General features: G+C 37.8%; 108 protein-coding genes, 2 rRNA genes, 2 pseudogenes and 4 other annotated features (2 of these 116 only partly in view). Of the genes and pseudogenes, 86 read left to right on the top strand and 26 right to left on the bottom strand.

Going from position 1 to position 115,343, the window contains the following annotated elements; translation table 11 throughout:
* Positions 1–581, top strand: partial view of a hypothetical protein gene (locus ACQKTA_RS05855; RefSeq protein WP_332580895.1) — the 3' portion only. The gene continues 58 nt to the left of window position 1, outside the view; only the last 581 of its 639 coding nucleotides appear in the window; its start codon lies beyond the left edge, outside the window; the stop codon is at positions 579–581.
* 91 nt (positions 582–672) lie between these two features.
* On the top strand, positions 673–1,278 hold the full coding sequence (locus ACQKTA_RS05850; protein WP_427813098.1) for a metallophosphoesterase: 606 nt from the start codon (positions 673–675) through the stop codon (positions 1,276–1,278).
* Between the two features lie 41 nt (positions 1,279–1,319).
* On the opposite strand, the gene ACQKTA_RS05845 is transcribed toward ACQKTA_RS05850, so the two are convergent.
* Together ACQKTA_RS05845 and ACQKTA_RS05840 are read right to left on the bottom strand one after the other, a co-directional pair.
* Positions 1,320–2,693 carry a DUF5808 domain-containing protein gene (locus tag ACQKTA_RS05845; RefSeq protein ID WP_427813097.1) on the bottom strand — a complete coding sequence of 458 codons (1,374 nt, stop codon included), beginning with the start codon at positions 2,691–2,693 and terminating at the stop codon, positions 1,320–1,322.
* Positions 2,693–3,067 (bottom strand): GntR family transcriptional regulator, encoded by a 375-nt coding sequence (locus ACQKTA_RS05840; protein WP_427813096.1) that lies wholly within the window; start codon positions 3,065–3,067, stop codon positions 2,693–2,695. Before ACQKTA_RS05840 ends, ACQKTA_RS05845 begins: the two co-directional genes overlap by 1 nt.
* A gap of 181 nt (positions 3,068–3,248) precedes the next feature.
* Between ACQKTA_RS05840 and mnmA the strand changes: the two genes are divergently transcribed.
* Entirely contained in the window at positions 3,249–4,367 is a 1,119-nt protein-coding gene (gene mnmA / locus ACQKTA_RS05835) for a tRNA 2-thiouridine(34) synthase MnmA (RefSeq protein WP_427813095.1), read from the top strand.
* A gap of 76 nt (positions 4,368–4,443) precedes the next feature.
* On the opposite strand, the gene ACQKTA_RS05830 is transcribed toward mnmA, so the two are convergent.
* Positions 4,444–4,692, bottom strand: a complete 249-nt coding sequence (locus ACQKTA_RS05830) for a hypothetical protein (RefSeq protein WP_332580890.1) — start codon at positions 4,690–4,692, stop codon at positions 4,444–4,446.
* Between the two features lie 59 nt (positions 4,693–4,751).
* Complete coding sequence (locus ACQKTA_RS05825) at positions 4,752–6,005, bottom strand: multidrug efflux MFS transporter (RefSeq protein ID WP_427813094.1); 1,254 nt, start codon at positions 6,003–6,005, stop codon at positions 4,752–4,754.
* A gap of 239 nt (positions 6,006–6,244) precedes the next feature.
* On the opposite strand from ACQKTA_RS05825, the gene ACQKTA_RS05820 reads away from it, so the two are divergent.
* Together ACQKTA_RS05820 and ACQKTA_RS05815 are read left to right on the top strand one after the other, a co-directional pair.
* On the top strand, positions 6,245–6,616 hold the full coding sequence (locus ACQKTA_RS05820; RefSeq protein WP_427813093.1) for a DUF1033 family protein: 372 nt from the start codon (positions 6,245–6,247) through the stop codon (positions 6,614–6,616).
* Positions 6,555–8,630, top strand: a complete 2,076-nt coding sequence (locus ACQKTA_RS05815; protein WP_332580888.1) for a DNA topoisomerase III — start codon at positions 6,555–6,557, stop codon at positions 8,628–8,630. The genes ACQKTA_RS05820 and ACQKTA_RS05815 overlap by 62 nt, the downstream gene beginning before the upstream one ends.
* A gap of 63 nt (positions 8,631–8,693) precedes the next feature.
* Here the strand turns inward: ACQKTA_RS05815 and ACQKTA_RS05810 are convergent, their stop codons facing one another.
* Positions 8,694–9,614 (bottom strand): ketopantoate reductase family protein, encoded by a 921-nt coding sequence (locus ACQKTA_RS05810; protein WP_427813092.1) that lies wholly within the window; start codon positions 9,612–9,614, stop codon positions 8,694–8,696.
* A 146-nt stretch (positions 9,615–9,760) separates the two neighbouring features.
* Between ACQKTA_RS05810 and ACQKTA_RS05805 the strand changes: the two genes are divergently transcribed.
* From ACQKTA_RS05805 to rlmN, 13 genes are all read left to right on the top strand, one after another.
* On the top strand, positions 9,761–10,264 hold the full coding sequence (locus tag ACQKTA_RS05805) for a TetR/AcrR family transcriptional regulator (protein ID WP_427813091.1): 504 nt from the start codon (positions 9,761–9,763) through the stop codon (positions 10,262–10,264).
* 68 nt (positions 10,265–10,332) lie between these two features.
* A complete protein-coding gene (locus ACQKTA_RS05800; RefSeq protein ID WP_427813090.1) occupies positions 10,333–13,011 on the top strand; it encodes a sigma 54-interacting transcriptional regulator in 2,679 nt (892 codons plus the stop codon).
* Positions 13,012–13,130: 119 nt separating this feature from the next.
* Positions 13,131–13,448 carry a PTS sugar transporter subunit IIB gene (locus ACQKTA_RS05795; RefSeq protein WP_407857240.1) on the top strand — a complete coding sequence of 106 codons (318 nt, stop codon included), beginning with the start codon at positions 13,131–13,133 and terminating at the stop codon, positions 13,446–13,448.
* 20 nt (positions 13,449–13,468) lie between these two features.
* Positions 13,469–13,798: a PTS lactose/cellobiose transporter subunit IIA gene (locus ACQKTA_RS05790; protein WP_332580882.1), complete on the top strand. Its 330-nt coding sequence runs from the start codon at positions 13,469–13,471 to the stop codon at positions 13,796–13,798.
* An 11-nt stretch (positions 13,799–13,809) separates the two neighbouring features.
* Positions 13,810–14,952, top strand: coding sequence for a GNAT family N-acetyltransferase (locus ACQKTA_RS05785; RefSeq protein WP_427813089.1), 1,143 nt, complete (start codon positions 13,810–13,812; stop codon positions 14,950–14,952).
* A gap of 25 nt (positions 14,953–14,977) precedes the next feature.
* The gene (locus ACQKTA_RS05780; RefSeq protein ID WP_332580880.1) at positions 14,978–16,231 is read left to right on the top strand and encodes a PTS sugar transporter subunit IIC; all 1,254 of its coding nucleotides are present in this window, start codon (positions 14,978–14,980) and stop codon (positions 16,229–16,231) included.
* 87 nt (positions 16,232–16,318) lie between these two features.
* A complete protein-coding gene (locus ACQKTA_RS05775; protein WP_427813088.1) occupies positions 16,319–17,710 on the top strand; it encodes a glycoside hydrolase family 1 protein in 1,392 nt (463 codons plus the stop codon).
* 33 nt (positions 17,711–17,743) lie between these two features.
* Positions 17,744–18,835, top strand: coding sequence for a DUF871 domain-containing protein (locus ACQKTA_RS05770; RefSeq protein ID WP_427813087.1), 1,092 nt, complete (start codon positions 17,744–17,746; stop codon positions 18,833–18,835).
* A 79-nt stretch (positions 18,836–18,914) separates the two neighbouring features.
* Positions 18,915–19,139 (top strand) — a binding site (T-box leader).
* A gap of 242 nt (positions 19,140–19,381) precedes the next feature.
* Positions 19,382–20,023, top strand: a complete 642-nt coding sequence (locus ACQKTA_RS05765) for an amino acid ABC transporter permease (protein WP_427813086.1) — start codon at positions 19,382–19,384, stop codon at positions 20,021–20,023.
* 13 nt (positions 20,024–20,036) lie between these two features.
* Positions 20,037–20,672 (top strand): amino acid ABC transporter ATP-binding protein, encoded by a 636-nt coding sequence (locus ACQKTA_RS05760; RefSeq protein ID WP_427814516.1) that lies wholly within the window; start codon positions 20,037–20,039, stop codon positions 20,670–20,672.
* Between the two features lie 29 nt (positions 20,673–20,701).
* Positions 20,702–21,532 carry a transporter substrate-binding domain-containing protein gene (locus ACQKTA_RS05755; protein ID WP_427813085.1) on the top strand — a complete coding sequence of 277 codons (831 nt, stop codon included), beginning with the start codon at positions 20,702–20,704 and terminating at the stop codon, positions 21,530–21,532.
* Between the two features lie 75 nt (positions 21,533–21,607).
* Positions 21,608–24,037 (top strand): DNA translocase FtsK, encoded by a 2,430-nt coding sequence (locus ACQKTA_RS05750; RefSeq protein ID WP_427813084.1) that lies wholly within the window; start codon positions 21,608–21,610, stop codon positions 24,035–24,037.
* A gap of 219 nt (positions 24,038–24,256) precedes the next feature.
* Entirely contained in the window at positions 24,257–25,324 is a 1,068-nt protein-coding gene (rlmN, locus tag ACQKTA_RS05745) for a 23S rRNA (adenine(2503)-C(2))-methyltransferase RlmN (protein ID WP_427813083.1), read from the top strand.
* A gap of 106 nt (positions 25,325–25,430) precedes the next feature.
* On the opposite strand, the gene ACQKTA_RS05740 is transcribed toward rlmN, so the two are convergent.
* From ACQKTA_RS05740 to ACQKTA_RS05725, 4 genes are all read right to left on the bottom strand, one after another.
* Positions 25,431–26,261 carry an NUDIX hydrolase gene (locus ACQKTA_RS05740; RefSeq protein ID WP_427813082.1) on the bottom strand — a complete coding sequence of 277 codons (831 nt, stop codon included), beginning with the start codon at positions 26,259–26,261 and terminating at the stop codon, positions 25,431–25,433.
* Positions 26,262–26,359: 98 nt separating this feature from the next.
* The gene (locus tag ACQKTA_RS05735) at positions 26,360–27,376 is read right to left on the bottom strand and encodes a peptidylprolyl isomerase (RefSeq protein ID WP_427813081.1); all 1,017 of its coding nucleotides are present in this window, start codon (positions 27,374–27,376) and stop codon (positions 26,360–26,362) included.
* 151 nt (positions 27,377–27,527) lie between these two features.
* Positions 27,528–27,914, bottom strand: coding sequence for a YtxH domain-containing protein (locus ACQKTA_RS05730; RefSeq protein WP_427813080.1), 387 nt, complete (start codon positions 27,912–27,914; stop codon positions 27,528–27,530).
* Positions 27,915–28,340, bottom strand: a complete 426-nt coding sequence (locus ACQKTA_RS05725) for an HIT family protein (RefSeq protein WP_427813079.1) — start codon at positions 28,338–28,340, stop codon at positions 27,915–27,917.
* Positions 28,341–28,529: 189 nt separating this feature from the next.
* On the opposite strand from ACQKTA_RS05725, the gene ACQKTA_RS05720 reads away from it, so the two are divergent.
* The 22 genes from ACQKTA_RS05720 to ACQKTA_RS05615 all read left to right on the top strand — a co-directional run bounded on the left by ACQKTA_RS05720 (position 28,530) and on the right by ACQKTA_RS05615 (position 50,469).
* Positions 28,530–29,267, top strand: a complete 738-nt coding sequence (locus ACQKTA_RS05720; RefSeq protein ID WP_427813078.1) for an ABC transporter ATP-binding protein — start codon at positions 28,530–28,532, stop codon at positions 29,265–29,267.
* Positions 29,260–30,468 carry an ABC transporter permease gene (locus ACQKTA_RS05715; RefSeq protein ID WP_427813077.1) on the top strand — a complete coding sequence of 403 codons (1,209 nt, stop codon included), beginning with the start codon at positions 29,260–29,262 and terminating at the stop codon, positions 30,466–30,468. The genes ACQKTA_RS05720 and ACQKTA_RS05715 overlap by 8 nt, the downstream gene beginning before the upstream one ends.
* 3 nt (positions 30,469–30,471) lie before the next feature.
* Positions 30,472–31,341 carry a D-amino-acid transaminase gene (gene dat / locus ACQKTA_RS05710; protein ID WP_427813076.1) on the top strand — a complete coding sequence of 290 codons (870 nt, stop codon included), beginning with the start codon at positions 30,472–30,474 and terminating at the stop codon, positions 31,339–31,341.
* Between the two features lie 89 nt (positions 31,342–31,430).
* On the top strand, positions 31,431–32,213 hold the full coding sequence (locus ACQKTA_RS05705) for a phosphotransferase family protein (protein WP_332580865.1): 783 nt from the start codon (positions 31,431–31,433) through the stop codon (positions 32,211–32,213).
* A 95-nt stretch (positions 32,214–32,308) separates the two neighbouring features.
* Complete coding sequence (trmB, locus tag ACQKTA_RS05700) at positions 32,309–32,962, top strand: tRNA (guanosine(46)-N7)-methyltransferase TrmB (RefSeq protein ID WP_332580864.1); 654 nt, start codon at positions 32,309–32,311, stop codon at positions 32,960–32,962.
* Between the two features lie 107 nt (positions 32,963–33,069).
* Positions 33,070–33,996, top strand: coding sequence for a competence type IV pilus ATPase ComGA (gene comGA / locus ACQKTA_RS05695; protein WP_427813075.1), 927 nt, complete (start codon positions 33,070–33,072; stop codon positions 33,994–33,996).
* Positions 33,980–34,993 (top strand): competence type IV pilus assembly protein ComGB, encoded by a 1,014-nt coding sequence (gene comGB, locus ACQKTA_RS05690; protein ID WP_427813074.1) that lies wholly within the window; start codon positions 33,980–33,982, stop codon positions 34,991–34,993. The genes comGA and comGB overlap by 17 nt, the downstream gene beginning before the upstream one ends.
* The gene (comGC, locus tag ACQKTA_RS05685) at positions 34,990–35,268 is read left to right on the top strand and encodes a competence type IV pilus major pilin ComGC (protein ID WP_427813073.1); all 279 of its coding nucleotides are present in this window, start codon (positions 34,990–34,992) and stop codon (positions 35,266–35,268) included. The genes comGB and comGC overlap by 4 nt, the downstream gene beginning before the upstream one ends.
* Positions 35,240–35,713 carry a competence type IV pilus minor pilin ComGD gene (comGD, locus tag ACQKTA_RS05680; protein WP_427813072.1) on the top strand — a complete coding sequence of 158 codons (474 nt, stop codon included), beginning with the start codon at positions 35,240–35,242 and terminating at the stop codon, positions 35,711–35,713. Before comGC ends, comGD begins: the two co-directional genes overlap by 29 nt.
* Positions 35,691–35,972: a competence type IV pilus minor pilin ComGE gene (comGE, locus tag ACQKTA_RS05675; RefSeq protein ID WP_427813071.1), complete on the top strand. Its 282-nt coding sequence runs from the start codon at positions 35,691–35,693 to the stop codon at positions 35,970–35,972. Before comGD ends, comGE begins: the two co-directional genes overlap by 23 nt.
* Positions 35,959–36,381, top strand: a complete 423-nt coding sequence (gene comGF / locus ACQKTA_RS05670) for a competence type IV pilus minor pilin ComGF (protein WP_427813070.1) — start codon at positions 35,959–35,961, stop codon at positions 36,379–36,381. The genes comGE and comGF overlap by 14 nt, the downstream gene beginning before the upstream one ends.
* Positions 36,344–36,694, top strand: a complete 351-nt coding sequence (gene comGG / locus ACQKTA_RS05665) for a competence type IV pilus minor pilin ComGG (protein ID WP_427813069.1) — start codon at positions 36,344–36,346, stop codon at positions 36,692–36,694. The genes comGF and comGG overlap by 38 nt, the downstream gene beginning before the upstream one ends.
* Positions 36,695–36,856: 162 nt before the next feature.
* Positions 36,857–37,864 (top strand): class I SAM-dependent methyltransferase, encoded by a 1,008-nt coding sequence (locus tag ACQKTA_RS05660; RefSeq protein ID WP_427813068.1) that lies wholly within the window; start codon positions 36,857–36,859, stop codon positions 37,862–37,864.
* 45 nt (positions 37,865–37,909) lie between these two features.
* The gene (locus tag ACQKTA_RS05655) at positions 37,910–39,106 is read left to right on the top strand and encodes an acetate kinase (protein WP_332580856.1); all 1,197 of its coding nucleotides are present in this window, start codon (positions 37,910–37,912) and stop codon (positions 39,104–39,106) included.
* A gap of 153 nt (positions 39,107–39,259) precedes the next feature.
* Positions 39,260–39,826: an NAD(P)H-dependent oxidoreductase gene (locus ACQKTA_RS05650; RefSeq protein WP_427813067.1), complete on the top strand. Its 567-nt coding sequence runs from the start codon at positions 39,260–39,262 to the stop codon at positions 39,824–39,826.
* 160 nt (positions 39,827–39,986) lie between these two features.
* Positions 39,987–40,838: a DUF368 domain-containing protein gene (locus ACQKTA_RS05645; RefSeq protein WP_427813066.1), complete on the top strand. Its 852-nt coding sequence runs from the start codon at positions 39,987–39,989 to the stop codon at positions 40,836–40,838.
* 47 nt (positions 40,839–40,885) lie between these two features.
* Positions 40,886–41,103, top strand: a binding site (T-box leader).
* 49 nt (positions 41,104–41,152) lie between these two features.
* Complete coding sequence (proS, locus tag ACQKTA_RS05640; protein ID WP_427813065.1) at positions 41,153–42,592, top strand: proline--tRNA ligase; 1,440 nt, start codon at positions 41,153–41,155, stop codon at positions 42,590–42,592.
* Between the two features lie 241 nt (positions 42,593–42,833).
* Positions 42,834–43,793, top strand: coding sequence for a D-2-hydroxyacid dehydrogenase (locus ACQKTA_RS05635; RefSeq protein WP_427813064.1), 960 nt, complete (start codon positions 42,834–42,836; stop codon positions 43,791–43,793).
* Positions 43,794–44,009: 216 nt separating this feature from the next.
* Positions 44,010–44,217: a binding site (T-box leader), on the top strand.
* A gap of 56 nt (positions 44,218–44,273) precedes the next feature.
* Positions 44,274–45,572, top strand: a complete 1,299-nt coding sequence (hisS, locus tag ACQKTA_RS05630) for a histidine--tRNA ligase (protein WP_427813063.1) — start codon at positions 44,274–44,276, stop codon at positions 45,570–45,572.
* 79 nt (positions 45,573–45,651) lie between these two features.
* Positions 45,652–47,424, top strand: a complete 1,773-nt coding sequence (aspS, locus tag ACQKTA_RS05625) for an aspartate--tRNA ligase (RefSeq protein WP_427813062.1) — start codon at positions 45,652–45,654, stop codon at positions 47,422–47,424.
* A gap of 104 nt (positions 47,425–47,528) precedes the next feature.
* Positions 47,529–48,407 carry a YitT family protein gene (locus ACQKTA_RS05620; RefSeq protein ID WP_071857702.1) on the top strand — a complete coding sequence of 293 codons (879 nt, stop codon included), beginning with the start codon at positions 47,529–47,531 and terminating at the stop codon, positions 48,405–48,407.
* Positions 48,408–48,591: 184 nt separating this feature from the next.
* Positions 48,592–50,469, top strand: coding sequence for an acyltransferase family protein (locus ACQKTA_RS05615; protein WP_427813061.1), 1,878 nt, complete (start codon positions 48,592–48,594; stop codon positions 50,467–50,469).
* A gap of 21 nt (positions 50,470–50,490) precedes the next feature.
* Here ACQKTA_RS05615 and ACQKTA_RS05610 read toward each other — a convergent pair whose 3' ends face one another.
* Positions 50,491–50,766 carry a GIY-YIG nuclease family protein gene (locus ACQKTA_RS05610; RefSeq protein WP_427813060.1) on the bottom strand — a complete coding sequence of 92 codons (276 nt, stop codon included), beginning with the start codon at positions 50,764–50,766 and terminating at the stop codon, positions 50,491–50,493.
* Positions 50,756–51,490, bottom strand: coding sequence for a tRNA1(Val) (adenine(37)-N6)-methyltransferase (locus ACQKTA_RS05605; protein ID WP_427813059.1), 735 nt, complete (start codon positions 51,488–51,490; stop codon positions 50,756–50,758). Before ACQKTA_RS05605 ends, ACQKTA_RS05610 begins: the two co-directional genes overlap by 11 nt.
* A gap of 75 nt (positions 51,491–51,565) precedes the next feature.
* Here ACQKTA_RS05605 and ACQKTA_RS05600 point away from each other — a divergent pair, with 75 nt between their 5' ends.
* The 4 genes from ACQKTA_RS05600 (at position 51,566) to ACQKTA_RS05585 (ending at position 59,776) form a co-directional block, all read left to right on the top strand.
* Entirely contained in the window at positions 51,566–52,195 is a 630-nt protein-coding gene (locus ACQKTA_RS05600; protein WP_332581389.1) for a lysophospholipid acyltransferase family protein, read from the top strand.
* A 145-nt stretch (positions 52,196–52,340) separates the two neighbouring features.
* On the top strand, positions 52,341–53,474 hold the full coding sequence (locus ACQKTA_RS05595; protein ID WP_427813058.1) for an exonuclease SbcCD subunit D: 1,134 nt from the start codon (positions 52,341–52,343) through the stop codon (positions 53,472–53,474).
* A gap of 20 nt (positions 53,475–53,494) precedes the next feature.
* The gene (locus tag ACQKTA_RS05590) at positions 53,495–56,596 is read left to right on the top strand and encodes an AAA family ATPase (protein ID WP_427813057.1); all 3,102 of its coding nucleotides are present in this window, start codon (positions 53,495–53,497) and stop codon (positions 56,594–56,596) included.
* On the top strand, positions 56,597–59,776 hold the full coding sequence (locus ACQKTA_RS05585; protein ID WP_427813056.1) for an SNF2 helicase associated domain-containing protein: 3,180 nt from the start codon (positions 56,597–56,599) through the stop codon (positions 59,774–59,776). It abuts the gene before it with no gap.
* 16 nt (positions 59,777–59,792) lie between these two features.
* Here the strand turns inward: ACQKTA_RS05585 and ACQKTA_RS05580 are convergent, their stop codons facing one another.
* Positions 59,793–60,512 (bottom strand): HAD family hydrolase, encoded by a 720-nt coding sequence (locus tag ACQKTA_RS05580; RefSeq protein WP_427813055.1) that lies wholly within the window; start codon positions 60,510–60,512, stop codon positions 59,793–59,795.
* 776 nt (positions 60,513–61,288) lie between these two features.
* Between ACQKTA_RS05580 and spxA the strand changes: the two genes are divergently transcribed.
* From spxA to ACQKTA_RS05550, 6 genes and pseudogenes are all read left to right on the top strand, one after another.
* Positions 61,289–61,687, top strand: coding sequence for a transcriptional regulator SpxA (gene spxA, locus ACQKTA_RS05575; RefSeq protein ID WP_010739854.1), 399 nt, complete (start codon positions 61,289–61,291; stop codon positions 61,685–61,687).
* A gap of 170 nt (positions 61,688–61,857) precedes the next feature.
* Positions 61,858–62,502: an adaptor protein MecA gene (locus tag ACQKTA_RS05570; RefSeq protein ID WP_427813054.1), complete on the top strand. Its 645-nt coding sequence runs from the start codon at positions 61,858–61,860 to the stop codon at positions 62,500–62,502.
* A gap of 24 nt (positions 62,503–62,526) precedes the next feature.
* The gene (locus ACQKTA_RS05565) at positions 62,527–63,567 is read left to right on the top strand and encodes a competence protein CoiA (protein ID WP_427813053.1); all 1,041 of its coding nucleotides are present in this window, start codon (positions 62,527–62,529) and stop codon (positions 63,565–63,567) included.
* Between the two features lie 76 nt (positions 63,568–63,643).
* On the top strand, positions 63,644–65,458 hold the full coding sequence (gene pepF, locus ACQKTA_RS05560; protein ID WP_427814486.1) for an oligoendopeptidase F: 1,815 nt from the start codon (positions 63,644–63,646) through the stop codon (positions 65,456–65,458).
* 222 nt (positions 65,459–65,680) lie between these two features.
* A pseudogene (locus ACQKTA_RS05555) lies at positions 65,681–66,807 on the top strand (class C sortase).
* 1 nt (position 66,808) lies between these two features.
* A complete protein-coding gene (locus tag ACQKTA_RS05550; RefSeq protein WP_427814485.1) occupies positions 66,809–67,981 on the top strand; it encodes a class C sortase in 1,173 nt (390 codons plus the stop codon).
* A gap of 95 nt (positions 67,982–68,076) precedes the next feature.
* Here the strand turns inward: ACQKTA_RS05550 and ACQKTA_RS05545 are convergent, their stop codons facing one another.
* On the bottom strand, positions 68,077–68,724 hold the full coding sequence (locus ACQKTA_RS05545) for a DsbA family protein (RefSeq protein ID WP_427814484.1): 648 nt from the start codon (positions 68,722–68,724) through the stop codon (positions 68,077–68,079).
* Positions 68,721–69,329: a CYTH domain-containing protein gene (locus tag ACQKTA_RS05540; protein WP_427814483.1), complete on the bottom strand. Its 609-nt coding sequence runs from the start codon at positions 69,327–69,329 to the stop codon at positions 68,721–68,723. Before ACQKTA_RS05540 ends, ACQKTA_RS05545 begins: the two co-directional genes overlap by 4 nt.
* A gap of 203 nt (positions 69,330–69,532) precedes the next feature.
* On the opposite strand from ACQKTA_RS05540, the gene ACQKTA_RS05535 reads away from it, so the two are divergent.
* Genes ACQKTA_RS05535 through ACQKTA_RS05515 form a run of 5 tightly spaced genes read left to right on the top strand, consistent with a single transcriptional unit; the run spans position 69,533 to position 73,773 of the window.
* Positions 69,533–70,198 (top strand): GTP pyrophosphokinase, encoded by a 666-nt coding sequence (locus ACQKTA_RS05535; RefSeq protein WP_332581401.1) that lies wholly within the window; start codon positions 69,533–69,535, stop codon positions 70,196–70,198.
* A complete protein-coding gene (locus ACQKTA_RS05530) occupies positions 70,170–70,973 on the top strand; it encodes an NAD kinase (RefSeq protein ID WP_427814482.1) in 804 nt (267 codons plus the stop codon). The genes ACQKTA_RS05535 and ACQKTA_RS05530 overlap by 29 nt, the downstream gene beginning before the upstream one ends.
* 4 nt (positions 70,974–70,977) lie before the next feature.
* A complete protein-coding gene (locus tag ACQKTA_RS05525; protein ID WP_427814481.1) occupies positions 70,978–71,871 on the top strand; it encodes an RluA family pseudouridine synthase in 894 nt (297 codons plus the stop codon).
* A gap of 37 nt (positions 71,872–71,908) precedes the next feature.
* Positions 71,909–73,279 carry a magnesium transporter gene (mgtE, locus tag ACQKTA_RS05520; protein WP_427814480.1) on the top strand — a complete coding sequence of 457 codons (1,371 nt, stop codon included), beginning with the start codon at positions 71,909–71,911 and terminating at the stop codon, positions 73,277–73,279.
* A gap of 41 nt (positions 73,280–73,320) precedes the next feature.
* Positions 73,321–73,773 (top strand): NUDIX domain-containing protein, encoded by a 453-nt coding sequence (locus ACQKTA_RS05515; RefSeq protein ID WP_407857213.1) that lies wholly within the window; start codon positions 73,321–73,323, stop codon positions 73,771–73,773.
* 24 nt (positions 73,774–73,797) lie between these two features.
* On the opposite strand, the gene ACQKTA_RS05510 is transcribed toward ACQKTA_RS05515, so the two are convergent.
* Positions 73,798–74,433 carry a copper homeostasis protein CutC gene (locus ACQKTA_RS05510; protein WP_332581618.1) on the bottom strand — a complete coding sequence of 212 codons (636 nt, stop codon included), beginning with the start codon at positions 74,431–74,433 and terminating at the stop codon, positions 73,798–73,800.
* Positions 74,434–74,596: 163 nt separating this feature from the next.
* Here ACQKTA_RS05510 and ACQKTA_RS05505 point away from each other — a divergent pair, with 163 nt between their 5' ends.
* The 4 genes from ACQKTA_RS05505 to recD2 all read left to right on the top strand — a co-directional run bounded on the left by ACQKTA_RS05505 (position 74,597) and on the right by recD2 (position 79,381).
* The gene (locus ACQKTA_RS05505; RefSeq protein ID WP_427814479.1) at positions 74,597–75,424 is read left to right on the top strand and encodes a methyltransferase domain-containing protein; all 828 of its coding nucleotides are present in this window, start codon (positions 74,597–74,599) and stop codon (positions 75,422–75,424) included.
* Between the two features lie 321 nt (positions 75,425–75,745).
* Positions 75,746–76,252, top strand: a complete 507-nt coding sequence (gene trmL / locus ACQKTA_RS05500) for a tRNA (uridine(34)/cytosine(34)/5-carboxymethylaminomethyluridine(34)-2'-O)-methyltransferase TrmL (protein ID WP_332581620.1) — start codon at positions 75,746–75,748, stop codon at positions 76,250–76,252.
* Between the two features lie 27 nt (positions 76,253–76,279).
* Entirely contained in the window at positions 76,280–76,936 is a 657-nt protein-coding gene (locus tag ACQKTA_RS05495) for a histidine phosphatase family protein (protein WP_427814478.1), read from the top strand.
* Positions 76,937–76,963: 27 nt separating this feature from the next.
* The gene (gene recD2, locus ACQKTA_RS05490; RefSeq protein WP_427814477.1) at positions 76,964–79,381 is read left to right on the top strand and encodes an SF1B family DNA helicase RecD2; all 2,418 of its coding nucleotides are present in this window, start codon (positions 76,964–76,966) and stop codon (positions 79,379–79,381) included.
* A gap of 23 nt (positions 79,382–79,404) precedes the next feature.
* On the opposite strand, the gene ACQKTA_RS05485 is transcribed toward recD2, so the two are convergent.
* On the bottom strand, positions 79,405–80,400 hold the full coding sequence (locus ACQKTA_RS05485) for a diacylglycerol/lipid kinase family protein (RefSeq protein ID WP_427814476.1): 996 nt from the start codon (positions 80,398–80,400) through the stop codon (positions 79,405–79,407).
* Positions 80,401–80,570: 170 nt separating this feature from the next.
* Here ACQKTA_RS05485 and ACQKTA_RS05480 point away from each other — a divergent pair, with 170 nt between their 5' ends.
* The 6 genes and pseudogenes from ACQKTA_RS05480 to ACQKTA_RS05455 all read left to right on the top strand — a co-directional run bounded on the left by ACQKTA_RS05480 (position 80,571) and on the right by ACQKTA_RS05455 (position 84,692).
* A complete protein-coding gene (locus tag ACQKTA_RS05480) occupies positions 80,571–80,864 on the top strand; it encodes a hypothetical protein (RefSeq protein WP_427814475.1) in 294 nt (97 codons plus the stop codon).
* A gap of 259 nt (positions 80,865–81,123) precedes the next feature.
* Complete coding sequence (locus ACQKTA_RS05475) at positions 81,124–82,671, top strand: MucBP domain-containing protein (RefSeq protein WP_427814474.1); 1,548 nt, start codon at positions 81,124–81,126, stop codon at positions 82,669–82,671.
* A 7-nt stretch (positions 82,672–82,678) separates the two neighbouring features.
* Positions 82,679–82,810, top strand: a pseudogene (locus ACQKTA_RS05470) (hypothetical protein); the annotation flags it as partial.
* 69 nt (positions 82,811–82,879) lie between these two features.
* Entirely contained in the window at positions 82,880–83,002 is a 123-nt protein-coding gene (locus tag ACQKTA_RS05465; RefSeq protein WP_427814473.1) for a hypothetical protein, read from the top strand.
* Positions 82,995–84,050: a hypothetical protein gene (locus ACQKTA_RS05460; RefSeq protein ID WP_427814515.1), complete on the top strand. Its 1,056-nt coding sequence runs from the start codon at positions 82,995–82,997 to the stop codon at positions 84,048–84,050. Before ACQKTA_RS05465 ends, ACQKTA_RS05460 begins: the two co-directional genes overlap by 8 nt.
* 141 nt (positions 84,051–84,191) lie before the next feature.
* Positions 84,192–84,692, top strand: coding sequence for a QueT transporter family protein (locus ACQKTA_RS05455; RefSeq protein WP_427814472.1), 501 nt, complete (start codon positions 84,192–84,194; stop codon positions 84,690–84,692).
* 42 nt (positions 84,693–84,734) lie between these two features.
* On the opposite strand, the gene cbpA is transcribed toward ACQKTA_RS05455, so the two are convergent.
* Positions 84,735–85,376 carry a cyclic di-AMP binding protein CbpA gene (cbpA, locus tag ACQKTA_RS05450; protein ID WP_427814471.1) on the bottom strand — a complete coding sequence of 214 codons (642 nt, stop codon included), beginning with the start codon at positions 85,374–85,376 and terminating at the stop codon, positions 84,735–84,737.
* A gap of 192 nt (positions 85,377–85,568) precedes the next feature.
* Between cbpA and rpmG the strand changes: the two genes are divergently transcribed.
* From rpmG to ACQKTA_RS05415, 7 genes are all read left to right on the top strand, one after another.
* Entirely contained in the window at positions 85,569–85,721 is a 153-nt protein-coding gene (rpmG, locus tag ACQKTA_RS05445; RefSeq protein WP_332654334.1) for a 50S ribosomal protein L33, read from the top strand.
* Between the two features lie 73 nt (positions 85,722–85,794).
* Positions 85,795–85,965 carry a preprotein translocase subunit SecE gene (gene secE / locus ACQKTA_RS05440; RefSeq protein WP_071857662.1) on the top strand — a complete coding sequence of 57 codons (171 nt, stop codon included), beginning with the start codon at positions 85,795–85,797 and terminating at the stop codon, positions 85,963–85,965.
* A gap of 96 nt (positions 85,966–86,061) precedes the next feature.
* Positions 86,062–86,604 (top strand): transcription termination/antitermination protein NusG, encoded by a 543-nt coding sequence (nusG, locus tag ACQKTA_RS05435; protein WP_071857663.1) that lies wholly within the window; start codon positions 86,062–86,064, stop codon positions 86,602–86,604.
* A gap of 89 nt (positions 86,605–86,693) precedes the next feature.
* On the top strand, positions 86,694–87,557 hold the full coding sequence (locus ACQKTA_RS05430) for an alpha/beta fold hydrolase (RefSeq protein ID WP_427814470.1): 864 nt from the start codon (positions 86,694–86,696) through the stop codon (positions 87,555–87,557).
* 158 nt (positions 87,558–87,715) lie between these two features.
* Positions 87,716–88,465 (top strand): metal ABC transporter ATP-binding protein, encoded by a 750-nt coding sequence (locus tag ACQKTA_RS05425; RefSeq protein WP_407857209.1) that lies wholly within the window; start codon positions 87,716–87,718, stop codon positions 88,463–88,465.
* Positions 88,455–89,309: a metal ABC transporter permease gene (locus ACQKTA_RS05420; RefSeq protein WP_427814469.1), complete on the top strand. Its 855-nt coding sequence runs from the start codon at positions 88,455–88,457 to the stop codon at positions 89,307–89,309. The genes ACQKTA_RS05425 and ACQKTA_RS05420 overlap by 11 nt, the downstream gene beginning before the upstream one ends.
* Positions 89,299–90,225, top strand: a complete 927-nt coding sequence (locus tag ACQKTA_RS05415; protein ID WP_427814468.1) for a metal ABC transporter substrate-binding protein — start codon at positions 89,299–89,301, stop codon at positions 90,223–90,225. Before ACQKTA_RS05420 ends, ACQKTA_RS05415 begins: the two co-directional genes overlap by 11 nt.
* Before the next feature lie 43 nt (positions 90,226–90,268).
* Here the strand turns inward: ACQKTA_RS05415 and sdaAA are convergent, their stop codons facing one another.
* Both sdaAA and sdaAB read right to left on the bottom strand, forming a co-directional pair.
* Positions 90,269–91,153 (bottom strand): L-serine ammonia-lyase, iron-sulfur-dependent, subunit alpha, encoded by an 885-nt coding sequence (sdaAA, locus tag ACQKTA_RS05410; RefSeq protein ID WP_427814467.1) that lies wholly within the window; start codon positions 91,151–91,153, stop codon positions 90,269–90,271.
* A 75-nt stretch (positions 91,154–91,228) separates the two neighbouring features.
* Positions 91,229–91,903, bottom strand: a complete 675-nt coding sequence (sdaAB, locus tag ACQKTA_RS05405; protein WP_332654323.1) for an L-serine ammonia-lyase, iron-sulfur-dependent subunit beta — start codon at positions 91,901–91,903, stop codon at positions 91,229–91,231.
* Positions 91,904–92,199: 296 nt separating this feature from the next.
* On the opposite strand from sdaAB, the gene rplK reads away from it, so the two are divergent.
* The 5 genes from rplK (at position 92,200) to ACQKTA_RS05380 (ending at position 95,128) form a co-directional block, all read left to right on the top strand.
* Positions 92,200–92,622, top strand: coding sequence for a 50S ribosomal protein L11 (gene rplK / locus ACQKTA_RS05400; protein WP_071857670.1), 423 nt, complete (start codon positions 92,200–92,202; stop codon positions 92,620–92,622).
* 104 nt (positions 92,623–92,726) lie between these two features.
* A complete protein-coding gene (gene rplA, locus ACQKTA_RS05395; protein WP_407855399.1) occupies positions 92,727–93,416 on the top strand; it encodes a 50S ribosomal protein L1 in 690 nt (229 codons plus the stop codon).
* Positions 93,417–93,470: 54 nt separating this feature from the next.
* Positions 93,471–93,597, top strand: a sequence feature (ribosomal protein L10 leader region).
* A 43-nt stretch (positions 93,598–93,640) separates the two neighbouring features.
* Positions 93,641–94,141, top strand: coding sequence for a 50S ribosomal protein L10 (gene rplJ, locus ACQKTA_RS05390; RefSeq protein ID WP_427814466.1), 501 nt, complete (start codon positions 93,641–93,643; stop codon positions 94,139–94,141).
* Between the two features lie 51 nt (positions 94,142–94,192).
* Entirely contained in the window at positions 94,193–94,561 is a 369-nt protein-coding gene (gene rplL / locus ACQKTA_RS05385) for a 50S ribosomal protein L7/L12 (RefSeq protein ID WP_332654315.1), read from the top strand.
* 165 nt (positions 94,562–94,726) lie between these two features.
* On the top strand, positions 94,727–95,128 hold the full coding sequence (locus ACQKTA_RS05380) for an organic hydroperoxide resistance protein (RefSeq protein WP_071857677.1): 402 nt from the start codon (positions 94,727–94,729) through the stop codon (positions 95,126–95,128).
* A gap of 50 nt (positions 95,129–95,178) precedes the next feature.
* Here ACQKTA_RS05380 and ACQKTA_RS05375 read toward each other — a convergent pair whose 3' ends face one another.
* Positions 95,179–96,525, bottom strand: coding sequence for an amino acid permease (locus tag ACQKTA_RS05375; RefSeq protein WP_427814465.1), 1,347 nt, complete (start codon positions 96,523–96,525; stop codon positions 95,179–95,181).
* A 402-nt stretch (positions 96,526–96,927) separates the two neighbouring features.
* On the opposite strand from ACQKTA_RS05375, the gene ACQKTA_RS05370 reads away from it, so the two are divergent.
* On the top strand, positions 96,928–97,170 hold the full coding sequence (locus ACQKTA_RS05370) for a GlsB/YeaQ/YmgE family stress response membrane protein (protein ID WP_332581552.1): 243 nt from the start codon (positions 96,928–96,930) through the stop codon (positions 97,168–97,170).
* Positions 97,171–97,209: 39 nt separating this feature from the next.
* On the opposite strand, the gene ACQKTA_RS05365 is transcribed toward ACQKTA_RS05370, so the two are convergent.
* Positions 97,210–98,151, bottom strand: coding sequence for a 2-dehydropantoate 2-reductase (locus ACQKTA_RS05365; protein WP_427814464.1), 942 nt, complete (start codon positions 98,149–98,151; stop codon positions 97,210–97,212).
* Positions 98,152–98,342: 191 nt separating this feature from the next.
* Between ACQKTA_RS05365 and ACQKTA_RS05360 the strand changes: the two genes are divergently transcribed.
* The 3 genes from ACQKTA_RS05360 (at position 98,343) to ACQKTA_RS05350 (ending at position 102,303) form a co-directional block, all read left to right on the top strand.
* Entirely contained in the window at positions 98,343–99,401 is a 1,059-nt protein-coding gene (locus ACQKTA_RS05360; protein ID WP_427814463.1) for a DUF871 domain-containing protein, read from the top strand.
* Complete coding sequence (murQ, locus tag ACQKTA_RS05355; protein ID WP_427814514.1) at positions 99,388–100,284, top strand: N-acetylmuramic acid 6-phosphate etherase; 897 nt, start codon at positions 99,388–99,390, stop codon at positions 100,282–100,284. Before ACQKTA_RS05360 ends, murQ begins: the two co-directional genes overlap by 14 nt.
* Before the next feature lie 69 nt (positions 100,285–100,353).
* Positions 100,354–102,303 carry a glucose PTS transporter subunit IIA gene (locus ACQKTA_RS05350; protein WP_427814462.1) on the top strand — a complete coding sequence of 650 codons (1,950 nt, stop codon included), beginning with the start codon at positions 100,354–100,356 and terminating at the stop codon, positions 102,301–102,303.
* A gap of 41 nt (positions 102,304–102,344) precedes the next feature.
* Here the strand turns inward: ACQKTA_RS05350 and ACQKTA_RS05345 are convergent, their stop codons facing one another.
* The gene (locus ACQKTA_RS05345; RefSeq protein WP_407855378.1) at positions 102,345–103,196 is read right to left on the bottom strand and encodes a MurR/RpiR family transcriptional regulator; all 852 of its coding nucleotides are present in this window, start codon (positions 103,194–103,196) and stop codon (positions 102,345–102,347) included.
* A gap of 146 nt (positions 103,197–103,342) precedes the next feature.
* Between ACQKTA_RS05345 and ACQKTA_RS05340 the strand changes: the two genes are divergently transcribed.
* The gene (locus tag ACQKTA_RS05340; protein ID WP_427814461.1) at positions 103,343–103,963 is read left to right on the top strand and encodes a VTT domain-containing protein; all 621 of its coding nucleotides are present in this window, start codon (positions 103,343–103,345) and stop codon (positions 103,961–103,963) included.
* A 29-nt stretch (positions 103,964–103,992) separates the two neighbouring features.
* Here ACQKTA_RS05340 and ACQKTA_RS05335 read toward each other — a convergent pair whose 3' ends face one another.
* From ACQKTA_RS05335 to ACQKTA_RS05320, 4 genes are all read right to left on the bottom strand, one after another.
* Positions 103,993–104,778, bottom strand: coding sequence for a metallophosphoesterase (locus tag ACQKTA_RS05335; protein WP_427814460.1), 786 nt, complete (start codon positions 104,776–104,778; stop codon positions 103,993–103,995).
* A gap of 106 nt (positions 104,779–104,884) precedes the next feature.
* Positions 104,885–105,895 carry a LacI family DNA-binding transcriptional regulator gene (locus tag ACQKTA_RS05330; RefSeq protein ID WP_427814459.1) on the bottom strand — a complete coding sequence of 337 codons (1,011 nt, stop codon included), beginning with the start codon at positions 105,893–105,895 and terminating at the stop codon, positions 104,885–104,887.
* Between the two features lie 47 nt (positions 105,896–105,942).
* On the bottom strand, positions 105,943–106,599 hold the full coding sequence (pgmB, locus tag ACQKTA_RS05325) for a beta-phosphoglucomutase (protein ID WP_427814458.1): 657 nt from the start codon (positions 106,597–106,599) through the stop codon (positions 105,943–105,945).
* A complete protein-coding gene (locus tag ACQKTA_RS05320; protein WP_427814457.1) occupies positions 106,592–108,877 on the bottom strand; it encodes a glycoside hydrolase family 65 protein in 2,286 nt (761 codons plus the stop codon). The genes pgmB and ACQKTA_RS05320 overlap by 8 nt, the downstream gene beginning before the upstream one ends.
* Before the next feature lie 203 nt (positions 108,878–109,080).
* Between ACQKTA_RS05320 and ACQKTA_RS05315 the strand changes: the two genes are divergently transcribed.
* The 4 genes from ACQKTA_RS05315 to ACQKTA_RS05300 form a co-directional block, all read left to right on the top strand.
* Entirely contained in the window at positions 109,081–111,264 is a 2,184-nt protein-coding gene (locus ACQKTA_RS05315; protein WP_427814456.1) for a PTS transporter subunit IIBC, read from the top strand.
* 48 nt (positions 111,265–111,312) lie between these two features.
* Positions 111,313–112,101, top strand: a complete 789-nt coding sequence (locus tag ACQKTA_RS05310) for an endonuclease/exonuclease/phosphatase family protein (protein ID WP_427814455.1) — start codon at positions 111,313–111,315, stop codon at positions 112,099–112,101.
* Between the two features lie 425 nt (positions 112,102–112,526).
* Positions 112,527–114,085 (top strand): 16S ribosomal RNA (locus ACQKTA_RS05305).
* A 216-nt stretch (positions 114,086–114,301) separates the two neighbouring features.
* A 23S ribosomal RNA gene (locus ACQKTA_RS05300) occupies positions 114,302–115,343 on the top strand; it runs 1,871 nt beyond the window's last position.
* The 16S and 23S rRNA genes sit together here, the layout of an rRNA operon.

The following is a 115,343-nucleotide window of genomic DNA, read 5'->3' as shown; positions in this document are numbered from 1 at the left end:
TGTCAGGACTGACGATCTCAATTGAAGATTGTGCCTATTTAACAAAGCAATTCCAAAATTACGGAGTCGATGATTATTATATTAGTGACTATCAAGGAAATAGCTATTTAACACGTTATGTCGATTATTTTATCGATTCAATTCCTTGCTGGACGTATAAAAGAAAATATCTTGTGCCTTTAATTTTTCGTGATACGCCAGATACTCAAAAAATGTTTCAAGATGATTATCGTTGGCATGCTTTTTTTGTCTTATTAGATTGGTATTTAAAGTATTCGCCAGAAAAAGTCATTATTGAAACGACGAAGGATAAATTTAAGGTGATCGATACAGCATTTCTAACATTTCGTTTATGGGAAATCTGTGATGGTGCCGCCTTTCCGATTGCTAATTTGAATAATTTATCTGAATTCGAAAAATGGAATCAAGCCTCTCATTTGATTGATACGGGTCGTTCATTTAAACAAACTCGTGAATTTGATGCAACTAAAGTTGAGGATCTGACTCAATTGGAAGCCGTTATTTCGATCATTAAAATGAAATACCAAGCTATTTTATTAAAACAAGGTTACCAAGTCTGATTGGTAGCCTTTTTGATTACCATTGGGGGCTTTTTTTGGTGAACGATGGTAGAATAAAACCAACAATCAAAATAAATGGCAGGTGATCTTGATGAAATATTTTATATCTGATACACATTTTTTCCATGAGAATCTTTTAGGCGAAAATGAATTTGCTCCACGTTTATTCGATACGGTGGAAGAGATGAATCAACAGATGATTACTGCTTGGAATGATGTTGTCAGCGATAAAGATACAGTTTATCATTTGGGAGATATTGCGATGCATCCTAAATACGATCGTGGCTCTGCGGAAGTCTTAGCACAATTGCTCCAATTAAATGGAAAAATTATTTTTATCAAAGGCAATCATGATTCGCGTGCCTTTTTTAAATATTTAGCTGCTCATGACCCGAAATTAGTGAATGGAGAATCTAAGTTTGAATTCAATGATGTTGGCGTGATCGTAAAGTTTAACCATCATCAATATTATTTGACCCATTATCCAATGTTATTAGGGAAAACGGTAAATATCCGTAATCTACATGGACATATTCATAATTATAGTATGCCGATTGCCGAAGATATTAATGTTGGGGTAGATGCGCCAGAAAGAAAATTTTTAAAAACGCCGTTACCATTTGGAACGCCAATTTCTGAAAATTTGATTGATGAGATCGCAGCGTATAAAGAAACTGAAATTCAAAGACTAAAATAAGCATAATAAAAAGCGCCAGCAAAATTTGCTGACGCTTTTTATTATTGAGCTTGAAGATTCTTGAATAGTATCTTAGTTTCAGCAGAATCTTTATTTGTATAATAATAATCACGGTCTTCGGTTACGATTTTTAAGATGGGTTTTGATTGATAGTCGACCAATAATGAAGTCGATTTTCCATTAAGTTTAAAATTACCCAGTGCGTAATCAGCTGTTTCCAAACCATTTATTTTGATAATATTTTGCGGGATCTGATCGATTAATTGCACCTCTTTGATTTGATCATAAGTAATTTTTTGTTGTTGAGTCAAAGGCCCATCTAAAATCAATTGTTTTTTGGACATTTCATAGGTTAACGGATCGGGGTGATAATCCAATGTGTATAAGGGAATCACTGTGACTAACATCGCACCAATCAGCAGAATCGGAAGCAGTGCAAGAAAAATTTTACCCAGCGGTTTTCCTAAATTGATTGTGATATTCATGCCGATTCGATCAGGTATCATTAGGCGAGAATCTTCGGGATTCAAATACATACCATAACGCCAATAGTAGTCATCACCAGCATAACGAAAACTATTCGACTGGGCTAAGACTTGATCTTGTTTCTTGCGTAAGCGCAATAGCCACCATAACGTTAGGGCACAAAATAATAAAATCAATAAAAACTCTAGTATTGTAAGGAATACGAAAAAGTTAGTATTCGTAGTCATAGTCAGCAAAGGAAGATAAATAATCAATACGATCGCCAAACTTGAGAGGATCATATAAGCAGACCAATAAAATTTAGTCAGATCATTGTATAGACGATTGACGTGTGAATCATCAGTCAACGCACGAACAGGTAAGTGACTAATCGAGCGCCAAATCAATACAAATAAACAAAGTAAAAGTAATCCAATCACCAATAAAAGCCACGCCATACTCTGTAAACTACTTGCTTGGAGAATAAAAGTAAAAATAAATAGGCAGCCAAAAGCAGGGACAAAATACCAAATTGGAACTAATTTACGGTTTTTCTCAACAACTAATTTTGTATCTACTCGAATAGGTTGTTCTGCCAGCTGCCAATGATTGTCAACGATCAATTGATGACCTTTGCGAATATAGCGAAGCTGTAATAAGTAACTAGCACCGATCGAAAAATATAATAGGATGAAAAAGAGCAACATAAAAATGGATTCTTTCATGGGTATCAGTAAAATAAGATCTAAGAGTGATAGGATACCAGCTAACTGAAATTGTCTTTTTCGATAACTTTTACGAAAAAGAACAACTTGGGGATCATTCAAACGATCGGTTGGAAAAGTATTTTCTATGATTACTTGTTTATGCGGCTTAGCGGCCAAGGATGTGGTAAACGCGATAACTAAATTACAAAAAATTAAAATGACTAAAATCATAGTTGAAAACATCAAATATCCTCCTCTCTAAAGCTAGTTAAAATCGTTTTGATTTTTTCCTGAATCATGTGTTCATCTAAATCCGTCAAAGAAAGTTCTGCCAATAATAAAGTCAGATTCTTTTCATAATTCTTTTTAAGTTTTACCGGTAATGGAGCAACTAAAGTTCCTCTTCTACGATCGGTAATCAAATAACCTTCTTCGCGTAATTGCTGATAACCTTTTGAGACAGTCATCGTATTGACACCTAATTCGTCGGCGAATTGTCGAACAGTGGGGAGCTGCTCATCCGGTTTCAGTTCACCGCGTGCAATGCCGATAATGATTTGATTCCTCAATTGCAAATAGATTGGTTCTTCAGAATGTGGATCAATTTCTAGAATCATTTAATCGCCTACTTTGTATTGCTTATATTAATACAAATAATACAAAAGAGCAAATAAAAATAATTATGAAGAATTATCTATCGAAAATTTAAGATTTATGTTGTATAATTCGTTTTACTGAAAAGTTGCGACCTTCAAATCGTAGAATTTTCGGAATCTATTTTGAAATGATGGTGATACTGTGTCTAACAGCAACACACGAGTCGTCGTAGGAATGAGCGGCGGCGTCGATTCATCTGTAACTGCATTGTTATTAAAGGAACAAGGTTATGATGTGGTCGGCATTTTTATGAAAAATTGGGACGACACTGACGAAAACGGTGTTTGTACCGCAACAGAAGATTATAAGGACGTAGCGAAAGTCGCTGCGCAAATCGGAATTCCTTATTATTCTGTCAACTTCGAAAAGGAATATTGGGATCGTGTATTTGAATATTTCTTAGCCGAATATCGGGCAGGACGGACACCAAATCCTGACGTAATGTGTAACAAAGAAATCAAATTCAAAGCTTTCTTAGACTATGCCATGGAATTAGGAGCAGATTATGTAGCGACTGGTCACTATGCCCAAGTTGAAAAAGATGCGAATGGTGTCGTGCATATGCTGCGCGGTGTCGATAATAATAAAGACCAAACGTATTTCTTAAGCCAATTGTCACAAGAACAATTAGCAAAAACAATGTTCCCACTTGGCGGGATGCAAAAACCTGAAGTTCGAGCAATTGCTGAACGTGCTGGTTTAGCTACGGCAAAGAAAAAAGATTCTACTGGTGTATGTTTTATCGGTGAAAAGAATTTCAAACAATTTTTGAGTAACTACCTACCAGCTAAAAAAGGTAAAATGGTTACTTTAGATGGGGAAGAAAAGGGCGACCATGATGGTTTGATGTATTATACAATTGGTCAACGTCAAGGATTAGGTATTGGCGGCGGCGGTAAAACACAAGAACCATGGTTTGTTGTTGGTAAAGATCTATCAACGAATACATTATACGTAGGCCAAGGATTCCATCACGAAGCATTGTATGCTACAAGTTTAGATGCTAGTGAAATCCACTTCACTACCAATGAAACAAAACCAAAAGAATTTAAATGTATCGCAAAATTCCGTTATCGCCAACAAGACTTGCCTGTAACGGTTCGTCTATTAGACGGTGATCGTGCCGAGGTCATTTTTGATGAACCTGTTCGTGCGATTACACCAGGTCAAGCTGTTGTCTTTTATGATGGTATGGAATGTTTAGGTGGCGGGTTGATCGACCATGCTTACCAAGAAACAAAAGAATTACAATATATCTAAATAAAAATGAGACTCCCTGATTTAGGAAGTCTCATTTTTATTTAAAAAAGCCAGTCAAGAATGACTGGCTTTTTTCTTATGCAAGGCTTTGAGCAAAATGAGCCATTGCGACTTTTACTTCGTTTAATTTTTCAGGTTTGATTAATGGAAATAGACTTTCTTGGAGCTTTTTGAAATCACCAAGACTTAAAGCATCTGTTTCTTGGTCAGCAAAACTTTTGACCAAAATTTCTTTTGCCTCATTTTCTTTTCCTTCAATCGTATTGTTAAGGAAAAAGTCTAAAAATTTTAATTGTCCGTCTAACATATTGTTCACTTCTTTCATTAGAATCATCCACTAGTATAAGAGTTTGTCTGAAAAGATGCCATTGATACGACTTGCGATTAATGAATTTGTTGTATTTTTTGTTGTTTTTTCTTTTCGACAATTTCTTTTGTATTACGATGTACGAGTAAATAATTTACTAACACCAATGCTGAGGTCGAAATAAAGACCCCGCGATAACCAAAAATAGAAGAAACACTTGAACCAATCATCGGTCCGACGACATTTCCGGCAGCTTGGAACGATTGATTATAACTGAAAAATCTACCAGCAGCATTTTGTGGTGAGTATTTTGTAATCAGCGTTTGGACAGCTGGTAAAAGACAAGCGTCTGAGATTCCGACTAAAAAGCGTAATGCAGCTAGTTGCCACACATTAGTAACGATTGACATCGGTAAAAAGACGAGCATCGCAAAAATCAAACCAATCCCTAAGATTTTTTCACTACCGATCCGATCCCCTAGACGACCAAAGCGCGGTGCAGCGATCAAAGTAGCGATACCAGGAATCGAAGCAATGATTCCACTGATTAAAGTGATATTTCCATGATTATGCATTAACTGGCGAATGTATAAACTAATGATCGGGCTGATTGAATTGTTAGAGGCCTGAATAATCAATGTAGTGACAAACATACCAATAACGACATGTGGATATTTTAAATTTTGGAAAATTTCTTTTGCAGGAAGCATATCTTTCTTTTCAACAGGAGTAAATTCTTCGTGGACAAACAATAGACTAAGTAAGAAGACTAAAAACAGGATACTACCAGTGATAAAAAATGTTGGGCGGTAACCAACGATTGAAGCGATCACGCCACCTACTAAGGGTCCTAATAAGTTTCCGGTCACAGCACCAGTTGCCAATGTACCTAAAACTTGTCCGCTTTTTTCACGAGGCGTGCCAGTAGCGACTAAAGCAGTTGCGTTGCTGATATAACCAGAAAAAACACCTTGCAGTAAACGTAAACCAATCAATTGATAAACATTAGTTACAAGCCCCATCAGACTGATCACAATCGCCATTCCTAAAGAAGCTCGCAACAACATTAATTTCCGACCTTTTTGGTCAGCTAAGCGCCCCCAGAGAGGTGAAACGATGGCAGTGATCAGAAAAGTAGAAGAAAATGTGATCCCACTCCAAAAATTCAATTGCTGGTTAGAATAATTACCCAACGAATCAATGTATAAAGACATGAACGGCATCACTAAACTAAAACCAATCCCCGCCATGAATGTACCAAACCATAAAACAATCAGATTTTTTTGCCAAGTCTGACGAGGTTGAAATAATGCATTTTTGATTTTACTCAAAATAATAAAGGCCTTCTTTCACTAATATTCAATTTTAAAAACCGTTGTACATTATAACGCTATTTTCCAGTATGTAAAATCAGCAACCGTTGTGATAAGATATAATTAAGAAAAAAGCAACTTTTTCAGAAAATTTGAAGAAAATTATTTTTTTCCTTGAAATCATGCAATTTTGAAACATTTTCCTTGAATTTTTATTTCATCGTCCCTATGATTGAGATGGAAAGAAGGGTAGCAGAATGTATCAAGTAATTATGATGTACGGCGATAATGAACCATGGTGGTTTTTCGAAGACTGGCAACGAGACATCCAAACGACTGCGACTTTCGATGATTTAGAAGCAGCTGTTGCTTATTATGAATATCAATGGAACGAACTAAAAAACAAAAATACATACAGTAATGCGAAACACAATTACTTAAGCGCGTTTTGGACTGAAGAAGATGAACGCTGGTGTGAAGAGTGTGATGACTATTTACAACAATATTGGGGTATCGCATTATTAAAGAATGGTCAACCACTTCCGGTTGAAAGCAGAAAGGAATTTTATGAAACAGCTAATTATAGCGGAAAAGCCAAGTGTTGCAAGAGACTTGAGCAAGGTGCTTAACGCTACGCAAAAAAATAAAAATTATTTTGAAGGACCCAATGTTGTCGTGACTTGGGCCCTTGGTCATTTATTGGGTTTAAAAATGCCCGAAGACCTTAACAAAGAATGGCAAAGTTGGCAGATGGAGACATTGCCGATGATTCCTAAAACGATTGGGATCAAACCTTTACCAAAAACTAGAGGACAATTAAAATCGATCCAACAACTTGCCAAACGAAACGATATTTCAGAAGCAGTCATTGCTACTGATGCCGGACGTGAAGGCGAATTGGTCGCGCGCTGGATCTTAGAATACGTGCGCTTTAATAAACCGGTCAAACGCTTATGGATTTCTTCTCAAACAACTAAAGCAATCAATGATGGATTTAAAAAATTGAAACCAGCTAAAGAATATGACAATCTTTATTATTCGGCTTTGGCTCGGGCAAAAGCCGACTGGTTGGTCGGATTGAATGTCACACGGGCATTAACAGTTAAATATGAAGATAGTCTATCAGCGGGACGCGTCCAAACACCGACGTTAGCTATGGTTCGTCAGCAAGAAAAGAAAATCGAATCATTCCGTCCACAAAGCTATTTTGTGATCTCGCTTGAAGCGGAAGGCCAAAAAGCGAAACTAAATCAAAAAAATCCGTATAGTATTGCTGAAAGAGAAGCTGCCGAAAAACTTGTTCAAGCGTTATCGCAACAAAAAGGGACTGTCACAGAAATAGTGACAAAAGAAAAAACAGAGCCAGCACCGTTACCGTATGATCTAACAGAGATTCAACGTGAAGCGAATGCACGGTATCAATTTTCTGCCAAAAAAACATTGTCGCTTGTCCAAAGTCTTTACGAAACACATAAAATCGTGACGTATCCTCGAACGGACAGTAAATATTTAACAAATGATATGAAAGCTACGATGAAGGAACGGTTGCAAGCAATCAGTGATTTTGCACCAGAAGTAAAAACCTATATCAAAAATGGCGGACAAGTCAAACAGACACGTGTCTTCCAAGACAATAAAGTAACGGACCATCATGCGTTGATCCCCACAGAACAACGTCCAAGATTTGAAAAATTATCCTCTGACGAACAACGTATCTATAATATGATCGTGACTCGTTTCCTAGGATTATTTGCAGACGCGCATAAAGAAAGCCAACAAAAAGTAACTGTCACGTTCCAAAAAGAAACATTTACTTTCCGTCAAAATAAAGTTTTAGTGGCTGGTTGGAAAATGGTTGAAGAAGCTAAAAAATCTACTCAATGGACAGAAGGTATGAAAATCGTACCAGCTTTTACAATTGAAAAAGCGTTAACGACTCCGCCAAAACCGTTGAATGAAGGAACTCTTTTGGCTCAGATGGAAAAACATAGTTTAGGTACGCCTGCTACGCGCGCTGAAATCATTGAAAAACTAATCAAATCAGAGTTGATGGAACGAACAACGACAGGATTACTCGTTTCACCAAAGGGCAAGCAGTTATTAGAATTGGTCAATCCCTCATTAGTAACACCTGAGTTAACGGAAAAATGGGAAAAACAACTAGAAGCAATTGCGGCTGGTAAGTATAGCAGCAAACAATTTTTACAAGAGATCGAAGCGGATACGAAAAAATTAGTCAGCGAAGTGAAACATAGCGATAAGAAGTATCAAGATTTCTCGATCACAGCGAAAAAATGTCCTGAATGCGGCGAGCCATTAAGAGAAAAAAATACACGCGATGGAAAAATCTATATTTGTACGAATCCTGAATGTAGTTATCGTCGTCGTAAAGATCCGAAAGTTTCAAATCACCGTTGTCCTCAATGTCACCGTAAAATGGAAATCATTGATGGCAAAAACGGCTCATATTTCCGTTGTAAATATGATGGAACGACAGAAAAAATGTTAGATAAAAAAGAGCGTTCGAAAAAAATGTCAAAACATGAAGAACGTCGCTTATTAAAAAAAGTCAATGACCAAGAAGAGCCACAAGAAAGTCCATTGGCAGCGGCCTTAAAAGCTGCAATGGAAAATCAGCAATAATCTTAAACCCCTCCAAACATGTCTGTTTGGAGGGGTTGTTTGCTTCTATATAATAATGAAATATTATACAGAAGCTTCATATTTTTCTTTTGTCTGATTTAACAAGGCTTTAAGTACAGGCTGCTTTTCCAATGAATAGTGCATAAATGTATCAATCAAATGATAGACCTCTTTAAAATCTCCTTGGACCATTTGACTAATAGGAAGACCGTAGTAAATGGTGAATAGACCTCTAGTGAATTTTGGATGAGAGAACAATATCTTTTGTTTCTTAGGCAGAATGTCGATGTTAGCCGTTTCTAATACATCGTTCCCATCTTTTAAAGCTTGAGCTAAAAGCTCCAAGCGTCTTGGATTTTTTGTTTTATTTGAAGAATCGTAGACATAGTCAAAAGAATTTTGGATCATGATCATCACGGCATGACTTTTTAGCCAATCATCCATCTGTACTTCATACTCCCAAGCGTAATTTGTATGTTTAAAAAGTTGATCCAATAATGGTTGCACCGTGAACCGTGTTTTGATTGACCCAATCTTCATTTTTCCTTTTCCAAAGCGCAACACAGTAGTGCCATTAGAGTTATTCGTTCCGCCAGTCATTTGAAAGCCAAAGAGGATTGTTTTTTTGACGCGACTTTTTTCTTGCACTATTTTTTCTAGAGCGGCTGCATCCAATTGATTCCCGACGAATACGATCAGCGGACTATTATTATTCGCCAAAGAGTCGATAACTTGTGGGAAGTCACTATACTTCATCGTCACAAAAATAATGTCGTAACGATCAGCGGCTTTAAGTGTATCAATAACTTCTAACTGATCATTGGTCTGTTTTCGTTGCAAGCTATGATTCAATACTAGTCCGTTATCGATCAGTGTATCTTTTCTCTTTCCTCTCGCTAAAAGTGTGACGTGATTCGCTCCTTTATTGAGCGAATGTGCCAAAAAGCTTCCTTGGATACCAGCACCATAAATTAAAACCTTCATTCTTTCACTCCTTATAATTAATCAACAGCTGTTGATTAATCAACTTGTGTACACTATACTAAAATAATATAGTATGCTATTCAATCAACAGAAAAACAAAAGTGTTGATAAATAGACAGAAGTTAAAAATTGAATGGAGTTTCATTATGGATCGGCGTAAAAGAAAAACACAACAAGGTATTACTGATACTTTTTATCAGTTGCTACAAAAAAAAGCATATGAGGAGATTTCAGTTAGTCAAATTTGCCAATTAACAGATATTAATAGAGGAACGTTCTACCTGCATTTTATTGATAAAGACGATTTGTTGGAAAAAAGTATTCGACATGAAATGGATGAATTAATCCATTATTGTGAAGCAAATGGAGGAAACAATAATCAACAAAAGATTGAGCGAACCTTTGAGTATGTGGATCACCATAGAGAACGATTAAGTAAATTGTTCAAGGCGGATAAACAAGGTTTTTTTGCGCATGTACAATTGGAGTATTTAAGCCAGCAATTAGTTGATGTACCAGAATTGACGGCTATCTTTTTTACGCACGGCTTAATGGGGCTATTGGAACACTACCTAACTTGTGATGTCTCTAAAAAAGAAATTGCGGAAATATTAGAAAATATTACTATAGCCTTTTCGCCAAGTAACTAAGCTATAGAAATGTAAATTAAAAAAAGGTACAATGAAAACGGTTTATGTATCTTTCGGGAGGGATTGTAGTGAAGTCAAGAAAAGATGAAGTGCTAGAAATTTTAAAGTCAAATCCGAACGAACAAACAGCACAAACATTAGCAGATCAGATGAATGTTGACCGTACGAACATTAGCCGTTACCTGAATGAATTAACGAAAGAAGGTCGCGTAAAAAAAATCGATGGCCGTCCAGTTAAATTCCAAATTGCCAGTGTAACAGCTGAAACACATATTAATTTTGATAATTTGATCGGACGTGAAGAATCACTGAAAAGTCAAATTCAAAAATCAAAAGCAGCAATTTTATACCCGCCGCGGGGATTACACACCATTATTTTTGGTGAAACGGGAACCGGAAAAACAATGTTTGCAGAATGCATGTATCGTTTTGCTGTTTCAGCAAACGTTTTAGCTGAGACCGCACCTTTTATCACCTTTAACTGTGCAGATTATGCGCAAAACCCTCAATTACTTTATGGTCATATATTTGGTGTAAAGCGTGGTGCCTTTACTGGTGCAGAAGAAAACCGCGAAGGACTGATGGAAAAAGCTGATGGTGGTATTTTGTTTCTAGATGAGATCCATCGTTTACCGCCTGAAGGTCAAGAAATGTTATTTACTTTTATTGATAAGGGTACTTTTCGTTCTTTAGGTGATGGAAAAGAAAAACAGGCCTCGGTCCAAATCATCGGAGCGACCACCGAAACGAGTTCGACATTCTTGTCGACATTCAATCGGAGGATTCCGATGCAAATAGAATTGCCATCCTTGGCAGAGCGTTCATTGGATGAACGATTAGCGATCATCAAGGAGTTTTTACAACAAGAAGCCAATCGGTTGATGCAAGAAATCGCGATCGACAAACGTAGTCTCTTAGCTTTTTTACTGTATCAAGCTGAAGGAAATATTGGTCAACTAAAACGTGATTTAAAGCTGGTCTGTGCCAAAGCTTTTCTGCACCATCAAACGAGCAATGATTCAGAAAAGCTGATGATCATTGAGGAAGACTTGCCATTAGTGGTTCAAAAGGGTCTTTTGCGAATGAACGATGTACAAGATGCGATGCTGCCTTTTATGGATAAACGAAACCTTTATTTGACCTTAAAGCCAGGGACGGAGGAAGTGGTTTGGGGTCAAGATCCAAATAAAGATATGGAAGTTTATCATTCAATCACGTATAAACTTGAAAAATTAGGACGGGAAAACTTATCAGAAATCGATCTAGAAGAATTGATCTCTGATGACGTGGACCAATATTTTGAAAATTATGTGGAAGAATTGTCGCATACGAATGCCTATCGCGAGATCATTTCAGATGATCTTTGGAAGCTAGTCAATGAACTTTATGATTTTGCGGCGAAGCGAATGAAACGCGAGTATGATGAAAAAGTTCGTTTTGCTTTTGCCTTGCATATCAATTCGACAATCGAACGTATCCGGGGGAATCAATTTATTTCACATCCAAATCTAAATGATATCCGCCGTAATTATTCAAAAGAATTTCAAATCGCGATCGAATTTTCAAATCGGATCGAAGAGGCCTATAATATTATGATTCCATTGGATGAGATTGGCTTTATTACGATGTTTTTAACAATGGATAACCATGAGAAACAAAAAATCGATGAACGGCAAGTGGCTGTTCTAGTAGTGATGCATGGTAAATCAACCGCTTCAAGTATGTTGGAAACCGTTCAAGAATTATTAGGAACAACTAAAGGTTTTGCTTTTAATATGCCCTTGACGGTCGGAACGGAGACTATGTATAGCCAAATTAAAAATTATATCCAACAACAACGAGAAGAATTCGGTGAGGGAATTATTTTGATGACGGATATGGGTTCACCTAATAATTTTGGGAACTTGATTTTTCATGAAATGGGGATTCGAACACGCGTGATCTCGATGGCTAGTACGATGTTAGTCTTGGAAAGTTTGCGACTGGCTACGTTAGGTCGATCATTAGAAGAAATTTATACTAGTGTGATGACGATGTTCCAAACAATGGTCCGACTCGAGGAGCCAGTTAAGAAAGATGAGAAAAAAGTGATCATCGTTGCTTGTTTTACTGGTGAGGGAGTTTCTAAACGATTGAATGAAGTTGTTTCGCAAATCGTTAATTTGGATGAATATGAAGTGATTCAAATGCAGTCGTTAGAACGAGAAAGCTTCAAACATCGGATCGACCAGTTAGTGACACATAAAGATATCGTAGCGATCATCGGGACGATGGAAATCCATTATCAAAAGATTCCTTTTATTCCTGCGATGGATCTATTTAAACGTGATAAGATTTTAGAATTTCAAGATTTGATTGGCAGTACGATCACGCTGCCAGAAATGGTCGATTCATTGACAAAGAATTTTACTCCTGAGATAGACGTCAAAACATTGTTTTTAATGATCGAGGATGTCCTAAAATTTATTCGGCGAGACAATGAATTGATTATAGAAAATACTGCGATGCAAGCATTGAGTATCCACATCGCTTTTTTAGTCGATAAAATAAAAAAAGAAGAAGATCGGCCACTCTTTGATGATGTAAAATGTTTCCATCAAGAAAATATTCTCTTTTTCAATCAAGTCGCGTCTAAATTGACGTTGATCGAAAATCAATTTGGTGTACGCTTTACAGAAGACGATATTGCTTATATTGTTAAAACGTTAGTGGACAATCGCGTAAAACTTGGATTACACAGTGTGTAATCCAAGTTTTTTTGTGTGTATTTTGAAAACCTTATCATAACGCTTTCTGTGCAAGGTTAAAGTTGGCACGGCAATTGCTTTATATAAAGTGAACAATAAAATATTAAGGAGTGTTCGTTATGAAAAGAATTATGTTAGTTTGTGCAGCAGGTATGAGTACAAGTTTATTAGTAACTAAAATGGAAAAAGCTGCGGAAGCACAAGGATTAGAATCAGATATTTTTGCAGTATCAGCTTCAGAAGCAGATACTAAATTAGAAGATACGGATAAACCAGTGGATGTTCTATTATTAGGTCCTCAAGTTCGTTTCATGAAAAATCAATTTGAAACTAAATTAGAACCAAAAGGTATTCCAGTAGATGTAATCGATATGAAAGATTATGGCATGATGAACGGCGAAGCTGTTTTGAATACAGCTCTTAATCTAATGAAATAAACGGATAAGGAGATCGACAAATGAGTGATACGATGACGCAAGAACAACTAGAAGCAGTGATGGGGTTGATCATCAATGCTGGAAATGCCAAAAGCGATGCAATGGAAGCGATTCAAGCGGCTAAAGCAGGAGACTTTGTATTAGCAAAAGAAAAGCTGGAAGCTGCTGATCAAGCATTAGTTGAAGCCCACCATTCACAAACTGGCCTATTAACTGAAGAAGCAAGTGGTAATCCAATGAATGTCACATTGCTAGCAGTTCACAGCCAAGATCATTTAATGACTAGTATTACATTTAAAGATTTAGCAACTGAAGTGGTAGAAATTTATGAACGCTTGGGGAATGAATAGGAAGTGATTTCGTGAAGTTAGTTCGCGATCATGAAACATTAGAAAATATCACGAATTTGATTGAATACGCATTTCAAAAGCACCAGCCGATTATTGACGATTCACTTTTTTTGTCTCGTTATGCCCACGCGGATTGCTATGGCGTTTATCAAGATAAACAACTGACAAATTTAGTAATGGCTAATCATTTTGAGATTCAAGTATTTGATCAAACAGCAAAAATGGCTGGTATTGGTTATGTAGCAAGTTATCCTGAATATCGCGGAAAAGGCGGAATCAGTACGATCATGTCAGAACTTTTAGCTGATTTGCATCAACAAGAAGTTGCAGTTTCACAATTAGCGCCTTTTTCCGAAGCATTCTATCGACAATTTGGCTATGAAGTAACCAGTAAACAAAAAATCTACGAGATACCAGCAGCAGCCTTTACGTATTTATCAAGTGAGAAAAAAGGCCGAATCGTACGTGGATCTTGGCATCAAATGAAACCGGTTATTCAATCGATTTACCAACGATTACTAAAACAACAGCAAGTTGGTACAGTGATTCGTGAAGATTGGTGGTGGGATCGTTTAGATAGCTATTACGCACAGCGTTTTTACGCCGTGGCATACGATGAACAAGATCAAGAATGCGGTTATCTTATTTACCGAATGCAAGGACAAACTTTATTAGTAGACGAGCTCGCTTATGAAGAGGCTTTTGGCTTACGCAAGTTATTGACTTATTTAAAAGCCCATGTGTCATCATTTAAAGATTTTCTTTATCATGCACCGATGCACGAATGCATTGAGCAGTGTTTTTCTGAACAATCAGCTATTTCAATTACTATTAAACCTTATATGATGAGTCGAATTATTGATATTGAGCAATTATTTTCTAAAATGCCAATTATCCAAAATGAAATTATTTTAGAGGTAGCTGAAGATAGAGAATGTCCGTGGAATGTTGGAAGCTGGCTTATCAGCCAAGGGACTTGTAAAAAAGTACAACAAGCAGGAGCAATCAAAGCATCGATTCATGGTTGGAGCGAATTACTATTAGGTGATCTGACATTGTCAGAAGGAATTTTTCTAGGGAAAGTAACGACGACGAAAGAAATTACTTCGCCTTTGATTCCAAACGGAAAACAAAATTTTTATGATTATTTTTGAGAAAACTTTAGGAGGAATTTAAAAAATGGATAGATTTGTCAATTTTATGGAAAAACACTTTATCCCACATGCATCAAAAATTGGGAACCAGCGTCACTTAGTAGCCATCCGTGATTCATTTACAGTAACGATGCCGTTGATGATTTTAGGGGCGTTAGCGGTAATGTTAAATAACTTGCCGATTCCAGCTTTCCAAAACTTAATGAATGGTATTTTTGGCGGTGAGGCTTGGAAAGGCTTCGGTGGAGCTGTTTGGAACGGAACATTCGGTGTCCTTTCAGTCTTTATCGCTTTCTTGGTGGCTTACAATTTAGCTCGCGGTTATGGTAAAGATCCTGTTGGAACTGGTGTTGTATCAGTTGCTTCATTCTTTACTTTGGGTGCAGCGCTTAGCGGAATGAATTCATCTGGTTTATTCGTAGCTTTAATCGTTGGTATCCTTGTTGCTGAAATCTTCACTCGCTTAGTTGGCAATGAAAAATTAGTTGTTAAAATGCCTGATGGCGTTCCGCCAGCAGTTGCACGTTCATTCGCATCATTATTCCCAGCGATGATCACGATCTCAATTTTTGGTTTGATTGCAGCAATTATTGCTGGTTTTGGTGTAGAAGATATGTTTGCAGCCTTCTATGGAGCAGTTCAAGAGCCATTTATGAGTTTAGCTAATTCTTATTGGTCTGCCTTATTGATCGCATTCATCACACCATTCTTATGGTTCTTCGGTTTACATGGTGCCAACATGATCGATCCATTCATGCAAGCGATCAATGCTCCAGCAATTGAAGCAAACAATGCAGCACTTTCAGCTGGTCAATCAGCACCGTATATCGTCAACAAACCATTTATCGATTCATTTGTAAATATGGGTGGTACAGGGGTAACAATCGGTTTGATCATTGCGATTTATTTAGTTGGCCGTCGAAACAAACCATTCATGGTTGTAAACAACTTAGCTGCAGCACCAGGTATCTTCAATATCAATGAACCGTTGATGTTTGGATTACCACTGGTATTGAATCCGATCATGTTTATTCCATTTATCTTAACTCCAATGGTCTGTGTAACGACTGCTTACTTTGCAACAAGTTTTGGTTGGGTACCGGCTGCGACTGTTATGCCGCCATGGGTAACACCTCCAATCATTGGTGGGTTCTTAGCAACTCAAAGCGTATCAGGAGCTATTTTAGCCGCTGTTAACTTAGTGATTTCAATTGTTATGTATGTTCCATTTGTTATCTTGTCTACTAGACAAGAATTGAAAAAAGGAACTGAAATTTAAGGAGTGACTGAGGGGTTAAGGATCATACGATCCCTAACCCCTTTCTATTTTTATCAAAATTTATCACACAGATTAGGAGAATCAGTAATGAAAAAATTTCCAATGAATTTTTGGTGGGGTGCCGCCACTTCAGGTCCTCAAAGTGAAGGACGTTTCAATAAAAAGCATTCTAATGTATTTGATTACCACTTCGAGATCGAACCTGAAAAATTTCATAATCAAGTAGGTCCAGATGTTGCCTCGAACTTTTATAACAGCTATAAAGAAGACATTCAAATGATGCATTCGATTGGAATGAATAGTTTACGAACAAGTATCCAATGGAGCCGGTTGATCGATGACCTAGAAACGAATAGTGTCAATCAAGAAGCCGTCGATTTTTATAACAACGTCATCGATGCAATGTTAGCAGAAGGTATGACACCTGTAATGAATTTGCATCACTTTGATTTACCCGTGGAACTGTATGATAAATATGGTGGTTGGGAGTCAAAAAAAGTAGTTGACCTTTATGTTGGGTTTGCCAAAAAGTGTTTTGAGTTATTTGGTGACCGAGTAAAATATTGGGCAACTCATAATGAACCAATGGTAGTAGTTGAGGGAGAGTATTTATTCCAATTTCATTATCCAAATATCGTCGATGGAAAAAAAGCTGTCCAAGTGGCGTACAATTTAAATCTAGCTTCAGCTAAAGCAATCGAAACTTTTCGGAAATTAGATCTTAAAGATGCTCAAATCGGAACGATTTTAAATTTAACTCCGACTTATGCGGCTTCCGAAGCGCCAGAAGATCAAGAGGCAGCTCGTATTGCTGAATTATGGAACAATAAAATGTTTTTAGAACCAGCTATTTATGGCCATTTTCCAATTGAATTAGAAGAGTTGCTAACGAAAGATAAAGTATTGTGGGAGACATCCGATGAAGAAAAAGCCATTTTAAAAGCAAACACAGTCGATTTTCTAGGCGTGAACTTCTATCATCCAAATAGAGTCAAAGCACCTGATGTTGCACCGAATTCTGTGGGCGAATGGATGCCAGATCGTTATTACGATGCGTATGATATGCCTGGTCGTCGGGTAAACCTAGATCGTGGTTGGGAAATCTATCCGAAAGCTCTGTATGATATTGCAGTAAATATCAAAGAAAATTATAAAAATATTCCGTGGTATGTCTCTGAAAATGGGATGGGTGTCTCGCATGAAGAACGTTTCAAAAATGCTGAGGGAATGATCGAAGATGATTATCGAATCGATTTCGTTCAAGAACATTTGGAATGGTTGCATAAGGGAATCGAAGAAGGATCAAATTGTTTTGGCTATCATATGTGGACTCCGATCGATTGCTGGTCATGGTTAAATTCTTATAAAAATCGTTATGGGTTTATTTCAAATAATATCCATACTCAAATCAAGACTATCAAAAAATCTGGTCACTGGTTCAAAGAAGTGTCTGAACAAAATGGATTGTCAGATCAATAAAATAATGTAGCTAAATGAGGAGGAAATAAATTAATGAAGCGTGAATTAGGCATTTCTATTTATCCAGATCATAGCGACCCGCAAGCCGATCGTACGTATATCGAAAAAGCGGCCAAGTTAGGCTATTCAAGAATTTTTATGAGTATGTTGGAAGTGACAGAAGGCAAAGAAAAAGTTAGCGAAAAATTTGGTGACATTATTCATTATGCCAAAAATTTAGGCTTTGAAACGATTTTGGATATCGCGCCTTCAATTTTTGATGATTTAGGAATCTCTTATGATGATTTAAGTTTTTTTGCCGAATTAGGGGCAGAAGGAATTCGTTTGGATGAAGGGTTTGATGGAAACAAAGAAGCAATGCTAAGCTACAATCCAGAAGGTTTGGCGATTGAATTGAACATGAGTAATAATGTTGCTTACTTAGACAATATTTTATCCTATGAAGCTAATGAGCCATTCATTTACGGCTGCCACAATTTTTATCCGCAAGAAGGTTCAGCGTTACCTTATGATTTCTTTATCAGTTGTAGTGAACGTTTCAAAGGTCATGGGATCAAAACAGCTGCTTTCGTCACAAGTCATGAAGCACAATATGGACCTTGGGATGTCAATGATGGTCTGCCAACATTAGAGATGCATCGTCATTTGCCAATCGATTTACAAACAAGACATCTTTTTGCAACCGGATTGATCGATACGGTGATTATTGGTAATGCCTATGCTTCGGATGAAGAGCTTGAAAGAGTATCAGCAGTCGATCGCTATAAAGTAAGCTTAGGAATCGAATTTACTCCAGCTGCAACGGAGATTGAACATAAGATCGTAGCAGATAAAAAACATTTTCGCCGGGGAGATATTACATCGATGGCTGTTCGTTCGACTATGGTTCGAGTAAAATATAAAGACATCGAAAACCCAGTCCATGATAATACCGAAGAATTTCAAATCGGCGATGTAGTCGTAGGAAACGATGAATTTGGCAAGTATAAAAATGAATTGCAGATCGTCTTAGAACCACATCGTGATCCACGTAAGAATCTAGTTGGGAAAATTCCGCAAGAAGAATTGATTATGTTAGACTTTTTGAAACCATGGACGAAGTTCCAATTTGTTCCTAAAAATTAAATTTGATTTAAATGAAAAAAAGATGAAAGTATTAGTTGACAAAATCGGTTGACGCGTGTAAAGTATGAAACAACTTAATCAAACGACAATGAAAAGAAGAGTAATGATTGATTTGTTTCAGAGAGTCTCTGGACGGTGAGAAGAGGCAACAGTTAATTGTGAACCACATCTTTGAGTCGATCAGCTGAAGCGAGTAGGCTGGTCCGGTAGAGCCCGTTAGCGCAGAGGTCAGATTGACCAGTTGAGATCGTTCGTTGTGAGACGACGATAAAAAAAGGTGGAACCACGTAATTACGTCCTTTAGTCCTAGCGACTAAAGGATTTTTTTATACCTTCGATTGGATCACTGACCCATTGAGGTTCTTTTTGCGAGAAGAGAACAAAGATGAGGTGGAACCACGTATTTGACGTCCTCTGGTAAGTGATACCAGAGGACTTTTTTTATATCTTCGTTTATTTTAAAAGGATAAGGAAACACAACAAATACTAGATTGAGTAAAAATGATCGAACTGAAATTGGTTCATAGAATGTAGGAGGATGTTAGAATGGATTATTTGACCAATGTTATGCCACAATTACTACAAGGGGCATCGACCACACTGAAATTATTTGCTTATACGATTTTAGGCTCGTTACCTTTAGGAATTTTACTATCCTTTGGATTAGCAAGCCGCTTTAAGCCTTTAAAATGGATCTTGCAATTGTATGTTTGGATCATGCGAGGAACTCCCTTGCTGTTGCAATTGATTTTTGTTTTTTACGGATTGCCATTAGTTGGGATCATCTTTGATCGTTTCGATGCCGCGCTTTTTGCTTTTGTATTAAATTACGCTGCTTATTATGCTGAAATATTTCGTGGTGGAATTCAATCGATTCCAGTGGGACAATATGAAGCTTCTCGAGTTATCGGTTTAACACCGATCCAAACGATCACTCGAATTATTATTCCGCAAGTAACTAAAATTGTTTTACCCTCTGTAGGAAATGAAGTAATTAATTTAGTTAAAGATACTTCTTTAGTTTACATCCTTGGTTTATCAGATGTTATGCGTGCGGGTAAAATTGCGATGGAAAGAGACACCACATTATTACCACTTTTTGGTGTCGCCATTATTTATTTAGTTTTGACTGGTGTGACATCAGTAATCTTGAAACAATTAGAAAATCGTTTGAACTATTATCGTTAGGTTGGTGAAGAAAATGATCGAATTAAAACAAGTAAACAAATCTTTTGGTGACAAAAAAGTAATCAATAATTTAGATTTAGTGATTCCAGATGGACAAATTTTAGCGATTGTCGGACCTTCTGGTGGAGGAAAAACAACGCTATTAAGAACTTTAGCCGGACTAGAATCAGCAGATAGCGGAACCTTTTTATTAGATGGAAAACCTTTTGATCCAACTTCGACAAAAGAACAGGAACAAGTTGTTGGGGTAGTCTTCCAAGATTTCCAATTGTTTCCACATTTAAGTGTTTTAGACAATATTACGATCGGACCACGTTTGGTTTTGAAACAAGATAAAGAAACATATCTGGCAAAAGCCAATCATCTTGCTGAACTTTTAGGGATCGAAGAACTCTTGAACAATTATCCGTACCAACTTTCAGGTGGGCAAAAGCAGCGTTTAGCTATTGCACGGGCAATGGCAATGAATCCTAAAGTCTTAGCGTATGATGAACCAACAAGTGCATTAGATCCAGCTTTACGTCAGCAAGTGGCCAGCTTGATTTTAGAATTGAAAGCAGATGGTGTGACTCAAATCGTGGTTACCCATGATTTGGTCTTTGCAGAAGAAATCGGCGACAAATTATTAAAAGTGGAACCAATTAAATAAACCAATCAATTCAATAGGAGGAATTTCGTATGAAAATGAAAAAATTTGTTTTGGGAATGGTAGCAGTCGCAGCAATAGTAACTTTGGCGGCTTGCGGTAGCAAAAAAGAAGCCAGCGACACAAATAGCTGGAAAACGATCGAAAAAGATAAAAAAGTAACGATCGGTTTGGATGATACTTTCGTACCAATGGGCTTCAAAGATGAAGATGGTAAGATCGTTGGTTTCGATGTTGACTTAGCTAAAGCTGTTTTTAAAGAATATGGCATTGAAGCGAAATTCCAACCCATCGATTGGTCAATGAAAGAAAATGAATTAGATAACGGCACGATCGACTTAATTTGGAATGGTTATACTGTAACAAAATCGCGTGAAAAGAAAGTACTTTTCAGTGATCCATATGCTCAAAACGAACAAGTTTTAGTAACGAAAAAAGATAGCGGCATTACTGATGCTAAAGGTATGAAAGGCAAAGTATTAGGAGCTCAAGAAGGTTCTTCAGGTTACGAAGCTTTCAACAACCAAGCAGATGTCTTGAAAGATAATGTGAAAGACAATGATGCGACGCTATATGCAAGTTTCAATGAAGCAATGATCGACCTAGAAAACAACCGGATCGATGGACTGCTGATCGATAAAGTTTATGCAGATTATTACTTGAAACAAGCCAATAAAATGGATAATTTTAATATTTTCAATGTCGGTTTTACGAATGAAGATTTTGCAGTTGGTGCACGCAAGGGTGATAAGGAATTGATTTCAAAAATCAATAGTGCCTTCAAAAAACTTCAAGAGGATGGCCAATATGCTGAGATTTCCAAAAAATGGTTTGGTGAAGAGTTAACATTACCGAAAGATTAATCAAGAAAAGGCGAACAAAACTTTTGTTCGCCTTCTTTTTTTTGTATAATAAGACAGAATGGAAAGAGGGATAGCATGGCGCAGAAAAAGCGTACAAAGAAAAAAAGAAAAACAAAAAAACAAAAACAACTACAAGAACAGCGCTTGATTATCGGCATGGGACTTTTATTTATTCTGTTTGCATTTTTCTCCTTGTTTAACTTAGGTTTTTTAGGAAATTTGATTGCAAATGTTTTACGAATGATCGGTGGAAATACTTATCAGTTCTTAGCGATAGTGTTAGCTATATATGGCGTGTTATTAGTAATAAAAAATACAAGTTTTCGTTTGTCGAAACCACGTCGTTTAGCGGGTGTGTGCGTCTTTTATTTAGGAATTTTATTACTGATGCATGCGCACTTATTTGCTAATGTTCAAAATAAAGACCCGAATATATTAAAAACGACTTGGGATTTATTGATGACGGATTTCTTAGGGAATCGCATCACGCAAAACGTTGGCGGCGGGATGCTGGGCGGCACTTTATATGGCTTGACACACTTTTTAGTTTCACAAGTTGGGAGTTATCTGATTGCAGTCTTGCTTTTAATGTTAGGCATTTTCTTGTTTAGTCTATTAGAATTTAATCAAGTAGTTGATTATCTGGCTGATTTTTCTGAAATGGTCCAAGAAAAATTCTCGGAATCTGATGAGAAAAAAGCTGAACGCATAGCTAAAAAAGAAGCGCGTCAAGCGCAGCAAGTTCAAAAAGCTCAAGCTAAGGCAGAAAAACAAGCGATGGAACAAGCGAAAATGGATGCAAGAGCGGCTGAACGAGAAAAAAATCAAGCACATTCGATGAGTGTGGGGGAACAATTAGCACAGGAAAGTCAAGAAGTTCCTGTGGAGCGAGAACCAATTGCAAAAACACCGGAACAAATGACCTTGGTTCCCATTGAAGGATTTCAGGAAAACCTAGAACCGTTAGCCACACCAAAAAAAACACTGGAACCAAAATTTGACGAAGAAGATATCGATGACCCTGGCGATTTAGAATTTGAAATTAGTGCGGAACCAGAAGATCATGATTATCAATTACCGCCTTCAACTTTGTTAGATTCAATTCCGGCGGCAGATCAAAGTGATGAATATAAAAAAATCGAACAAAATATCAAAGTATTGGAAAAAACATTCAATAGTTTTGGTGTCGATGCTAAAGTAGTCAAAGCTAGCTTAGGACCATCGGTTACAAAATTTGAGGTCCAGCCAGCTGTCGGAGTCAAAGTTAGTAAAATTGTCAATTTGACGGATGATATTGCTCTGGCTTTAGCGGCAAAAGATGTCCGAATGGAAGCACCAATCCCCGGAAAATCATTGATTGGGATTGAAGTACCTAATAGTACAGTCAGCACGGTTTCTTTCCGGGATATTATCGAGGCACAACCAAATCACCCAGATAAAATTTTAGAAGTTCCATTAGGAAGAGATATTTCTGGGTTAGTACGAACTGCTGACTTAACTAAAATGCCGCATTTATTGATTGCTGGATCAACTGGTAGTGGGAAATCTGTAGCGATCAATGGAATTATTGCGAGTATTTTGATGCGTGCGAAACCAAATGAAGTGAAATTAATGATGATCGATCCCAAAATGGTTGAACTAAATGTTTATAACGGGATTCCCCATTTATTGACTCCTGTAGTTACTAATCCAAGAAAAGCTGCCCAAGCATTGCAAAAGGTTGTTCAAGAAATGGAAGAACGATACGAAAAATTTGCTGCTACCGGTGTTCGGAATATTACAGGGTTTAATGAATTAGTAATTCAAAAGAATTTAGAAGATGGACAAAACCGTCCTATTTTACCATTCATTGTGGTGATCGTAGATGAATTAGCTGATTTGATGATGGTAGCAAGTAACGAAGTTGAGGATGCAATCATTCGTTTAGCACAAATGGCTCGGGCGGCCGGAATTCATATGATTTTGGCTACGCAAAGACCAAGTGTCGATGTCATCACAGGGATCATCAAAGCCAATGTACCTTCACGCATCGCCTTTGCCGTTTCAAGCGGAACAGATTCCCGGACGATCATTGATGGCAACGGGGCTGAGAAACTATTAGGTCGAGGAGATATGCTTTTCTTACCGATGGGCGAAAACAAACCAATTCGTGTTCAAGGAGCCTTTATCTCAGATCATGAAGTAGAAGAACTAGTAACCTTTGTTTCTGACCAACAAGAGGCTCATTATGAAGAAAAAATGATGCCGACAGAAGAAACTACTTCTTCACCATCAGAAACACCGCAGGATGAACTTTATGAAGATGCAAAATCACTAGTGATTGAAATGCAGACAGCAAGTATTTCACTCTTACAACGTCGTTTCCGAATTGGTTATAATCGAGCTGCTCGGATCGTAGATGAGTTGGAAGAACATGGCGTGATCGGACCATCGACAGGAAGCAAACCACGAGAAGTTTTACTACAAAAAGCTGAAGAAGAAATTGAGAATCCATTGGATGAATAGTTAAGATAGTCTAGAGAAATCTAGGCTATTTTTTTCTTTTTTTCAAAGTTGATTGTTTTATCTTTTTGAATCGGTTATAGTATGTAACGAATATCTTGAACGTTTTTCACGAAAGACGGTTCATGGGTACGAGATAGGAGCATCATTTTTTCGGTGATGTATTTTAATTAGAAAAGTCCTATAAATTAAGTACGTTGAAATGAATTAGGAGGAATCACCTTGGAAAGACCCTCAATTTATGGTTTGAGAAGAGAAGAATTAGTCGAGTGGTTTATTGAACACGGAGAGAAAAAATTTCGCGCAACACAAGTTTGGGAATGGCTGTATCGTCAACGCATTTCTGAATTTTCAGAGATGAGTAATATTTCAAAACAAACAATTACTTTATTGGAAGAAAATTTTATCATCAATCCATTAAAACAACTTGTTGTACAAGAAGCAAGCGATGGAACAGTAAAATATTTGTTTGAATTACCAGATCATTTGATGATCGAAACCGTTTTGATGCGCCAAGAATATGGTTTGTCTGTTTGTGTTACTACACAAGTCGGTTGTAATATCGGTTGTACATTCTGTGCTTCAGGGTTATTAAAAAAACAACGGGATTTGACTGCAGGGGAAATCGTTGCTCAAATCATGCTAGTTCAACATTATTTTGATGAACGTGCAGAAGATGAACGTGTTTCACATGTAGTAGTAATGGGAATCGGTGAACCATTTGACAATTATGATAATGTTATGAACTTCCTTCATGTCATCAATGATGATAAGGGGATGGCTATCGGTGCTCGTCATATCACTGTTTCTACTAGTGGTTTGGTACCAAAAATCAGAAAATTTGCTGAGAATGGTTTACAAGTAAACTTAGCGATTTCATTGCATGCCCCAAATAATGAAGTGCGTTCATCTATTATGCGAATTAATCGTAGTTTCCCAATTGAAAAATTGATGGCTGCTGTTGATTTTTATATCGAACAAACCAATCGTCGAGTAACGTTTGAATATATTATGCTGTCAGGAGTAAATGATCGTCCTGAACATGCACAAGAACTAGCGGATTTGATGAAAGACAAGAAAAAATTAGTCTACGTTAATTTGATTCCGTATAATCCTGTAAGTGAACACGATCAATATTCTCGTAGTTCAAAAGCAGATGTTCTACGTTTTTATGATGTCTTGAAAAAGAACGGAATTAATTGTGTCGTTCGTAAAGAACATGGGACAGATATCGATGCTGCCTGCGGACAACTTCGTAGCAAACAAATGAAAAAAGAAGCTGCAAAATAAAATAAAAAAGGGCTCACATATTATTATGTGAGTCCTTTTTTATTCATTCTATTGTAAGTATATTTTTTATTTTGCTGTAAGTGAAAATTTCATTTTTTTAATAAATTTATTTCTTTTCACCAAGCTCATCTTTTAATCGGTAAATTTTAGAGGGACGTCCGATCCCGACAGGTCGTTCACCAAGCTCATCAAAATACTGAAGCATTGCTTTTTTGAAATTTGAATGGTCAACGGTTTTAAAATCAACGCCTAAAAATTTTGCGAAGACTTTTCGAGCTTCTGTAATAGTGAATTCTTCACCCAAAACTTGTAAGATCAACGGTTCATGATCCATTTTGTTAACGACACGGTTGAAAGCTTTACGGATAATTTCATTATGGTCAAATGCCAATGTATCTTTACCAATCGATTTACCAGTGACTAAGTCGATCTCAATCGAGATATCATCGTCACTAGTAAGATAGAGCGTTTCTCCATGACGTTCCATATTGAACCAACGCGCATCTTGCGTGTCATCGCCAGCAGTTGGCGGTACTTGTCCGATAAAAGCTAAATAACTGACTGTGATGACCCAGCCACGAGGGTCACGATTTGGGGAACTGAATGTATGAAGTTGTTCGACATTTTTTCGTTCGATCGTAAGTCCAGTTTCTTCAGCAGTTTCTCGACGGACACTATCATTGGTCGATTCGTCTCTTTCGACAAAACCACCAGGTAGGGCCCATGAATTACGGTAAGGACTTCCCCGACGTTGAATCAATAAGATCTTTAGTTGATCTTCTTCTTTGTTATACCCCATGATGACGATATCAACAGTCACTGAAGGTTTATCATATTCAGGGTGCTCTTGTTCTTTATACCAAGCGACAAATTCTGCTTCGTCGGCTTCGTGTTCATAATAATCTTTTTCTGCTTCTTTAGAGGCAAATGATTTCATTTTTTCACCTATTCTCCTATAAAGTATTCTCGACTTATTGTAGCATGAATAACAAAAAAAGGGGAACTCCGCTTGGAATTCCCCTTCGTTTTTCATGCTTAGTTTGAAGAATCAGTTGAAGCAGTACTTGAATCGGTAGCTTCAGTGCTTGATTCAGTTGAAGAAGTACTTTCTGCTTTTTTACTTGAAGAAGTACTTGTTGCTTTTTTGCTTGAAGAACTATTTGTCGTTAAGAAATCTGATAGAATATTTTCGAATGAATCGTCTTTGATCTTAACGTTGGCTTTTTTCAATTCTTTACCAATAACTTCAGAAGTGAATGTTTGGTCAGCCATTTGAGTATCTTCGGCAATTTTTTTCAATTCTTTTTTGTATTTATCCATGTCATTGCCCTTAGAAGAAGTTTTCTCCATTTTGACAATGTAATAGCTTGTTTGGTAAGTAGAAGAGTCTGTTGTTGAGATAACGTCAGATACTTCTCCATTTTTCAATTTGAATGCTGCTTCTTTGACTTCAGAAGGAACACTTGATGTTTGAGAATCAAACTTGATTTTCCCACCATCTGCTTTAGTAGCAGAATCTTGTGATTTTTCTTTTGCGATTTTTGCGAAATCACCTTTATCATCTAATTGTTTTTTGATTGCTTTTGCATCATCTTCGCTGCTTGCTTGAATAATACGAGCAGTTACTTCTGGATGGAATGATTCCCAAGCCGTTTTTAAGTCTTTGTCCGTGATCTTAACATGGGCTTTTAGGCCTTCTTGGAAAGCCAATGATTGTTTTAAGTAAGCTTTGAATGTTTTAGTTGTATAACCGGCAGATTTTAATTGAGAGTCAAAGCTGTCGCCTAATGATTCTTTTTGTTCGTCATAAGCCTTATCGATTTGTTTGTCGGTTACTTTATCGCCATAAGCATTTTCAAACACTTTATAGATGATCATATTACGAACCAAACTTTGATTGGTTGATTCTTTCTTGGCTTCATTATAGAAGTCTTCGACGGTGATTTTACCGCCTTTCATTGTTGCGATTTCTTGGCTTGAACTTCCTGAACAAGCACCTAGGACTACTACGCTGAATAATCCAGCAGCAGCTAATAATATTTTTTTCTTCATGTCTGTGTTACAACTCCTAAATTAAATTTTCATACGTTCGTTATTCCTGTTCAACTATACCATACCTAAAAATGCAAAAGAAAGTGATTAAAAATAGTTTCCGAGAAAATTCACACTAAAGGCACAATTCCTTAAGCAGAACTAAATAAAATTATTTTGGATCATTTGGACGATTCAAAGAAAAACGACCATTTTTGATTGTTGTATGTTCTTCCATTTGGGGAAGGGTTTGATTGATTTTTTCTAATTGTTCTTGGATTTGTTGAATCCGTGGTTCGGCTTGAAAGCGAAAATCTTCAACATCTTTTTCAACACCAGATTTGAAAGCAGGAACTAAAGTATCAAAGGTTCCTTTCAATGTGACTAATGATCGACGAAAATCTGTCAGATTATCATTCAAAGCATCGGTTAACTCAACCAATTCTCGTGTATTGCTGATTAATTTGTCACGGGTATCTTCACCTTTGCGCGGAGCTAATAACAGGCCGCTCAAGGTTCCAATACCGGCACCAACTAAAATTCCTTTGAAAAAGCCCATTTATTTCACCTGCTCTTTGATTTTATCCGTGATCGTTTGCATTTCTTCAGCAGTATATTGTTCTGCATGATTGCCAAAGTGGATCGAAAAATCATCTTTTTTATCGTAACGCGGAACTAGATGAACATGTGAGTGGAAGACCGATTGATAAGCCAACTCTTTATTATTGTTTAAGATGTTCAATCCATCCATTTCAGGAAAAGCTTTTTCTAATGCGCGAGCAATTTTAGGGATACGTGCAAAAACATCAGCGGCCAGCTCTTCGTCGTATTCAAAAATATCGGTCACATGTGTTTTAGGGACAACAAGTGTATGTCCTTTTGTTGTTTGAGAGATATCTAAAAAGGCATATACTTTTTCATCCTCATAAATTTTGTAACTAGGGATTTCTTGGTTGATAATCTTGCAAAAAATGCAGTCTTCCATGCTAAACATCCTTTCTTAGATCGAGGGTTATTTTTTTATATCGCCGTAGGATACAACATCCTTTGCGACCAAAATTTCTTCTTTAACTTTACCATAACTTCCAAGACTTGTGCGTCGAAAAGGTCAGTAGAAGATTAAAATAATTGAAGATTCTGCTATAATATTAACTAAGAAAACGGAGGGGAAAAGATGAGCTTACAAATTCAGCATGTTACAGGCGGTTATGGCCATTTGCCTGTTTTAAAAGATATCAACTTTACTGTCGAAAATAATGAAATGATCGGTTTGATTGGTTTGAATGGAGCCGGAAAATCAACCACGATAAAAAATATTATTGGCTTATTAACGCCTCAAAAGGGAACGATCACGGTCGATGGAGTGACCTTGCAACAAGATCCAGAAAATTACCGCAAAAAAATTGGGTATATTCCAGAAACACCCTCATTATATGAAGAATTGACATTGCGTGAGCATATCGAAGTAACCGCGATGGCTTACGGCATTCCAAAAGATGAAGCGATGAAGCGTGCAGAATCATTATTAAAAACATTTCGTTTAGAAAATCGTTTGGAATGGTTTCCGGTCAATTTTTCTAAAGGAATGAAACAAAAAGTTATGGTTTTGTGTGCATTTTTGATCCAACCAAGTCTTTATATTATTGATGAACCTTTCTTAGGGTTAGATCCATTAGCGATCAATGCGTTACTAGAATTGATGGTAACGATGAAAGAACAAGGCGCAGCTATTTTGATGTCGACACACATCTTGGCGACAGCAGAAAAATATTGTGATCGTTTTGTTGTTTTGCACGAAGGTGAAGTCCGAGCCCAGGGGACATTAGCAGAATTACAACAAGAATTCGATTTGCCAGGCTCGTCATTAGATGAAATCTATATTGCTTTAACAAAGGAGAAAGAACATGCTTGATTTTTTTCGCTTGCGACGCCAACGTCACCAAAAGAAAATGATGAAGTATATGCGTTATGTTTTCAATGATCATTTTGTTTTGGTATGTCTATTTTTAGTAGGCGGTCTGGCTTTTTATTATTCAAATTTGTTGAAAGCATTACCGGTTGATTTTATCTGGGGGCTCCCAATCGTCGGAGTCATTTGGTGGGCGATCTTACCGTTTGGACGTTTGGCTACTTTGGTCGAACCAGCAGATATGACGTTCTTATTGCCGAAAGAAAAAGAAATGGGAAGCTATCTCTCTCAGGGATTGCGTCATTCGATCGGGATTCCCTTTTTTATTGAACTTCTAGTTTGCGGAGCCTTATTACCTTTAGTCGTTTTAACTAATCAAGTGGGCTTTTCAACTTTTTTTATTTATTTAGCAATGCTTTGGAGTTTGAAATTCGCTAATTTATGTATCCAGCGTCTGGCATGTTACCAAAATACAAAAACTTCAACGCTTCAATTAATGTTTGGCTGGTTTTTACTCAGCGGCGGGGTCATTTTTATCAGTCTATATTTAGGAGCAATTTTTGGAACGATTTTAGGGTTGGCAAGTGCCGTTATTTTCTATGTGTTGACCAAAGAAAAGGGGCGTTTGCTTGATTGGAGCAAGATGATCGAACGAGAAAATGCTCGTTTGCATCGCATTTATCAATTTATCAATTTGTTTACTGATGTGCCAGAAATCGAATCGAAAGTACGCCGCCGTAAATATCTCGACGGACTTTTAGCCCGCATCACATTCAAACAAGAAAATACATATCTATATTTGTTTGCAAGAGGTGCTCTGCGCGGCGCAGAATTTGGTAGTTTATTTTTCCGTTTATTAATTGTTGGCGGTGTATTATTGGTTTCGTTGAATGATTTTCGTTTTATTGTTGGGGTCGCCCTGTTGTTTATTTACTTGATCGGATTCCAAATGATCCCATTATATGGTCAATTTGATTATATCGGCGCGACACAACTTTATCCGGTAGCAGCAAAATATAAACGCGCAGCTTTACAAAAATTAATGGGGATTTTATTATTCGCAGCTGCATTTATTTTTACATTGTGCAGTTTCGTTCAAGTATCGATTGAACAAAGTTTGCTTCTATTCGTGGTACTCTTGGTTGAGATTGGTTTATTCAGCTGGCTATATCTCCCAAAACGTATAAAAAAAATGGAGGATTAATAGATGAAAGTATTATGGAATGATCAAATAATCGAAGATTCAGAAGTTGCGATTGATTTTGAAGACCGCGGCTATCAATTTGGTGATGGGATTTATGAAGTGATTCGCATCTATGATGGCTGTTTGTATATGGAAAACGAACATTTGGATCGTTTATGGGTCAGCGCGGAAAAAATTCGGATGACACTGCCTTTTACACGTGTTGAATTAAGTCAACGTTTGCATCGATTAGTTAGAGAAGTCGGCTTAGATAATGCGCGAATCTATTTTCAAGTGACACGAGGAGTTGCCAAACCGCGTTTGCATGATTTTCCTGATTCAAAAGCAGTCACACCAGTACTGATAGCAGATGTCCAAGCAGTTTCTCGCCCAGCGGCCAAACAAAATATTGGTATTCGTGCGGGTTTCGTTGAAGATAAACGCTGGCTGCATTGTGATATCAAATCGATCAGTTTATTAGGTAATTTGCTCGCCTTAGATGAAGCGAAACAAAATGGGTATGAGGAAGCTGTTTTAGTCCGTGATGGTATCGTGACAGAAGCTTCAGCTTCTAATTTATGGATGGTAAAAAATGATACATTGTACACTCATCCTGATGGAAATCTTGTATTGCCAGGCATAGCCAAAATAAAAATCCGCGAGATCGCTAAAACATTCGGGATCGAAGTATGCGAAGAACCATTTACAAAAGATGTATTATTAGCTGCAGATGAATGTTTTAAGACCAGTTCTGTGGCAGAGATCATGCCGATTGTAGAAATCGATAGTCAAAAAATTGGTGACGGAATGCCTGGAAAGTTGACAAAAAAATTATTTAACGCCTATATTGAAGCGATTCAATTAACTGTCCAGTCGCATCTTAATGAAAAATAATCTAATAAGAACATACATGCTCTTGACGAAGCGACCTTCCCCGACTAAAATAGGAAATACGTTTAAAATGCTAGGGGAGGGCCTTGGGAATGGAATTTCAGTTGGATAGTGACTGGCGCGTGCAACCGATCAAGGGTGATACGGGAAAAACCTATATCGGTTATCGTGATGAAGATCGCGTTTTCATCAAACGAAATACCACCCCGATGTTGGCTGCTTTGTCTCGTGAAGGGATCGCACCAAAACTTGTGTGGATCAAGCGGACTGGAAATGGTGATACGTTAACTGCACAAGAGTGGCTCGATGGCCGAATCTTAGAGCCAGAAGAAATCGCTCGACGAAATGATGTCGTGGATGTTTTGTATCATTTGCATCATTCACCTTCTTTGCAGACGATGTTGAAAAGAATGGGCGGTCGCCAAGTAACGCCGCAACAACTTTTAGCCAATTATGAAGCCAATTTGCCTACGATGATCGAACAAAATGGTTTTATTGAATTAGTCTATAATTATTTGAAAAAAAATATTCCCACGTATGCTAAGAAAAATTATACTGTGGTTCATGGCGATGTGAATCATCGCAATTGGTTGGTTTGTTCCAACTATCTTTATTTAGTCGATTGGGATTCGGTCATGTTTGCTGATCCTGCTCTAGATATCGGAACGATTTTAGGAAATTATGTTCCTTTATCAAGTTGGAGCAAATGGTTGGTGCGTTATGGTATTCGGCCAACCGATGAAAATATGGAACGGATTTACTGGTATGGACTGATGAGCTTATTGTTAGAGATCTCTCGTCAATATAAACGTAAAGAGTTCCATCATATGAATCAATCAATTGTACAATTGAAAAGAATCTTCGCTGGAAGCTGAACGTTCTGTTCAGCTTTTTGTTAGTTTTTTTTCTTACTTTTATAAGTTGAAAACAAATACATAAAAATAATAATAAAAATTTTTGGAGGAAAAATATGCGCGTAAGAAATCGTCCAGGTGCAGCTGAAATGTTAGCTGCGCGTCCTGAATATGTAGTACAAGATCCGGAAGCCTTTAAAGGACGTTGGTCAGAACGTTTTGGTAATGAACATCCAATTCACATTGAAATCGGAATGGGGAAAGGTCAATTCATTACAGGAATGGCAGCAGCTCATCCTGAAATCAATTATATCGGAATCGAGATGCAAGTCAGTGTGCTTTCATTAGCATTAGATAAATTAGTTGAATTAGAGTTGCCGAATTTACAATTATTGCATGTCGATGGTTCTGATTTAACGAATTATTTTGCAGATAGCGAAGTTGATCAAATCTATTTGAACTTCTCAGACCCATGGCCTAAGACAAAACATGAAAAACGTCGCTTAACTTCTCCGAGTTTCTTGGCAGTTGATGAAACGATTTTACGTCCAGCGGGAGAGATTCATTTTAAGACCGATAATCAAGGGCTGTTTGAATATTCATTAAGTAGTTTTTCAAAATACGGTATGATATTAGAACAAGTATGGTTAGACTTACATGAAAGCACATTCGAAGGAAATATCATGACAGAGTATGAAGAAAAATTTTCAAACAAAGGTCAACGTATCTATCGAGTCGAAGCACGCTTCCAAGATAAAACTAAAAAATAGAATTTTCTACTTAAAGAGATTGAAACAAAAGTATCATTACTTTTGTTTCAATCTCTTTTTTTAATGAATTATTTTAAATTTACGTATATTGTTTTCGAGGTGAAAAGATGGAGATTGAAGAATTTTCAAATCAATTGATCCAATTTGGTTGTGATCATCAGATGCAAGACATGTATTTACTTCCTAAAAATGAGAACTATCACTATTTTTTTCGGCGAGGAAATATCTATAAACAGTTCGATGGTCAATTGGATGATAACCAAGGTCAACTAGCTGCGGATGATGCTCTGCAATTGATCAATCGTTTTAAATATTTAGGCCAAATGGATGTTAGTGAACGTAGGAAAGTCCAATTAGGTGCGATCACCTATTCATTGCCTAAGAAAACTCAACGTTTACGACTTTCGACAGTGGGAGACTATCAGCATAAGGAAAGCTTAGTCGTTCGTTTTTTGCATCAATTTGGTCAGAGTTCAGAAGTTTATCATTTGCCGAAGCAATTGGCTGTAATGGAGCAAAACTGCAAACAACGAGGATTGTATTTGTTTTGTGGACCAGTTGGTTCTGGAAAAACAACATTAATGTACAAATTGGCTCGAAAAAATAATGGGCAAGTAATTACGATCGAAGATCCTGTTGAAATTGAAGAACCTCATTTTCTTCAACTTCAAGTCAATGAAAAAATACAGCAAACTTATGAAGAATTGATCAAATTATCTTTGCGCCACCATCCGGATGTTTTGATTATCGGGGAAATCCGTGATTCTAAAACAATCCAGGGAGCGATTCGTGCGGCTTTAACAGGACATTGTGTTTACGCTACATTACACGCGGCTAGTTTAGAATCAGCCCATGCTCGAATTTTTGAACTAGGTGGCGAGGCATCGTTGTTGAACGAATGTTTGCGCGGCGTTATTTATCAAGAATTATTTTCCGTCGATGGCGTGTTGGGCTTGTTAATGAGTTACCGATTTTATCAGGAAAAACTGCTATTTACTTGGGAGGAAGGAATGGATCGTGTGGCAAAAAAATAAATTAAACCGAAAACAACGGATTGATTTTGCACATTTATTAGGGGATCTTCTAGAGAATGGATTTAGTTTGCAGCAAGCATTTGATTTTTTTCTTAGTGCCAATCTGTTTTCTAAATCATTGGTTACTACTATTCAACAAGAATGCTATCAAGGTCATCCATTGGCGGATAGCTTTGCTTACTTATCTTATTCAAATGATCAGATCCTCCAAATAAAACTAGCAGATTCTCATGGTGAACTTGCCCAAACATTATTAGGGATCGCACAACAAATGCGGCTAGTACAGAAGCAGCGAGAAAATTTTATTAAAGCAATCTCATACCCATTGCTATTATTACTTTTCTTGATTGTGATTTTATTAGGGATGCGGTTCTTTTTATTGCCCCAATTATTGGCCAGTGGCATGATCCAAGCCGATGATTTTTCTGTTCAATTGATCACGAAAATTCCAATAGTTGGTTTAGGCTTGATTTTCTTTTTATTATTTATCGTCTTTATATGGCATTTTCTAGGAAAGCGTCATAGCTATCTGATCCGCTTTTGTTATTTAGCCAAAATTCCGATAGTTGGAAATCTATTTAGCAATTATTATTCTGCCTATTTTGCTTTGGAGTGGGGAAAATTATTTGCTCAGGGATTAGAACTGCACCAAATTATTGAATGCCTATTAGTGATCGAAGGGAAATCTCTGATGCAAGAAATGGCGAATGACCTGAAGAATCGTTTGTCTAAAGGCGGAACATTAGCGGAAGAATTAAAACGATATCCCTTTTTGACGCGAGAGTTCAGTCGAATTATTTTTCAAGGCGAAGCGCGAGGGAATCTAGCGAAAGAATTATTGACATACAGCCAATTAGTGTGGCGCCGCTTCTTTAATCATTTGGAATTCCTTTGTTCTTGGTTACAACCTTTTGTTTTTTTGATTGTCGCCCTATTGATCATGAGCTTATATGTCACGATGCTGTTGCCTTTGACCAATATGGAGGGAATATTATGAAAAAGAAAGTGTCCGGTTTTACTTTACTTGAGATGTTAGTTGTCCTTTTTATCATTAGTTTACTACTTTTACTATTTGTTCCGCAGCTGGCTAAGCAAAAAGATAGTGCGACTAAAAAAAGTGACGAAGCCATCGCTAAAGTTGTAGAAACCCAAATGGATGTTTTTGAATTAGAACATAAAAAGGTACCTACAGAAAAGGAATTAATTGATCTACAGTATGTTAAAAAGGAGCAATATGAAGCTTATGAACGTTACAAAGCGAGCAAACAATAGCGGTTTTACTTTAATCGAAACGTTGATTGTTTTATTTTTGGTTTGTAGTTTTGTTTTGTTACCAACCCTAGCTTTGCAAAGGTGGCAACAGCAATTAGAGAAACGCTATTTTTATTATCAGCTGGAAAAATCGATCTTGCATTTACAACAAGTAGCGATCACAGATCATCAAAATACTCAGATCCGTCTATTTCAAGACGAACAACAAATGCTGGTGTTCTTTACTACGCAGACAGAATTCCCTTGGAAGATATTAAACGTTCCTGAATCAATCAAATTAGTGAGTGGGTATTCCATTTCTTTTAGTGCCGGGAAAGGAAATATTTCAACTACCCAACCCGGCAATGGAAGTATCCCAAAGATTATTTTTAATGAACAAGAGCAACAGCCTAACCAAGTCATTTATCAGTTTCAGTTAGGAAATGGTCGATTTGAAAGAAAATAGGGGATATATCTTATTAGAAAGTCTGATTAGTTTAGTCATTCTTATGCTTGTAGTCATAACTTATGTCAATACAACAAGCAAGCTCGTATATAGAAGTCAGGAACTACTAGCAAGCTTGAGTGCCTATCGTGAACTATACAATGAAACCCGCCGATGCCGGATACATTCAGTCAAGCCAATGAACGGTCAAATTAAGATCTCTTTTGAAAAAGGCAGCGCCACTAACGATGAAGGAGGGATTTTGATTGTCAAAGACTAGGGGTTTCACTTTATTAGAAAGTTTAGTCGCGTTATTAATGTTAAGTGGCATTCTGCTATTACTATCTGGAGTGATCCGACATGTTGATAAAGTTGAGCAGGCATTAAGTGGTTACCATCAATTGGAATGGGAAGTATTCCTACTGCAATTAGACAATGAGTTAATGGACTTTGATTATGAAGCCACGACACAACATGAGATTATTGGAAAAAAATTAATAGAAGATGAAACGGCTCCGCTATCGATTCAGCGTTCCAAGCAAAAGATAATCAAACGTCAATCAAATGGCTATCAACCCTTACTAACAAACGTAAAACGGTTTGATTGTCAGGAAAAAAATCAAGGAGTGGAATTCATTGTTACTTTTACCGATGAAAAACAAAAAACAGGTACTTGGATCTATGAATAGCCAAGGCGGAATTCTAATTTCCGTTTTATTGGCTGTTTTTTTATGTAGTCTATTATTACTGAATGTTCTTACGGCGTATCATCAAACGACTGATTTAGTCGTTCGCACTAAAAATTTGTATGAAGCTAGGATAGCTAAAGAACTTTTCTTAGCTGATTACCCAAATCTAAAAGAAAAAGAGGATGATTGGTCTTTTAATAAAGGCGAAATCACGTATCAAACAGAAGCAAATGAAGTGAAAGTAACAGTGAAAATTAAAAAGAAAAAATATCATTTTTATGAAAAAATTAGCACATCTATTTCTTCAGAGTAATATAGCTCGAAAATAATAAGTCCTAGCTTAAATGGCTGAAAAAGAGACGATTGTTCTAAATTAGGAAATCAAAAATAAAAAAAGAAAGCGATTGATTAATTTGGATATGTTCGCTAAAATAGAACAGGTATCGTGAGTGTTATATAGTATGTGAGGTGCAAGATGAACCCGGAAAAAATAGAAACAGCTTTTTCTTTGATGGAAAAAGCGATCATCACATTGCAACAATCACTAGGAACTTCATTTTTTGACGCTTACATCGAAAATACGGAGAACTTAGTTGATAATGCGAAAGTACGTGTGATTGATCAACAACCCAATGCAGCTACTGTCGAAAAAGTAGAAGCGTTATATCAAGAGATTTTAGCCCTAGGGTTAGAAAAGGAAGAATGGCGTAAATTAACACAATTGATTTTATTAAAAGGATCAATGTCAGAAAATTTACAGCCAAATCATCAATTGACGCCAGATAGTATTGGCTTTTTATTTGTCTTTTTGATTGAACAATTGACCTTGAAAAAAGAACAACCGATAAGCGTTCTAGACGTGACTGTCGGAATGGGTAATCTTTTATTGACAACGATCATCAATCTGCAAGCAGCCAACTATTCTGTAAAAGGTATCGGTGTTGATAATGACGAGACCCTTTTAGCAATTGCAGCTGCGGATAGTTTGTTAGTGGGAGAAGAAGTGAAATTGTTCCACCAAGATAGTTTGCAAGATTTGTTAGTTGATCCTGTAGATTATGTAGTTAGTGACCTGCCTGTCGGCTATTACCCGAATGATCAACAAGCTGAAAAATTTATGACTCATTCCGAGAAGGAACATAGTTATGCCCATCATTTATTGATTGAACAAGCAATGAATTATGTAAAACCGGATGGCTTTGGCCTATTTTTAGTGCCAAGCAATTTCCTAGAAACGGAACAAGGGCCACTATTGCAAAAATGGCTGAAGGATGAAGTCTTTTTACAAGGGATCATTCAATTACCAGATGAATTATTCAAGTCAGAACATTCACGTAAAAGTATTTTATTGTTACAGAAAAAAGGAGAAACAGCGGAACAAGCGGAAAAAGTCTTGCTTGTCCATTTACCATCGCTTAAGAATCCAACCAATGTAACAGAATTTTTCAAAAAATTTGAGGACTGGAAGTCTTCTAATTTGTAAACGGCTCTGGAGAGCAAAGTAATTCAATTATAAAGGAGAGTTAAAATGTCAAAAACAATCGCAATCAATGCAGGTAGTTCAAGTCTGAAATGGCAGCTTTACCAAATGCCTAAAGAATCAGTTATAGCAAAAGGAATCGTTGAACGAATCGGTCTTAAAGATTCTATCTTTACCATTAAGTACGGAGAAGGACAAAAATTTGAACAAGTTCTTGATATTGAAGATCATGAAGTTGCTGTTCAAATGTTATTAGATCAATTGATCGATTTAAAAATCATTGCTTCATTTGATGAGATTACAGGCGTTGGCCACCGTGTTGTTGCCGGTGGTGAATACTTTAAAGATTCAATTGTGATCGATGATGATGTTTTAGCAAAAATTGAAGAATTGAGTGAATTTGCGCCACTTCATAACCCAGCCAATGCGATGGGAATCAAAGCTTTCCGTCATATCTTACCAAATATCAAGAGTGTTGCTGTGTTTGATACATCCTTCCACACAACAATGCCGGCAACAAGTTATATGTACAGTATCCCTAAAGAATATTATGATAATTATTCTGCGCGTAAATACGGCGCTCATGGAACAAGTCATCGTTACGTTTCAGAACGTGCGGCTATCTTGTTAGGCAAACCAATTGAAGAAACAAAAATCATTACTGCTCATATCGGTAATGGTGTTTCAATCACGGCTGTTGAAGGTGGGAAATCAATTGACACGTCGATGGGCTTTACACCATTAGCTGGTGTGACGATGGGCACTCGTTCTGGCGATATCGATCCGTCTCTATTACCTTATTTGATGGAAAAAGATGGAATTGAAGATATCCATGAAATGATCGATATCTTAAATAAAAAATCTGGGGTTTATGGTTTAACCGGTATCTCTAGTGATCTACGCGATATCGAGCAAGGAGCAGACGATGGAAATGAAGATGCGATTTTAGCATTGGATATCTATTGCGATCGTATCCGTAAATACATTGCTCAATATATTTCTGTTATGAATGGCGTCGATGCGATCGTCTTTACAGCTGGTGTGGGTGAAAATGCAGATCCAGTTCGTCATTTAGTATTAGAAAAAATGACTTGGTTTGGTATCGAAATCGATGAAACAATCAACGAAGCAACACATGGAAATGAAGTAGAATTATCAACTGAAAATTCGCGTGTAAAAATTTATGTGATCCCAACAGACGAAGAAGTTATGATTGCTCGTGATGTAGAGCGTTTAAGTAAATAATAAGAATTATGGACTGGATCTAATAATGATCCAGTCCTTTTTTAGTGGAAAAATGAATAGTTCTTTTCTTTTATTCGTTAGTTTGAAATGAAAATGATACCTAAATGAAATGTTTCTATGTTATTTTTAAGAAAAGGGTAAAAGGAGTTAATTATGACTACAACAATGATTATCGATCATCCTTGGAAAGAAAGTTTCAATCATGGTGTGTTGGCCCATTTGATTGAAGGATTAGAGGCTGATCAAAAAATCTACCAAGTGATCGATTTAAATAAAGATGGATTTAATCCAGTGATGTGCGAAGCTGAGTTAGTAGGGTATCAACATGGGTTAGTTTTAGATTCGTTGGTTTTACATTATATGAATTTGTTACGTGATACGACACAGCTTGTATTGATTTTTCCGATTTGGTGGTATGGTTCGCCAGCAAGTTTAAAAGGCTTTCTTGATAAAGTTCTGTTGAATGAATTCGCTTTTTTTGATGGTGGAAACGGGATTCAACCATTGTTGTCAATTGATTCAGTTGTTGTTTTTACAACATCAGATCAAACAACAGAAAGTCTAGATCAGCATTGTACGCGTAGTTACAAACATCAACTGACCACGACGTTAGAGGATATCGGATTGAAAAATATTTCTTGGCATCATTTAGGCAATGTGAAACAACTAAATGATGAAGAGAGAAGCTCTTATTTAGAAACTGTTTATAGCAAACTTTAACTAGTTAGATGTATAAAATAAATAACATTAAGCAGATATTATTAGATTGGCTAAAAGAAATGTGATTATTTGAGAATAGTATCAGGATGACTATTGCACCGCGGTCTTTTTATGGTTACACTAATAAAGGAATAAAAGAAAGAAGAGGAACTTATTTTTTATGGAAAACGAAAAAGTTATACCGCCCAACAAGAGCGATTGGTTTTTACGCTTCATCAAAGGCATGTTCATCGGATCAGGATTTATTTTACCGGGTGTTAGTGGAGGCGCTTTAGCTGCCGTGTTTGGCATCTATGAACGAATTATTTCGTTTTTAGCCCACATCAGCAAAAATTTTAAAGAAAATGTCCGCTTTTTTATCCCTGTAGGTCTGGGCGGAATTGCGGGAGTATTTGTCCTTTCTTTTGCAGTTAGTTTTTTACTCGGCCAATTTGAAACAATCATGTTATGGTTTTTTGTTGGCTGCATTATTGGGACAGTTCCAGCGCTATGGAAAGAAGCCGGAAAAAAAGGCCGTTCAACAAAAGATCTGATTATCTTAGCAGTCAGTTTTGTACTGGGCTTTTGGTTTTTGTGGCAAGGCTCAAGTTTATTTGGTACGGTTGAGCAAAATTTCTTTACTTGGATGATCGCAGGGGCATTAATTGGTTTAGGTTTGATCGTTCCAGGACTTAGTCCCTCAAACTTTTTAGTTTATATGGGAATGTATAAAGCAATGGCAGATGGATTTAAGACGATTGATTTAAGCGTTATTATTCCGATCGGCATTGGCGGGCTGATCACTGTACTGAGTTTATCGAAAGTCATGGACTGGGTATTCAATCGTTTTTATGCACCAATGTTCCATTTTATTTTAGGAATTGTTTTTGCATCAACCATCATGATTATTCCTACAAATTATAGTGGTATCGGCCTTTTAGGCTTTCTTGGTTGTGCTGTGTTATGTATATTAGGAGCAGCTTTGGGGTGGTGGATGAGCCGCCTAGAAGAACGTTATGTTCCAGAAAGTTAAAAAAATAAATAGTTTAAGACTTGCTTTTTTTATGAGAAGTCTATAAGATGATGTTAAGCACTCGGAATAGTAACAAATTTTTATTGGCCTCAGAGAGTTGATTCATCGGCTGAAAGATCAACATGCCCGCTGAGATTTGTGAACCTACCAAGCAAGATTGTTGTGAAAACGACACGCGTCTCTAGCGTTATTAGAGCTGAAAGTTGGGTCAAAAATATTTGGCCAAGCAAGGTGGTACCGCGAAATTATCCGTTTCGTCCTTACATTTGTAGGGATGGAACGTTTTTTTTATTTTAATTTAGGAGGAAGCATGTATGACAAATTTACAAAAAGAAGATTTTTCAAAATGGTATTTACAAACAATTCAGAAAGCTGATTTAATGGACTATTCACCTGTTCGCGGCTGTATCATCTTTAAGGCTGATGGCTGGGAATTATGGGAGCACATTCAAGAAGATTTCAATAAATACCTACGGACTCAAGATATTCGCAACGTCTACTTCCCTATGCTGATCCCTAAACATTTCTTAGAAAAAGAAAAAGAACACGTTGAAGGATTTGCACCAGAATTACCTTGGCTAACTGAAGTAGGTACTGAAAAATTAGAAGAACCTTATGCATTACGTCCAACATCAGAAACATTGATCGGTGATGCCTTTTCTAATTGGATCAATTCTTATCGTGATCTTCCATATGAAATCAATCAATGGGCGAACGTTTTCCGTTGGGAGAAAAAAACAATGCCTTTCTTACGTACGTCTGAATTTTTATGGCAAGAAGGTCATACAGCACATGAATCAGAAGAAAGTGCGCGCGAACGGACAATGTCTATTTTAGAAGCCTATGGAAAATTGATCGAAGATACTTTAGCAATCCCTGTATACCGTGGTCAAAAAACACCGTCTGAGCGTTTTGCTGGAGCAGTCGATACTTATTCAGTTGAAGCAATGATGCGTGACGGTAAAGCAGTCCAAGCAGGAACGTCTCATTATATGGGCCAAAACTTTGCAGAAGCATTTGACATTAAATTCTTGAACCGCAATAACGAGCATGAATTTGCTTATACAACTTCATGGGGGATCTCAACTCGTTTGATCGGTGCGTTGATCATGGTTCATGGAGATGAACAAGGATTAGTATTACCACCAAAAGTTGCTCCGACTCAAGTTATTTTAGTCCCAGTGGGTCCTTGGCAAAAGAAACCTGAAATCTTAGATCGCTTGAAAGAATTAAAAGCATCACTAGCAGAAAAAGGTTTACGTGTTCGTATCGATACAACAGATAATACACCAGGCTATAAATTCAATGAATGGGAACTTAAAGGTGCTCCATTACGTGTAGAATTTGGTCCGCGTGATTTACAAAATAATCAAGCTGTGATTAAAATGCGTGATTTAGCAGACAAAGAATCTGTTTCATTAGATGGTATCGAAGAATACATCATCGATCAATTAGATACGATGCAAACACGCTTGCTTGAAAGTGCGAAGGAACGTTACCAAGCCAATGAACATACAGATATCGATACATTAGATGAATTGAAAGCCCATATTGAAAAATCAAAAGCGGCCGGCGAAGTACCCGGATTTGTTTTGATTGGATGGGACGGTACTGAAGAAACAGAAGCCAAAATCAAAGAAGAAACAGGTTTCACAACTCGAAATATTCCATTTAATCCACCGATTGAAAAAACAGTCGATATCGTTAGTGGAAAACCTGCGAAGCATACCGTTTGGATCGCTCGCGCTTATTAATTGAAGAAAACCGAATCAACTCACTTAGTAGATAAAGTTATGCTATTACTGTTTCATCAATCAGCCACCAGTATGCAGGACGATCGGGAATTAACTTTCCCAAAAGTGAGTTCGAACGGATAATTTCTTAGAGCCTGAGAGAATCAATGGTGATTCTTTCAGGCTTGTTTTTTTAATTTAATTTTTGAACCTTTGGGACTGTAGTAAAATAAGCTGAAAACAAATGTTAGGAGGAAAATAGATGAAAATCGTTGTATTGGATGGGTATGCATTAAATCCTGGAGATTTAAGTTGGGCAGCTTTTGAATCATTAGGAGATATCACTGTTTATGCTCGTACATCCGTTACTGATCAGCAAGAAATCGTTCAGCGGATCGGTGATGCTGAAGTTGTATTGACTAATAAAACACCTATTGATGAATCGATATTAGCTCAAGTACCACAACTAAAATATATTGGAGTAATCGCGACAGGCTATAATGTGGTTGATATCGAGGCTGCTAAAAAAAGAGGGATTCTAGTGACGAATATTCCTGCATACGGCACAGAGGCCGTTGCACAATTTACGTTTGCCTTATTATTAGAAATCGTCAATCAAGTCGGTTTGCACAATGAATCCGTCCATCAAGGCGATTGGCAAAAGAGTGTTGATTTCACGTATCAAAAAGCACCGTTGATTGAATTAAAAGCAAAAACGATTGGCTTGATCGGTTATGGGGCTATTGCACAAACGGTCGCTAAAATTGCGCATGCTTTTGAGATGCAAATCATTTTTTGGAATCATCATCCGAAAGAATCTCCGGATTGGGCTGAGCAAGTTTCGCTAGATGAACTTTATCAACAAGCGGATATCATTAGTTTGCATGTTCCACAAACTAATGAAACACAACATATGATCGATCAATCAGCAATCACTAAAATGAAAGACGGCGTGATTTTGATCAATACAGCGAGAGGTGGATTGTTGGAAGAGTCAGCAGTTGCAGCTGCTCTAAATACAGGAAAAATCTATGCGGCCGGGGTAGATGTCGTTGCTGAGGAACCGATGAATTCAGAAAATCCTTTGCTCACTGCCAAAAACTGTTTTATTACGCCGCATATCGCTTGGGGGGCAAAAGAAACACGAGCACGCTTAATGGCCATAGCGGCAGATAATTTAGTCCAATTTTTGAATGGGAAACCGAAAAACGTGGTTAATTAAAAAATGTTTATGGACTATTTTTTTTATTTCATAATTGATCAACTATGATTCCTGAGATGAATTAGAATTTATGGTCCTACTGGTTGAAAACGTTTTGCTTATTTTAAGTGTATAACAAACAAAAATAAAAAGCGATAGAACCTTGTTAAAACCTAGTGGAATAATTCAATTTTGCTTGACTTTCATGATAAATTTTAGTAGCGTAATAGAAGATAAAAAACATCTGAGAAGGAACGAGTAAGTTACGAAGAAGTGTACAGAAAAAATTGCCTTGGCTGAAAGCAATTTCGTTGGAAGTAACCGAAAGACAGTCTGGAGATGAGCGCGTGAAAAGCCGCTCCGTTACGCAAGCGTTAATTGCTAGAGAAAAAAGAGTATGCTCTTTTTTAAAAATAGGTGGTACCACGAAATTTTCGTCCTTGTTCATTTGAACGAGGGCTTTTTATTTTATCCGCACCAACAAAGAAAAGGAGATCTAACATGAATTATCAGAGACCAAAAGGGACTAATGATATTTTACCGGGAGAAAGCAGCAAATGGCAATTTGTCGAAGAAACTGCCCGTTTAGTGTTTAGTGACTATCAATACCAAGAAATTCGGACACCGATTTTTGAGCATTATGAAGTAATCGCTCGAAGTGTTGGAGACACAACGGATATCGTTTCAAAAGAAATGTATGATTTTCATGATAAAGGAGAACGTCATGTGACGCTTCGTCCAGAAGGCACTGCGCCGATTGCTCGTGCATTTGTAGAGAACAAATTGTTTGGACCGGAATTTAAAAAACCATATAAAGTGTATTATACAGGACCGATGTTTCGTTATGAACGTCCTCAAAAAGGCCGTTTACGTCAATTCCATCAAATTGGGGTCGAAGCTTTTGGTAGTGAAAATCCAACGTTAGACGTCGAAGTAATGGCAATGGCGATGGATTTCTTCAAACAATTGGGAATCAATCAAATTCGATTAGTTATTAATTCATTAGGCGATAAAGAAACACGGGCTAATTATCGTGAAGCACTGATCAGTTATCTTGAAGTGCATGAAGAAGAATTGAGTGAAGATTCACGTCGTCGATTGCACGAAAATCCTTTGCGTGTTTTAGACAGCAAAGATCGTAAAGACCAACCAATCGTAGCTAAAGCACCAAGCATCTTAGATTACTTGAGTGATTACGCGAAAGAGTATTTCGAAAATGTGACTAAAACATTGGATTATTTAGGAATTGCTTACGAAGTTGATCATCGAATGGTCCGTGGATTGGATTATTATAATCATACGATTTTTGAAATTATGAGTGATGCTGCTGGCATGGGCGCGCAATCAACGATCTGCGGCGGCGGTCGTTATAATGGATTAGTTGAAGAACTTGGCGGGCCAGAAACGCCGGGGATTGGTTTTGCGATGGGAATCGAACGTATTTTATTAACGTTAGATCAAGAAGAAGTGATGATTCCAGATGCTGCTAATCTTGATGCTTATGTTGTTGGTTTAGGTGATGCAACAAATATGGAAGTATTAAAAGTTGTTCAAGCTATTCGCGGTTTTGGTTTTTCTGCCGATCGTGACTTTATGAACCGCAAAGCAAAAGCACAATTCAAAACAGCTGATAAAGAAGGGGCTAAATTAGTCTTGACTTTAGGCGAGGACGAATTGTCAAATGGTCAGATCAATGTGAAAGATTCTGCTACACGGAATGAAAAAACATTTGCCTTGACCGATATTTATAATGATTTTGCAAGCATTTATGATGAAATGACAATGCCTGTTATTGATTAATCAAATTGCGCTTATAATGAAACAAATCAATTTCTTTTAAAGAATTTGTTAGATAGATAAAAATGGAGGAATAGAAGTAATGGCAAAACGTACGATTTATTGTGGATGTGTGTCCGAAGAATATTTAGATCAAAAAGTAACATTAAAAGGATGGGTGCAAAAACGTCGTGACCTAGGCGGATTAATTTTTATTGATTTACGTGACCGTGAAGGAATCGTACAAGTGGTCTTCAATCCCGAAGAATCAAAAACAGCTTGGGAAGTAGCAGACCAATGCCGTAGTGAATATGTTGTCGAAATTACCGGAACAGTGATTCGTCGAGATGCTTGTTCTGTCAATAAAAAAATGTCAACTGGTGAATTTGAAATCAAAGGCGAAGATATCACTATTTTGAATAGTGCTAAAACACCGCCATTCTCAATCGAAGATGAACAAAACATCAGTGATGAAGTACGTTTGAAATATCGTTACATGGATTTACGTCGTCCTAAAATGGCGAAAAATTTGATCATGCGTCACCGTTTGACTCAATCTGTTCGTCGTTTCTTAGACGATAATGACTTCTTGGATATCGAAACACCTTACTTAGCAAAATCAACGCCAGAAGGTGCGCGTGACTATCTAGTTCCTTCACGTGTCCATGCAGGGCATTTTTATGCATTGCCACAATCACCACAAATTTTAAAACAATTATTGATGACTGCTGGGTTTGATCGTTATTATCAAATCGTTCGTTGTTTCCGTGATGAAGATTTACGTGGCGACCGTCAACCAGAATTCACACAAATCGATATCGAAACAAGTTTCTTAACAGCGGAAGAAATCCAAGATTACACTGAACAAATGATCGCACAAGTAATGAAAGATGTTCGCGGTGTTGAAGTGACATTACCATTCCCTCGAATGACATGGGACGATGCAATGGAACGTTATGGTTCAGACAAACCAGATACACGTTTTGAAATGGAATTGATCGATGTAACTGAGATTGCAGCAGCAACAGATTTCAAAGTTTTCCGCATGGCATCGGATAACGGCGGCGTGGTCAAAGCGTTGAATGCAAAAGGTGCAGCGGATAAATATTCTCGTAAAGAATTGGATCGCTTAGGCCAATTTGTTGGTCAATTTGGTGCCAAAGGATTAGCTTGGATCAAAGTGGATGAAAATGGGGAATTAACTGGACCAATCGCTAAATTTATGGGCGGCGTCAGTGATGAATTGAAAAAAGCAATGAATGCTGAAGCTGGAGATGTCTTGATGTTTGCAGCGGATCAATTCTTAACGGCTGTAACAGCTTTAGGTGCCGTTCGTTCGAAAGTCGGAAAAGAACTTGGTTTGATCGACGAAGATCGTTTCGATTACTTATGGATCGTTGACTGGCCTCAATTCGAATACGATCAAGAATTAGGTCGTTATGTTTCTGCTCACCATCCATTTACGATGCCAATGGAAAAAGATATTCCAAACTTAAAAGAACATCCTGAAAAAGTCTATGCTCAAGCCTACGATATTGTTTTAAACGGTTATGAACTTGGTGGTGGTTCACTACGTATCAATACACGTGAATTACAAGAACAAGTATTTGAAACATTAGGCTTTACACGTGAAAGTGCGAATGAACAATTTGGTTTCTTATTAGAAGCATTAGACTATGGTTTCCCTCCAATCGGCGGTATCGCTCTTGGATTAGACCGTTTTGCAATGTTGCTTGCTGGAGAAGATAATATCCGTGAAGTCATTGCCTTCCCTAAAAATGGTAAAGCAGCAGATCCAATGTCAGATGCACCAAGTACCGTTTCACCATTACAACTTTATGAACTAAGTATTGATGTGACGAACGTAGAAGAATAAGAAAATACTAAGAGAAGCCCCTTCCTTTATGGTAGGTGCTTTCTTTTTTTCATGAAAATACGTATAATGTGAGTGAATTTTTGAAATGAGGCGGAAATTACATGATGAAAAAGAAGATAGAGGATTGGCCACACCACGATTATGCCACTCGCTTATCTGTCGCAGTTGTATATGCATTTTTAGCGGCGATTGCCGTGAACTTTTTTTACCAACCAGGACACATTTATTCTAGTGGAGCCACTGGGTTTGCTCAAATCTTGACGACATTATCTAAAAATGCGTTAGGCTATACGGTACCTGTTTCAATCACATTATTTTTGATCAACGTGCCACTATTTGTATTATCTTGGTTTAAGATCGGTCACAAATTTACGATTTTTACTTTTATTACCGTATTTTTGACGTCATTTTTTATCCATATAATTCCAGAGACAACATTAACAGATGATCCGATCATTTGTGCCATCTTTGGTGGAGCGATCATGGGTGTTGGGATTGGTTTTGCTTTGAAGAATGGACTTTCTTCAGGGGGATTAGATATTTTAAGTATCACGATTCGTAAACGAACAGGCAAATCAGTCGGTTCGATCTCTATTATTTTCAATGTTATCATCATGTTTATGGCCGGTGTGTTGTTTAGCTGGCAATATATGTTTTATTCAGCACTCGCTATTTTTATGAGTGGTAAATTGACGGATGCGCTCTTTACGAAACAGCGTAAGATGCAAGTGATGATCGTAACTAAATGTCCAGAGAAAGTCATCACGGGAATCCAAGAACATATGCGTCGTGGGATCACGATCATCAATGAGGCAGAAGGTGCCTACAAACATGATAAGCAAACAGTATTGTTTACCGTAGTTACGCATTTTGAATTACCATTATTAGAATCAGTCATGAAGGAAAGCGATCCGGCTGCCTTTGTGAGTATTTCTGAAAATGTTCGAATCATGGGGCGTTTTTACGAAGAATCGATGGATTAAAAGTTGGGACATTTTGTCCCAGCTTTTTTATTGCATTTTTTTCTCATTCTATTTTTGCAAAGTAAAATCGAAATCTTTAGGAAAAACTTTTTTTAATGAGAAAATGTTGCAGTTTCCCAGATTTATCCGTATAGTTAATTTGGTATTCTATAGTAAAGTTGGAGTGAAGTTGGAAAAGAAAAATATGAAAAAAAGACTAAAACACAGTCGTTACATCAATGGTTTTGATGGGATTCGTTCCATAGCAGTGATTGGCGTCATTTTATATCATTTAATGCCGACTCGGATGCGTGGGGGATACTTAGGTGTTCCAGTCTTTTTCGTAGTCTCAGGGTATTTGATTACGGATTTGTTGTTTCAAGAATTGAAACAGACTGGTCGGATCGACATCAAACAATTTTATTATCGGCGAATGAAAAGGCTATATCCAGCATTGGTTGCGATGCTGATAGGTTCTTCGGCTTACATCACCTTGTTTCAGCGGAACCTGTTGAATGATTTAAAAGGCAATGTTATCAGCAGTTTATTGTATGTCAATAACTGGTGGCAAATCAATCATGGGATGTCGTATTTTGATCGCTTTTCAAGTGAATCGCCATTTACCCATATTTGGTCCTTGGCAGTAGAATCCCAGAATTATTTGATCTGGCCGATCGTCTTTGTTTTATTGATTAAATTAGTTAAAAATAGAGGCAAGATTTTTCTGGGCATTATTGGAGCAGCACTTGTTTCGATGATTTTGATGGCAGTCCTTTACACACCCGGGCAAGATCCGACGCGGGTTTATTATGGAACAGACACTCGTTTGTTTTCAATTTTACTTGGCAGTGGCTTAGCCTTTGTTTGGCCAAGTACACGATTGAAAGCAGAAATCCCTGCGCAAGCTAAACGAATTTTAAATGGCATAGGATTTTTCTCACTACTAGTATTAATTCTATCCTTGTTCTTCTTGAGGGATGATTTGACATTTGTTTATTATGGCGGCATGTTCCTAGTCAGTCTGTTAAGCGTGGTCTTAGTAGCTATTACGGCTCATCCTGGTGCTAGCTGGAATCGCTGGTTGACGAATCCGGTCTTTGATTGGATCGGTAAACGCAGTTATGGGATTTATTTGTATCAATTTCCAGTCATGATTTTTTACGAAGCAAAGATCAATGTTGCTAATCACACGTTGCTTCATACGATCATGGAAATCATTTTGATTTTATTTGTGACTGAGCTGTCTTATCGTTTTGTGGAAGCACCATTACGTCGCTTTGATTATGGAAAAACTTTTGCGACCTTGAAACAATCGTTTTTGGCACCTATCAGAAGTCGTCGTAAAATCGGATTTATTTTGACTGGGATCGTCACGCTGATTGCTGTAGTTGGTATCATTATTTCCCCTAGTGGTCAAGTCGATGCTAATCAACAAGCACTGCAAAAACAAATCGAACAAAATAAAAAAGCAGCTGAGAAAACTGAAACAAGTACCACTGAATCAGCAACAGATTCTAGTGAGACTGAACAATCAACAACTAGCTCGGACAAACCAGTTACTTTAGCTGAGAAATATGATCTGAGTCAACGTGAAGTAACCAAAGCCAAAAACTTAAAAGTTACGGCTGTTGGAGATTCAGTCTTATTGGCCGGTTCACAAGGATTGACCGAGATTTTCCCTAAGATGGTCATCGATGGTGAAGTTGGACGGCAAATGAAAGATAGCCCCGCAATTTTCCAAAGTCTAAAAGGTAAAAAAGAATTGAATGATACGATTTTGATAAGTCTTGGAACGAATGGACCGATCACGCAAGATGAATTTGCGCAAATCATGAGCATCGTTGGTGAGAAACGGAGAGTTTTTGTCATCAATACTCATGTACCGACTCGTCGTTGGCAAAATGATGTGAATGCCACATTAGAAACAATAGCAAAACAATACAAAAATGTTCATTTGATTGATTGGTACAATTATAGCGCTGCTCATACAGACTGGTTCTATGATGATCAGGTCCATCCAAATGAAGTTGGATCGATTTATTATTGTCATTTGATCACGAAAGAAATTGTCAAAGGTGAATAAAAAAAAACGTTTTGTGAACAATCACAAAACGTTTTTTTGTTTATTTTCTAATAAATAAATTTCTTTCTTTTTACGAGATAATTTTTTAAAGGCAGCCTCAGCTTTTGTGGCCTCACTTCTTGTTTCAAATCGTTCAGCATGGATCATCTGCAGTGGTCTGCGACTAGCAGGGTGGGTATATTTTGCTCCAGTGCCAGAATTATGTTCTACTAGGCGTCTTTTTGGATCAGTCGTATAACCGCCATAAAAGGTTTGATCTTTACACAACAAAACATAAAAATAATGGTCATTTGCCATAAAGCATCCCTCGTAAGTCCTCGGAGTAGTTTCCAGTCTGGTCATATGTATATAATGGTGGGAGGAAACGTAAGCCTTCATTTTTCCCGTCTTTGATTCCTTCAATCAATAAGGTATTTGCTTCTTTACCTTGTTTGGGATAGACGAATTGAATTCTTTTAGGCGCGATTCGATTGGCTCTTAACGCATCGATAATTTCTAAAAAGCGGTCTGGTCGATGGACCATCGTAAAACGGCCGTTCATCTTTAATAAGCGGGCAGAAACGTTTACGACGTCTTCTAGTGTCGCGTGGATCTCATGACGCGCAATCGCTAAATGAGGGTTTGGATTTTTGATGCTAGTAGGTAGTTCTTTAAAATATGGTGGATTGCAAACGACAAGGTCAGCAGAGTCGCCTCTAAATATATCAAATGTATTTTTTAAATCTAATTCATGCATGGTCATTTGATTTTCTAAATGATTGAGTTCGATGCTTCGTTGCCCCATATCCGCGAGTCGCGGTTGTAGTTCGATTTGATCGATTTGTGCAGTGGTTTTTCGGCTGAGAAAGAGACCGACTGCGCCATTGCCGGCACAAAGGTCAATAATTTTCCCACGTTTTGGGACTCTAGCGAAATTAGCCAAAAGAACCGCATCGATAGAAAAAGAAAAAACTTCTGCGCTTTGGATGATTTGGATATCTTCAGCATAAAGCTGATCGATTCGTTCACCTTTTCTTAACAATTTCTTTTGCCCCCTTAAAAAAATCATACCGATGTATTATACTACGTTTAGTTAGGTAACTGAAAGGAAGAAAAAATGTTTTTTAAATTTATCCGTGTAATTGCCCGCAGTATTTTAGCTGTCGTTAATGGCAATGCCAAATATCAAAATAAAGAGAAATTGCCTGAAGGAAATTATATTTTAGTTGCGCCACACCGTACGTGGTGGGATCCAGTCTATATGGCATTAGGTGCATCACCAAAACAATTTTGTTTCATGGCAAAAGAAGAATTATTCAAAAATCCTGTGTTACGGTACATTTTAGTTCATCTGAACGCATTCCCAGTCGATCGTGAAAAACCAGGGCCGAGTGTCGTAAAACGTCCGGTCAAAATGTTGAAAGATTCTGATAAAAGTTTGATCATGTTTCCAAGCGGAACCCGTCACTCGACTGAGCTAAAAGGTGGGATGTCATTGATTGCCCGTTTATCAAAGAAACCGATCGTCCCTTGTGTTTATCAAGGTCCAACAAAGTTCTCGCAATTATTCAAACGGACCCCTGTGATCATTCGTTTTGGTGATCCGATCGATATCTCTGATATCAAAAAGATGGATAAAGCTGGTTTAGCTGAAGTAGAATCTCGTGTTCAAAATGCTTTTGACCAATTAGATTACGAGATTGATCCTACGTATAAATATATTGCCAAAGAAAAAGATGCTGACTAATTAGCATCTTTTTTTCTTTTGCTAAAAATAAGAAAAATTTTTTTATCAAGCGCCTATATCTGAGAACATCTACTTGTTGAGCAGAAATATACATTAAATCGTGTTATAATTTCAGGAAGGACTAAAATGAGAAAAGGGTGGATCAATGAAAGTTTTACATACGGCTGACTGGCATATCGGGAAGAAATTACATGGCTATGAATTGCTATCAGACCAAGCGTATATTCTTGATCAAATACTGAAAATCGCACAAGCAGAGTCCGTCGATGCAATCATAATCGCCGGGGATCTATATGATCGCTCGATTCCTTCTGAGGATAGTGTCCGGTTATTGAATCAAACGATTGCGAAATGGAATCTAACTGAAAATATTCCGTTATTAGCAATCTCAGGCAATCACGATAGTGCGACCCGTTTGGCAACTGGTGCTCCATGGTTCAATCAATCGAATTTTCATTTGCATACACGATTAGAAGAAGCATTTGAACCTATCGAAATGGGCGACACACAGTTTTACTTATTGCCTTATTTTGAACCAGTTGATGCACGGATTTATTTTGCAGATCCTGAGATTCGAACGATTCAAGCGGCAATACCTAAGGTGATCGAAAAGCTTGAAGCTAGTTTTGATAAAAATAAAAAACACGTGTTGGTCAGTCATTTCTTTGTAGCAGGCAGCAGCAAAACCGATTCAGAGACTAAAATAGAAGTCGGTGGTTTAGATGGGATCAATGGTCAGCTATTAGTTAATTTTGACTACGTGGCTCTAGGCCATTTACATGGAAAAGATGCGTTGAAAATGGAAAATGCCCGTTATAGCGGTTCACCTTTAAAATATTCTTTATCGGAAAAAAATCAGGTTAAAGGTGTTTGGATCATTGATACAGAAACGTCTGAATTTTCGTTTCGAACGGTCGCTCCACTACATGAAATCGAAGAAATTCAAGCGACATTTGAAAAATTATTAGATCCTGATTTTTATTTGACGATTGAACGCGAAAATTATCTTTCGATTTTATTAGAAGATCAGGCGGTGATCCCCAATTTGATGAATCAATTACGCCAAGTCTATCCACGAATCATTCAAGTAGAACGGATCAATGGGTATGAAGCCGAAAACATCAGTCGTTTAAGCAAAAAACAACTGACTGAAAAGTCTCCCATAGCGTTGACCGAAGAATTTTTTACTGAAGTCGCTCAAAGTGAATTGACGAGTCGACAAAAGAAGTGGATTGAAGACGGCTTACACACACTTCTTAAGCAAGGAGGGTCAAATTAGTGCTTCCAAAGAAAATCATTATGGAAAATTTCGGCCCTTTTTTACATGAAGCAGTCGATTTTGAACAAATGTCAGAAACCCCATTATTTTTAATCAGTGGAAAAACGGGTGCCGGAAAAACCACGATTTTTGATGCCATTACTTTTGCTTTATATGGTGATGCTTCTGGCGGGATACGTTCTTCGAATGAGATCCGTTCTTCTTTTGCAGAACCGACTGAAGAAACGCGGGTCCAATTTATTTTTGAGCATCAGGGTCGACAATATTCAATTGAACGCTGGCCAAAGCAGACCTTGGCTAAAAAAAATGGTAAAGGTGAAACGACTAAAAATCAAAAAGTCCAGCTAAGTGTCTTTAATGATTTGGGTCAAGAAGCAGAAGCCTACACAAAAATCGATGCGGTCAACGAAGCAATCTATCAAATCCTGCATTTGCAAAAAGAGCAATTTCGTCAAATCGTGATGTTACCACAAGGAGAGTTTCGAACATTTCTAAATGCGAACAGCACTGAGAAGGAAGCCGTTTTACGCAATCTTTTTGGTACAAGTGCTTATCGCGGGTTTACTGAAAATCTAAAATTTAAAAAAATAGCGATGGAGAAATCCGTCAGTGAATTGACCACTCGCATGGATCAATTGTTTCAACAAGTCCTCTGTGAACAAGGAGATACTTATCAAGAATCATTGAATCTTGCGAATCAGTACCTAACAAAAGAAGCACAAGAATTGTTACAAAGTCGAACTGAACTTGAGATGCAACAAACCAATTACAAAATGTTGCAACAGCAAGTCCAAAAAGCACAAGAATTGACGACGTGGTTGCAGCAAAAAGATGAGACGTTTCAAGAATTAGCTGAACTTGAAGAGGCAAAGCCGATCCAAGAACAACGTAAACAGCAACTAAAGCAAGCTAAAATGTTAGAAAAAATTCGTCCCATCTATGAACGAAAACAAGAATTGGCGACACTTTTCAAACAGTACCAGGAAGAAATTACTGAAAATAAGCTTCAGCTAGCAGCTTTGGATCAACAATTTTTTGCAGCAAAACAACAAACAATTGTTTTTGAAGAAGAAGCAGGAATATGGCAAGAAAAAAAACAAGCGTTGCAAAAAATGGAAGCATCTTTGCCTTTGGTCAAACAGCAAGCAACTCTAAGACAACAAGCAGCTGAGTTAGAAGCAAAACGGGCGGATCAGCAAACACAGTTGATGGAACTAAATCAACAATTAGCCGCTTTGGAGCAAGAACAAAAAATACTTCAAGCAAAGCAAAATGATGAAAAGGACTGGCAAAACCGCCGTTATCAAGAACTACAATTCCAACAGCAACTAAATCAGTTGGAAGATGTAGCTGAAAAAATCATAACTCAGCAAGAAGCGGAAGAAGAACAACAGATACATTTAGCCCAACTGATTGAAGAAAAAAGTCAAACTAGCAATCAATTGATGGCGGTCACCGGGGACTATAAAAAATTAAAAAGTCAGTGGGCAGCTGCTGAAATCGCGCGTTTGAGTCTAGACTTATTACCAGGAGAGCCTTGTCCCGTTTGTGGATCGAAAGAGCATCCTGAGCCTGCTTCTCATGAAGGAATTATCCTAGATAACTTAGCCGAATTGCAAAGTGAATTGGAAAAGCAAGAAGCTCGAATCAAGCAATTAGAACTTTTACATGAGCAGCAAACGGTTCGGTATGAAGTTGCGGAACAAACCTTTGAAAAAACGCAAACTGATCGCGTAGTAGCTCAAAAAGATTTAGCTAAAAAAATTAAGGAGTGCCATCAACAATTGATGGACTATTATCAAGCAGATTTACCGTTAGTATTAGATCAGCTCGTAACTATTTTAGCTGAAAAGCAAACCGAAACGGATCAAATGTTGGCAGAAATCACGCAGGCCAATCAACAAATATCAGTAATAGCTGAAAAAATAGCTAGTTGTTTAGAAGAAAAAAAACTTTTTGAGATGATACTAGCTGATATAACCAGCGAACAACAATTATTACGCGGTCGAATCTCAAGTATTGAAGAGCAGACGGCAGACTGGCAGTTAGAAGAATTAGAGCAACAAATAAACGAAACTGCACAAGCAATCAAAGAACATGAAGAAGCCGTGAGAAAGTATCAAGATTCAATAAATTCATTGGAACAAAATCAGATTCGTCTGCAAGAGCAGCACCAGACATTAACTCGGCAAATACAAGAGACTACTCAAAATCTATCGAAGCAGCAAAAATTGGTACAAGAAAAAATGGCAGAAGCGTCAATTGCTGAAGAACAATTAATGATGGAAAAAATAGATCTTGAAGTGTTGGAATTAGCGATTACAGATTTTGACAAGCGCCAAGGGATTTTAAACGATCGGTATCAGCGTTTAGTTGAACAAATCGATGATCGAGCAAGACCAGAACTCGAAGTGCTGCAGGCATCGTTAACAGAACGAGAAACGCAAGTGTCCCAATTACAACAACAATACTACGCACGAGAAAGTCAGCTGCAACAACAACGTGAGATAATCAAAACGATTGAAGAATTGCATGGTCAAAGTAAAAAGCAGTTAGATGAACTCGGTCAGATGGTTCAACTGTATCAAACGATGAATGGTGACAATCCTCAAAAAATCAGTTTGGAACGCTATGTTTTACAATGGTATTTAACCGAAGTTTTACAAAGCGCCAATCAACAACTGAACCAGCTGACAAAAGGGCGTTATCGTTTCGAATTGAATCAAGAAACTGGGCGTTCGAAAGGAAATACTGGTTTAGAAATCAATGTCTATGATGACAATGCTGGAGCCACGCGAAGTTCTCATACTTTATCAGGTGGTGAAAGTTTTATAGCTGCGTTATCATTAGCATTAGGTTTAGCAGAAGTGATTCAAAGCCAATCTGGCGGTGTTGCCATCGAAGCTTTATTTATTGATGAAGGTTTTGGTTCTTTGGATGAGGAAGCACTGGAGATGGCGATGGAAGCATTAGAAGGTATCGAGAATGCTGGACGGATGATTGGGATCATCAGTCATGTAAGAGAGCTAAAAGAACGAATCCCACAACAAATTATTGTGGAGACTAGCGGAACGGGGCGAAGTAGCATTCGCTATCAGCTAGAAGGATGGAGTGAAGCGTAAATGAGATGGAGTATTCCGGAAAAAGTAATTGAGCGCGGCAGAACTTACTTGAAAGAAGGACGGGTCTTATCCGTTGAAGCAGACGCAGCACGCCGTGTGTGGCATGGTGAAGTATTAGGCAGTGAACTTTATTTAGTCGACTTAGACGGCAGCGGAAAAGAAAATGATATTTGTTCATGTCCTTATTGGGAAGAACACGGATATTGTAAACATACTGTATCGGTAGAGTTGTACTTGCGTGAAAAAGGATTATCACGTGTCATCAATCCTGAAACAGTTTTACCTAAAAAAATGGAAAGCAGCGTCTCTTTTGCTGATTTATTGAATCAAGGATTTGCTCGTTTAGAAAAAGAAGCAGAACCTTTGCAGCCTTTATTTGTTGAGTTTGTGGTCGAAGCGATCCCGACAAATCCATATCATCCAGAATTAGACGTTTTAGCAGTCTCATTGCGAATCGGGACTAAAGCTGGAAAAAGAAGTTATATCGTTAAAAATCTGTATGACTTTTTACACGCGTATCAAATGGATTCTGCTTATACAGTCAATAAACAATATCGTTTTCAAATTGAGGCAGGCGCTTTTGAGCCGGATTGTCGTGATTTGATTGAAGATCTAGTCGGAATCAGCGAAACCTATCAATTATTAGGTAAGGCAGGCTTACAAGTCAAAGGAAAATTAGATAAACGCTATCTATTATTACCTGTTCACCGGATGCAAGAATTATTAAATGGGATGGAAAAAACAGGCAACTTAAGTATTGTGATCGGTGAAAAAAATTATTCAGAAGTTCATGAAGGACAAGAATTACCATTATCATTCCAAATCGAAAAACGTAGTGAAAATGATTTTAGTTTAACGGTGGCAGATAATTTTACAAACTATTATAGTAATTATTTCTTAGGTTTCATTGAAAATTCTTATTACTTGATGACTCGGGAACAGCAAGATACGTATATCACATTAAAGCAATTGATGAAACGTTTGAAGGAACCGGTAATTACGTATGAACAACGACAACTGTCACAATTATTCACAGAAGTACTGCCTTACTTACGTAAAATCGGTCGAGTCCAAATCTCTAGTGATGTTTCCGAAATCATGAAAGAAGAACCGTTAAGGGCGGTCGTGATTTTTCGAAAAATCAAAGGAATGATCAAGGCAGAAGCCGAATTTCATTACGGAAATGCGTATTTCTCTACGAATGATGCTCATCAACCGAAATTACCAAACAATGTAGAGATTTTACGTGATCGACGGAAAGAAAAACAAATTTTGGATCTTTTTGATACGTATCGTTATCAAAAAATCGATACAGGATTTGAGAAAAAAATTCCTGTGAAGGATAATTTGTATTACTTTTTCAAAGTTGAAGTCGAAGAATTTCGTCGTTTTGCTAAAGTTCGAATGGGCAAGAAATTGCGTCAATTATTCTTAGATGGAGAAGAGTTCCAACCAACGATCGAAATCGATCAACATGGCTCTTGGTTAGATATCAAATTTGATGTAACAGGTATTCAAGATAATGAAATCGATCATGTGTTGAATAGCTTATTACGTAAAGATCGTTTCTACACATTGGATAATGGAGAAGTTTTATCATTTGATTCTGAAGCTTTCCAGCAAACAAGCGAGATGATCGGGCAACTAAGAGAAAAAATCAATGCAAAAGATGGGTTGATCCGTTTACCTAAGAGTCAAGGAATCATGCTGGAAGAGCAATTGAAAAATAATCCAAATGCTCAATTCAGCGAAAGCTTCACTGCAATGGTTCAAGACTTAACACATCCAGAAGATTATCAAGTGGCCTTGCCTGATACACTACAAGCACAGCTTAGACCGTATCAAGAAGCGGGTTTCCGCTGGTTGAAAATGCTAAGCGATTATGGTTTTGGCGGTATTTTAGCCGATGAGATGGGACTTGGTAAAACGATCCAAGTTATTACCTTTTTGTTGGCAGAAAAAGCCCAACAACCAATCAAAGCTTTGATTGTTACACCAGCTAGTTTAGTCTATAATTGGCAAGCAGAAATCAAAAAATTTGCTCCTAGTTTGCATTCGCAAGTCATTTCAGGCAGCCGCAGCGAGCGAGAACAATTATTTGCTGATTCAAATGAGATCGTGATCACTTCTTACGCAAGTATGCGCCAAGATATTGATCTTCATGAACAAGCAGGCTATCAATATCTAGTATTGGATGAAGCTCAAATGGTCAAAAATTCATCAACAAAAACAGCGAGTGCATTGCGCAATTTATCGATTCGGCATCGCTTTGCATTAAGTGGGACACCGATTGAAAATAATTTAGAAGAGTTATGGTCATTGTTCCAAACAGTCATGCCCGGCTTCTTCCCAAGTATTGGCCGTTTCCGTCAAATGCCCGTACCTGAAATCGCTAAGATGATCCAACCATTTGTTCTCCGTCGTGATAAAGATACGGTGTTACAAGAGTTACCAGAACGAATTGAATCTAATGTTTTAAGTAGTTTGACTGAAGAACAAAAAACAGTTTATCTAGCTTATTTAAAACGCATGCGTCAAGAAGTCGATCAAATGGATTCGGCAACTTTCCGTAAACAACGAGTAAGTATTTTAGCTGGTTTGACTCGCTTACGCCAAATCTGTGATGATCCGCGTTTATTCATGGAAGGCTATGAAGGCGGATCTGGTAAATTAGATCAAGTAAAAGATCTGATTCGTGCGGCTAAAGAAAATGGTCGTCGAGTATTGTTGTTCTCGCAATTTACGAGTATGTTGTCGATCATTGAACAAGAATTTGCTGAAGAAGGCATCTCTAGTTTTTATTTACGGGGGAGCACGAAAGTTCCAGATCGTTTGAAAATGGTCGATGCCTTCAATGCAGGTGAAAAAGATGTTTTCTTGATCTCATTAAAAGCTGGTGGTACTGGTCTGAATTTAACTGGCGCAGATACTGTGATCTTGTATGATTTATGGTGGAATCCAGCAGTTGAGGAACAAGCAGCTGGTCGTGCACATCGTATCGGACAGAAAAAAGTCGTAGAAGTATGGCGTATGATTGCTGAAGGTACGATCGAAGAACGAATGAACCAACTTCAACAGGAAAAACGTGAATTATTCCAAAAAGTAATCCAAGGCAATGAAGAACAAACGAATAAACTTACTGAAGAAGATATTCGAATGATTTTGAGTTTAGGAGAATAAAAAAACTTGCAGCGTATTAACGCTGCAAGTTTTTTTCGGTTAAGACTGCTTGTTTCAATGCTTCAAAACTGGTGATTTCTTGATCAAAAAGTATGGATTGATTATCCGGTAGTGGGCGATGCTGATGATTGAACCACCACACATTCCAATTTGCTGATTTTGCACCTATGACATCATTTTCAAAACTATCACCAATATATAGGAGCGTATCTTCAGACAATCCGAGATGCTCTTCCATTAGTTTAAAAATTTTAGGATCAGGCTTTTGAATTTTTACACCATCTGAAATCATAATCGTATTTGGAGCAAACCAATTTTTTAATTGCAAAGCATTTATTTTATTGGTTTGACGCTCAACAGGTCCATTGGTAATTATTCCGATGGGAATGTTTTGTGTAGTTAGAAAGTCTAGGATCTGTTGGATTTCTTTTGGAAGAGTGATTCGTTCTAAAGCTTGATTATACATGGCTTGAAACTTCGATAGATCCTTATCTTCAGCGTAGAAATCTTCGGCTTGTAATGCCAGACGGATTCGTTCATATCGCATTTTTTCTAACGTCCATTCCCCGCGGATCGTTTTCATGTAGTGTAGATCGCTGAAGTGACGAAATTGGAGAAATAGTGAGGATAATTTGTTGATCGGAAAAGTAGGGAATAGTGCAGTAATAGCATCAGCGAAAGGTGCTCGTTGTTCATATAAAGTATCATCTAAATCAAATACGATTCCATTAATCATTTAGTCACTCCTAATCATTTGGATGAATCTATTATACCAAAAAATAATTGTTCTTTTTTTAGATAAATAAAAAAATAGTATTTCAAATTATTTTTTGTTATGTTATCTGTTCAACAATAATTGGAAAAAAACATTCAAAATAATCAATCAAAAATATTCCTGATAAAAAAAATAATGATTGATGGTCTTAAAAACAAGTGAAAAATTATTCGCTTCACTCTTGCTAAACAACAAAAAAAAAGTGAATTTTTTTGAGCGCTTGAAACTGTATCTATTTCAAAAGATTACTTTTAGTAAAAAATTTGATACAGAGTTATAATTTTAAGTATAAAATAAAATAACTGTAAAATGAGAGTATTGATAATTTATGCATTTTACTAGTTTATAATAATTGTAAAAAACGCTGAATTAGCGTCATCATGAGAGACTATATCTCATTTGTTAGAATAATATTTTTATTTTTATACTAATAAAAAAATTTTTTACAAATCTAATAATAAGAAAAAATAAGAAAAATTCTTTTTTTAATACAGTTTATAATGTTGTTATACTATTTTTCTAAATTAGAGTTACGCCATTAATTTCTCATCTAAAACAACGGATGTGTCCTGACAGCTTTTATAGCGGTGTTAAAAATTAAATAACGTTAATATTAAAAAAGAAAAAGTGAATCAAACCTTTTTTTTGTTACATTTTTTTTGTATAATAGAAACAGATAGCAGGAAATGAATATATCCTGTTACAAAATTTGAGAGTTAAGAAAAGGAGTGATATGTATGTTAACATTATATACTTCCCCTAGTTGCACATCATGTCGGAAAGCACGTGCTTGGCTGCAGGAACATGAGATCCCTTATGTTGAGCGGAATATCTTTTCTGAACCATTGAATATCGATGAGTTGAAAGCCATCTTACAGATGACTGAAGACGGAACTGAAGAGATCATTTCTACTCGTTCGAAAGTTTTCCAAAAATTGAACATGGATTTAGATGAATTGTCACTAAAAGAATTATTAGATCTTGTTAAAGAGAATCCAGGATTGTTACGTCGTCCGATTATGATCGACGAGAAACGTTTACAAGTTGGATTCAATGAAGATGAAATTCGTCGTTTCTTACCTCGTGATGTTCGCCAATATGAATTACGTCAAGCCCAGTTAATGGCTGGATTATAAAATAGATGCCTCGCAGCTGCGGGGTGTTTTTTTGTTTGTAGAAATTAGAGCGTTGAGCAGTGCAAGGCTTTGTTTAGGGGAATTTAATAAATTTTGCTGGCTTTCTTTACTTTTAAACGGAATCAGTTACAATGAACATATAATCTACTATTAAAGTGAGGTGTGCCAAGATGGAAATGGAACACATCAATGAGAATACGATTCGAGTTATTATTGAGAATGAAGATCTAGCAGAACGTGGGATTACTTTTTTAGACCTACTAGGTAATCACCGCGAAATTGAATCTTTTTTTTATAGTATCTTAGAAGAAGTCGATATCGAAGATGAATTCAAAAGCAGTGAAGCAGTAACTTTCCAAGTTTTGCCCAAAAATGATGGCTTAGAGTTGTTTATCAGCAAAAACCTATCGCCTGAAGATATCAGTAAAATGAATAATTCTACTGAATTTGAGACCGATGATTTCGATCAATTGATTCGCCAACAGATTTTAGCGAATTCTGAAACGCTTGAAGAAGAGCCGGTTAATAATCGAGTGCGTGTCTTCCAGCTGAATAGCTTTGAAGATATGATCGAGTTAGCAAGTTATCACTTTTTAGATGAGGCTTGGTGCGATTTGTATCTGCTCAATGAAAATTATTATCTTCAAGTTGCTTTTGATCCTGAAGTTTATGGAGATTATGCCTTAGCAGATGTTACTGCTGAAATTTTAGAATATACGCAAGACGCATCTGTTTCGACAGAAATGTTAGAAGAGTACGGAAAACTTTTGATGCGTCGTGATGCAATTGAAATTACTCGCAGCTATTTCAACTAAAAGAGAGAAAAGACTGGTATTCAAATGAATATCGGTCTTTTTTTTGTACCTTTTTTTGAGGTGATGAGAATGTTGTTTGCTTATACCACAGAAAAACAGTTGGTCAATGCAAGGAATGCGACGACGGGTACGCAGTATTATTGTCCAGATTGCGGCTCTTTATTGATTCGTAAAGCGGGATCTTTATTGATTCCTCATTTTGCCCATTCAGCGAAAGAAATATGTCATGGGATGAGCGAAGGAGAAACGATCGAGCATTTGAATTTGAAGCAAATGTTTTACCAGTGGGGCCAACAAACTGACCAACAATGGCAGCTAGAAACACCATTAAATGATCTAGCGCAAAGACCGGATCTATTAAACCGAAAACTTGCAGTCGAGATCCAATGTTCTTCATTAAAATCTACTCGTTTAGCAGAACGTATAAAGGGCTATAGTCAAAATGGCTATCAAGATTGGTGGCTGTTAGGAGTAAAATTAAGACCTAATAAAAAATTCACGTCCTTGCAAAAGCAATTTTGTTCTTTTTCTAAAGATAAAGGAGTCCACGTGTGGGGAATTAAAAAAGATGAAATTTCTTTGTTTTACCATATTTACCAGCAAGACCAACACTATCAATATTCAAAAAAAATCTGGCCAAGTTATTCTGTCCCTATCACGACGATCTTAAATACCAATTTGTCTGAACTACCGCCTAAAATCATTCTGTCAAAACAAAGTGTGTTAGCAGAAAAACGACGACTAGCTAAACGATTATCATGTTCAGAACCTAAAGTCATGAAAGTCCAAACTTATCTATATCTTCAGCGCCGCCACCTACTTTATTTATCAGAATGGATATATTTTCCCAGCCGGTACAGCTTTTTTTATCAGGAGGATCTTTTGATTTTCCGACTGCTGTTCCAGCAAGAAGCTAAAAATGCGGATACGATATTCAAAAAATTTTTATACTATCGAGAAACGATGCAACGAAAATGGATTTTTCATCGAATAGAGGAGCGAGAAATACTTGAACGGTTGTATTTAGAAGCCATTTTTTGTCAAAGAAAGGCTAAAATTTTATAGACTTGACTCATTAAAAAATTACTTTTTTCAAAATTGTGATAAGATTGGGGATGATAATAGAGATGGGAGTGTTTTTATGAGTGAAGCAAAACAATTACCAACGCGTCAGGAGGTTCCGGTTGAATTAACATGGGACTTAACTAAAATTTTTGTGAATGACGCTGCTTTTGAAGCAAAATTTACAGCTCTAACAGAAGAACTAGCTGCTGTAGAGCAAATAAAAGGAAGTTTAGGACAAGGCGCTTCTGAACTTTTAAAAGCAGTCGACTACGTTTTAGATATTTATCGTAAAGCGGAAGTCATCTATGTTTATGCACATCTTAAAAATGATGAAGATACTGCGAATACAACAAATCAGGCTCTTTATGCGCGAGCTTCAAGTTTGATCGCTAAAGTCAGTGAAGCAGTCAGCTGGTTTGAACCAGAATTATTACAACTTTCTGATGAACAAATCGCAGCTTATTTTGATGAAGAACCTAAATTACAATTATACCGTCATTTCATCGAACAAATAATTTCAGAACGAGCACATGTATTACCGGCAGAACAAGAGGCACTCTTAGCCGGTGCTAGTGAAATTTTTGGCAGCTCTGCAGATACCTTTGCTGTGATGAACAATGCTGATTTAAAATTCCCAATCGTAAAAAATGAAGCTGGCGAAGACGTTCAATTAACGCATGGTGTCTATGGTCAATTATTAGAAAGTACTGACCGTACAGTACGTGAAAAAGCATTTAAAGCATTGTACTCTGTGTATCATCAGTTTAGAAATACTTTTGCATCAACGTTGAGTACACATGTCAAAGGCCATAATTTTAAAGCAAAAGTTCGCGGGTATGATTCTGCTCGGGCTGCGTCATTAAGCAGCAATCATATTCCAGAAGATGTATACGATACTTTAGTTTTAGTTGTAAATCAGTATTTGCCGTTGCTTCATCGTTATGTAGAATTACGTAAAGAATTATTAGGTTTAGAGCAGTTGCATATGTATGACCTATACACGCCATTGCTAGCTGAAGCTCCAATCAAATTTACTTATGAAGAAGCGAAAGCCAAAGCATTGGAAGCTTTAAAACCATTAGGCGAGGAATATTTAGAAATCGTCAAACAAGCCTTCGATGAGCGCTGGATCGATGTCGTAGAAAATCAGGGAAAACGCAGTGGTGCCTATTCTTCTGGCGCTTATGACACTCAACCATATATTTTATTGAATTGGCATGATCGTTTGGACGAATTGTATACATTGGTCCATGAAATGGGGCACAGTGTTCACAGTTACTTTACTCGTCACACTCAACCATATGTTTACGGTGATTATTCGATCTTTTTAGCTGAGATTGCTTCCACGACGAATGAAAATCTACTAACTAGCTATTTATTAGAAACAGAAACGGATCCTAAGATTCGTGCTTACATCATCAATCATTATCTAGATGGATTTAAAGGAACGATCTTCCGTCAAACACAATTTGCAGAATTTGAACATTTTATCCATACCGAAGATGCGAAAGGAAATCCGTTAACTAGTGATTATTTAAGCCGCTTCTATGGAGAGTTAAATGCGAAATATTATGGACCGATTGTTGTGAATGATGAAGAAATCAAAGATGAATGGTCACGGATTCCGCATTTCTATTACAATTATTATGTGTATCAATATGCGACTGGTTTTTCTGCTGCCGGTGCCTTAGCAAAACATATTGCTGAAGGTGATGAACAAGCATTAGAAAATTATTTGACTTACTTAAAATCAGGCAGTAGTGACTATCCAATCGAAGTAATGAAAAAAGCCGGAGTCGATATGACACAACCAGCGTACATTGAAGATGCGATGGAAATTTTTGCATTACGTTTGGATGAATTGGAACAATTAGTTGAAGAATTAAGATAGTTTATTTTAATCAAGTAAAATCACTCCTAAAATTTTAGGAGTGATTTTTTTTGCACCAGTAGAAAAGGTAATCAAAATCCAAATAATTAATAGAATTTATATAAATGGAATTTCTCTTTTGTTTGATGGTATGGGAAAATTATTTTTGAGTAGGAGGGATCCATTGTGAGCAAACCAAATAGAAGAGACAAACTTGATTTGTTTCTAAAATTATCGATTGCTATGATGTTTATTGCAGGTTTTTTGATTTTTATGTATCCCTTTGTGGTGGACTCAATCAATAATTTTGTAGATCAGCGTAGGCTTGAAGCAGTCGAAGAACAAACTGCCGCCCGCTCAGAAGCTGAGAAGCAGAAGCGATTAAAAAAATTAGCAGCAGAAAATAAAAAATTACGGACGATTATTCCTGGTTCAGGTAGTTTAGATGATCCATTCCATACTTCCTTGGAAGGAATGGAAAGTCCTAAAAAAGAATATTATGAAAAACACATGATCGGTGCTATCTATATTCCTAAAATCAAGGTCAGTTTGCCAGTGTATGATTTAACGAATGATTTTTTGTTGGATCAAGGAGCCACAGTGATGCAAGGAACGTCCTATCCAGTCGGTGGCAAAAGTACCCACTCAGTGATCACGGGCCATACGGGTTTGACAGATAAAAAATTATTTACTGATCTTGATCAATTAAAAAAGCAAGACAAGTTTTTTGTACATATCGAAGGGAAAAATTAGCTTATCAAATTGATCGGATCCGAGTAGTGAAGCCGGAAGATTTCAGCGCCTTAAAAATAGAAGCGGGCCGTGATTTGATCACACTTTTGACTTGTACTCCCTACGGTGTGAACAGTCATCGATTATTAGTGACCGGTCATCGGATCAGCTATCCAGTCCAAGCGGCAAAAAAAATAAAAGCCACTGAGAATTATCATCGTCGCCGAGTCATTTATCTGATATTGGGATGTCTTTTTTTTATGTTGATTTTTCTATACTTTGTTTGGCGTAAAATTGTTCTCTATCAGTCTAAAAAAAGAAGCTACAATTTTGTCTTTTATTTGTATCAAAATGGTCAACCGTTATCAGGTGTGCGAGCATTGTTAATTTATAAACGAGAGGTCGTTCGTGTAGCAGGTAGACTTGTCTATGCGACAAGTGATGAGATAGGAGAAATCAGATTTGCGAATGTTCCGGGAGGTAGTTATCACGTAGAGACTGAAAATGGATTGCGGATCAAGGGCAAAATTTGGCGATTAAAAGATTCTATCTTTACGATTGTCGGTCATCGCCGCCGAGGATATAAGCGAATCAAACGATTGGTGAAACATTACATCATAGAAAGTAAAGGGAAGTGACATGGAAAGTAGTTCGAACAACTTGAAAAAAAAGTTGGTCAGTAAAGTCGTAATGATTTTGATTTTTCTGATTGGGGTATTGGTAATGGCCTATCCTTTTTACATCAATGCGATCAATAATTTTATTGATCAAAAGCGAATGGAAGAAGTACAAATGGAAAATGAAAAGCGAGCGAGTGAACAGATCCGACAAACAAAGGAACGAATGGAAGCACGCAATAAGGAATTAAAAACAAATGGTCTAGTGCCAAAAGCACCACCATTTACCCATAGTGAAGAACAAAAAATCGTAACGGACGAATACCTTCATTCACATTTGATCGGAGCGATCAGCGTTCCATCGATCGAGATCACTTTGCCGCTTTTTGATACAACGAATGAGAAATTATTACAAGAAGGTGCGACGGTTTTACAAGGAACTTCTTATCCGACTGGTGGAATCGATACGCATTCAGTGATTTCAGCGCATAGTGGGCTGCCTGAAAAAAAATTATTTACTGATTTGGAAGAAGTAAAAAAAGGCGCTATTTTTGCGATCAGTTTGTTTGATGAAAAATTGGCTTATAAAGTAGACAAGATCGAAGTCGTCAAGCCTTCGGATACTTCTGCAATCGATATTGAGCCAGGTCGAGACATCGTGACACTTTTGACTTGTACACCTTACATGGTCAATAGTCATCGTTTGTTAGTGACTGGTCATCGGGTTCCGTATACTGAAGAAATCGCCGAGGCAATCAAAAAAGCCGATGATACTCGTAATTTAAAACAAAGACTCACTTTATTAGGAGTAGTATTAAGCATCTTAGTACTGTTGTTGATGGTCTTTGCAAATTTTCATCGCTATTTTTTGAAAAAACATTCGTTTAATGTGACACTCAAACGTTTAGATGTAACTGGAAAACCATTAGCCAATGAAAAATTAGCCTTATATTCTAAAAACGGCAAAGTACCGATTCAACAATCAGGATTACCAGTTGTTGTTGTAACAGATAGTAATGGTTTGGCTCATTTTGAAAAAATAGCCGGCGGTGTTTATTGTCTGAAAGTAGCAGAAGATTTTGGGTTCAAGCTGGGCATCAAGAAATTACGTGATCGAAAAGTGGGGCTCTATCTGACTAAAAAGCAAAAAAAATTCATTTTTACTCATGAGAACACGATCATTGTCAAAAAATGAGTGGCAGAAAGAAAAAAATAACCAAGTGGAAGTGTTCATCGCTAGGATGAACACCTTCACTTGGTTTATTTTGCTTGAAATAAGGGCGTAACTGCTTAAATAAGTGAGAGATGGCAATTCGATGCTAGATTGTCAAATGGGATATTTTTATTCTGTAATTTTAGAAAAGCCATCAATGATTCTTTAGTGGTACAAGTATCTAAAATATGATGGATTGTTTCACACCCTTCGATGCGAATTCCCGCCTCACAATCATCGTTGTAATTATAAATGACTGCAGAAGGATGCGAGGTGATCTTCATTTCATTTGCAATTTGCTGATCAGCTAAAAAAGCTTCTTTAACAAAAGCTGAATGGCGATCTTCTAAAAACATTTCGACATCACCACCGATTTTAGTAAATAGCTGCAGTGCCAGCTTCTTTGAGTACGTTTGTTTTTGTTCACCAACAGCTTCTTGAAGCTCTATTAAGAAATCCCGGCCGCGTTTTTTACCTTGAAGCTGAGCCGCTTTAACATCTAAAGCTGCTGAGTGGATTTCTTGCGATAGGTCGTTACGTAAGTGAATATCTTTTTCTGAGGCACCGATGCGGTTCATGAATTCTGAAATAGTATTGAGATTCATGATAGGAATCAAGCGTAATTGGATTTTAAGATCATAACTTTTGATCAATTCAATCATTCGTCGCTCAATCGATAGGCATCTTTTGCCGATGGGATTAACAAATAAATAAATCTCAATCACTGATTTCCCTCCATATCTTTATGTAATTTTTGCTGAGCGTAGACAGCGCGAGCAATTTTATTTTGTGTCTTGCGAAAAGGTAAGTCAAAGTGTTGTAAAAAATCTTTGAAATCGACTTCGCTAAAAGAACCATCCGGAACTTCCAGCTCTAATTCAAAGTCGTGTTGGCGACTATACCAACTCTCGTCTAATGCTAATTTTCCTTCAGAAATCATAAATTCCGCTCGCTTCGTCGTTAATTGTGCGATCAGCTGTAAATCCTCAATGGAAATATGTAAGGCTCTTAAATGGGCTAAAACTTCTTTCGCTTCAGGAACAAATTGTGCAGATTGGACTTTAGGATTCACTTCTTCAAGGGTTAATGCATCCGTAATTTCTAACAGTCCTATATTTTGTGGAACCTTCAAGGTTGCTTCGGCTTTTGTTTCAAAACGTCGGATTCTAAGGCCCATTCCCTGTTTTTTTAATAAAAAATCTGGGGTATCAAAATAAATATTTGTTTGTTGGACAAATTGATGCTCCTCGATTTGGTACAAGTGTAAAAGACGTTTGTATTCGTCTGCTGTCAACATACTTTTGTATTCAATTTCAAGTGATTTACTCAAATTCGTATACTCCCATTTCTAACCCATTATTTGTCTACTTTATCCTCACATATAACAAAGGTTTTAGTCAAATGTTTAGAAAGGAAATTTTAGAAATGTTACCGGATTGTAACATTTGTTAAATACTGAAAATATGATAATTTTTTCTGTCGATACTTTGTGATAAGATAGGGAAGAATGGAAAAAGAAGCGAGGGATTTACGATGGAGAGAGATTGGGATACATTTCTTGCTCCCTATGAATTAGCGGTAGCTGAGTTAAAGATAAAATTACGAGGTTTACGTAAACAATATCGAACAGGTGGCGATCATATACCAATCGAGTTTGTTACTGGTCGAGTCAAGCCGGTTGAAAGTATTATAAATAAAGCCGAGTTACGAGGGATAGCGTTAGATCGTTTAGAAGAAGAGATGTCAGACATGGCGGGCGTACGGATCATGTGTCAATTTGTAGAAGATATTCCTTTAATGGTGGATATTTTACGCCGTCGAAACGATATGAAAATCATTCAAGAACGCGATTATATTACCAATCGGAAAGCGAGCGGGTATCGTTCATACCATTTAGTCATTGAATATCCAGTTCAAATGCTTGAAGGGGAGAAAAAACTCTTAGCTGAAATCCAAATTCGAACGTTATCAATGAATTTTTGGGCAACGATCGAACACTCAATGAATTATAAATATGAAGGACAAATCCCAGAAGATATTCAAAAACGGCTTTTCCGGGCAGCAGAAGCAGCCTATCAACTAGATGAAGAAATGTCTAGTATTCGTGGAGAAATCCAAGAAGCACAACATGTATTCAATCGCAAGAAACAGAAAAAGGAAGTGAATCGGCATGGTATTAAGGATCGGAATCATCCATAACCAAGAAGAAAAATCAATTCGGATCTTACGGCGTTTGCGCGGTTTGCTCGCAGATAAAGAAGGTCTAGAAATCGTCAAGCAGAATCCAGAATTGGTCATTACAATTGGTGGGGATGGCACCTTGCTATCTGCATTTCATCGTTATAGCCATCGCTTAGATCAAGTCCGATTTTTAGGAGTACATACTGGGCATTTAGGTTTTTATACTGATTGGCGTGATTATGAGCTGTCTGAATTAGTAAAAAGCTTGTGTGATGAGCCGAGTAAAAGTGTCAGTTATCCATTGCTTGATATTGTTGTTTCTTATAGAGACGGTAATCAGAAGCACTTTCTTGCGTTGAATGAGTCGACGATTCGTAAGGGCAGTCGAACGATGGTAGCGGATGTATATATTAAAGAAGAATTATTTGAACGTTTTCGTGGAGATGGTTTAGCGATTTCAACACCAACGGGATCAACTGCTTATAACAAAAGTGTCGGTGGTGCGGTCGTTCATCCCAGTATCAACGCGATGCAGCTAGCTGAGATCGCTTCACTAAATAATCGAGTATTTCGGACCTTGGGCTCACCGAGTATCATTGGTTCCCATGAATGGGTCGATGTCCGCTTATCTGGAGAAGGACAACATTTGATCACGATCGATCAGCTCGACATTGTGAGCCAAGAAGTAAGCTCGATCAAATATAAAATCGCTGATGAGCGAATTCATTTTGCTTCATATCGGCATATGCATTTTTGGCATCGTGTAAAAGATGCCTTTATTCGAGAGGATTAACTACGTGGAATTTAACTGGACTTATCAAGGCGAAGAAAGTTCGCTGGTACGCAGCTTTTTAAAAAGACAAGGCATCTCAAAAAAATTATTGGCAAAAATAAAATTTCAAGGTGGTCAAATTTTAGTGAATGGGGCAGAGCAAAACGTCTTGTTTTCTTTAAATACCCATGATATTGTAACTGTTGTGATTCCTGATGAAGCTCCTCATGAAACCTTATTGGCGGATGCGGTTCCTCTGGATATCGCTTTTGAGGATGAGCATATTTTATTGGTCAATAAACCAGCCGGTATCGCTTCGATCCCGGCACAATATCATCCGCGAGGAACGATGGCAAATCGTGTCAAAGCCTATTATGTTAAGCAAGGCTATCCTAATCAAGTCGTACATGTAGTCACGCGCTTGGATCGTGATACATCGGGGTTGATGTTGTTTGCTAAACATGGTTTTGCACATTCTAAATTAGATCAAGGATTACAACAAAAACAATTTATCAAAAAATATCAAGCACTGGTCTCAGGCGCGACCGATACGCTAAATGAGCATGCCTTAATCGATTTACCAATTGGGCGAGATCTATCTTCTTTATTGAAACGTCAAGTGATCGAAACAGGTCAAAAAGCTCAAACAGAGTATTGGCTGAAAAAAAGAAAGACACCATTTGCTCTAGTTGATATCCAACTGCATACAGGGCGAACACATCAGATTCGTGTCCATTTTTCAGCGATCGGTTGTCCGTTACTAGGCGATGATTTATATGGCGGAGCGATGGAGCTAGGCATTCAACGTCAAGCGTTGCATTGCTATTCGTTGTCTTTTTACCATCCGTTTAGTGGTGAACGACTATTTTTTGAGCTGCCTTTAGCTTTAGATATGGCTCAAGTAGCCCAACAAATATAAAAAAGTAAGAACTAATATTACGAGTGAGGTGAGATTGATGGATGAGAACCAAGAAGAACTAGAAATACATTTCCAACAATTACGAGAGAAGCTGGATCAAAACGATCTGCAGGGATTTCGAGATGATTTTCTGGAGATGCATTTTTATGATCAAGGTCAATTTTATCAATCTTTGGATCAAGAAGAACGACAACTTGTTTATTCCTATTTATCACCCAAAGAATTGGCCGATATGTTTGACGTGATCGAAGAAGATGATGAGAACATGAATGAATACTTAAACGAGATGCGTCCTCAGTATGCAGCTGATATGTTATCAGAAATGTATACCGATAATGCGGTCGATTTATTGAATGAGATCGATAAGAAAGCCGTAGCTAAATTTTTAAGTTTGATGGATTCCGAACACGCCAATGAAGTCCGCGATTTACTTCATTATGAAGATGATACTGCCGGTTCCTTGATGACGACTGAATTTGTCTCGATCGTTGCCAATCAGACTGTTCGTTCTGCGATGTACGTGTTGAAAAGAGAAGCTCAAATTGCTGAAACTATTTATTACACCTACGTAGTCAATGATGACAATCAACTTGTTGGTGTTATTTCCTTAAGAGATTTGATTGTTAATGAAGATGACACGATGGTTTCTGATGTGATGAGTGAGCGAGTGATCGCAGTCCATGTCGGAGATGACCAAGAAGATGTCGCACAAACATTTCGGGATTATGATTTTCTAGCATTGCCGATCACTGATTATGAGGATCATCTATTAGGGATCGTGACCGTTGATGATATCATTGACGTAATTGATGATGAAGCGGCCAGTGACTACTCTGGGTTAGCTGGGGTCAACGTTGAAGAAGTCGATGAAAATCCAGTTAAAGCAGCCTCACGGCGGTTGCCGTGGTTAGTGACATTATTATTTTTAGGAATGACAACAGCTACGCTGATTAATCACTATGAAGAATTAGTGAGTAAAGCGAGTATTCTAGCAGTCTTTATTTCATTGATCACAGGGACTGCGGGAAATGCAGGGACCCAATCATTAGCCGTCGCCGTTCGACGCTTAGCGATTTCGGATGATAGCGATAAAAATTTCAAAAAATTGATTATTGGTGAAGTATTGACGGGCTTAGTAACAGGTTTTGTAACAGGGATAACGATTTTTATTATTGTAGGTATTTGGAAACACAATTTCATTCTAGGGTTTGTAATTGGAACAGCGATGATGGCGGCAATTACAGTAGCGACTCTAGCGGGTAGTTTGATCCCGATGGTGATGGAGAAATTAGGCTTTGACCCAGCAGTAGCAAGCGGGCCATTTATTACTACGTTAAGTGATTTGACCAGTGTATTGATTTATTTTAATATTGCAAGTCTCTTTATGGAACGGTTTATCGGTCATTAATAGGAAGTTAGAAGACGTATGCTGAAAGTAGTGAGGAAATTTTGAAAAAAGCTTATGGCATTATTATTCGTAATGGGCTGATTTTATTAGTCCGACGTCCAGGATTACCAATTTGGGATTTACCTGGCGGCGATTTGTTCCCCAACGAAAATGAGCGGGATGGTTTGCGGCGTTTAATCAAAGAAGTTCTTTCTTTCGATAGTAAGGTCAATGATTTAGTGGGAATCTATACGAAAGAATACCAAGAGGGCACCACCTATGTATACAAAGTCGAAGAGGCGATCTCACAAAGTCAGATGGAATCTAATGAATATATAGCATTCAGTTTTTTTGATCTCCATACGCTTCCGCTTAATCTGTATCCCGAACGCCAACGACAAATCAAAGATTATCTAACCGGTCGTTATCCGGTGCGCTTACGCTTTCGTAAAAATCCTTGGTTGGCAAAAGCAGCAAGTTTTTTAGCAGAAAGAAAAAAAAGGAAACAACGTTAAAGCAAACGTTGTTTCCTTTTTTATTTAAAACGTGACGATTTTTGTGCCATGAACTTCATTGACACCTAATTCAGCGGCAATTTTTTCAGCATTATCCTTATTGATTCCACCGCCAGGTAAGATGATGATGCGTCCTGCTGCATAATCAACTAGTTCTTTCAAATGAGGTAGGTTTTCTTCAATCGACTTATCCAAGGGTCCGCCGTGAGTCAAGATACGATCGATTCCTAATCGTGCGAACCAATCGATCGTTTTGAACTGTTCTTCTTTAGTAAGTTCATCAAAGGCCATGTGAAAGGTCTTCATTAATCCTTCACTGTTGCCAAGCAACATTTCTAAAGCTTCTTCATCGACTTCATTTTCTTCAGTAAGACAGCCAAAAACAACGCCATCTGTACCAGCATTTTTTGCATGGATCAAATCATTTTCCATGATCTTTAATTCAATATCATTATATACGAAGTTTCCGCCTCTTGGTCGGATCATTGTCATGACTGGAATGTGTTTTTCTCCTGCATAAGCTAAAACTTCTTCAATGACACCCATGCTTGGTGTCGTTCCGCCAGCAGCTAAGTTATCGCAAAGTTCGATGCGATTTACCCCAGCTTGGATGGCTTTAGGGATATCTGTATAATTTTCAGCACAAAATTCTTTGATCATTCATATTTCCTCCGGATTTTAACTATTGATTTCGATAAGAACGTTCTTTACTTAATAACAAGACTAAAGGACGCTGACGAACATCTCCAGTATAGTGTAGCATATCTGGAGGATAGTAGGAATAATAGAACTATGCTATGATAACAAAAAAGGAAGTGGAAAGATGTTAAAAAAAATCGATAAAGGTGCGTTATTTTTAGCTGATCAGCAACAGCTTTTTCGCTGCCCGAATTGTCATGGAAAAATGACTCAAAAAGATAAGAGCTTAGTTTGTGAAAAAGGTCATCGTTTTGATCTTTCAAAAAAAGGAACGCTCTATTTTTTAGCACATCAAATCAAAACAGAGTATGATCATGAGATGTTCGATCCACGTGGTCGAATGATTCGTTCAGACATGTATCAACCAGTAATCGAAAAAATAGCTGATTTTATTCAAACGGGTAATTTACTTGATGTAGGCTGTGGAGAAGGGAGCTTTCTTCAACAGATCAATCAATTAAAAGAGAATCCAGTTACGATTGGTTTTGACATCGCAAAGGAAGGAATCTATCTGGCAAGCAATCAACCGCTAGATGCATTTTGGTGTGTAGCTGATCTAACCAATCTACCTTTTGCCGATCAATCTTTTGATACGATTTTAAATATATTCTCTCCATCTCAGTATCGTGAGTTCAAGCGTGTACTGAAACCAGATGGCTGTGTAGTAAAAGTCGTTCCCCAATCAGGGTATCTCCAAGAGTTACGTGCAATCTATCATCCAGATGGAACTGCGTATTCAAACGAAGCAGTAATTCAGCGTTTTTCAGAGGAGTTAACAATCGATCAACGAGAACGTGTGACTTATGAATTTGAGATTCCTGAGGAACGTCGCTTAGATCTTTTGGAAATGTCGCCGTTAGAATGGAAGGTTTCAGACGAGGTCAAGGCGAAGTTAGCTGCGGATCCTTTAAAGAAAATAACAATCGACGTAGAAGTATTAAAAGGACATTAGAAAAATCGCTTTCATTAAAAATTCTGAAAATAGAAGGTTGCATTTGTTACTTCGTGATGTTATAGTACAAACAAGTAGTTTTTCATTGGTTTTTATCAGGTTCCTGTTCTGATAAAAGTTAGTGAAAAGTGCTTCACTAACGTAGTGACTCGCCGTGCTAGACACCGAGTTGGTACGTTTTTTTTTTGGTCAAAATCAACTGCCTATTGATTACATTAGAGGTATAATAACGTGGAGTTAAATAGCAATCATTGCTAATGAAAGCCACTGTGGATAAAAATCAACATTAAAAATTTAATCTAAGGAATGAGGAAAGTCACCATGACAAATCATATCGTTTTATTCGAACCACAAATTCCAGCGAACACGGGGAATATCGCACGTACGTGCGCAGCGACAAATTCGCCATTACATTTGATTGAGCCGCTAGGTTTTTCTACAGATGATAAACATCTGAAACGTGCAGGGTTAGATTATTGGAATGATGTAAATATTACTTACCATAAAGACTTAGCAGCCTTTTTAGAATTTTTGGGCGATCGTCAGCTACACTTGATCACCAAATTTGCGAATGCGACCTATTCTGAAATCGATTATACAGATGATGCGGATCACTTCTTCATGTTTGGAAAAGAGACAACGGGTCTGCCAGAGGAATTCATGCGAGAAAATGCGGAAAAATGTTTGCGTATCCCTATGAATGACGAACATGTTCGCTCATTGAACTTGTCGAATACGGTGGCGCTAGTTGTCTATGAAGCATTGCGCCAACAAGCATTTCCTAATTTGGAATTAGCACATCATTACGAACATGATAAATTAGACTAACACGAGGAATCGAGAAGGGACGTTTAGATGAAAATTTATTTTACACGACACGGCAAAACACGTTGGAATGATGAAAAACGTTTTCAAGGTATGATGGGGGATTCGCCATTATTACCTGAAAGTCTAACCGCAATCGACGCGTTAGGGAAAGAATTGAAAGATATCCCTTTTGAAAAGATTTATACGAGTAGTCTGAAACGTGCGTATCTAACTGCAGAAGGAATCAACAAGCAATTAGCTGAACCGGTTGAAATCATTCGTACAGATGATCTAAGAGAATTAGGTTTAGGGACATTGGAAGGTCAGTTGATCCCTGTAATTGAAGAACGTTATCCAACAGATATGGTCAATCTACGCCAACATTTGGATTTATATGATCCAACACCATTTGATGGTGAACCAATTGAAGATATGTTACAGCGTATCAATCAATTCGTTGAAAAAGCTGTTGCTGAAGCAACAGAAGGGCCGTTACTTTTTGTTGGTCACGGAGCCGCTTTGACTGCAGCGATTCAAGCGTTGACAGGAAAACCTTTAGCAGAACTTCGTGACATGAGTGGTTTATACAATAATAGTTTGACGATTTTAGAAACTGACACGAGCCGACCACCTTATAAAATGATTCAATGGAATGATGTTCGCTTTTTAGAAGGCATTGGATCGAAACCAGATGCCTTGCTTTAACGATCAAGCATAGAAAGGAGAAGCAAAATGTCAGAAGAACAACTATATATCGTAGGGACGCTAAAAGTAATTTTTTTCCAAAATGCGAGTAATTTCTACAAAGTCTTATTGATCAATGTTCAAGATACTAATAGTGATTATTTAGAGAAGGAAATCGTAGTCACTGGTAGTTTTGGGGATGTGCAAGAAGATGAAGAATATCGTTTCTTTGGACATTTTGTCGATCATCCTCGATATGGCAAACAATTTTTAGTTGAAAGCTATGAACAAGCACAACCAACATCGGCAAACGGCTTGATCAGTTATCTATCTAGTGATAAGTTTCCTGGTATCGGAAAGAAAACCGCTGAAAAAATTATTGAGATTTTAGGCGAAGAAGCGATTGATCAAATTATGGATAATCCGGCGGTTTTAGCTAGAATCCCTAATTTGAATATCAAAAAACAAAAAATCATCGTGGATACGATCAAACAGAATCATGGAATGGAAAAAATCATTGTAGGGTTGAGCCGTTACGGTTTTGGGAGTCAGCTTTCTTTTGCGATTTTTCAAAAATATCGAAATGAAGCCTTAGAAGTAATTACTGAAAATCCTTACCAATTAGTTGAGGATATCGAAGGCGTAGGGTTTAAAAAAGCTGATGCTATCGCAGAGCAGCTTGGCATTGCGGCGGATAGTACACAACGAATTCGTGCGGCGATTTTACATCAGGTCGCTGAAAATGCAAATCAAAGCGGTGATACGTATGTCGAAGCGCAGCAATTACTTTCGGAAGTTTTGCAGCTTTTAGAAACAGCCCGTCCGGTAGAAATAGCTCCAGACCGGATCGCAACAACGATCATCCAATTAGTTGAAGAAGAAAAGATCCAACAAGAAGCAACTAAAATTTATGAGAATACGCTATATTATAGCGAGTGGGGCATCGCGGCTTCAATCGAGCGTCTATTGGCACGTAAAAAAGAAATCAACTATCCTAAAACAACGATTGAAAAAAAATTACGGATCATTGAGAAGCAATTAAAAATTACTTATGGTGACTCCCAAGATGAAGCGATCAAGGAAGCGATTCGCTCTCCATTATTTATTTTGACTGGCGGACCAGGAACAGGAAAAACAACGGTAATCAATGGAATCGTCAAATTGTTTGCTGAATTAAATGGTTTATCTTTGGACCCTAAAGATTATACTAATGCGATTTTTCCGATTCTTTTAGCTGCACCGACTGGACGAGCAGCCAAACGGATGAATGAGACGACCGGGTTGCCGGCAAGCACGATCCATCGATTATTGGGGTTAAATGGTCATGATGATACGCCCGATATCGAAGCTAAAGAATTAGATGGCGGTCTACTGATTGTAGATGAAATGTCAATGGTCGATACTTGGCTGGCGAACACCTTATTAAAATCGATTCCTGATAATATGCAAGTTATTTTTGTTGGGGATAAAGATCAGCTGCCATCGGTTGGACCAGGACAAGTTTTTCATGATTTGTTGCAAATTGAAGCAATTCCTAAAATGGAATTGACCGATATTTATCGGCAGGGAGATGGTTCTTCGATCATTCCTTTGGCGCATGAGATCAAGGATGGAAAGTTACCAAGTGACTTTAGGAAAAATCAAACTGATCGCTCGTTTATTGCGTGTCACGCGTTTCAAATGGAAGCCGTTATCCGTCAAATCGTTGAGCGGGCCAAGAAAAAAGGTTACACTGCTCAAGATGTTCAAGTTCTTGCACCCATGTATCGTGGACCGGCTGGAATCGATGCAATCAATAAAATGATGCAAGAAATTTTTAATCCAAATGATGGCCGCAAAAAAGAAGTTCAGTGGAACGATGTCGTTTATCGAATCGGCGATAAAGTCTTACAATTAGTTAATAATCCGGAGTTGAATGTTTTCAATGGTGATATGGGAATGATCGTGGGGATCATTCCTGCCAAAGAATCAGACGACAAGGTAGATGAACTAGTGATTCAATTTGATAGCAACGAAGTCAGCTATAAACGCTCAGAATGGAATAAAATCAAATTGTCCTATTGTTGTTCGATCCACAAGTCGCAAGGTAGCGAATTTAAGATGGTACTTTTGCCGATGGTCAAACAATATTCGCGGATGCTGCAGCGTAATTTATTGTATACAGCTGTGACTCGAAGTAAAGATTTATTGATTTTATTAGGTGAAGAAGAAGCCTTTCAATCATGTGTAACAAGAGAATCCGCCGTTCGAAAGACAACATTGATCGAACGAATTCTAAGCGGGACAGAAGCGGCCCCTGAAAAACCCAAAGCAGAACCTTTCAAAGCTGAAGAACGGGGAAAAGATTTAGCAGAATCTTCTGATCCGATCAAAGGAGCTACCGTGCTGACATCAAGTTTAGTAGCTGCTCAAACAATTGATCCAATGATTGGAATGGAAGGCGTCACTCCAGCCTTATTTATGTAATTTAAAAGGACAGAAAATAAATCTCACGATTTATTTTCTGTCCTTTTTTCTGTATACCAAATGTATTGAGTAGCGGTTGAGAAGTTTAGATCAAATGAGCGTTCACCCATTGTTTCACCATCGGCCTGTCCGTGTTCAGGGCTTACTGAGACGATGCGCAAACGGCTGCTGGGGAAATGTTGATAATGTTTATTACTAGTATGTTTCTTTCGAACCAACTGAATCAAAAAGCGTAAAATGGCTGGCAAATTCGGTTTTTCGACAACAACTAAATCAATTAGATCTTTCCTAGGATCGGCCATTGGCGCAATAGCGATACCGCCGCCGAAATAAGGGATATTAGTTGTTGTACATAAAAATGTCCGTTCGAAATCTAAACTTTGCCCATTTAACTCAACTAAAATCGGAAATGTCTTTTGCGTAAAAATTGCTTTTAAAAGGTACAGCGCATAAGAAGCCGAACCCAAATGATATTTATTCAATAATTTTTTGGAAGTAGACGCATTTGTTGTTGCGACGATCAATGCATCTAAACCAATACCGATATTATTTAAGACAATTCCTTGTTCATCTCGGATTTTTTCATCGTAGTGAAAAACATTGATTGGCTGTGGCTGAGTGGCTGAAACAATTTGTTCAAACGTTTTTTGAGGATCACGAGATAGTCCGATTCCTCTGGCAAAATCATTTCCAGAACCAGCAGGGACATAGCTCACTGGCCGTTCGATTCCTAAAAGATAGAATTGATTAACGACTTCGTGAAGCGTACCGTCACCACCGATTACGATTAGCAGATGAAAAGAAGTATCTACATGATCTTGTTCACACGTCGGAGACCAAACGCTTAATAATTCTGACAAACGTGCAACAATTTCCCGTTCATCCCCAGGCTTTTCAGTATAGTAAGGTGTATAAGTATAGTTTCCAGCATCCATTAATTGGATGATTTTTTCAGCTTTTTTTGCCCCGTTGCCACTGCCAGCAGCGGGATTGATTAATATATGATAATGAAAATTCATGACCTCGATCCTTTCAAAAACTGATTATAACAGAGTAGTGAGAGGAACTGTATAAAATTGGATTATTTTTTCTATTCATTGGGTCTGCATAGCTTAAAAAAGATAAAGATTCGAATAAAGTTGTTTTGGATTGATTAATGATACAATCGAATGGATAGGAGGAGAACGATATGCTTGGTATTGATAATGAGTTAGAACAATTGTATCAAAAAGCAAAGCAAGAAGGGGAAGCTGCTATTAATAGCCGATGGACAGCAGGGAATTACGGCTGTTGTTCAACACGAGCACCATTAGTTGAAAAATTTAAAATTCAAAATACATCTTATCATAGTAGCTTTTATTTATGGGGGAGCTTACTTGTTAAGATATATTTTGAAGATAAAGAAATGGTAATTAATAATGAGAATGCTTCTTCAAATTATGAAAAAAAAATTATTGATTGGTTTATTCAAAAGTTTGAATAGGTTAATTGATTACATCACTAATTTAAAAAAAACTAAAAATCATTTATTTAGTTTTGTTAAATAAAAATAGATTGAAAATTATTTTCCATTCTATATGTAATCGCTTTTTTTATATTTGCTTAAGGAAATCTTTGATGATATCATTTTATAAAATAGTATTAAATTCTTAGAAATTATCTTTTTAGTTTGCTGGTCTATAATTAATAGGCACTTGGGTTATGGTTATGAAATGAAAAATAAAATTAGGTGGTGGGGTGTCATGAAAAGAAGAATTTTAATTATGGTTTTAGTTGCATGTATTGCGTTTTCTCAACTCCTAGGAACTATTGCATATGCTGTTGTAAATAGTACTTCAACATCAACATCAGAAAGCAGCTTAATGACAAAAGATTCAGGTTCACTAACAAATAGTAGTTCGCAAATGTTACCTAGCAATACGGGGACAACTGATACTACTAATTCATCGAGCATTTCTGATATAGAAGCAGATCGATTAGCTGAAGGAGAATTTGGGAGTAGTCAGTGGTACATCACTAATGATTCAACTTTAGTGATCCAGGCTGGGAAATTAGCGGATACAGAAGGTGAATCTCCTTGGATTGCGTATAAGGATAAAATTAAAAAAATTATTATTGATGGTGAAGTAACGTTAAGTAGCCAATCAAGCCATCTATTTCAAAATTTGTCGGAATTGTCAAAATTTGAATCGATTGAACAATTAAAAATTGTAGAACCGACAAAATTAAACAGTTTTTTTGCTGGATGCTCATCGTTAAAAGAAATTGATTTTTCCGAATGGAATACTGAAAGTGTAATTGAAAATGATGATTTCTTTAAAGACTGTGAAACATTAGAGACAATTCAACTTGGCAAAAATTCCAACTTCCAAGCTTATGAAGAAGATAGCAAAAAGGATCAAGAATCTTTTGTTTGGGAAGGTGAACAATCTGCTAAAAAATATGGCAATACTTCTGAATTATTAAGTCAAAATGCTGGAACAGCTGATACTTATTTGAAACAAGAAACACCCAACAGTTCCGAACTGGTCATTAATTATCTAAATGAAGAACACAAAGAAATTCACGAGAATAAAAAGCTCTTGGGCACTCTTGGGGAAAATTACAATATTGAAAATGAGGAATATCAATTAGAAATTACTGGTTATTCATTAGATGAAACTAAATTACCTGAAATGCAAGGAACATTTAATGAAACCAGTCAAGTTATCAATTTTTATTATAAAAACAATGTTGAGCCAACTGTTAAAACACCGAGCGTTCTATATAAATCCCATGTTCAATCAATAGGCTGGCAAAATTATGTAAAAGATGGCGAAGAATCAGGGAGCAGTGGTCAAAGTAAAAGGCTTGAAGCAGTACAAATAAAGCTTGAAAATAATGAATTAACCGGAAAGATTGAGTATCGTACGCATATTCAAAGTAGCGGTTGGGAGTCTTCTTTTAAGGCGGATGATGCAGTTTCTGGATCAACTGGAAGTGCCAAACGATTAGAAGCGATTCAAGTCAAGTTAACAGGCGAAGTATCAAAATATTTTGATGTATATTATCGAGTGAATGTTCAAGGTTATGGTTGGCTAGATTGGGCTAAAAATGGAGAGAGTGCTGGAACAGAAGGCTTAGCATATCGGATGGAATCTTTGCAAATTAGACTAATCAAAAAAGATTCGACAGAATTAACAAGTAGTCCTAAAGCATTTATAAAATTACCAACATTGTCTTATCGATCGCATGTTCAATCGATTGGTTGGCAAGAGTATGTAAAAAAATGGGCAACAGTCAGGAACTAATGGACAAAAGAAACGATTAGAAGCACTACAAATTAAGCTTGAAAATAGCGGCTTAGCTGGTAGCATTCAATATCGAACTCATATTCAAAGTAACGGCTGGGAGAACACCTTTAAAACAAGTAACAATACCTCAGGAACGACAGGGCAGAACAAGCGATTAGAAGCTCTTCAAATCCAGCTTACGGGAGAATTAGCTAATTATTTTGACGTGTATTATCGAGTCCATGTTCAAACGATTGGTTGGCTAAGCTGGGCTAAGAATGGGGAAAGTGCTGGAACAGAAGGAATAGCTTGTAGGATGGAAGCCTTAGAAATTAAATTTAATTCCTAAGGGGGCGAGCCAACTAATTAGTAGTCCAAAAGCTTTTGTACAGGCCCCGACAGTTTCATACCGTTCGCATGTTCAATCGATTGGCTGGCAAAACTATGTAGAAAATAGTCAAACTTCTGGAACCAGCGGACAAAAGAAAAGAGTCGAAGCCATTCAAATCCAAACTAAAACAGGAACTTTATCTGGAGGAATCCAATATCGTACTCATATTCAAAGTAATGGATGGGAAACTTCATTTAAATCAAACAATGCTATCTCTGGTACAACTGGACAAAGCAAACGACTGGAAGCTATTCAAGTGCAGCTTACAGGAGAAATAACTAAGTACTTCGATGTGTATTACCGAGTACATGCCCAGACCTTTGGTTGGCTTGGTTGGGCTAAAAATGGTATAAACGCTGGAACAGAAGGCTATGCATATCGTTTAGAAGCCATTCAAATAAAAATAGTGCCTAAATGGGGAACTGCCCCATCACCAACAGCAAATTCGTATAAGAAAAAACCAACTAAACCTACACTTTCAAGTTTTATGGGTACGTCTAGAGCCAATGTGTTTAATGAATTAAAAAGGCATCAAAATGATTTTTATTATCTTAATACACCATTTGTAGGAACGTTAGGCAATAATGCATCCGTCATGAGCCCTCGGGGAAATCCAACAAGTTATGGCCCAGGAATGAATTGTACAGGTTTTATTGCGTATGTTACAAGGCAAGCCGGAGGGAACCTTTCTGCAATTACCAATCGTTCTAACCAATATGGCGGTCCAGCTAATGGATATAATTGGCGAAATGCTTTAGTGCCAAACATCCAATATCATAGCTATCGAACTGTTAGTGATCTTTTGAAAGGTGGAAAGGCAGAAAAAGGCGACGTAATATATTTTGAAGCTGATTTTTCAAAACCGAATCCTGATTGCCACCTTGGATTTTTCTGGGGAGATACCCCTTCAAAAGATCGTTTTTGGCATCAAACTTTTCCTGCAAATAAAATGTCAAATATCTATTCAGCAACACCATACTCGCAAGTTTATTTATTCAAACTATAGTTAGGAAAAAGAGCAACCAAAATTTTTTGGCTGCTCTTTTGTAATTTGACTTCTTTATATAAAAAAAGTATGCTATAAAAAGTTTACAGCGGTTCATCAACCATCCCGCTTTAAAAAAACTCGGAGAAAGAAGGATTATTCATGAATGTGGTAGAAAAAAGACGTGTGAATGTGGTTGTCGTTAATGGAATTATTATGGCACTTTATTTGGCACTAACAATTTTGGTATCACCGGTTGCATCAGGTGCTATCCAATTCCGTATTTCGGAAAGTTTGAATCATTTAGTTGTATTCAATCGGAAGTACTTATGGGGAATATTTGGTGGTGTCGTTATCTATAATGCAATTTTTGGTATGGGCTGGTTGGATGTGGTCTTCGGTGGAGGACAAACATTATTAGCTTTGGCTCTAACAGCAGCTTTACAAAATATTGTAAAAAATACAAAAGTACGTTTAGCGCTGAATGTGGTTTTCTTTAGTGCCAGCATGTTCTTGATTGCGTTGATGCTGAACTTGACCTTACAATTACCGTTTTGGCCAACATATGGTTGGACGGCATTAAGTGAAGCAATCATTATGACTGTTTCAGCACCGATCATGTATTATGTCGATAAACGTTTGGATTTTGCAAAACGAGTATAAGAAAAGACAGCCCTAATTATAGGGACTGTCTTTTTTCATTGATTAATCATGCATTGAAAGAGCTTCAACATCTTGAATTTCAAAATGTTTTCGTTCAAGATAATCAATAATCTGATTCAATTTATTTTCATCGACACCCGCAGGTAAGGTAAATAATGTCCGGCGGCCTTTGAAATCTTTTCCAACATCTAAAGTGATACAGCTGGCAACTGGAGTGAATTTTGAAATACATTTCGCCATCATTGTTAGATCACCACGTTTTCCTTCAGAAACAACAGTCAGAACATAGCTACCTGTTTGGATATTCCAAGATTGAGAAAGCATGTTTAACAATGTGCTGTGCGTAAGGATACCGTAAAAATGATGGTTTTCATCTAAAACAGTTATGTAAGGTAATTCTTTGATCGTAAAGAAGATTTTGAAGAAAGATGTATCTAATGAAATAAATTTTGTCGCATTTTTAAGCAAATGTGTGACTGGCAAAGTCATGTCACCACCGTTAGCTTTGTGACGATAAATGTGCATTTTATAAATATTGCCTCGGAAAATTTGATCGCTCTCATCAAGGATCGGCACACAACGAAAACCCGTACCTTCTAAGATATCTAGCGCTTCTTGCAATGTGGTTGATTCATTGATAGTAGTCAAATTCTCTTTAGGATAAACGAGACTTTTTAATAACATCCAATAGCCCTCCAATAAAACAATTCATTCTTTCATCATATTATCATATTATCTTAAAGAAAGAAATTTATTTTGAAAAGATTTATTAAGTGCTATTTCATCATAAATAAGCACATATTCTTTTAATGGTGGATTGACAGAAAAAATAATTGATGATACTGTTATCTTGTAACTTTGTGAGGAGGAATCGCTGTGGCATCAAAGAAAGCGGCTCTAGCCTGCACTGTGTGTGGTTCAAGAAATTACACAAAATCAATTAGTGAAGGCAAACGCGGTGAGCGTTTAGAGATTAATAAATTTTGTAAACATTGTAATCAATATACGATACATAAAGAAACGAAGTAATTATCAGACTAAGAGTTGTCTAAGTCATCTAGAAGCGATTTATTACTAAATATAATAGTAGGAGGATATTCGATTGAATTTTTTACGCAGCGTAAAAGAAGAAATGAAATTAGTTTCATGGCCTTCAAAAAAACAATTGCGCCATGATTCATTGGTTGTTATCGAAACAGCGATCATCTTTGCATTGATGTTTTTCATCATGGATACGGCGATCCAAGCACTGATTAATTTAGTGATCCGCTAGTAGCCAATTCAAAAAAAGCATGTTATACTACTTGTGAGAAAAAACCTTGGGGATGCTGAGGTTTTTTTATTTTAGAACGAGGAGCCGATTACGAGAATGGAAACTTTTGAAAAACAATGGTATGTCTTGCATACTTATTCCGGCTATGAAAACAAAGTAAAAGCAAATATTGAGTCACGTGCCCAAAGCATGCGCATGGAAGATTATATTTTCCGTGTGGTTGTTCCTGAAGAGACCGAGACAGAAGTCAAAGGCGGTAAAGAAAAAGAAATCGTCCATAAAACTTTCCCTGGATACGTTTTAGTTGAAATGGTTATGACAGATGATTCTTGGTACGTAGTTCGTAATACTCCAGGTGTAACTGGATTTGTTGGATCACATGGAGCCGGAAGCAAACCAGCACCATTGATGCCAGAAGAAATCAATCATATCTTACGTTCATTAGGTATGAGTACTCGTCAACATGATATCGATGTTGAAGTTGGCGAAACTGTTAAAATTATCGAAGGTGCTTTCGCAGGTCTTGAAGGTGTAATTACTGAAATCGATGACGAACGCGATAAAATCAAAGCCAATATTGATATGTTCGGTCGTGAAACAAGTACTGAATTAGATTTTGATCAAATCGATAAAATTTAAGAATTAAAGCTGAGACAAGTGTCCCGGCTTTTTTTATTGCTGAGTTATAATAGGGATAAACTTTATTCAGATAGAAGAGAGGGCGGAAAATGAAGAAATGGATTGCTAGGTTCATCGCAATGCTGGCCATTTTAATATTAGCCGGATGTGGAACAAGCCAAACAAAAACAAAAAATCCTGTTGATAAGACGTCTAGTACCCAATTAAAAAAAGACGCTTCTTCCAAAACAGCCATACCAACGGTTTTTATCCATGGATATGGTGGAACTGTTAATTCCTTTGGTGGTATGATCCAGCGGTTGGAAAAAAAAGGAGAGACAAAAAAAGAATTAGTGATCACAGTTGAAGCAGATGGTAGCCTACAGGTAGACGGCCAATTGAGTCAAAAAAAAGTAAATCCAAGTATTCAAGTTTTATTTGCAGCGAATAAAGACAACGAGTGGAACCAAACAGAATGGATCTATGCTGTCTTAAAATATTTAAAACAGTCAGGAGTGGATCAAGTCAATATAGTAGGGCATTCAATGGGTGGTGTGAGTTCTTTACGCTACTTAACGACGTATGGTCAGCCTGAAGATGCACCAAAAATTCAAAAATTGATTGCGATTGGTGCTCCATTTAATGATTTTACAGATACAGCAGATGACCAAACGATAGATGAGCTATTACAAAATGGGCCAAGCCAACAATCTAGCCGTTACACGGATTATAGTTCAGGCATTGCCAATGTTCCTAAAATGACAAACTTTTTATTGCTTGCCGGAAAATCTGAAGAGCAGGCGACATCAGATGGTACGGTTCCATTGACCAGCGCTTTAGCAACATATGCTTTATTGAAAGCTCATGGAAATCAAGTAGCTGAACAAATATTTACAGGTCAAAACGCACAGCATAGTCAGTTACACGAAAATTCTGCTGTTGATAAAGCAGTTGCCAAATTTCTGTGGCAATAGAAATCCCTATAATAGTTCCTAATCCATAAAAAGCAAAAAACACTGAAAAATTTATTTTTTTCGGTGCTTTTTTGCGTTAATTTATTGCGTACGCTTTCTTTTTAGTTTATTATTAATAATAAAGTTAGGTTAACCTAACTTTTAGAAAGAGGGAAACTATGGAAAATATTTTTGTTGAAGATTTATCCGTTGCTTACCGAGGGAAGTTAGCGTTAAAAAAAATAAATTTGACTTTATCACCTGGAAAACTGACCGGGATCATTGGGCCTAATGGCGCAGGAAAATCAACTTTGATGAAAGGCATATTAGAATTAGTCAAACTTCAATCTGGTGAAATAATTTATGGTAAAAGACCTTTAATAAAAGAGCGAAAAAAAATTGCTTATGTCGAACAACGACAAGATATTGATCTAAGTTTTCCAATCGATGTTTTCGGTGTGGTATTATTTGGCACTTATCCACATTTAAAAATATTTCAACGACCAGGAAAAAAAGAAAAGCAATTTGCCGCGGAATGTTTAGAAAAAGTTGGTTTAAGTGAATTTGCAGATCGGCAAATCAGTGAATTATCCGGTGGTCAATTACAGCGAGTCTTTATTGCACGAGCATTAGCGCAAAAAGCCGAGTGGATTTTATTGGACGAGCCGTTTGCTGGTATTGATGCAACAAGTGAAAAAATTATTATTCAGTTATTGAAAAATTTACGGAATGAAGGAAAATCGATCGTAATCGTCCATCATGATTTACATAAAGTGAATGAATATTTTGATGAGATCATTTTATTAAATAAAGAGTTGATCGCGGCTGGACCTGTGGAGCAAACCTATACAATAAAAAATATGGAAAAGACCTACGGAAATGAAATCACTCAAATGTTGAACAATGGAGGTGCTGGATTTGCTTTATGATTTTTTTCAAGGCTTGGCTGACTATCAGTTTTTACAAAATGCATTGATCACTTCTGTGATGGTTGGAATATCTGCCGGGATCATCGGCTCATTTATTATTTTACGCGGAATGTCATTGATGGGGGACGCGATTTCTCATGCGGTGCTGCCTGGAGTAGCACTATCATATATGTTAGGCAGTAGCTATATTATTGGAGCAACATTCTTTGGTGTTTTTTCGGCCGCATTGATCGGTTTTATTGGAAAACATAGTCGCTTAAAGAATGATACGGCGATCGGAATCGTTTTTAGTTCCTTTTTCGCCTTAGGGATCATTTTGATTTCCTTTGCTCGCAGTGCGACTGATTTATACCATATTCTATTCGGAAATGTCCTAGCAGTGCGGGACTCAGACATGTATCTGACTGCAATCGCAATGGTCATCGTGATCATTGTTGTGGGGCTGTTTTATAAGCAATTAAAATTAAGTTCATTTGCTCCGACGATGGCACAATCTTATGGTTGGAATACAGGATTAATCAATTATGGTTTGATGTTTTTACTGACTTTAGTAGCAGTGACCTCTCTTCAGACTGTCGGTACGATCCTCGTGATTGCGATGTTGATCACACCGGCGGCTACAGCGTATCTATTGACCAATCGATTGTCGATAATGATCGGCCTATCGACACTTTTTGGAGTACTGAGCGCAGTGATCGGCTTGTATTTTAGCTACAGTTACAATTTGCCTTCAGGCGCAACGATCGTAATGACAGCAGCAGTATTTTTTGTACTAGTGTTTTTATTTTCACCAACGAAGGGATTGTTTCAACAAATCAAAAAGGAGCGAGTAGATGAAGTATAAAGGATTCGTTATAGCTAGTATTTTAGCAGCCTTATTTTTAGCCGGATGTGGAACTAAAAGTTCTGAAAAGGCCACGGCAGATGATCAAGAGAAGGTAGCAGTAGTGGCGACCAATTCAATTATTGCAGATATGGTAAAAGAAGTTGGGAAAGATCAGGTCAGTATACATAGCATTGTCCCTGAAGGAACGGATCCTCATGAATATGAGCCGTTACCAGAAGATATCAAACAAGCTAGCAATGCTCAAATCATTTTTTACAACGGATTAAATCTAGAAACAGGAAATGGTTGGTTTGAAAAATTAATGACAACTGCCAAGAAAAAAGAGGATCAAGATTATTTTGCAGCAAGTAAAGATGTGGAAGCAATCCACTTGACCAATAGTGATCAAGAAGACCCACATGCTTGGTTGGATATTGCAAACGGCATTTTATATGTCAAACAGATTCAAGCTGTTTTAAGTGAAAAAGACCCTGATAATCAAGCAAGCTATCAAAAAAATGCCGATGCGTATATTGAAAAATTAACGGAATTGGATCAAACAGCTAAAGCAGAATTTAAAGATATTCCAGCGGAGAAAAAATTATTAGTGACGAGCGAAGGCGCCTTTAAGTATTTTTCAAAGGCCTATGATTTAAAGGCTGCTTATATTTGGGAAATTAATACAGAAAGTCAGGGCACACCCGAGCAAATGAAACAAATTGTTGAAACTGTTCGCGCTTCAAAAGTACCATCATTATTTGTTGAAACGAGTGTTGATAAACGTAGTATGGAACGTCTATCCAAAGAAGTCGACATTCCGATTGATAGCGAACTTTATACGGATTCACTTGCTAAAAAAGGTGATGCAGGTGATAGCTACTATAAAATGATGAAATGGAATCTAGAAAAAATCCATGCAGGTTTAACGAAATAAAAAAGAACGCGGAACTAAGTTCAGCGTTCTTTTTTTGTTTAGATTAGACAGTTGCCTTTTCGGGTTCGCCAAAAACTTGACGTTGTAAACGAAGACCAGTAGGAGTAGTTGCTACGCCACCTTCTGCGGTTTCTTTGAAGATTTGCGGCATTGCACGACCAACTTTGTACATAGCTTCCACTACTTCATCTGGTGGAATCACACTACGAATACCAGCTAAAGCCATATCCGCAGAAATAAATGCTTGTGATGCACCCATTGCATTTCGTTTGACACAAGGAACTTCTACTAACCCAGCAACCGGATCACAAATAAGACCCATTACATTTTTTAATGTAATCGCTAAGGCATTTGCGGCCATTTCGGGATTGCCTCCATTGGCAGCGACTAATGCTGCGGCAGACATCGCACTGGCCGAACCCACTTCTGCTTGACAACCGCCTTCTGCACCTGAGATAGAAGCGTTATTAGCCATTACTAAACCGAAAGCACCAGCCGTAAATAGAAAATCAATTTGTTGCTCATGAGACAGATTTAGCTTTTCCCGGGCTGCCATCAGTACACCGGGTAATACGCCGGCGCTTCCAGCAGTTGGTGTTGCACAAACCAAGCCCATCTTAGCATTGACTTCATTTACAGCGATACCGTTTCGTACGGCTTTCAAAATCGTCTCGCCGCTCATGAATTTCCCGCTTTCGATGTAATCATTCATGCGTTTGGCATCGCCACCTGTGATTCGTGTCACGGATTCGACGCCTTGGATGCCTTCTTCGATCGAGCTTTCCATAACTTCTAAATTGCGTTCCATTAACGCGATGATTTCTTCACGTGTACGATCAGTTAATTCCATTTCAGTCGCGATCATTAATTCGCTGACTGATGAATAATCCTTTGCTTGTTCAATAAGCTCTTGGATTGAATAAAACATGGGATTTCCTCCACTTCTAATTGATAGGATTTTATATCTTATACCAAGCTTTAACAATTTTTAATCGAATAATTGCTATTTAAAGTAAGTAACACTTAATACATCATCTTCACATTTAATTTCTTGTCTCAATCCTTCTGGATCTTCTGGCGTATCATCAATTTCTAAAAGGACGATACCGTGTTCACCTCTGGTTTTTCTAGTCATCGTTACTTTACCGATATTCAAGCCGTGTTTCATAAAAATAGTAGAAACACGCGAAAGCAGACCAGGAACATCTTTATTAATAATGATGTAGGTTGGGCTACCCATAGAAAGAGAAATACTATAACCGTTCATTTCAGTGATCTGGATATTGCCACCGCCGATAGATACACCAGTGATCGACATTTCTAAATCACCTTTGATCATTCGTAGCGTTACTGTATTCGGATGATCTGCGATTTCTTTTTTAGGCACAAAAAGAACTTCCATCCCTTGTTCATGAGCAATTTTCAGTGAGTCGGATAAACGAGGATCGTCAGGTTCCATTCCTAAAATACCACCCACTAGAGCGATATCTGTTCCGTGACCACGATAGGTTTTGGCAAAAGATTCATATAAATCAAATTCAATAGAGTCTGGGCGTTCCCCAAAAATCATACGGCAAACTTTTCCGATACGCGCAGCGCCTGCGGTATGAGAACTACTAGGGCCCACCATAACTGGACCAATAATGTCAAAAACACTTCGATATTTTAAAACTTCCATTATTTTAAACCTCCTTAATTTATCCGATGAAATCCTCATCAAGTCAATAACAGTGTACCATACACGTTTTCAGAAAATAATAAAATTAATAATTTATTTTGTTATTCTCATAGTAGTTAAAGAGATTGTGAAGCGTTTTATTATTGTCAAAACATTTAAACAATGGGGGATAGTACTTGCAAATATAGATCAAATTTGATAAGATACCAAAGTGTGTCTTGCACACATGTTTTAAAGTGGGAGGAGAAATTTTGATCTCCAATTAACCACATCACGGACTCAAGGAGGTTTGTCTCGTGGCAAAAAAAGTAGAAAAATTAGTTAAATTGCAAATTCCTGCAGGTAAAGCAACACCAGCTCCCCCAGTAGGTCCTGCACTAGGTCAAGCGGGTATTAACATCATGGGATTCACAAAAGAATTCAATGCTCGTACAGCTGATCAAGCAGGTTTGATTATTCCAGTTGTAATCTCTGTATATGAAGACCGTTCATTTACATTCATTACAAAAACACCGCCAGCTGCAGTATTATTGAAAAAAGCTGCAAACATTGAAAAAGGTTCTGGCGAACCAAACAAAACTAAAGTTGCAAAAGTTACTAGCGATCAAGTAAAAGAAATCGCTGAGTTGAAAATGCAAGACCTAAACGCTGCTAACGTTGAATCAGCAATGCGCATGGTTGAAGGAACTGCACGAAGCATGGGTATCACTGTCGAATAATTTTCACAGTACCCAAGAAAGTAGCTTCTCAGTTGGCTCCCTATCTAAAGATATGGAACACGTGGGAGGTTCTACCGTTATAACCACATCAAGGAGGAAACAAAATGGCTAAAAAAAGCAAAAAAATGCAAGATGCATTAAAAAAAGTTGACACTACTAAAGCTTACTCAGTTGAAGAAGCAGTAGCATTAGCAAAAGAAGTAAACTTCGCAAAATTTGACGCAACGGTTGAAGTTGCATACAAATTGAGCGTTGACCCTAAAAAAGCAGACCAACAAATCCGTGGAGCAGTTGTGCTTCCAAACGGAACTGGTAAAACTCAAACTGTTTTAGTATTCGCTAAAGGCGAAAAAGCAAAAGAAGCAGAAGCTGCTGGCGCTGATTTCGTTGGCGATGACGACATGGTTGCAAAAATCCAAGGCGGATGGTTCGACTTTGACGTTGTTGTTGCGACACCTGACATGATGGCTACAGTTGGTAGATTAGGACGTGTTCTTGGACCTAAAGGTTTAATGCCTAACCCTAAAACTGGTACTGTAACTATGGATGTTACAAAAGCTGTTGAAGAAGTTAAAGCTGGTAAAGTAACTTACCGTGTTGATAAAGCTGGTAACGTTCATGTTCCAATCGGTAAAGTATCATTTGACGATGCTAAATTGGTTGAAAACTTTAACACAATTAACGAAACTTTAGTTAAAGCAAAACCTGCAACTGCTAAAGGTCAATACATCAAAAACATTTCATTAACAACAACATTTGGACCTGGTATCCATGTTGAACAAGGTTCTTTCTAATTTAATTTAGAAAAATACTTGACTCGACTAGCTTATCTATGGTAAGTTAGTCGAGGTTAATTATTAACTGTACCGAAGACAGTAGGCGACGCAAGTCTTAATTTCCTACCGAGGACGTTTATTGAGAACATTCAATAGTCCCTCTATGTCTACGGTGGCATGGAGTTTTTTTGTACGTATGTATAAGAAACTCTCCCCATCAAAATCAGGAGGTGAAATATATAATGAGTGAAGTAACAATCGCTAAAAAAGCCGCTATCGTTGATGAAGTCTCTGAAAAATTCAGCGCAGCAGCTTCAGCTGTTATCGTTGACTACCGTGGTTTAACTGTAGAACAAGTAACTGATCTACGTAAACAACTACGCGACGCTAACATTGAAATGAAAGTTATCAAAAACTCTATCTTAGTTCGTGCAGCTGAAAAAGCTGGATTGACTGGATTAGAAGAAGTATTCTCAGGACCTACAGCCGTAGCGTTCAGTAACGAGGATGTTGTTGCTCCAGCTAAAATTATCGACGAGTTCGCTAGTTCAGCTGAAAAACTTGAAATCAAAGGCGGTATCATTGAAGGAAAAGTAGCTTCTGTTGAAGAAATTACTGCTCTTGCAAAACTACCGAACCGCGATGGACTTCTTTCTATGCTTTTATCTGTCCTTCAAGCGCCAGTCCGCAACGTGGCTTACGCTGTGAAAGCAGTCGCAGAAAAAGAAGACGAAGTAGCTTAATTGCTGTATAAATAAAAAAATAAAAACTTACCTAAACGGAGGAAATTTAAAATGGCATTGAACATTGAAAACATTGTCGAAGAACTTAAAGGCGCGACAATCTTAGAATTAAACGACTTAGTTAAAGCTATCGAAGAAGAATTTGGCGTAACTGCTGCTGCTCCTGTAGCTGCTGCTGGTGCTGCTGCTGGCCCTGCTGCTGAAGAACAAACTGAATTCACAGTTGAATTAACAGCTGTTGGCGATCAAAAAGTTAAAGTTATCAAAGCAGTTCGTGAAGCAACTGGCCTAGGCTTAAAAGAAGCTAAAGCTGTAGTTGATGGCGCTCCTGCACCAGTTAAAGAAGATGTGTCTAAAGAAGACGCTGAAGCACTTAAAGCTGCTTTAGAAGAAGTTGGCGCAACTGTAACTGTTAAATAATTATTTTTGATTATAATAAAGACGAGATCTGATTTCAGATCTCGTCTTTTTTTGTTTTCAAATTCGAAAATGTCTTCTTTTTTCTAGTTTATGAGCAGTTATTTTGTAATCTAAGTTGTAACAGCTTACACTTATAATCAGAAAGAACGAAAGGGATGATGGATTTTGAAAAAAATGTACGAAACAGCAATGATTAATCATGGAGGACGTACTGGAGACGTTCAAGCACCAAATGGTAGTATGAAAATGAAGATCGAGCCACCTTCAATTCACGCAGAAGGGACAAACCCTGAGCAGTTATTTGCGGCAGGTTATGCTTCATGTTTCAATGGTGCAGTCCATCATATGTTAAAAGAGCACAACATCGAATCAGATGCAGAAGTGAAAGCGCGTGTTTCATTATATCAATTGGATGAAGGCGGCTATCAAATCGGTGTAATTTTAGAAACTTCTTTACCAGGTGTTGAAAAAGAAGAAGCGCAAAAAATTGTTGAAGAAGCGCATGACTATTGCCCATATTCAAAAGCAACTCGCGGCAATATCGATGTTGAAGTAGAATTAGTTTAATTTTGTAAATAAAAAACCTTCAAGAAGCTTAGGACTTCTTGAAGGTTTTTTTATATTTTATCAGATAATATTTCGGGATGTTTTTTTCGATAGCTGAAGAAAATGATTAAATAGATACATGCTGTGAAGAGCGTTACTCCCAGAGCATTGTTCATCAAGATACCAATGAAAATCAAAGCTAAGACAATAATCACTAGTCCGCTGAAGAAACGTTCGATGACCGTTCCTTTTTTCATAGCTAAAACGAAAGAAGCAATACTGATCAGCATCCAAGTCAATAAAACAGAATAAGATAATGATCCGACTAAGTAATTGAATAATTTGTCTCCTAGGAAGTAAGACAAGATAACACCGATATAAAGTGTTCCGGTACAAAATAGTACAGCACGTTGTGGAACTTGGTGTTTGTTCAATACCGCTAATTTTGAAGTGAAGCCTGTATTTTCTTTTACTCGGAAATATAAGGTTCTTGATGAGGCATAGACACCAGAATTAATTGAAGAAAATAGTGCCAAAACAATTATGAAGTTTACGATATCCGATGCAAATGGAATATGCATTTTTTGGAAGACCATAACAAACGGGCTAACACTTGTGCTTGCTAATGTATTCCAAGGATAAATAATCAAAAGTAAAATCATCGGAACGATATAGAACGAAATGATCCGTCCCATAACACCCTTGATAGCTTTTGGAATAGCTGTCTTAGGATCTTCTGTTTCACTAACTGTGATAGCGATCAGTTCAGAGCCGCCATAAGAATAGATAACGACTAGTAAAGAATTAACCAATCCTTTCAATCCGTGAGGGGCAAAACCGCCATGGCTAGTCATTCGAGATAGGGTACTGCTAAACCCGATGTTAAAGACTTCATGTCCAACTAAGTAAACACCAAAGACGATCAAAATAATAATAACAGCAATTTTAATGAAAGCTAGCCAGTATTCTGTTTCAGCAAACAAGCGAACAGAATATAAATTGATCAGTGTTGTCAGCAAGGCAAGAATCAAAACGAAAATCCATGAAGGTACGTTTGGAAACCAAAGTTGGATGAAACTAGCGGCAGCCACGGCTTCAGCGATAATATTGACCATCCATAAAGACCAGTATAACCAATCGATGAAATCAGCGGTCCGTTCACCTAAGTAAGGTTTAATGATGCCGGATAGCCCTTGGATATTGTCACTGCTTAATACAAGACGTCCTAAGCCGTTCATAACGATAAAGAGAACGAGTCCACCAAGTAAAAAGGCTAGGATAACTGAAGGACCCGCGATACCGATGGCTTCTCCGCTTCCTTTGAATAATCCAGCTCCAATCGCTCCACCTAATGCTAACATCATGATGTGGCGTGAAGTCATTTGTTTTTGTAATTTATTTTCCATAGAATTCCTCATTTCTAAATAGCGAGAATAATTTGTAGATTTGAAATATTCTGATAATTATTTGACTATAATACCAAAATATTCTGACAATTACAGTTTATTGAATATTTTTTCATTTAATTTTCATCTAAACTAAAATAAACAACATTTTTTTCTTTTTATACCAAAAAATATTGTAATTTATGAAAAATAATTGAAAATTTTTTTTGATAAGAAAAGAAAAACTTTTTTTAGAGTATAATCGAGAGTTAAGAACGCTTTTTAGCTAAAAGTGCTCGTTTAGTAAGGAGAATCATGTAAACTTTCAGAATCATTTATCTAAAGTGCTTGATTTTGAGCATAATAATAGAAAAATTTTGAGATTATCTGTAACATGATAGTGTAATCATTTTATATAGAAAGAGGGGAAGAATAATGAGTTGGTTATGGAGTTTAATCATTGGTGCTGTTATTGGTGCAATCGCTGGTGCGATCACTAAAAAAGGCGGATCAATGGGATGGATTGCTAACATCGTTGCTGGTCTAGTTGGATCTGCGATTGGTCAAGCATTGCTTGGCTCATGGGGCCCTAGCTTAGCTGGTATGGCTTTGATTCCTTCGATCATTGGTGCAGTAATCGTTGTTGCAGTGGTATCATTCTTTATCGGAAGATCGTAGCAATTATTCCTAACAAAAAAAGCGCTTAGGCGCTTTTTTTTATTTTGCATTCAATAATTCTTCTTTTGCGTGGACTAGCTGAGTCAAAAAGGCACAGTAAGGTGTTTGAATCTGATATTTTTGCCCTTTTTGCCAGACAGCACCATTGATGTAATCAATTTCAGTTTTACGATGATTACGAATCAAATCTTGATACATCGAAGGATAGTGAAGGCCTTGTGTTTTTACATCATAAGTTGCCTCAACTGCTGCGATTGCCTGTGCTTGATCAAGTTCGATCCCTTCTGCTTTAGCAACAGCAGCAAATTCTCCGATAATGGTTTCAATCATCGTTCGAGCCATACTCATCGAACCAAATTCCGCAATATTACAATCTAAAATAGTACATAATCCATTTAAAGTCCCATTGATACATGCTTTTTTCCAAATCGAATAGCGGACATTGTCGCTATAGATAGGATTTAAACCAGCCTGCTCAAAAATATTAATAACTTCTAAAGTAAATTCTTTTCCTTCAGGTGCGAGATTTTCCATTTCAATACTGCCTGATCCAACTAATTTAGCATGTCCAGGTCCTGCTAATCCGGCAGTCCAAGTTGTAGTGCCGAAAATAATATTTTTCTTGGCTACAAATTGTGACAAAGTTTCTTCATGCCCCAATCCATTAAGTAAGCATAAGACAAATGTATCTTTGCCGATGAGGGCATTTATATCTTTAAACATCGTCTCTAATTGCATTGATTTAGTCAATGCAATCACCAAGTCGACATTTGTATGTCCTTCAACAATTTCTTCTGGAGAATAGATCGGCAGTTTTGCAGTGATCGTTTGCTCCTCGAATTCTCCAATCAATCCTTTTTCTCGAATTGCCTGAATATGTTCCGGCCAACGATCAATCAACACAACGTCATTGCCAGCTTGGTGAAGCATCAATCCAATTCGACTTCCCATAGCGCCTGCTCCAGCAATTGCAATTTTCATAGTAAAAATTCTCCTTTCGATTACCAAAATATAGTATACATAAAAAATAGCTAAAAAGGGTAATACTCAGACTTTTAAGAAATGTTATTTCACAATAAATAATTTATTTATGAAATAGTGTTGCGTTTTTTTCTTTTTGTGTTTATAATCAATTCGTAAAGTTAAACGGTTTCATTATAAGGAGGTTGCTCATGTTTGGATTCTCAATTTTTTTAAATCAAGAATTATCAACTGAGACAAAAGATTATATTAAAACAATGGCAGAAAATGGGTTTTCGGGAATCTTTACATCCTTACATATTCCAGAAGATGATGTCACTCAGTATCGTAAGCGCTTGATTGATTTGGGTGAAGTAGCTAGGGAAAATCACTTATCGGTAATGGTAGACATTTCTGGGGACGCATTAAAACGCGCAGGTTTTTCCTTTGATCGAATCGCAGAATTAGAAGCTGCAGGCATCACGGGGTTGAGAATGGACTATCATATCAGCAATCAGCAAATTGCAAAATTGTCTCAAGAGATCAATGTAGCGTTGAACGCTTCCACTATCACGGAAGAAGACATTGCGGAATTAAAAGCTGCAAATGCTGATTTTACACACTTAGAAGCATGGCATAATTATTATCCAAGACCCGAAACTGGTTTAGATAAGTTATGGTACCAAGAGAAAAATGAATGGTTGAAAAGCCAAGGGTTTACGATTCAAGCATTTGTGCCGGGAAATAAAAATTTTAGAGGACCTTTATATCAAGGGTTGCCAACATTGGAAGAGCATCGCCATATCCATCCATTGGCAGCAGCACTTGATTTACTTGCAGATACTGATAAAGTTTATCTTGGCGATAGCGGCATCAGTGAGCGTGTTTTAAAACAGTTTTCTTCCTATATAAAAGAAAAAGAATTGCTTTTACATATGGATAGCATAAATGAACAAAGTGAATGGGTTTTAGGAAAACATATTAACCGACAAGATGACGCACGCGATGTCATTCGCAGTGCCGAAGCTCGTTTCAAAAAGATCCCACAGGTCGACGCACTACCAGCAGTAGAAAGAGCGATTGGTGCGGTAACGATTGATAACGAAAAATATTTGCGCTATATGGGAGAGATCCAGATCGTGAAACAAGTATTGCCGGCAGATAAAAAAGTAAATGTTGTCGGTCACATTATCGAAGCAGATCAAGCGTTGATTAAAAAGATCAGCGCCGGACATAAATTTAGTTTGGAAAGAGTGGATAAAAATGATTAATTTAGAAAATCTAACAACAGAACGCAGAAATGAAACAACTTTTGGTTTAGATGAAATGAGTGTGAGTCAAGCAGTCAAATTGATGAATCAAGAAGATCATAAAGTAGCAGATGCAGTAGCCGATCAATTACCACAAATTGAAAAAGTTGTCGAAGCAACAATCGCTGGTTTTAAAAAAGGTGGGCGCTTGATTTATATGGGTGCTGGAACTAGTGGACGTTTAGGTGTGCTAGATGCTGCAGAGTGTGTACCGACATTTGGTGTGGAACCAGAAATGGTTGTCGGTCTGATTGCAGGTGGAGAAAAAGCAATGACTGTCGCAGTAGAGGGGGCAGAAGATAATGCTGAACTTGGTGCGCAAGTTCTGAAGGATCTGCAATTAAACGAGCATGATGTGGTTATCGGAATCGCTGCGAGTGGCCGGACGCCTTATGTAATCGGTGGATTGGATTATGCACGCTCAATTGGTGCAGCGACCGGAACAGTGGCTTGTAATAAAGATGCTGAAATCAGTAAACACGCGTCTATGCCGATTGAAGTAGACTGCGGACCTGAATTTTTAACTGGATCAACACGCTTAAAATCGGGGACAGCTCAAAAATTAATCTTGAATATGATTTCAACGATCAGTATGATCGGCATTGGAAAAGTCTATAATAATCTAATGGTCGATGTGAAACCAACCAATGAAAAATTAGTTGAACGTTCAAAACGAATCATTATGCAAGCGACGGAAGCAGATTATGAGACAGCCGCTCACTATTTTGAAGCCGCAGAGCAAAATGTCAAACTAGCGATCGTCATGATTTTAACGAATAGCGATAAAGAAGCAGCAAGTGAAAAATTAGTCCAAGCCGACGGATTCGTTAAGAAGACGCTTTAAGCAAAAATAAAACTGGAACGATGATCAAAAGTAATGCTCGAAACGATTATAAAATAAGGAGTGAATAAAATGGCAAAAGAAGAATTGACGTTGAATCAATTAGCGAAAGAAATCTATGCTGCTGCTGGCGGAATGGACAATGTTCAAAGTGTTGTCCACTGTATGACACGAGTTCGGATGAGTGTGCGCGATGACACGAAGGTAGATCAGGCAAAATTAAAAAGTATCCCTGGGGTTCTAGGTGTCGTTGATGACGAGCAGTTACAAGTAATCATCGGTCCAGGAAAAGTCAATAAAGTAGCAAAAGAGATGGTCGATCTCGCAGGTGTTGAACTTGGAGAAGAGTTGCCGCAAGGTTCGGGCAAAGATATGGTGAATGCGAAAGCTGCAGAAATGAAAGCTGCCCAAAAGGCCAAACAAAAGAAATCACCGATCAAGGCAGTTCTAAAAGATATTTCAAATATTTTTGTTCCGATGATTCCAGCATTCGTAGGGTCAGGATTGATTGCTGGTGTTGCAGCAATCATGGCCAATTTAATTACCGCGGGAACGTTAGACGCAGCCACATGGCAGCAATTTGTTGATGTATTGAATATTTTAAAAAATGGAATGTTCACTTATCTAGTCATCTACACTGGGATTAATTCTGCCCAAGTTTTCGGTGCTAACCCTACATTAGGTGGTGTTATCGGAGCGGTCGTTATGTTGACAGGTATGAATCCCGAGGCTCCGATTAAAAACTTATTTACTGGCGATGCCTTAGCCGCTGGTCAAGGTGGAATTATCGGCGTCATTTTTGCTGTTTGGTTATTGTCAATGATCGAAAAGAAATTGCATCAAATTATTCCGGATGCGATTGATATCATTATCACCCCAATGGTCTCGTTACTAGTGGTTGGACTGCTAGAGATTTTCTTGATCATGCCATTAGCCGGTTTTATCTCAAACGGAATGGTCGGCGGAATCAACTGGGTGTTATCAGTCGGTGGTGCATTTTCTGGTTTTGTATTAGGTGCATTATTCCTTCCGATGGTAATGTTCGGCTTACATCAAATTTTAACCCCGATCCATATCCAAATGATCGGTGAAACAGGTATGACTTTATTATTGCCGATTTTGGCAATGGCAGGTGCTGGTCAAGTAGGAGCGGCATTTGCACTTTGGATTAAATTGCGTAAAGACAAAGAACTGACTGAAATGATCAAAGGTGCTTTGCCGGTTGGTATTTTAGGAATTGGCGAACCATTGATTTATGGAGTGACATTACCACTAGGTCGTCCATTTGTGACTGCTTGTGTCGGTGGCGGTATCGGTGGAGCTGTGATTGGTGCAATTGGTGGTGTTGGCGCGATCGCAATCGGACCTTCGGGAGCAGCACTGATTCCATTAATTGCTAATGGACGCTGGTGGGGTTATGTTTTAGGATTACTTGCAGCCTATGCTGGCGGTTTTGTAGCAACGTATTTCTTTGGTATCCCAAAAGATAAATTAGCAGAACAGCAATTGGCAGAAAGTACTGTTTCCGCTGAACCAATGGTTGAAACGAAAGTTGCAGCACATTCAACCGATGTTTTTACCGCGGTGGCACAAGGCGAAGTTCATCCATTGGAAGATGCTGCTGATCCAGTATTTGCTGAAAAAATGATGGGTGAAGGTTATTTTGTTGAACCAACAAGCAATGAAATCTTTGCACCTGTAGCTGGGAAAGTATCAACGATCTTTCCAACGAAACATGCGATTGGTATCACGACAGATAGTGGTTTAGAAGTATTGCTTCATATGGGAATCAATACGGTCGAATTAGAAGGAAAACCATTTGAAGTATTTGTAACAGAAGGTCAGCATGTAACACCGGAAACGAAAGTTGCGACGGCTGACTTAGCGGCTATCAAAGCAGCTGGTAAAGGAATTTCGATGATGGTACTGATTACCAATATGAATGAGGTTGAAACCTATGTCTTGGAAAAAATTGGTAAAGTAAATGCTGAGACTGAAGTTTTCAAAGCTCAAACAAAATAAATAAAAAACGGAGAACGCGTGAAGCGTCTCCGTTTTTTTGGTTAAAAATATTTTTTTCGATATTCTTGCACGACTGCGCGTGTAGTATAGATTTTTTCAGCATGTTCTTTATTACGGCTAAGGTAAACATAGAATAGTAAATCGACTGTAATAAATTGAGCTAAAATCGAATCCGTTGCTGCACTGCGATAGGTAGCTTCAGTTGGTCGAGATGTTTGAAGGCAGACATCAGACAGTTTTGCTAAAGGGTTTTGACCAAACTGAGTCAAAGTAATGATCGGGATGCCTAAATCTTTGGCCGTTTCTGCTAATGCGAGCAACTCAGAAGTTAGACCCGAATTTGAGACCAACCAAATGACGGCTTCTTTTTGATGGAGTACTAATTGCGGCAAAATCGTATTGTAGTCTGGTTCGCTGATAATATTTTTTCCTAAACGACTCCATTTTTGAACGATATCAGTAGCGGCTAGATTAGAGGCCCCGATTCCTAAGACGTAACAAAATTCTTTTTCTTCAAGTAATTTACAGGCTTGCAAAAATTCCTCTTCATTGAAGAGGGCAGTTGTTTCATCAATCGTATAGCGAGCATTACTAGCTAGTTTATTTTTTAAGGTAGGAAAGGATTCATCTTGGCTCACATCACTGTAGGTGTTATTGCTCCGTTGCTGCATCGTTTCTGCCGAAAGTTCGATTTTAAGATCGGTTAAACTATTAAAGCCCATTTTTTTTGAAAAGCGCACCACTGTTGGCGCGCTGGCGCCTGAAGCTTCAGCGATTTCGTTCGCTGTCATACTCGCAGCTTTTTCACTGTTATCGCGAATGAATAGATAGATTTTTTTTTCTGCAGTCGACATATCGTTCTGCATGCTCTTCATATGAGAAAGAACGCTCATAAAAAAACTCCTTTTGTTCTTTTTTGTTATTATACCACGTTACTAATAAAATTTATTTTTTCTATAGAAAGACAGATCAAACTTTCTTTTTTTGTAAAAAGTCGTATGATAGAGAAGACTTTTATTTTTAAGGAGTATGAAAAAATATGGCTTTAATCGATTTTATTTTACATATCGATGCGCACATGGTTTCTTTAGTGCATCAATATGGCATGGGAATCTATCCCATTTTATTTGCAATCGTATTTATTGAAACAGGGGTTGTGGTTTTTCCATTTTTACCAGGTGATTCATTCTTATTTGCTGCTGGTGCATTGACTGCTTTGGGTGGAAGTGTCTTGCATTTACCTTATGTGATTGGTATTTGTATCATCGCAGCTATTTTGGGTGACACGATGAATTATTGGATTGGACACACTTTAGGCGTGCGAGCACTTTATCATAGTCCGATTTCCCGTTTTATAAAAGAGGATAAAGTAAAAGAGGCTGAGAACTTTTTTAACGAGCGTGGGAAGTGGACGATCTTCTTAGGGCGCTTTATGCCGTTTATTCGGACATTTATTCCTTTTATTGCAGGCTCTAGTAAAATGCATTGGGGTACTTTCTCAAGATTTAATATTTTTGGTGCAATCGTTTGGGGAACAGTTATTACTTTGGCAGGCTTTTTCTTAGGTAATATTCCCGTAGTCAGTGATCACTTCTCGCTGATCATGTTGCTGATCGTCTTTATTTCCTTGGTTCCAGTCTTTATCCCGTACATCAAATAAAAAATCAGTGCCTAAAAAAGGATCGGAATTTATTCCGATCCTTTTTCTATATGAAAATAAAGAATTTCTGGTGTTACACGAAAACGTAGCGGAGGACCAGTTGTGCCTAAACCAGTGTTCACTACTAAGTTTGTGGTAGAGCTAAGAGGATAGATCCCTTTATCATAGATTTTTGAGCCATAATTTTTATAAGGAAAAAAAGGAAAACGAATTTGCCCCCCATGACTGTGTCCAGCTAAAATCAGATCAAAAGAACTGATATCAGAGATTTTTTTAACTTGATCAGGTTCATGGACCATCAGAATCGAAAAGGGAGCAGGCAAAGGTTGTGTTGTATAATCAGGCGTTCCTTCTTGCCCGTCGTCGATCCCGGTCAAACTAATCCCATCTACTAAGATAGATTCATTTTCTAATAGGGTAAAACCACCATCTAGTAGTATTTTTTTTACAGCGACTGCACCTTCAGAACGATAATCATGATTGCCCAAGATGGCGAATTTTCCAACTGAGGCTTGAATTGCAGCTAATTGGCGACTGATAGCTTCACAGTCATGGGTTTGCCAGTAATTATAATTTTCAATCAAATCACCGGTAAATAAAATGATCTCTGGCTTTGACTGGTTCAATTTATGAACAATTTTAGTAAAACGTTCTGGCTGATAAAAAGGAGAGAAGTGGCTATCACTGATTTGAGCAATCGTATATGCCGATGATTCGCCTTTTTTTATTTTTAATTGAGTATTTTTTTCTACTTGAAAATGTTTTTCTACTAGTCGATACGTCTGATAACGAGAATAAATAATTGCCATTATCATGATGACTATTAAGCAGAGAGCGATCATTTTAACCATCCCTTCTATTTTTTAATAGTATAAAGTAAAAAAATGATCTGCCACAAGTTGGGCAGATCATTTTTAATGATTACTTAAGTGCACGGACAGTTTCACGTTGAATCAAATGATGGGGAACCACTAATTGGATTCCGCTAGACTGTTCATGATTGATTTGTTCTAATAACTTTTCTGTTCCTAATCTTCCCAGATCCGTCACATCAATGTCGATCGTAGTTAGATAAGGGTGGACCAAAGTTGCAAAAATTGAATTGTTGAAGCTGACCACTGAAAGATCATCAGGAACAGCATAGCCGTGTAGATTTGCCAACTGGATCATTCGCAAAGCAAAAATATCATCAATGATAACTAAGGCAGTTGCTCCAGTTTGATTAATGACTTCTGGAAATTTTGTGTAATCCTCTGGCTGTAACATCGTCACTGCCGGTTGAGTTGGTAATCCTGCAAGCATCAGCGCCTCTTGATAACCAAAATAGCGTTCAAAGAAAATCACTTCTTGATTGACGTTGCTGACAAATAAAATATTTTTATGTCCTTTTTCAATCAAGTATTCGGTTGCTTGTTTTCCCAGCAGCTGATTGTCGTTGTCGACATAAATGATGTCCGCTTCACGTTTTGCTGGACGACCGATTAAAGTAAAAGGTACTTTCTGTTGGTAAAGATATTCTGAAACAGGGTCATCTTTTTCCGAATAGGCTAGGATAAAACCATCCACTTGTTTTTGGCGATGCATACGCTGGACATTCTCTAACAGAGACTTGCTATTTGCAGCTGAAGCAACTGCCGTAGCAATCTGAAATCCAGCCGCTGTTTCATTGATTGCATTGAGTAACTCTAAGTATAGCGGATTACCTAAACGCTCTTGCGAATCCAAAGGGGGTAAGATCACGCCAATAGTATTTGCTCGCTGAGTTCCTAGATTTCGTGCGGTAGCATTCGGGAAATAATCCATTTCCTCCATGATTTTACGAACTTTTTTCTTTGTCTCTACTGAAATACTGGGATGGTCATTGATCACCCGAGAAACGGTAGAAGGAGAGACGTTAGCTTTTTTTGCGACATCTTTAACCGTCGGTATCATCGTTTCCCCATCCTTTCTTTCTTAATATAATTTATGAGAATCAGCTATCACTGCCAACATTTTTTTAAAAAATCGATCGTTAATTGATCTGTTTTGGCAACGAGTGGAATATCTGTTCCTAAATGTTTGACATCACCGACGCCGATTGGTTGTGCGCCGCTAGCTTTGATGGCAGCGATGCCGGCTTGTGCATCTTCAATCCCTATACATTCAGCTGCATCAAGACCAACTATTTTAGCAGCTAAAAGAAAAATATCCGGTGCTGGTTTACCCTGAGCGATTTCTGCTGGATCAGCGATGCCGTCAAAATAACTTGATAACGCCATCTGTTCTAACAGAAAAGGCCCATTTTTACTTGCAGAAGCCAATGAAATTTTGATATCGGCTTTTTTTAAGTCTTTCAATAATTCCAAAATACCGGGATAAACATCCGTTGGAGAAACGGATTGGATCATTTCGACATAGTTGTCATTTTTTTCTTTTGCTAATGCTTGGAATTCAGCTTCTGTAAAGTCATTTGAACGATTACCGTGAGCCAAGATCAATTTCAATGAATCTTCGCGGCTGACACCTTTTAGTTGTTCATTGAATTGACGATCGATTGAAATATCCAATTTATCAGCTAATTTTTTCCAGGCAAGGTAATGATATTCAGCAGTATCAGTGATCACACCATCTAAATCAAACAAAACGCCTTTAAACATTTGACGCCTCCTGTTCTAATGGGACTGTCATTGTATCGCTTAAAGAAATTTCTTTTCCATAAAGCATCATAGCTAAGGCCGGGCCATCTTTCAAGTCAATTTGAACTTCTTTTTGATTTACCGCCACCGAAATCAGGCGGCCTTGATAATTAATGTGGAATGAATAATGGTCCCAATCCGTTGGTAACATCGGAGCAAAACTTAATGTTCCAGTATGAGTCTTCATTTGAGCAAAACCTTGAACGATCGCTAACCAACTTCCAGTCATAGATGTGATATGCAAACCATCGTCGGTATCGTTATTATAATTATCTAAGTCAAGACGGGCAGTTCGCTGATACATTTCCATTGATTTATCGATCAGTCCTAATTCAGCGGCTAGAATTGCATGAATAGATGGAGAAAGGGACGATTCGTGAACGGTCATCGGTTCATAAAAATCAAAATTCTTTCGCTTTTCTTCCATTGTAAATTGTTCACCGAAGAAATAAATTCCTTGTAGGACATCTGCTTGCTTGATAAAACAAGAACGGAGGATCTTATCCCATGACCAATTTTGATTTAATGGACGATCTGCGGCTGAAAGGTCAGATGTAGGCATCAAGTCTTTATCTAAGAAGGTATCGTGTTGGACAAAAATTCCCAGTTCTTCATCTTTAGGGAAATACATTTTATCAATAATTTTTTGCCATTGAACTTGTTCCTCTTCAGTAATCACGACAGTTGTTTGTGCTTGATACTTTTGATAATTTTCTAAAGTGTATTTTAAGACCCATTGAGCTAAAAAGTTTGTATACCAGTTATTATTGATATTGTTTTCATATTCATTAGGTCCGGTCACACCGTGGATCATGTATTTGTCTTGTCGTTTTGAATAATGAACACGATCAGCCCAAAAGCGAGCGATCTCACTCAATACTTCTAGACCTTCTTTTTGCATATACGTTTCGTCACCTGTATAGGTAGTGTAATTATAGATAGCATGTGCCATAGCGCCGTTTCGATGAATTTCTTCAAAAGTAATTTCCCATTCGTTGTGGCATTCGACACCGGTAAAAGTAACCATTGGGTATAAAGCGCCTTTCAAGCCTTGTTGTTGTGCGTTGTGTTGTGCTTGCGGTAATTGGTTATGACGATATTTTAATAGATTTTTGGTAATGCTTGGATCAGTGATCCCTAAATACATTGGAACGGCATATGCTTCTGTATCCCAGTAAGTCGCACCACCGTATTTTTCACCAGTAAAACCTTTAGGCCCGATATTTAGACGCTCGTCTTCTCCATAATAAGTTGAGAATAATTGGAAAATATTGAAACGAATTCCTTGTTGAGCTTCATCGTCGCCACCGATTAAAACATCTGCAAGGGCCCAACGATTTGCCCATGCAACATTTTGGTCAGCTAGTAATTCATCATAAGAAAGTTGGAACTCTTCTAATAAAGTGACTGCTTTTTCTGGTTGCTGTGATTCTGGAATGTCCCGACTAGTCAATACGACCACTCGTTTTTCTAATTGAATTGGTTGATTGATCACTAGATCATAACTAAACGTCTCAGCTACCTCTAATGCATCTTCTTGTTGAACACCAACTGTTGAAGTGACATGTTTCATTGCTCCAGTAACTGAAAACTGCTCAATCCCAAAATTATTCGGAATGGTCTGAGTCGTCAGGAAACTGATGTCTTCTCGATGACCACGTGTTTTCTCTAACCAAAACATTTCTTCATAATTACTATCTTCATTTTGGACATTACTATCTAATTTAGAAATTACTTTTAATTGCGCTTCACCGACTAAACATTCAGCTGTTAACCGAATGACTGCTAACTCTTGTTTGACGATGCTTAAAAAACGCTCAAAGGTAATTCGTACTTTAGCATCATCAATAGTTACTATAAATGATCGAGTTAACACACCATTTTGCATATTTAATTCCAAATCAAACTCTTCAATAGGTGTAGTAGCTAAATCGATTTCTTGTTCATTGATGAATAAGCGCATTTGAATGAAATCTAAGGCGTTGATCACCTTGCCAAAATATTCAGGATAGCCGTTTTTCCACCAGCCTACGCGCGTTTTATCTGGATACCAGATTCCGGCAAGATAGGTGCCTTTATGATGATCACTACTATAATGTTCCTCAAAATTACCACGTATTCCCATATAGCCATTACCGATGCTAGTTAACGATTCTTGCAAACGCCGGTGTTCTTTATCTAGTTTTGTTGTGCGAATTTTCCAAGGATCAATATCAAAAAGTCGTTGTACGTTATTCATGATTCTCCTCCTCATTTCTTTTCTCGACTACATCATATACGCAATCGGTTGCACAAGTCAAGCAATGTTTTGTAGATAACAAATATAATTCATATGGCATATGATAATTTAAAAAAATTTAATTGTAAGAGTTTACAAAAATAGATAAGCGATATATAATGCAAATGAACGAAACCGATTGCGTAAATTTAGGAGGGAACAGCATGACGGGTATAAAGAAGATGTTTAGTTTTGAGTTTTGGCAAAAATTCGGGAAGGCTTTGATGGTGGTTATCGCAGTAATGCCGGCTGCCGGATTGATGATTAGTATTGGTAAATCATTACCAATGATCAATAGTAACCTTGGTTGGTTAGTAACCACAGGTGGCGTTGTTGAGAATGTGGGTTGGGCAATTATTGGTAATCTCCATTTATTATTTGCATTAGCAATTGGAGGTAGTTGGGCGAAAGAACGGGCTGGTGGTGCATTTGCTGCAGGGCTCTCATTCATTTTAATCAACCGAATCACAGGTGCGATCTTTGGCGTAACTGCTGAAATGTTGACAAACCCTGATGCAGTAACCCATACATTGTTTGGCCAAAAAATAATGGTCGATGGTTATTTCATTAGTGTACTTGAGGCGCCTGCATTAAATATGGGGGTATTCGTTGGGATCATTGCTGGTTTCGTTGGAGCGACGGCGTACAACAAATACTATAATTTCCGTAAACTTCCGGAAGTGTTGACCTTCTTTAATGGAAAACGTTTTGTACCATTTGTGGTAATTTTGCGTTCTGTAATTGTAGCAGTTGTATTAGCTTTAGTGTGGCCGGTTATTCAAACGGGAATCAATGATTTTGGTAAATGGATCGCTAATTCTCAAGATACAGCACCGATTTTAGCGCCATTTTTATATGGAACACTAGAGCGGTTGTTGCTTCCGTTTGGATTGCATCACATGTTGACGATTCCAATGAACTATACGCAATTAGGTGGAACGTATGAGATTATGACTGGGGCACAGGCCGGCAGTCAAGTATTTGGGCAAGATCCATTATGGTTGGCTTGGGCGACTGACTTGGTAAACTTAAAAGATGCTGGAGATATGTCTCAATATCATCAAGTGTTGACACAGTGGACACCTGCTCGATTTAAAGTAGGTCAAATGATCGGTTCAACTGGTATTTTGATGGGATTGACACTAGCAATGTACCGGAATGTTGATCCTGATAAGAAAAAGAAATATAAATCAATGTTTCTTTCAGCAGCAGTTGCTGTTTTCTTAACCGGTGTAACCGAACCATTAGAATTTATGTTTATGTTTGTAGCAGTACCATTATATGCTTGCTATGCTGTGATTCAAGGTGCCGCTTTTGCGATGGCCGATCTCATTCATTTACGTGTTCATTCATTTGGGAACATTGAGTTGTTGACGCGGGTTCCAATGGCTTTACGTGCTGGATTAGGAAATGATTTATTAAATTTTGTGATCACAAGTCTTGCTTTTGGTGTATTCACTTACTTCTTTGCAAACTTTATGATCAAAAAATTCAACTATGCAACTCCTGGACGTAATGGCAATTACGAAGTAGACAACGATGAAACACCTGCTAATTCAGACGCAGGAACAGCATCAACTGATAGTCAAATTGTTCAAATCGTTAATTTGTTGGGTGGAGCTAAAAATATCGTTGATGTTGATGCTTGTATGACTCGACTACGTGTATCCGTCAATGATCATTCGATGGTCGGCACAGAAGAACAATGGAAAAAAGCCGGGGCAATGGGTCTTTTAGTAAAGGACAACGGTGTACAAGCGGTTTATGGTCCTAAAGCTGATATTTTAAAATCAGATATTCAAGATTTATTAGATTCGGGTGTAGAAATACCAACTACTATGCTTCCGCTGACTTCCTCAGCTGAAGAAACATCCGCGACTATTTTTAAAGGGTTGAATCAAGAGTTTGTAGCTCCTGCGAATGGCCAGTTGATCCCGATTGATCAAGTTCAAGATGAAGTTTTTTCTCAAAAAATGATGGGTGAAGGGTTTGCTGTTGTGCCAGAAAATGGTGAAATCGCGAGTCCAATAACAGGAACAGTCGTTTCTGTCTTTCCAACTAAACACGCAATTGGTTTGAAAACGACGGATGGAATTGAAGTGTTGCTGCATATGGGTCTAGATACTGTTGATCTTGAAGGTGCGCCGTTTGAGATAAAAGTACATGAGGGAGAAAAAATCAAAGCAGGCAAAATCGTTGCAGATGTTGATTTGGCTAAAATTCAGGCAGCAGATAAGTTAACAACGATGGTGGTAGTATTTACTAATGGAGATAGAGTCAAAGCGTATCATTACGATAAAACGGGACTAGTCTCTCGAGGTGAATCCGTCGGTACTATTGACTATTAAAGTGAGGCGATAACAATCAAAGTATTAACGTTGAATACTCATAGCTGGATGGAGAATAAAGATACAGAGCAAATCGAAGTTTTAGCTAATAAAATTATGAAGGAAGAATACGAGCTCATGGGTTTGCAAGAAGTCAATCAACGAATCAATAGCTCTCCCATAGTAGCAGATCAATATTTTCAAGCAACATACAATCAACAAGCGATCCATGAAGATAATTTTTTATATCGTTTGATTCAACGGTTGAACAAATCAGGGTACTATTATTATTGGAGTTGGAGCTTTAATCACATCGGCTATGGGAAATTTCAAGAAGGTGTAGGTCTGTTAGCGAAGACACCTTTTGATAAAGTTGAAGGTTTACTAATTTCAAAGGCGTCGGATCCTGCAGATTATCATACGAGAAAAGTCCTACTTGGAGAATTAACTATTGATGGACATAATGTAATAGTAGTAAGTGGTCATTTCTCTTGGTGGGAAGATCAAGCTTTTCATTTTGAATGGAAGAGATTAGAACAACAATTAATGGGAGAAGATAAGGATTTTATTCTTTTAGGTGATTTCAATAATGATGCAAGTATGAATGAAGAAGGATATGAACTTATCCAAAATAGTCCGCTACAGTTACAAGATAGTTTCAAATGCGCTGAAGAAGTAAGCGGAGAGTATACTGTTGAAAAGGCAATTGATGGTTGGGCAGATAATTTATCCAAATTACGAATAGACTACATTTTTGCATCAAGATCATTTCTAGTGAAAAATTATAAAAGTGTTTTTGATGACGATAATGGAGTGAAAATTAGTGATCATTATGGAATAGAAGTAGAGATGGATTAGCGTTTAGCTAATCCATTTTCTTGTATAATGAAATGTTTTTGAAAAACTTTTGAAAAAATATTGACATTATATTTCAGTATGATATTGTCAATAACGTTGTTGAAACACATTGATATAACAACGGAAAATAGTTGTTGACAAGCAAATGTATGAATGCTATTATTACAAAGTTGTTAATTAGCTTTCAAACTTCTTTCAAAAATAATTGAAAATAGTTATTGACATTAACCTTTAAATCTGTTATGATATAAAAGTTGCTGAGACAAAGCAACAAGCAATGTAGACCTTTGAAAACTGAACGAATAAAACAAACCAAATGTGTAGGGCGTTTCTTTTAATAGAAACAAACAAAACATAGCAAGCAATATGCTAGCAAGTCAATTTTTAAAATTGAGCTTAACAATCGTAAGATTGTTTCAAACACTTTTTATGAGAGTTTGATCCTGGCTCAGGACGAACGCTGGCGGCGTGCCTAATACATGCAAGTCGAACGCTTTTTCTTTCACCGGAGCTTGCTCCACCGAAAGAAAAAGAGTGGCGAACGGGTGAGTAACACGTGGATAACCTACCCTCAAGCGGGGGATAACACTTGGAAACAGGTGCTAATACCGCATAACAAAGAAAACCGCATGGTTTTCTTTTGAAAGGCGCTTTTGCGTCACTTGAGGATGGATCCGCGGTGCATTAGCTAGTTGGTGAGGTAACGGCTCACCAAGGCAACGATGCATAGCCGACCTGAGAGGGTGATCGGCCACATTGGGACTGAGACACGGCCCAAACTCCTACGGGAGGCAGCAGTAGGGAATCTTCGGCAATGGACGAAAGTCTGACCGAGCAACGCCGCGTGAGTGAAGAAGGTTTTCGGATCGTAAAACTCTGTTGTTAGAGAAGAACAAGGATGAGAGTAAAAAGTTCATCCCTTGACGGTATCTAACCAGAAAGCCACGGCTAACTACGTGCCAGCAGCCGCGGTAATACGTAGGTGGCAAGCGTTGTCCGGATTTATTGGGCGTAAAGCGAGCGCAGGCGGTTTCTTAAGTCTGATGTGAAAGCCCCCGGCTCAACCGGGGAGGGTCATTGGAAACTGGGGAACTTGAGTGCAGAAGAGGAGAGTGGAATTCCATGTGTAGCGGTGAAATGCGTAGATATATGGAGGAACACCAGTGGCGAAGGCGGCTCTCTGGTCTGTAACTGACGCTGAGGCTCGAAAGCGTGGGGAGCAAACAGGATTAGATACCCTGGTAGTCCACGCCGTAAACGATGAGTGCTAAGTGTTGGAGGGTTTCCGCCCTTCAGTGCTGCAGCTAACGCATTAAGCACTCCGCCTGGGGAGTACGACCGCAAGGTTGAAACTCAAAGGAATTGACGGGGGCCCGCACAAGCGGTGGAGCATGTGGTTTAATTCGAAGCAACGCGAAGAACCTTACCAGGTCTTGACATCCTTTGACCACTCTAGAGATAGAGCTTCCCCTTCGGGGGCAAAGTGACAGGTGGTGCATGGTTGTCGTCAGCTCGTGTCGTGAGATGTTGGGTTAAGTCCCGCAACGAGCGCAACCCTTATTGTTAGTTGCCATCATTTAGTTGGGCACTCTAGCAAGACTGCCGGTGACAAACCGGAGGAAGGTGGGGATGACGTCAAATCATCATGCCCCTTATGACCTGGGCTACACACGTGCTACAATGGGAAGTACAACGAGTCGCGAAGTCGCGAGGCTAAGCTAATCTCTTAAAGCTTCTCTCAGTTCGGATTGTAGGCTGCAACTCGCCTACATGAAGCCGGAATCGCTAGTAATCGCGGATCAGCACGCCGCGGTGAATACGTTCCCGGGCCTTGTACACACCGCCCGTCACACCACGAGAGTTTGTAACACCCGAAGTCGGTGAGGTAACCTTTTGGAGCCAGCCGCCTAAGGTGGGATAGATGATTGGGGTGAAGTCGTAACAAGGTAGCCGTATCGGAAGGTGCGGCTGGATCACCTCCTTTCTAAGGAATATTACGGAGACTACACAGGTTATTTTATTCGTTCAGTTTTGAGAGGTTTACTCTCAATCGTTCATTGAAAACTGGATACAGAAACAAACCAAACAAACCGAGAACACCGCGTTGAATGAGTTTTTTAATAAGTTCAATTGCTTATTTTATTACTAAGGAACATGATCGCTCATGGAAATTAGTAAGACCCAACCGAAAGGTTGATAAGGTTAAGTGAATAAGGGCGCACGGTGGATGCCTTGGCACTAGGAGCCGATGAAGGACGGGACTAACACCGATATGCTTCGGGGAGCTGTAAGTAAGCTTTGATCCGGAGATTTCCGAATGGGGAAACCCAGCATCTTTTATAGGATGTTACTTTTCAGTGAATACATAGCTGATTAGAGGTAGACGCAGAGAACTGAAACATCTAAGTACCTGCAGGAAGAGAAAGAAAATTCGATTCCCTGAGTAGCGGCGAGCGAAACGGGAAAAGCCCAAACCAAGAGGCTTGCCTCTTGGGGTTGTAGGACTCCGATATGGTAGTCCAGTGAGATAGTCGAAGGACCTGGAAAGGTCTGCTAGAAAGGGTAAAAGCCCCGTAGACAAAATTTGACTGGCACCTAGGAGGATCCTGAGTACGGCGGAACACGAGGAATTCCGTCGGAATCCGGGAGGACCATCTCCCAAGGCTAAATACTCCCTAGTGACCGATAGTGAACCAGTACCGTGAGGGAAAGGTGAAAAGCACCCCGGAAGGGGAGTGAAATAGATCCTGAAACCGTGTGCCTACAACAAGTTAAAGCCCGTTAATGGGTGATAGCGTGCCTTTTGTAGAATGAACCGGCGAGTTACGATTACTTGCGAGGTTAAGTTGAAAAAACGGAGCCGTAGCGAAAGCGAGTCTGAATAGGGCGAATGAGTAAGTGGTCGTAGACCCGAAACCATGTGATCTACCCATGTCCAGGTTGAAGGTGCGGTAAAACGCACTGGAGGACCGAACCCACGTACGTTGAAAAGTGCGGGGATGAGGTGTGGGTAGCGGAGAAATTCCAAACGAACTTGGAGATAGCTGGTTCTCTCCGAAATAGCTTTAGGGCTAGCCTCAGAGTAAGAATGATGGAGGTAGAGCACTGTTTGGACTAGGGGCCCATCTCGGGTTACCGAATTCAGATAAACTCCGAATGCCATCCATTCATCTCTGGGAGTCAGACTGTGAGTGATAAGATCCATAGTCGAAAGGGAAACAGCCCAGACCACCAGCTAAGGT

Origin of the sequence: Enterococcus sp. 22-H-5-01 (genome assembly GCF_050310005.1) — a bacterium.
Classification (GTDB): Bacteria; Bacillota; Bacilli; order Lactobacillales; family Enterococcaceae; genus Enterococcus_A; species Enterococcus_A hailinensis.
Note: the sequence above shows the minus strand (reverse complement) of the source record. Positions and strands in the feature narration are given on the sequence as shown.

What these genes read in the sequence shown, in the direction of transcription:
- rplJ (WP_427814466.1), top strand. Translation starts at nt 93,641, where the DNA reads ATGAGTGAAGTAACAATCGCTAAAAAAGCCGCTATCGTTGATGAAGTC.
- aspS (WP_427813062.1), top strand. Translation starts at nt 45,652, where the DNA reads ATGGCAAAACGTACGATTTATTGTGGATGTGTGTCCGAAGAATATTTA.
- ACQKTA_RS05510 (WP_332581618.1), bottom strand. Translation starts at nt 74,433, where the DNA reads ATGATCAAAGAATTTTGTGCTGAAAATTATACAGATATCCCTAAAGCC.
- comGD (WP_427813072.1), top strand. Translation starts at nt 35,240, where the DNA reads ATGAACGTTACAAAGCGAGCAAACAATAGCGGTTTTACTTTAATCGAA.
- ACQKTA_RS05375 (WP_427814465.1), bottom strand. Translation starts at nt 96,525, where the DNA reads ATGAGGAATTCTATGGAAAATAAATTACAAAAACAAATGACTTCACGC.
- ACQKTA_RS05610 (WP_427813060.1), bottom strand. Translation starts at nt 50,766, where the DNA reads ATGGCAAATGACCATTATTTTTATGTTTTGTTGTGTAAAGATCAAACC.
- ACQKTA_RS05335 (WP_427814460.1), bottom strand. Translation starts at nt 104,778, where the DNA reads ATGATAATGGCAATTATTTATTCTCGTTATCAGACGTATCGACTAGTA.
- ACQKTA_RS05750 (WP_427813084.1), top strand. Translation starts at nt 21,608, where the DNA reads ATGGCGCAGAAAAAGCGTACAAAGAAAAAAAGAAAAACAAAAAAACAA.
- ACQKTA_RS05535 (WP_332581401.1), top strand. Translation starts at nt 69,533, where the DNA reads ATGGAGAGAGATTGGGATACATTTCTTGCTCCCTATGAATTAGCGGTA.
- ACQKTA_RS05350 (WP_427814462.1), top strand. Translation starts at nt 100,354, where the DNA reads ATGGCAAAAGAAGAATTGACGTTGAATCAATTAGCGAAAGAAATCTAT.
- ACQKTA_RS05740 (WP_427813082.1), bottom strand. Translation starts at nt 26,261, where the DNA reads ATGAAATCATTTGCCTCTAAAGAAGCAGAAAAAGATTATTATGAACAC.
- ACQKTA_RS05650 (WP_427813067.1), top strand. Translation starts at nt 39,260, where the DNA reads ATGACTACAACAATGATTATCGATCATCCTTGGAAAGAAAGTTTCAAT.
- ACQKTA_RS05495 (WP_427814478.1), top strand. Translation starts at nt 76,280, where the DNA reads ATGAAAATTTATTTTACACGACACGGCAAAACACGTTGGAATGATGAA.
- ACQKTA_RS05735 (WP_427813081.1), bottom strand. Translation starts at nt 27,376, where the DNA reads ATGAAGAAAAAAATATTATTAGCTGCTGCTGGATTATTCAGCGTAGTA.
- trmL (WP_332581620.1), top strand. Translation starts at nt 75,746, where the DNA reads ATGACAAATCATATCGTTTTATTCGAACCACAAATTCCAGCGAACACG.
- nusG (WP_071857663.1), top strand. Translation starts at nt 86,062, where the DNA reads ATGGAAACTTTTGAAAAACAATGGTATGTCTTGCATACTTATTCCGGC.
- ACQKTA_RS05315 (WP_427814456.1), top strand. Translation starts at nt 109,081, where the DNA reads ATGACGGGTATAAAGAAGATGTTTAGTTTTGAGTTTTGGCAAAAATTC.
- ACQKTA_RS05330 (WP_427814459.1), bottom strand. Translation starts at nt 105,895, where the DNA reads ATGATACCGACGGTTAAAGATGTCGCAAAAAAAGCTAACGTCTCTCCT.
- ACQKTA_RS05600 (WP_332581389.1), top strand. Translation starts at nt 51,566, where the DNA reads ATGTTTTTTAAATTTATCCGTGTAATTGCCCGCAGTATTTTAGCTGTC.
- comGA (WP_427813075.1), top strand. Translation starts at nt 33,070, where the DNA reads ATGGAGATTGAAGAATTTTCAAATCAATTGATCCAATTTGGTTGTGAT.
- ACQKTA_RS05635 (WP_427813064.1), top strand. Translation starts at nt 42,834, where the DNA reads ATGAAAATCGTTGTATTGGATGGGTATGCATTAAATCCTGGAGATTTA.
- rplA (WP_407855399.1), top strand. Translation starts at nt 92,727, where the DNA reads ATGGCTAAAAAAAGCAAAAAAATGCAAGATGCATTAAAAAAAGTTGAC.
- proS (WP_427813065.1), top strand. Translation starts at nt 41,153, where the DNA reads ATGACAAATTTACAAAAAGAAGATTTTTCAAAATGGTATTTACAAACA.
- ACQKTA_RS05715 (WP_427813077.1), top strand. Translation starts at nt 29,260, where the DNA reads ATGCTTGATTTTTTTCGCTTGCGACGCCAACGTCACCAAAAGAAAATG.
- ACQKTA_RS05505 (WP_427814479.1), top strand. Translation starts at nt 74,597, where the DNA reads ATGTTAAAAAAAATCGATAAAGGTGCGTTATTTTTAGCTGATCAGCAA.
- ACQKTA_RS05730 (WP_427813080.1), bottom strand. Translation starts at nt 27,914, where the DNA reads ATGGGCTTTTTCAAAGGAATTTTAGTTGGTGCCGGTATTGGAACCTTG.
- ACQKTA_RS05320 (WP_427814457.1), bottom strand. Translation starts at nt 108,877, where the DNA reads ATGAATAACGTACAACGACTTTTTGATATTGATCCTTGGAAAATTCGC.
- ACQKTA_RS05620 (WP_071857702.1), top strand. Translation starts at nt 47,529, where the DNA reads ATGAAAAAGAAGATAGAGGATTGGCCACACCACGATTATGCCACTCGC.
- pgmB (WP_427814458.1), bottom strand. Translation starts at nt 106,599, where the DNA reads ATGTTTAAAGGCGTTTTGTTTGATTTAGATGGTGTGATCACTGATACT.
- ACQKTA_RS05415 (WP_427814468.1), top strand. Translation starts at nt 89,299, where the DNA reads ATGAAGTATAAAGGATTCGTTATAGCTAGTATTTTAGCAGCCTTATTT.
- ACQKTA_RS05655 (WP_332580856.1), top strand. Translation starts at nt 37,910, where the DNA reads ATGTCAAAAACAATCGCAATCAATGCAGGTAGTTCAAGTCTGAAATGG.
- dat (WP_427813076.1), top strand. Translation starts at nt 30,472, where the DNA reads ATGAAAGTATTATGGAATGATCAAATAATCGAAGATTCAGAAGTTGCG.
- ACQKTA_RS05815 (WP_332580888.1), top strand. Translation starts at nt 6,555, where the DNA reads ATGAAACAGCTAATTATAGCGGAAAAGCCAAGTGTTGCAAGAGACTTG.
- ACQKTA_RS05760 (WP_427814516.1), top strand. Translation starts at nt 20,037, where the DNA reads ATGATCGAATTAAAACAAGTAAACAAATCTTTTGGTGACAAAAAAGTA.
- ACQKTA_RS05805 (WP_427813091.1), top strand. Translation starts at nt 9,761, where the DNA reads ATGGATCGGCGTAAAAGAAAAACACAACAAGGTATTACTGATACTTTT.
- ACQKTA_RS05430 (WP_427814470.1), top strand. Translation starts at nt 86,694, where the DNA reads ATGAAGAAATGGATTGCTAGGTTCATCGCAATGCTGGCCATTTTAATA.
- ACQKTA_RS05455 (WP_427814472.1), top strand. Translation starts at nt 84,192, where the DNA reads ATGAATGTGGTAGAAAAAAGACGTGTGAATGTGGTTGTCGTTAATGGA.
- ACQKTA_RS05790 (WP_332580882.1), top strand. Translation starts at nt 13,469, where the DNA reads ATGAGTGATACGATGACGCAAGAACAACTAGAAGCAGTGATGGGGTTG.
- sdaAA (WP_427814467.1), bottom strand. Translation starts at nt 91,153, where the DNA reads ATGTTTTATTCAATCCAAGAGCTTATTGAACAAGCAAAGGATTATTCA.
- sdaAB (WP_332654323.1), bottom strand. Translation starts at nt 91,903, where the DNA reads ATGGAAGTTTTAAAATATCGAAGTGTTTTTGACATTATTGGTCCAGTT.
- ACQKTA_RS05770 (WP_427813087.1), top strand. Translation starts at nt 17,744, where the DNA reads ATGAAGCGTGAATTAGGCATTTCTATTTATCCAGATCATAGCGACCCG.
- ACQKTA_RS05820 (WP_427813093.1), top strand. Translation starts at nt 6,245, where the DNA reads ATGTATCAAGTAATTATGATGTACGGCGATAATGAACCATGGTGGTTT.
- ACQKTA_RS05660 (WP_427813068.1), top strand. Translation starts at nt 36,857, where the DNA reads ATGAACCCGGAAAAAATAGAAACAGCTTTTTCTTTGATGGAAAAAGCG.
- ACQKTA_RS05845 (WP_427813097.1), bottom strand. Translation starts at nt 2,693, where the DNA reads ATGTTTTCAACTATGATTTTAGTCATTTTAATTTTTTGTAATTTAGTT.
- ACQKTA_RS05810 (WP_427813092.1), bottom strand. Translation starts at nt 9,614, where the DNA reads ATGAAGGTTTTAATTTATGGTGCTGGTATCCAAGGAAGCTTTTTGGCA.
- ACQKTA_RS05345 (WP_407855378.1), bottom strand. Translation starts at nt 103,196, where the DNA reads ATGAGCGTTCTTTCTCATATGAAGAGCATGCAGAACGATATGTCGACT.
- ACQKTA_RS05705 (WP_332580865.1), top strand. Translation starts at nt 31,431, where the DNA reads ATGGAATTTCAGTTGGATAGTGACTGGCGCGTGCAACCGATCAAGGGT.
- ACQKTA_RS05340 (WP_427814461.1), top strand. Translation starts at nt 103,343, where the DNA reads ATGGCTTTAATCGATTTTATTTTACATATCGATGCGCACATGGTTTCT.
- ACQKTA_RS05795 (WP_407857240.1), top strand. Translation starts at nt 13,131, where the DNA reads ATGAAAAGAATTATGTTAGTTTGTGCAGCAGGTATGAGTACAAGTTTA.
- ACQKTA_RS05530 (WP_427814482.1), top strand. Translation starts at nt 70,170, where the DNA reads ATGGTATTAAGGATCGGAATCATCCATAACCAAGAAGAAAAATCAATT.
- hisS (WP_427813063.1), top strand. Translation starts at nt 44,274, where the DNA reads ATGAATTATCAGAGACCAAAAGGGACTAATGATATTTTACCGGGAGAA.
- ACQKTA_RS05755 (WP_427813085.1), top strand. Translation starts at nt 20,702, where the DNA reads ATGAAAATGAAAAAATTTGTTTTGGGAATGGTAGCAGTCGCAGCAATA.
- ACQKTA_RS05565 (WP_427813053.1), top strand. Translation starts at nt 62,527, where the DNA reads ATGAATATCGGTCTTTTTTTTGTACCTTTTTTTGAGGTGATGAGAATG.
- ACQKTA_RS05310 (WP_427814455.1), top strand. Translation starts at nt 111,313, where the DNA reads ATGGAGAATAAAGATACAGAGCAAATCGAAGTTTTAGCTAATAAAATT.
- ACQKTA_RS05720 (WP_427813078.1), top strand. Translation starts at nt 28,530, where the DNA reads ATGAGCTTACAAATTCAGCATGTTACAGGCGGTTATGGCCATTTGCCT.
- recD2 (WP_427814477.1), top strand. Translation starts at nt 76,964, where the DNA reads ATGTCAGAAGAACAACTATATATCGTAGGGACGCTAAAAGTAATTTTT.
- ACQKTA_RS05590 (WP_427813057.1), top strand. Translation starts at nt 53,495, where the DNA reads ATGGAAAATTTCGGCCCTTTTTTACATGAAGCAGTCGATTTTGAACAA.
- ACQKTA_RS05485 (WP_427814476.1), bottom strand. Translation starts at nt 80,400, where the DNA reads ATGAATTTTCATTATCATATATTAATCAATCCCGCTGCTGGCAGTGGC.
- ACQKTA_RS05850 (WP_427813098.1), top strand. Translation starts at nt 673, where the DNA reads ATGAAATATTTTATATCTGATACACATTTTTTCCATGAGAATCTTTTA.
- ACQKTA_RS05725 (WP_427813079.1), bottom strand. Translation starts at nt 28,340, where the DNA reads ATGGAAGACTGCATTTTTTGCAAGATTATCAACCAAGAAATCCCTAGT.
- ACQKTA_RS05570 (WP_427813054.1), top strand. Translation starts at nt 61,858, where the DNA reads ATGGAAATGGAACACATCAATGAGAATACGATTCGAGTTATTATTGAG.
- ACQKTA_RS05360 (WP_427814463.1), top strand. Translation starts at nt 98,343, where the DNA reads ATGTTTGGATTCTCAATTTTTTTAAATCAAGAATTATCAACTGAGACA.
- comGC (WP_427813073.1), top strand. Translation starts at nt 34,990, where the DNA reads ATGAAAAAGAAAGTGTCCGGTTTTACTTTACTTGAGATGTTAGTTGTC.
- ACQKTA_RS05615 (WP_427813061.1), top strand. Translation starts at nt 48,592, where the DNA reads ATGAAAAAAAGACTAAAACACAGTCGTTACATCAATGGTTTTGATGGG.
- ACQKTA_RS05765 (WP_427813086.1), top strand. Translation starts at nt 19,382, where the DNA reads ATGGATTATTTGACCAATGTTATGCCACAATTACTACAAGGGGCATCG.
- ACQKTA_RS05780 (WP_332580880.1), top strand. Translation starts at nt 14,978, where the DNA reads ATGGATAGATTTGTCAATTTTATGGAAAAACACTTTATCCCACATGCA.
- ACQKTA_RS05550 (WP_427814485.1), top strand. Translation starts at nt 66,809, where the DNA reads ATGGAAAGTAGTTCGAACAACTTGAAAAAAAAGTTGGTCAGTAAAGTC.
- ACQKTA_RS05830 (WP_332580890.1), bottom strand. Translation starts at nt 4,692, where the DNA reads ATGAAAGAAGTGAACAATATGTTAGACGGACAATTAAAATTTTTAGAC.
- ACQKTA_RS05370 (WP_332581552.1), top strand. Translation starts at nt 96,928, where the DNA reads ATGAGTTGGTTATGGAGTTTAATCATTGGTGCTGTTATTGGTGCAATC.
- ACQKTA_RS05475 (WP_427814474.1), top strand. Translation starts at nt 81,124, where the DNA reads ATGAAAAGAAGAATTTTAATTATGGTTTTAGTTGCATGTATTGCGTTT.
- trmB (WP_332580864.1), top strand. Translation starts at nt 32,309, where the DNA reads ATGCGCGTAAGAAATCGTCCAGGTGCAGCTGAAATGTTAGCTGCGCGT.
- comGE (WP_427813071.1), top strand. Translation starts at nt 35,691, where the DNA reads ATGGTCGATTTGAAAGAAAATAGGGGATATATCTTATTAGAAAGTCTG.
- pepF (WP_427814486.1), top strand. Translation starts at nt 63,644, where the DNA reads ATGAGTGAAGCAAAACAATTACCAACGCGTCAGGAGGTTCCGGTTGAA.
- ACQKTA_RS05645 (WP_427813066.1), top strand. Translation starts at nt 39,987, where the DNA reads ATGGAAAACGAAAAAGTTATACCGCCCAACAAGAGCGATTGGTTTTTA.
- spxA (WP_010739854.1), top strand. Translation starts at nt 61,289, where the DNA reads ATGTTAACATTATATACTTCCCCTAGTTGCACATCATGTCGGAAAGCA.
- mgtE (WP_427814480.1), top strand. Translation starts at nt 71,909, where the DNA reads ATGGATGAGAACCAAGAAGAACTAGAAATACATTTCCAACAATTACGA.
- ACQKTA_RS05775 (WP_427813088.1), top strand. Translation starts at nt 16,319, where the DNA reads ATGAAAAAATTTCCAATGAATTTTTGGTGGGGTGCCGCCACTTCAGGT.
- ACQKTA_RS05595 (WP_427813058.1), top strand. Translation starts at nt 52,341, where the DNA reads ATGAAAGTTTTACATACGGCTGACTGGCATATCGGGAAGAAATTACAT.
- comGG (WP_427813069.1), top strand. Translation starts at nt 36,344, where the DNA reads ATGAAAAACAAAAAACAGGTACTTGGATCTATGAATAGCCAAGGCGGA.
- cbpA (WP_427814471.1), bottom strand. Translation starts at nt 85,376, where the DNA reads ATGTTATTAAAAAGTCTCGTTTATCCTAAAGAGAATTTGACTACTATC.
- ACQKTA_RS05480 (WP_427814475.1), top strand. Translation starts at nt 80,571, where the DNA reads ATGCTTGGTATTGATAATGAGTTAGAACAATTGTATCAAAAAGCAAAG.
- ACQKTA_RS05585 (WP_427813056.1), top strand. Translation starts at nt 56,597, where the DNA reads ATGAGATGGAGTATTCCGGAAAAAGTAATTGAGCGCGGCAGAACTTAC.
- ACQKTA_RS05425 (WP_407857209.1), top strand. Translation starts at nt 87,716, where the DNA reads ATGGAAAATATTTTTGTTGAAGATTTATCCGTTGCTTACCGAGGGAAG.
- ACQKTA_RS05840 (WP_427813096.1), bottom strand. Translation starts at nt 3,067, where the DNA reads ATGATTCTAGAAATTGATCCACATTCTGAAGAACCAATCTATTTGCAA.
- ACQKTA_RS05365 (WP_427814464.1), bottom strand. Translation starts at nt 98,151, where the DNA reads ATGAAAATTGCAATTGCTGGAGCAGGCGCTATGGGAAGTCGAATTGGA.
- ACQKTA_RS05580 (WP_427813055.1), bottom strand. Translation starts at nt 60,512, where the DNA reads ATGATTAATGGAATCGTATTTGATTTAGATGATACTTTATATGAACAA.
- rplL (WP_332654315.1), top strand. Translation starts at nt 94,193, where the DNA reads ATGGCATTGAACATTGAAAACATTGTCGAAGAACTTAAAGGCGCGACA.